105 protein-coding genes and 1 tRNA gene (2 of these 106 cut by a window edge) are annotated in these 112527 nt (G+C 74.1%); 50 read left to right on the forward strand and 56 right to left on the reverse strand.

Annotated features, from left to right (window positions below; genetic code table 11):
- The 7 genes from AC1C2V_RS10745 to AC1C2V_RS10775 all read left to right on the forward strand — a co-directional run.
- Positions 1-261, forward strand: partial view of a DUF402 domain-containing protein gene (locus tag AC1C2V_RS10745; RefSeq protein WP_495389603.1) — the end only. Its footprint begins 276 nt before the window's first position; the window shows 261 of its 537 coding nt (coding positions 277-537); the start codon falls outside the window, past its left edge; the stop codon is at positions 259-261.
- A gap of 36 nt (positions 262-297) precedes the next feature.
- Complete coding sequence (locus AC1C2V_RS10750; protein WP_495389604.1) at positions 298-2979, forward strand: ATP-dependent DNA ligase; 2682 nt, start codon at positions 298-300, stop codon at positions 2977-2979.
- A gap of 59 nt (positions 2980-3038) precedes the next feature.
- Positions 3039-3962 carry an NADP-dependent oxidoreductase gene (locus tag AC1C2V_RS10755; RefSeq protein WP_495389605.1) on the forward strand — a complete coding sequence of 308 codons (924 nt, stop codon included), beginning with the start codon at positions 3039-3041 and terminating at the stop codon, positions 3960-3962.
- A 49-nt stretch (positions 3963-4011) separates the two neighbouring features.
- Positions 4012-5151, forward strand: coding sequence for a M24 family metallopeptidase (locus AC1C2V_RS10760; protein ID WP_495389606.1), 1140 nt, complete (start codon positions 4012-4014; stop codon positions 5149-5151).
- A gap of 62 nt (positions 5152-5213) precedes the next feature.
- Positions 5214-6068, forward strand: a complete 855-nt coding sequence (locus AC1C2V_RS10765; RefSeq protein ID WP_495389607.1) for a DUF2599 domain-containing protein — start codon at positions 5214-5216, stop codon at positions 6066-6068.
- A 42-nt stretch (positions 6069-6110) separates the two neighbouring features.
- The gene (locus AC1C2V_RS10770) at positions 6111-6449 is read left to right on the forward strand and encodes an ArsR/SmtB family transcription factor (protein WP_495389608.1); all 339 of its coding nucleotides are present in this window, start codon (positions 6111-6113) and stop codon (positions 6447-6449) included.
- Positions 6450-6486: 37 nt separating this feature from the next.
- Complete coding sequence (locus AC1C2V_RS10775) at positions 6487-7002, forward strand: SRPBCC family protein (protein ID WP_495389609.1); 516 nt, start codon at positions 6487-6489, stop codon at positions 7000-7002.
- Between the two features lie 98 nt (positions 7003-7100).
- Here AC1C2V_RS10775 and AC1C2V_RS10780 read toward each other — a convergent pair whose 3' ends face one another.
- Together AC1C2V_RS10780 and AC1C2V_RS10785 are read right to left on the reverse strand one after the other, a co-directional pair.
- Positions 7101-7856, reverse strand: coding sequence for an SDR family NAD(P)-dependent oxidoreductase (locus tag AC1C2V_RS10780; protein ID WP_495389610.1), 756 nt, complete (start codon positions 7854-7856; stop codon positions 7101-7103).
- A 169-nt stretch (positions 7857-8025) separates the two neighbouring features.
- Positions 8026-9051: an NAD-dependent epimerase/dehydratase family protein gene (locus AC1C2V_RS10785; protein WP_495389611.1), complete on the reverse strand. Its 1026-nt coding sequence runs from the start codon at positions 9049-9051 to the stop codon at positions 8026-8028.
- A gap of 92 nt (positions 9052-9143) precedes the next feature.
- On the opposite strand from AC1C2V_RS10785, the gene AC1C2V_RS10790 reads away from it, so the two are divergent.
- From AC1C2V_RS10790 to AC1C2V_RS10800, 3 genes are all read left to right on the forward strand, one after another.
- A complete protein-coding gene (locus AC1C2V_RS10790; RefSeq protein ID WP_495389612.1) occupies positions 9144-9482 on the forward strand; it encodes a hypothetical protein in 339 nt (112 codons plus the stop codon).
- 257 nt (positions 9483-9739) lie between these two features.
- Positions 9740-11455, forward strand: a complete 1716-nt coding sequence (locus tag AC1C2V_RS10795) for an HNH endonuclease signature motif containing protein (RefSeq protein WP_495389613.1) — start codon at positions 9740-9742, stop codon at positions 11453-11455.
- A 99-nt stretch (positions 11456-11554) separates the two neighbouring features.
- On the forward strand, positions 11555-12019 hold the full coding sequence (locus AC1C2V_RS10800) for a GNAT family N-acetyltransferase (protein WP_495389614.1): 465 nt from the start codon (positions 11555-11557) through the stop codon (positions 12017-12019).
- On the opposite strand, the gene AC1C2V_RS10805 is transcribed toward AC1C2V_RS10800, so the two are convergent.
- On the reverse strand, positions 12003-13358 hold the full coding sequence (locus AC1C2V_RS10805; RefSeq protein WP_495389615.1) for an MFS transporter: 1356 nt from the start codon (positions 13356-13358) through the stop codon (positions 12003-12005). The genes AC1C2V_RS10800 and AC1C2V_RS10805 overlap by 17 nt on opposite strands.
- 63 nt (positions 13359-13421) lie before the next feature.
- On the opposite strand from AC1C2V_RS10805, the gene AC1C2V_RS10810 reads away from it, so the two are divergent.
- The 5 genes from AC1C2V_RS10810 to mqo all read left to right on the forward strand — a co-directional run bounded on the left by AC1C2V_RS10810 (position 13422) and on the right by mqo (position 18421).
- Positions 13422-14651, forward strand: coding sequence for a GNAT family N-acetyltransferase (locus tag AC1C2V_RS10810; protein WP_495389616.1), 1230 nt, complete (start codon positions 13422-13424; stop codon positions 14649-14651).
- Between the two features lie 76 nt (positions 14652-14727).
- The gene (locus AC1C2V_RS10815) at positions 14728-15345 is read left to right on the forward strand and encodes a TetR/AcrR family transcriptional regulator (RefSeq protein WP_495389617.1); all 618 of its coding nucleotides are present in this window, start codon (positions 14728-14730) and stop codon (positions 15343-15345) included.
- Entirely contained in the window at positions 15342-16028 is a 687-nt protein-coding gene (locus AC1C2V_RS10820; protein WP_495389618.1) for a pyridoxine/pyridoxamine 5'-phosphate oxidase, read from the forward strand. Before AC1C2V_RS10815 ends, AC1C2V_RS10820 begins: the two co-directional genes overlap by 4 nt.
- Positions 16019-16741, forward strand: a complete 723-nt coding sequence (locus tag AC1C2V_RS10825) for a maleylpyruvate isomerase family mycothiol-dependent enzyme (protein WP_495389619.1) — start codon at positions 16019-16021, stop codon at positions 16739-16741. Before AC1C2V_RS10820 ends, AC1C2V_RS10825 begins: the two co-directional genes overlap by 10 nt.
- Positions 16742-16852: 111 nt before the next feature.
- The gene (gene mqo / locus AC1C2V_RS10830; RefSeq protein ID WP_495389620.1) at positions 16853-18421 is read left to right on the forward strand and encodes a malate dehydrogenase (quinone); all 1569 of its coding nucleotides are present in this window, start codon (positions 16853-16855) and stop codon (positions 18419-18421) included.
- Between the two features lie 29 nt (positions 18422-18450).
- On the opposite strand, the gene pntB is transcribed toward mqo, so the two are convergent.
- The 3 genes from pntB to AC1C2V_RS10845 are packed head-to-tail and all read right to left on the reverse strand — an operon-like array spanning position 18451 to position 21940.
- Positions 18451-19890 carry a Re/Si-specific NAD(P)(+) transhydrogenase subunit beta gene (pntB, locus tag AC1C2V_RS10835; protein WP_495389621.1) on the reverse strand — a complete coding sequence of 480 codons (1440 nt, stop codon included), beginning with the start codon at positions 19888-19890 and terminating at the stop codon, positions 18451-18453.
- Positions 19887-21470: a Re/Si-specific NAD(P)(+) transhydrogenase subunit alpha gene (locus tag AC1C2V_RS10840; RefSeq protein ID WP_495389622.1), complete on the reverse strand. Its 1584-nt coding sequence runs from the start codon at positions 21468-21470 to the stop codon at positions 19887-19889. The genes pntB and AC1C2V_RS10840 overlap by 4 nt, the downstream gene beginning before the upstream one ends.
- An 11-nt stretch (positions 21471-21481) precedes the next feature.
- The gene (locus tag AC1C2V_RS10845) at positions 21482-21940 is read right to left on the reverse strand and encodes a pyridoxamine 5'-phosphate oxidase family protein (RefSeq protein ID WP_495389623.1); all 459 of its coding nucleotides are present in this window, start codon (positions 21938-21940) and stop codon (positions 21482-21484) included.
- 283 nt (positions 21941-22223) lie between these two features.
- Here AC1C2V_RS10845 and AC1C2V_RS10850 point away from each other — a divergent pair, with 283 nt between their 5' ends.
- On the forward strand, positions 22224-22853 hold the full coding sequence (locus tag AC1C2V_RS10850; RefSeq protein WP_495389624.1) for a rhamnogalacturonan acetylesterase: 630 nt from the start codon (positions 22224-22226) through the stop codon (positions 22851-22853).
- A gap of 49 nt (positions 22854-22902) precedes the next feature.
- Here the strand turns inward: AC1C2V_RS10850 and AC1C2V_RS10855 are convergent, their stop codons facing one another.
- The gene (locus AC1C2V_RS10855) at positions 22903-23820 is read right to left on the reverse strand and encodes an NADP-dependent oxidoreductase (RefSeq protein ID WP_495389625.1); all 918 of its coding nucleotides are present in this window, start codon (positions 23818-23820) and stop codon (positions 22903-22905) included.
- A gap of 67 nt (positions 23821-23887) precedes the next feature.
- Positions 23888-24799 (reverse strand): RNA polymerase sigma factor SigJ, encoded by a 912-nt coding sequence (gene sigJ, locus AC1C2V_RS10860; protein ID WP_495389626.1) that lies wholly within the window; start codon positions 24797-24799, stop codon positions 23888-23890.
- A 207-nt stretch (positions 24800-25006) separates the two neighbouring features.
- On the opposite strand from sigJ, the gene AC1C2V_RS10865 reads away from it, so the two are divergent.
- Both AC1C2V_RS10865 and AC1C2V_RS10870 read left to right on the forward strand, forming a co-directional pair.
- Entirely contained in the window at positions 25007-26065 is a 1059-nt protein-coding gene (locus AC1C2V_RS10865; protein ID WP_495389627.1) for a LacI family DNA-binding transcriptional regulator, read from the forward strand.
- A complete protein-coding gene (locus tag AC1C2V_RS10870) occupies positions 26062-27672 on the forward strand; it encodes a UxaA family hydrolase (RefSeq protein ID WP_495389628.1) in 1611 nt (536 codons plus the stop codon). The genes AC1C2V_RS10865 and AC1C2V_RS10870 overlap by 4 nt, the downstream gene beginning before the upstream one ends.
- Positions 27673-27695: 23 nt before the next feature.
- Here AC1C2V_RS10870 and AC1C2V_RS10875 read toward each other — a convergent pair whose 3' ends face one another.
- From AC1C2V_RS10875 to AC1C2V_RS10890, 4 genes are all read right to left on the reverse strand, one after another.
- Entirely contained in the window at positions 27696-28709 is a 1014-nt protein-coding gene (locus tag AC1C2V_RS10875; protein WP_495389629.1) for an ABC transporter substrate-binding protein, read from the reverse strand.
- A gap of 28 nt (positions 28710-28737) precedes the next feature.
- The gene (locus AC1C2V_RS10880; protein WP_495389630.1) at positions 28738-29748 is read right to left on the reverse strand and encodes an ABC transporter permease; all 1011 of its coding nucleotides are present in this window, start codon (positions 29746-29748) and stop codon (positions 28738-28740) included.
- Positions 29745-31298, reverse strand: a complete 1554-nt coding sequence (locus tag AC1C2V_RS10885) for a sugar ABC transporter ATP-binding protein (RefSeq protein WP_495389631.1) — start codon at positions 31296-31298, stop codon at positions 29745-29747. The genes AC1C2V_RS10880 and AC1C2V_RS10885 overlap by 4 nt, the downstream gene beginning before the upstream one ends.
- Positions 31299-31556: 258 nt before the next feature.
- Positions 31557-32207: a maleylpyruvate isomerase family mycothiol-dependent enzyme gene (locus tag AC1C2V_RS10890; protein ID WP_495389632.1), complete on the reverse strand. Its 651-nt coding sequence runs from the start codon at positions 32205-32207 to the stop codon at positions 31557-31559.
- Between the two features lie 83 nt (positions 32208-32290).
- Between AC1C2V_RS10890 and AC1C2V_RS10895 the strand changes: the two genes are divergently transcribed.
- Complete coding sequence (locus tag AC1C2V_RS10895; RefSeq protein WP_495389633.1) at positions 32291-33115, forward strand: HAD hydrolase family protein; 825 nt, start codon at positions 32291-32293, stop codon at positions 33113-33115.
- A gap of 119 nt (positions 33116-33234) precedes the next feature.
- The gene (locus AC1C2V_RS10900; protein WP_495389634.1) at positions 33235-33564 is read left to right on the forward strand and encodes a cupin domain-containing protein; all 330 of its coding nucleotides are present in this window, start codon (positions 33235-33237) and stop codon (positions 33562-33564) included.
- A 46-nt stretch (positions 33565-33610) separates the two neighbouring features.
- Here AC1C2V_RS10900 and AC1C2V_RS10905 read toward each other — a convergent pair whose 3' ends face one another.
- The 4 genes from AC1C2V_RS10905 to AC1C2V_RS10920 all read right to left on the reverse strand — a co-directional run bounded on the left by AC1C2V_RS10905 (position 33611) and on the right by AC1C2V_RS10920 (position 38710).
- Positions 33611-34993, reverse strand: coding sequence for an NAD-dependent succinate-semialdehyde dehydrogenase (locus AC1C2V_RS10905; protein WP_495389635.1), 1383 nt, complete (start codon positions 34991-34993; stop codon positions 33611-33613).
- A gap of 83 nt (positions 34994-35076) precedes the next feature.
- Positions 35077-36309: an ectoine hydrolase gene (gene doeA, locus AC1C2V_RS10910; protein WP_495389636.1), complete on the reverse strand. Its 1233-nt coding sequence runs from the start codon at positions 36307-36309 to the stop codon at positions 35077-35079.
- Positions 36310-36401: 92 nt separating this feature from the next.
- Positions 36402-37694: an aspartate aminotransferase family protein gene (locus AC1C2V_RS10915; protein ID WP_495389637.1), complete on the reverse strand. Its 1293-nt coding sequence runs from the start codon at positions 37692-37694 to the stop codon at positions 36402-36404.
- Entirely contained in the window at positions 37691-38710 is a 1020-nt protein-coding gene (locus AC1C2V_RS10920; protein WP_495389638.1) for a GlxA family transcriptional regulator, read from the reverse strand. Before AC1C2V_RS10920 ends, AC1C2V_RS10915 begins: the two co-directional genes overlap by 4 nt.
- A gap of 110 nt (positions 38711-38820) precedes the next feature.
- Between AC1C2V_RS10920 and AC1C2V_RS10925 the strand changes: the two genes are divergently transcribed.
- Positions 38821-39651: an NAD(P)H-dependent oxidoreductase gene (locus AC1C2V_RS10925; protein ID WP_495389828.1), complete on the forward strand. Its 831-nt coding sequence runs from the start codon at positions 38821-38823 to the stop codon at positions 39649-39651.
- Here AC1C2V_RS10925 and AC1C2V_RS10930 read toward each other — a convergent pair.
- The 14 genes from AC1C2V_RS10930 to rplU all read right to left on the reverse strand — a co-directional run bounded on the left by AC1C2V_RS10930 (position 39603) and on the right by rplU (position 50087).
- Complete coding sequence (locus AC1C2V_RS10930) at positions 39603-40835, reverse strand: MFS transporter (protein WP_495389639.1); 1233 nt, start codon at positions 40833-40835, stop codon at positions 39603-39605. The genes AC1C2V_RS10925 and AC1C2V_RS10930 overlap by 49 nt on opposite strands.
- Positions 40836-40900: 65 nt before the next feature.
- Positions 40901-41233 (reverse strand): hypothetical protein, encoded by a 333-nt coding sequence (locus tag AC1C2V_RS10935; protein WP_495389640.1) that lies wholly within the window; start codon positions 41231-41233, stop codon positions 40901-40903.
- Positions 41230-41838, reverse strand: coding sequence for a class I SAM-dependent methyltransferase (locus AC1C2V_RS10940; RefSeq protein WP_495389641.1), 609 nt, complete (start codon positions 41836-41838; stop codon positions 41230-41232). The genes AC1C2V_RS10935 and AC1C2V_RS10940 overlap by 4 nt, the downstream gene beginning before the upstream one ends.
- A 126-nt stretch (positions 41839-41964) precedes the next feature.
- Positions 41965-42037, reverse strand: a tRNA-Ala gene (locus AC1C2V_RS10945).
- A 91-nt stretch (positions 42038-42128) separates the two neighbouring features.
- Entirely contained in the window at positions 42129-42818 is a 690-nt protein-coding gene (locus tag AC1C2V_RS10950) for a histidine phosphatase family protein (RefSeq protein ID WP_495389642.1), read from the reverse strand.
- On the reverse strand, positions 42815-43261 hold the full coding sequence (gene rsfS / locus AC1C2V_RS10955) for a ribosome silencing factor (RefSeq protein WP_495389643.1): 447 nt from the start codon (positions 43259-43261) through the stop codon (positions 42815-42817). The genes AC1C2V_RS10950 and rsfS overlap by 4 nt, the downstream gene beginning before the upstream one ends.
- Positions 43258-44373 (reverse strand): hypothetical protein, encoded by a 1116-nt coding sequence (locus tag AC1C2V_RS10960; protein ID WP_495389644.1) that lies wholly within the window; start codon positions 44371-44373, stop codon positions 43258-43260. The genes rsfS and AC1C2V_RS10960 overlap by 4 nt, the downstream gene beginning before the upstream one ends.
- Positions 44366-44983 (reverse strand): nicotinate-nucleotide adenylyltransferase, encoded by a 618-nt coding sequence (gene nadD / locus AC1C2V_RS10965; protein WP_495389645.1) that lies wholly within the window; start codon positions 44981-44983, stop codon positions 44366-44368. Before nadD ends, AC1C2V_RS10960 begins: the two co-directional genes overlap by 8 nt.
- 19 nt (positions 44984-45002) lie before the next feature.
- On the reverse strand, positions 45003-45152 hold the full coding sequence (locus AC1C2V_RS10970; RefSeq protein WP_495389646.1) for a hypothetical protein: 150 nt from the start codon (positions 45150-45152) through the stop codon (positions 45003-45005).
- 116 nt (positions 45153-45268) lie between these two features.
- A complete protein-coding gene (locus tag AC1C2V_RS10975; protein ID WP_495389647.1) occupies positions 45269-46582 on the reverse strand; it encodes a glutamate-5-semialdehyde dehydrogenase in 1314 nt (437 codons plus the stop codon).
- Positions 46583-46657: 75 nt separating this feature from the next.
- Complete coding sequence (gene proB / locus AC1C2V_RS10980) at positions 46658-47788, reverse strand: glutamate 5-kinase (protein WP_495389648.1); 1131 nt, start codon at positions 47786-47788, stop codon at positions 46658-46660.
- A gap of 22 nt (positions 47789-47810) precedes the next feature.
- Positions 47811-49328, reverse strand: a complete 1518-nt coding sequence (obgE, locus tag AC1C2V_RS10985) for a GTPase ObgE (RefSeq protein WP_495389649.1) — start codon at positions 49326-49328, stop codon at positions 47811-47813.
- Between the two features lie 109 nt (positions 49329-49437).
- Positions 49438-49695 (reverse strand): 50S ribosomal protein L27, encoded by a 258-nt coding sequence (rpmA, locus tag AC1C2V_RS10990; protein WP_495389650.1) that lies wholly within the window; start codon positions 49693-49695, stop codon positions 49438-49440.
- 83 nt (positions 49696-49778) lie between these two features.
- Entirely contained in the window at positions 49779-50087 is a 309-nt protein-coding gene (rplU, locus tag AC1C2V_RS10995) for a 50S ribosomal protein L21 (RefSeq protein WP_495389829.1), read from the reverse strand.
- A 325-nt stretch (positions 50088-50412) separates the two neighbouring features.
- Here rplU and AC1C2V_RS11000 point away from each other — a divergent pair, with 325 nt between their 5' ends.
- The 3 genes from AC1C2V_RS11000 to AC1C2V_RS11010 all read left to right on the forward strand — a co-directional run bounded on the left by AC1C2V_RS11000 (position 50413) and on the right by AC1C2V_RS11010 (position 53174).
- A complete protein-coding gene (locus AC1C2V_RS11000; RefSeq protein WP_495389651.1) occupies positions 50413-51036 on the forward strand; it encodes a protein-L-isoaspartate O-methyltransferase family protein in 624 nt (207 codons plus the stop codon).
- A gap of 55 nt (positions 51037-51091) precedes the next feature.
- Positions 51092-52000 carry an inositol monophosphatase family protein gene (locus AC1C2V_RS11005; protein WP_495389652.1) on the forward strand — a complete coding sequence of 303 codons (909 nt, stop codon included), beginning with the start codon at positions 51092-51094 and terminating at the stop codon, positions 51998-52000.
- 76 nt (positions 52001-52076) lie between these two features.
- Positions 52077-53174 carry a fatty acid desaturase family protein gene (locus tag AC1C2V_RS11010; protein ID WP_495389653.1) on the forward strand — a complete coding sequence of 366 codons (1098 nt, stop codon included), beginning with the start codon at positions 52077-52079 and terminating at the stop codon, positions 53172-53174.
- On the opposite strand, the gene AC1C2V_RS11015 is transcribed toward AC1C2V_RS11010, so the two are convergent.
- Positions 53168-53770, reverse strand: coding sequence for a thymidine kinase (locus AC1C2V_RS11015; protein ID WP_495389654.1), 603 nt, complete (start codon positions 53768-53770; stop codon positions 53168-53170). The two genes, AC1C2V_RS11010 and AC1C2V_RS11015, sit on opposite strands and share 7 nt — an antisense overlap.
- 34 nt (positions 53771-53804) lie before the next feature.
- On the opposite strand from AC1C2V_RS11015, the gene AC1C2V_RS11020 reads away from it, so the two are divergent.
- Complete coding sequence (locus tag AC1C2V_RS11020; protein WP_495389655.1) at positions 53805-54476, forward strand: alpha/beta fold hydrolase; 672 nt, start codon at positions 53805-53807, stop codon at positions 54474-54476.
- A 162-nt stretch (positions 54477-54638) separates the two neighbouring features.
- Here the strand turns inward: AC1C2V_RS11020 and AC1C2V_RS11025 are convergent, their stop codons facing one another.
- Positions 54639-58382, reverse strand: a complete 3744-nt coding sequence (locus tag AC1C2V_RS11025) for an Rne/Rng family ribonuclease (protein WP_495389656.1) — start codon at positions 58380-58382, stop codon at positions 54639-54641.
- Positions 58383-58831: 449 nt separating this feature from the next.
- Here AC1C2V_RS11025 and AC1C2V_RS11030 point away from each other — a divergent pair, with 449 nt between their 5' ends.
- From AC1C2V_RS11030 to cydC, 4 genes are read left to right on the forward strand one after another with little or no spacing between them, the layout of a single operon-like run.
- Entirely contained in the window at positions 58832-60334 is a 1503-nt protein-coding gene (locus AC1C2V_RS11030; RefSeq protein ID WP_495389657.1) for a cytochrome ubiquinol oxidase subunit I, read from the forward strand.
- 28 nt (positions 60335-60362) lie between these two features.
- Positions 60363-61412 (forward strand): cytochrome d ubiquinol oxidase subunit II, encoded by a 1050-nt coding sequence (cydB, locus tag AC1C2V_RS11035; RefSeq protein ID WP_495389658.1) that lies wholly within the window; start codon positions 60363-60365, stop codon positions 61410-61412.
- Between the two features lie 19 nt (positions 61413-61431).
- The gene (cydD, locus tag AC1C2V_RS11040) at positions 61432-63216 is read left to right on the forward strand and encodes a thiol reductant ABC exporter subunit CydD (RefSeq protein WP_495389659.1); all 1785 of its coding nucleotides are present in this window, start codon (positions 61432-61434) and stop codon (positions 63214-63216) included.
- The gene (gene cydC / locus AC1C2V_RS11045; protein WP_495389660.1) at positions 63213-64958 is read left to right on the forward strand and encodes a thiol reductant ABC exporter subunit CydC; all 1746 of its coding nucleotides are present in this window, start codon (positions 63213-63215) and stop codon (positions 64956-64958) included. The genes cydD and cydC overlap by 4 nt, the downstream gene beginning before the upstream one ends.
- A 122-nt stretch (positions 64959-65080) precedes the next feature.
- Here the strand turns inward: cydC and AC1C2V_RS11050 are convergent, their stop codons facing one another.
- Together AC1C2V_RS11050 and AC1C2V_RS11055 are read right to left on the reverse strand one after the other, a co-directional pair.
- Entirely contained in the window at positions 65081-65473 is a 393-nt protein-coding gene (locus tag AC1C2V_RS11050; protein ID WP_495389661.1) for a hypothetical protein, read from the reverse strand.
- 54 nt (positions 65474-65527) lie between these two features.
- Positions 65528-67180: a phytoene desaturase family protein gene (locus tag AC1C2V_RS11055; protein ID WP_495389662.1), complete on the reverse strand. Its 1653-nt coding sequence runs from the start codon at positions 67178-67180 to the stop codon at positions 65528-65530.
- A gap of 393 nt (positions 67181-67573) precedes the next feature.
- Between AC1C2V_RS11055 and AC1C2V_RS11060 the strand changes: the two genes are divergently transcribed.
- A complete protein-coding gene (locus AC1C2V_RS11060; RefSeq protein WP_495389663.1) occupies positions 67574-68512 on the forward strand; it encodes an NAD(P)-dependent oxidoreductase in 939 nt (312 codons plus the stop codon).
- Between the two features lie 15 nt (positions 68513-68527).
- Here AC1C2V_RS11060 and mutM read toward each other — a convergent pair whose 3' ends face one another.
- The 6 genes from mutM to coaD all read right to left on the reverse strand — a co-directional run bounded on the left by mutM (position 68528) and on the right by coaD (position 72177).
- Positions 68528-69478: a bifunctional DNA-formamidopyrimidine glycosylase/DNA-(apurinic or apyrimidinic site) lyase gene (gene mutM / locus AC1C2V_RS11065; RefSeq protein ID WP_495389664.1), complete on the reverse strand. Its 951-nt coding sequence runs from the start codon at positions 69476-69478 to the stop codon at positions 68528-68530.
- Positions 69471-70199 carry a ribonuclease III gene (gene rnc / locus AC1C2V_RS11070; protein ID WP_495389665.1) on the reverse strand — a complete coding sequence of 243 codons (729 nt, stop codon included), beginning with the start codon at positions 70197-70199 and terminating at the stop codon, positions 69471-69473. Before rnc ends, mutM begins: the two co-directional genes overlap by 8 nt.
- Position 70200: 1 nt before the next feature.
- On the reverse strand, positions 70201-70395 hold the full coding sequence (gene rpmF / locus AC1C2V_RS11075; RefSeq protein WP_495389666.1) for a 50S ribosomal protein L32: 195 nt from the start codon (positions 70393-70395) through the stop codon (positions 70201-70203).
- Positions 70396-70397: 2 nt separating this feature from the next.
- Positions 70398-70910: a YceD family protein gene (locus AC1C2V_RS11080; protein WP_495389667.1), complete on the reverse strand. Its 513-nt coding sequence runs from the start codon at positions 70908-70910 to the stop codon at positions 70398-70400.
- A 216-nt stretch (positions 70911-71126) separates the two neighbouring features.
- Positions 71127-71672, reverse strand: coding sequence for an ATP synthase subunit B family protein (locus AC1C2V_RS11085; RefSeq protein WP_495389668.1), 546 nt, complete (start codon positions 71670-71672; stop codon positions 71127-71129).
- Between the two features lie 19 nt (positions 71673-71691).
- Positions 71692-72177, reverse strand: coding sequence for a pantetheine-phosphate adenylyltransferase (gene coaD, locus AC1C2V_RS11090; RefSeq protein ID WP_495389669.1), 486 nt, complete (start codon positions 72175-72177; stop codon positions 71692-71694).
- 84 nt (positions 72178-72261) lie between these two features.
- On the opposite strand from coaD, the gene AC1C2V_RS11095 reads away from it, so the two are divergent.
- On the forward strand, positions 72262-73038 hold the full coding sequence (locus AC1C2V_RS11095) for a hypothetical protein (protein ID WP_495389670.1): 777 nt from the start codon (positions 72262-72264) through the stop codon (positions 73036-73038).
- Here the strand turns inward: AC1C2V_RS11095 and rsmD are convergent.
- From rsmD to AC1C2V_RS11110, 3 genes are read right to left on the reverse strand one after another with little or no spacing between them, the layout of a single operon-like run.
- Positions 72984-73598: a 16S rRNA (guanine(966)-N(2))-methyltransferase RsmD gene (gene rsmD / locus AC1C2V_RS11100; protein ID WP_495389671.1), complete on the reverse strand. Its 615-nt coding sequence runs from the start codon at positions 73596-73598 to the stop codon at positions 72984-72986. The two genes, AC1C2V_RS11095 and rsmD, sit on opposite strands and share 55 nt — an antisense overlap.
- A gap of 54 nt (positions 73599-73652) precedes the next feature.
- Positions 73653-75908: an ATP-dependent DNA helicase RecG gene (locus AC1C2V_RS11105; protein ID WP_495389672.1), complete on the reverse strand. Its 2256-nt coding sequence runs from the start codon at positions 75906-75908 to the stop codon at positions 73653-73655.
- A complete protein-coding gene (locus tag AC1C2V_RS11110; RefSeq protein WP_495389673.1) occupies positions 75905-77629 on the reverse strand; it encodes a DAK2 domain-containing protein in 1725 nt (574 codons plus the stop codon). Before AC1C2V_RS11110 ends, AC1C2V_RS11105 begins: the two co-directional genes overlap by 4 nt.
- A 157-nt stretch (positions 77630-77786) precedes the next feature.
- Here AC1C2V_RS11110 and rpmB point away from each other — a divergent pair, with 157 nt between their 5' ends.
- Positions 77787-77978, forward strand: coding sequence for a 50S ribosomal protein L28 (gene rpmB / locus AC1C2V_RS11115; RefSeq protein ID WP_069984843.1), 192 nt, complete (start codon positions 77787-77789; stop codon positions 77976-77978).
- 196 nt (positions 77979-78174) lie between these two features.
- The gene (locus AC1C2V_RS11120; protein WP_495389674.1) at positions 78175-78693 is read left to right on the forward strand and encodes a GNAT family N-acetyltransferase; all 519 of its coding nucleotides are present in this window, start codon (positions 78175-78177) and stop codon (positions 78691-78693) included.
- A 178-nt stretch (positions 78694-78871) separates the two neighbouring features.
- Here the strand turns inward: AC1C2V_RS11120 and AC1C2V_RS11125 are convergent, their stop codons facing one another.
- Positions 78872-79903, reverse strand: a complete 1032-nt coding sequence (locus tag AC1C2V_RS11125; protein ID WP_495389675.1) for a thiamine-phosphate kinase — start codon at positions 79901-79903, stop codon at positions 78872-78874.
- A 53-nt stretch (positions 79904-79956) separates the two neighbouring features.
- Between AC1C2V_RS11125 and AC1C2V_RS11130 the strand changes: the two genes are divergently transcribed.
- Together AC1C2V_RS11130 and AC1C2V_RS11135 are read left to right on the forward strand one after the other, a co-directional pair.
- Positions 79957-80439, forward strand: a complete 483-nt coding sequence (locus AC1C2V_RS11130; protein WP_495389676.1) for a DUF3515 family protein — start codon at positions 79957-79959, stop codon at positions 80437-80439.
- Between the two features lie 43 nt (positions 80440-80482).
- The gene (locus tag AC1C2V_RS11135) at positions 80483-80896 is read left to right on the forward strand and encodes a VOC family protein (protein WP_495389677.1); all 414 of its coding nucleotides are present in this window, start codon (positions 80483-80485) and stop codon (positions 80894-80896) included.
- Between the two features lie 78 nt (positions 80897-80974).
- Here the strand turns inward: AC1C2V_RS11135 and AC1C2V_RS11140 are convergent, their stop codons facing one another.
- A complete protein-coding gene (locus tag AC1C2V_RS11140; protein WP_495389678.1) occupies positions 80975-82141 on the reverse strand; it encodes a D-alanine--D-alanine ligase family protein in 1167 nt (388 codons plus the stop codon).
- Between the two features lie 38 nt (positions 82142-82179).
- Positions 82180-83817 carry an AMP-binding protein gene (locus AC1C2V_RS11145; protein ID WP_495389679.1) on the reverse strand — a complete coding sequence of 546 codons (1638 nt, stop codon included), beginning with the start codon at positions 83815-83817 and terminating at the stop codon, positions 82180-82182.
- Between the two features lie 214 nt (positions 83818-84031).
- Here AC1C2V_RS11145 and AC1C2V_RS11150 point away from each other — a divergent pair, with 214 nt between their 5' ends.
- The 6 genes from AC1C2V_RS11150 to AC1C2V_RS11175 all read left to right on the forward strand — a co-directional run bounded on the left by AC1C2V_RS11150 (position 84032) and on the right by AC1C2V_RS11175 (position 92067).
- A complete protein-coding gene (locus AC1C2V_RS11150) occupies positions 84032-85453 on the forward strand; it encodes a hemolysin family protein (RefSeq protein ID WP_495389680.1) in 1422 nt (473 codons plus the stop codon).
- Entirely contained in the window at positions 85450-86502 is a 1053-nt protein-coding gene (locus AC1C2V_RS11155; protein WP_495389681.1) for a CNNM domain-containing protein, read from the forward strand. The genes AC1C2V_RS11150 and AC1C2V_RS11155 overlap by 4 nt, the downstream gene beginning before the upstream one ends.
- Before the next feature lie 212 nt (positions 86503-86714).
- Positions 86715-87905 carry an acyl-CoA dehydrogenase family protein gene (locus AC1C2V_RS11160; protein ID WP_495389682.1) on the forward strand — a complete coding sequence of 397 codons (1191 nt, stop codon included), beginning with the start codon at positions 86715-86717 and terminating at the stop codon, positions 87903-87905.
- Positions 87906-87997: 92 nt separating this feature from the next.
- A complete protein-coding gene (locus AC1C2V_RS11165) occupies positions 87998-89380 on the forward strand; it encodes an MFS transporter (RefSeq protein ID WP_495389683.1) in 1383 nt (460 codons plus the stop codon).
- A complete protein-coding gene (locus AC1C2V_RS11170; protein WP_495389684.1) occupies positions 89377-90915 on the forward strand; it encodes a pyridoxal phosphate-dependent decarboxylase family protein in 1539 nt (512 codons plus the stop codon). Before AC1C2V_RS11165 ends, AC1C2V_RS11170 begins: the two co-directional genes overlap by 4 nt.
- A gap of 9 nt (positions 90916-90924) precedes the next feature.
- Positions 90925-92067 (forward strand): trans-sulfuration enzyme family protein, encoded by a 1143-nt coding sequence (locus tag AC1C2V_RS11175; RefSeq protein ID WP_495389685.1) that lies wholly within the window; start codon positions 90925-90927, stop codon positions 92065-92067.
- Here the strand turns inward: AC1C2V_RS11175 and AC1C2V_RS11180 are convergent.
- Positions 92064-92774 carry a haloacid dehalogenase type II gene (locus AC1C2V_RS11180; protein ID WP_495389686.1) on the reverse strand — a complete coding sequence of 237 codons (711 nt, stop codon included), beginning with the start codon at positions 92772-92774 and terminating at the stop codon, positions 92064-92066. The genes AC1C2V_RS11175 and AC1C2V_RS11180 overlap by 4 nt on opposite strands.
- 179 nt (positions 92775-92953) lie before the next feature.
- On the opposite strand from AC1C2V_RS11180, the gene AC1C2V_RS11185 reads away from it, so the two are divergent.
- Complete coding sequence (locus tag AC1C2V_RS11185; RefSeq protein WP_495389687.1) at positions 92954-93661, forward strand: AMIN-like domain-containing (lipo)protein; 708 nt, start codon at positions 92954-92956, stop codon at positions 93659-93661.
- A 22-nt stretch (positions 93662-93683) separates the two neighbouring features.
- On the opposite strand, the gene AC1C2V_RS11190 is transcribed toward AC1C2V_RS11185, so the two are convergent.
- The 3 genes from AC1C2V_RS11190 to murA form a co-directional block, all read right to left on the reverse strand.
- The gene (locus tag AC1C2V_RS11190; protein WP_495389830.1) at positions 93684-94637 is read right to left on the reverse strand and encodes an NAD(P)H-dependent glycerol-3-phosphate dehydrogenase; all 954 of its coding nucleotides are present in this window, start codon (positions 94635-94637) and stop codon (positions 93684-93686) included.
- Between the two features lie 98 nt (positions 94638-94735).
- Positions 94736-95494, reverse strand: a complete 759-nt coding sequence (locus tag AC1C2V_RS11195; protein ID WP_495389688.1) for a lysophospholipid acyltransferase family protein — start codon at positions 95492-95494, stop codon at positions 94736-94738.
- Between the two features lie 56 nt (positions 95495-95550).
- Positions 95551-96867, reverse strand: a complete 1317-nt coding sequence (gene murA / locus AC1C2V_RS11200) for a UDP-N-acetylglucosamine 1-carboxyvinyltransferase (RefSeq protein ID WP_495389689.1) — start codon at positions 96865-96867, stop codon at positions 95551-95553.
- Positions 96868-97155: 288 nt separating this feature from the next.
- Between murA and AC1C2V_RS11205 the strand changes: the two genes are divergently transcribed.
- Together AC1C2V_RS11205 and AC1C2V_RS11210 are read left to right on the forward strand one after the other, a co-directional pair.
- Positions 97156-98517: an MFS transporter gene (locus tag AC1C2V_RS11205; protein ID WP_495389690.1), complete on the forward strand. Its 1362-nt coding sequence runs from the start codon at positions 97156-97158 to the stop codon at positions 98515-98517.
- A gap of 134 nt (positions 98518-98651) precedes the next feature.
- On the forward strand, positions 98652-101270 hold the full coding sequence (locus AC1C2V_RS11210; protein ID WP_495389691.1) for a M64 family metallopeptidase: 2619 nt from the start codon (positions 98652-98654) through the stop codon (positions 101268-101270).
- A gap of 148 nt (positions 101271-101418) precedes the next feature.
- Here the strand turns inward: AC1C2V_RS11210 and AC1C2V_RS11215 are convergent, their stop codons facing one another.
- Together AC1C2V_RS11215 and AC1C2V_RS11220 are read right to left on the reverse strand one after the other, a co-directional pair.
- A complete protein-coding gene (locus AC1C2V_RS11215) occupies positions 101419-103065 on the reverse strand; it encodes a DHA2 family efflux MFS transporter permease subunit (protein ID WP_495389692.1) in 1647 nt (548 codons plus the stop codon).
- A gap of 64 nt (positions 103066-103129) precedes the next feature.
- Complete coding sequence (locus AC1C2V_RS11220) at positions 103130-103597, reverse strand: MarR family winged helix-turn-helix transcriptional regulator (RefSeq protein ID WP_495389693.1); 468 nt, start codon at positions 103595-103597, stop codon at positions 103130-103132.
- A 106-nt stretch (positions 103598-103703) separates the two neighbouring features.
- On the opposite strand from AC1C2V_RS11220, the gene AC1C2V_RS11225 reads away from it, so the two are divergent.
- The 3 genes from AC1C2V_RS11225 to AC1C2V_RS11235 all read left to right on the forward strand — a co-directional run bounded on the left by AC1C2V_RS11225 (position 103704) and on the right by AC1C2V_RS11235 (position 106370).
- Entirely contained in the window at positions 103704-104792 is a 1089-nt protein-coding gene (locus tag AC1C2V_RS11225) for an LLM class flavin-dependent oxidoreductase (RefSeq protein ID WP_495389694.1), read from the forward strand.
- Positions 104789-105448 (forward strand): NADPH-dependent F420 reductase, encoded by a 660-nt coding sequence (locus AC1C2V_RS11230; RefSeq protein WP_495389695.1) that lies wholly within the window; start codon positions 104789-104791, stop codon positions 105446-105448. The genes AC1C2V_RS11225 and AC1C2V_RS11230 overlap by 4 nt, the downstream gene beginning before the upstream one ends.
- Positions 105449-105683: 235 nt before the next feature.
- Positions 105684-106370, forward strand: a complete 687-nt coding sequence (locus AC1C2V_RS11235; protein WP_495389696.1) for a DUF4287 domain-containing protein — start codon at positions 105684-105686, stop codon at positions 106368-106370.
- On the opposite strand, the gene AC1C2V_RS11240 is transcribed toward AC1C2V_RS11235, so the two are convergent.
- On the reverse strand, positions 106365-107372 hold the full coding sequence (locus AC1C2V_RS11240; protein WP_495389697.1) for a helix-turn-helix transcriptional regulator: 1008 nt from the start codon (positions 107370-107372) through the stop codon (positions 106365-106367). The genes AC1C2V_RS11235 and AC1C2V_RS11240 overlap by 6 nt on opposite strands.
- Before the next feature lie 100 nt (positions 107373-107472).
- On the opposite strand from AC1C2V_RS11240, the gene AC1C2V_RS11245 reads away from it, so the two are divergent.
- Positions 107473-107883, forward strand: a complete 411-nt coding sequence (locus AC1C2V_RS11245) for a VOC family protein (protein ID WP_495389698.1) — start codon at positions 107473-107475, stop codon at positions 107881-107883.
- A gap of 24 nt (positions 107884-107907) precedes the next feature.
- Here the strand turns inward: AC1C2V_RS11245 and AC1C2V_RS11250 are convergent, their stop codons facing one another.
- The 3 genes from AC1C2V_RS11250 to AC1C2V_RS11260 are packed head-to-tail and all read right to left on the reverse strand — an operon-like array spanning position 107908 to position 110733.
- A complete protein-coding gene (locus AC1C2V_RS11250) occupies positions 107908-108954 on the reverse strand; it encodes a Gfo/Idh/MocA family protein (RefSeq protein WP_495389699.1) in 1047 nt (348 codons plus the stop codon).
- Positions 108951-109976: a Gfo/Idh/MocA family protein gene (locus tag AC1C2V_RS11255; protein WP_495389700.1), complete on the reverse strand. Its 1026-nt coding sequence runs from the start codon at positions 109974-109976 to the stop codon at positions 108951-108953. The genes AC1C2V_RS11250 and AC1C2V_RS11255 overlap by 4 nt, the downstream gene beginning before the upstream one ends.
- 10 nt (positions 109977-109986) lie before the next feature.
- Positions 109987-110733 (reverse strand): N-acetylmannosamine-6-phosphate 2-epimerase, encoded by a 747-nt coding sequence (locus AC1C2V_RS11260; protein WP_495389701.1) that lies wholly within the window; start codon positions 110731-110733, stop codon positions 109987-109989.
- A gap of 150 nt (positions 110734-110883) precedes the next feature.
- Between AC1C2V_RS11260 and AC1C2V_RS11265 the strand changes: the two genes are divergently transcribed.
- Together AC1C2V_RS11265 and AC1C2V_RS11270 are read left to right on the forward strand one after the other, a co-directional pair.
- Positions 110884-112170 carry an ABC transporter substrate-binding protein gene (locus AC1C2V_RS11265; RefSeq protein ID WP_495389702.1) on the forward strand — a complete coding sequence of 429 codons (1287 nt, stop codon included), beginning with the start codon at positions 110884-110886 and terminating at the stop codon, positions 112168-112170.
- Positions 112171-112227: 57 nt separating this feature from the next.
- Positions 112228-112527, forward strand: partial view of a carbohydrate ABC transporter permease gene (locus AC1C2V_RS11270; protein WP_495389703.1) — the 5' end (the start) only. 687 nt of this gene lie beyond the right edge of the window; only the first 300 of its 987 coding nucleotides appear in the window; it begins with the start codon at positions 112228-112230; the stop codon falls past the right edge of the window.

Raw genomic sequence — 112527 nt, forward strand, 5'->3', positions numbered from 1 at the left:
CGCCCCGGCGACGGGCCTGACGAGGTGACCATGGTGGACCTGGACCTCGACGTGTGCAGGATCCGGGAGGACATGTCCGTCTTCGTCGACGACGAGGACGAGTTCGCGGACCACCGGGTGCGCTACGGCTACCCGGCCGACGTCATCGAGCACGCCGAGGCGGCGGCCGCGTGGCTGACGACCGCCCTGCGTGACGGCGTCGAGCCGTTCGGCAGCCACTACCGCTCCTGGCTCGACCGGGTGGCCGCGATCACCGCCTGAGGCGCGCGCCGGGCGACCTCGCGCGACGATGTGGCCATGGCACGCACGTCGTCGAGCCCGCCCCAGGCCGTCACGGTCGAGGGCCGACGCCTGCAGCTGACCAACCTGGAGAAGGTGTACTACCCGGCCACGGGCACCACGAAGGGCGAGGTGCTGCAGTACCTTGCGCAGGTGGCGCCCGCGCTGCTGCGGCACGCGGCGCACCGGCCCGCGACGCGCAAGCGCTGGCCCGACGGCGTGGCGGGGCAGATGTTCTTCCAGAAGAACCTGGACGCGTCGACGCCGTCGTGGGTGCCGCGGCGCGCCATCCGGCACCGCACGTCGACCAACGACTACGTGCTCGTCAACGACCTCGCCACGCTCACGTGGCTGGGCCAGACCGCCACGCTGGAGATCCACGTGCCGCAGTGGCAGTTCGGGCGCACGGGCACGCCGCTCCCCCCGGACCGGCTGGTGCTCGACCTGGACCCCGGCCCCGGCGCGGGGCTGCCGGAGTGCGCCGAGGTGGCGCGGCTGGCCCGCGAGATCCTCGTCGGGATGGGCCTGGACCCCCTGCCCGTGACCAGCGGCTCCAAGGGGATCCACCTGTACGCGGCGCTCACGCCGAGCGCGGTCGGGCAGTCGGCGGAGCTCACGCCCGACGCCGTGTCCGCCGTCGCGAAGGAGCTCGCCCGGCACCTCGAGTCCGAGCACCCGGACCTCGTCGTCAGCGACATGAAGAAGGCGCTGCGCGCGGGCAAGGTACTGGTCGACTGGTCGCAGAACAACGGCGCCAAGACGACGATCGCGCCGTACTCGCTGCGCGGGCGCGACGAGCCCACGGTGGCCGCGCCCCGCACGTGGGGCGAGCTCGACGACCCGGGCCTGCGGCAGCTGACCTACGCCGAGGTGATCGAACGGCTGGAGCGCGACGGCGACCTCCTGGAGCCGCTCGTCGCCGGCCACCTGTCACAGCTCGAGCCGACGCCCGAGCGCCTGGCGACGTTCGAGCGCGCGCCTGCCGACCGCCTGGGCACGTACCGGTCCAAGCGCGACCCGGGCAAGACCCCGGAGCCGGGGGTTGAGCCTGTCGACACCGATCCGCTGGTTGAGCCTGTCGAAACCAACCCGCTGGTTGAGCCTGTCGAAACCAACCCGCTGGTTGAGCCTGTCGAAACCAACCCGCTGGTTGAGCCTGTCGAAACCGAGGCTGTGATTTCGACGAGCTCAACCGACAAGGCGCCGACGTTCGTGATCCAGGAGCACCACGCGCGCCGGCTGCACTGGGACTTCCGGCTGGAGCACGAGGGCGTGCTCGTGAGCTGGGCACTGCCGAAGGGCGAGCCCACCGACCCCAAGCAGAACCACCTCGCCGTGCAGACGGAGGACCACCCGCTGGAGTACGGCTCGTTCGAGGGCACCATCCCGGCCGGCGAGTACGGCGGCGGCGAGGTGACCATCTGGGACGCGGGCACGTACGAGCTCGAGAAGTGGCGCGACGCCGAGGTGATCGTCACGCTGCACAGCGAGCGGCGGGGCTCGCGGCGGCTCGCGCTCATCCGCACCGGTGGCCGCGACGGCAACGAGAACTCCTGGCTGATCCACCGCACCAAGGACCAGCCGGGCGACGACGAGCCCCCTGCGAAGCGGGCCGAGCCGAGCGGGCGGACGAAGGCGCCGGAGCGGACCGGGCGTCGCGCGCCCAGTACGAGCGTCGAGGCGCCGCGCCCGATGCTCGCCACGACGGCGCCGCCCGCGGAGCTGGACCGGCTGGACCCGGACGACTGGGCGTTCGAGGTGAAGTGGGACGGCTTCCGCGCCGTCGTCGAGGTGTTCCCGGCCGGCGGGGATCGGGACGGCGACCGCCGGGTGCGGCTCACGTCGCGCTCGGGGCAGGACCTCACGCCCACGTTCCCGGAGCTGCAGGCGCTGGCGGACATGGTCGAGGCCGACGACCTGCCCGTGGTGCTCGACGGCGAGGTGGTCGCCCTCGACGCCGACGGGCGCCCGGAGTTCCGCCGGCTGCAGCAGCGCGCGAACCTCGTCAAGCCGCGGGACGTCGAGAAGGCGCGCCGCCGGGTGGCGGTCGACCTGGTGCTCTTCGACGCGCTGCGGGTGGCCGGCCGGTCCGTCGAGCAGGCCCCGTACACCGAGCGTCGGGCCACGCTCGAGCGGGTCGTGACGCCACGCCCCCCGGTGCACGTGCCCGACGCCCTGGACGGCGACCTCGACGAGGCGCTCGAGACGTCCCGCCTCATGCGGTTGGAGGGCGTGGTGGCCAAGCGGCGCGGGTCCACGTACCAGCCGGGCCGCCGGTCGCGCGACTGGCTGAAGGTCAAGCACGCCCGCACGCAGGAGGTCGTCGTGGTGGGCTGGCGGCCGCTGCACACCGGCACCGGCCAGGAGGACGCGCGCGTGGCCGGGTCGCTCCTGCTGGCGGTGCCGGACGCCGAGGGCGCGCTGCAGTACGTGGGCAAGGTCGGCACCGGGTTCAAGGAGTCGGAGCGACGGGAGGTGGTCCGGCGCCTGCGGCCCGTCGCGGACCCACCCTTGGACGGCGTGCCCCGGCCGGAGGCCGTGCACGCGCGGTGGGCCGCCCCGGAGCGGGTCGCCGAGGTCAGCTACGGCGACTGGACGGGCGAGCCCGGCGACCCGGAGTCACCGCCGCGGCTGCGGCACTCCGTGTGGCGGGGCTGGCGCGACGACAAGCGCCCCGAGGAGGTCCGGGTCGAGCCCTGAGACGTGCTCGTCCGACCGGTCCCGGGAAGTTCCGCGGCCCGGCCGGGGTTGCGTCCGTCATGCGAGCCATCACCTACAGCCAGTACGGCAGCGCCGACGTCCTCGAGCTGACCGACCAGCCCACCCCCAAGGTCGCCCCGGACTCGGTGCTGGTCCGCGTCCGGGCAGCGAGCGTCAACCCGGTGGACTGGAAGGTCCGCGACGGCTACCTGGACGCGATCCTCGACACCTTCTTCCCCGTCGTGCCCGGGTGGGACGTCGCGGGGGTCGTCGAGCGGGTGGGCCTGGACGCCACCGAGTTCGCCGTGGGCGACGAGGTCTACGGCTACGTGCGCAAAGACGTGGTGCAGGGCGGCACCTTCGCCGAGCTCGTCGCGGCACCCGTGCGCACCCTCGCACGCAAGCCCGCCTCGCTGACGTTCGAGGAGGCGGCCGCGGTGCCGCTCGCCGGCCTGACGGCGTACCAGACGATCCAGCGGTCCGGCGTCCGCGAGGGGCAGACGGTGCTGGTGCACGCCGCGGCCGGCGGGGTCGGCGCGTTCGCGGTGCAGATCGCCCGCGCGCTGGGGGCCCGGGTGCTCGGCACGGCCAGCGAGGGCAACCACGACTTCCTGCGCGGCCTGGGCGCCGAGCCGGTGACGTACGGCAACGGCCTCGCCGACCGCGTCCGCGCGCTCGCCCCGGGCGGCGTGGACGTCGCGCTGGACTACGTGGGCGGGGACGCCGTCCCGACCAGCGCCACCGTACTCGCCGACGGCGGCACCATCACGTCCGTCGTCGACGACGCGGCCCGGGACGACCACGGCGGGCACTACGTCTGGGTGCGCCCGTCCGCGGCCGACCTCGAGTCGCTCGGCGCGCTGATCGACGCCGGCAGGGTCTCCGTGGAGGTGGCGCAGGTGTTCGACCTCGCGGACGCCGCCGAGGCGCACCGCGCCAGCGAGGGCGGGCACGTGCGCGGCAAGATCGTCGTGCGGGTCTGAGGCCGCCGGTCGCTCTGCTCGCGAGACCCCGCGGTGGCACCCTGGGCGCATGACGCCTTTCGACGCCTCCGTGTACGCCGACCGTCGCCGCCGCGCCGCCGCCCAGGCCGCCGAGGCCGGGCTCGCGGGGATCCTCCTCACCCCCGGCCCGGACCTGCGCTACTTCCTCGGCTACACGCCCGCCGCCGAGCTCGAGCGGCTCACGATGCTCGTGCTTCCCGCCGACGGCGACGCCGTGGCCGTCGTCCCTCGCCTGGAGGCGCACGACCTCGAGGTCGGCGCGGTGGGCGGCATCGAGGCGGTCGCGTGGTCGGACGGCGAGGACGAGCACGCCGTCACGGGCCGGCTGCTGCGCCCGGACGGGCGGTACGCGATCAGCGACGCCGCGTGGGCGATGCACGTGCTGGGACTGCAGCGCACGCTGCCCGCGTCGTCATACGCGGCGGTCACGACGGTGCTGCCGATGCTGCGCGCGGCGAAGTCGCCCGCGGAGGTGGCGCGCCTCGCGGCGGCCGGCGCCGGCGCGGACGCCGTCTTCGCCGAGATCGTCACCCGCCGGTTCGCGGGCCGCGCCGAGCGCGAGGTCGCCGCGGACCTGGACGCCCTGCTCCGCGAGCGCGGGCACGAGCAGGTCGACTTCACGCTCGTGTGCGCGGGCGAGAACGGCGCCGATCCGCACCACGACGCCGGCGACCGCGTGATCCGCGAGGGCGACATGGTGGTGATGGACTTCGGCGGGCTCGCCGACGGCTACGGCTCCGACACCACCCGCACGGTGCACGTGGGACCCCCCACCGACCGCGAGCAGGAGGTGCACGACGTCGTCCGCACCGCCCAGCAGGCGGGCGTCGACGCCGTCCGCCCGGGCGCGACCTGCCAGGACGTGGACCGCGCCTCCCGCGCCGTCATCGACGACGCCGGGTACGGCGAGTACTTCGTGCACCGCACCGGGCACGGCATCGGGCTGACGACGCACGAGCCGCCCTACATGGTGGAGGGCGAGCGGACGCCGATCGAGGCGGGGATGTGCTTCTCCGTCGAGCCGGGGATCTACCTGCCCGGGGACTTCGGCGTCCGCATCGAGGACATCGTCGTCGCGTTCCCGGCCGGGGTGCCGGGCCTGGACGACTCCCCCGATGCGGCCGTGCGGCTCAACACCTCGCCGCACGAGGTCGTGCTGGTGGAGTAGCTCGGCCAGACCCGCACCGGCGCGACCGCACCCGGCGGACACACCTGGCGGACACTGGGCACGTGCACCCACGCCGCCCGCCGCCGCGCCCCTCCGCGAGGCGCGCCGCCGCCGGGGCTGTTGCCCTGCTGCTAGCGCTGGCCGCCTGCACCACGTCCGGCCCGGCCACGCCGTCCGCCGGCCCGACGACGCCGACGTCCGCGTCGAGCGCCACCCCGTCGCCGCCCGCCGATGACGCCGCAAGCACGGCCGTGACGGCGGGCGACGTCGAGCTGCGGGTGACGGTGCCGGGCGCGACGCCCGGCGACCCCCGGGTGCAGGTCTCCCCCGATGCCGGCACCGTGACGGTGAGCATGGCGCCGGGAGCCGACCCGGCAGCCGCGGAGGCGCCCGAGATCGCCCTGACCTCGCGCGGCACGTTCGCGACGAACCCGGACGGCAGCGTCACGGTGCGCGACGGCGACACGGCCGTCGGCGGGCTCACCGCCCCCCGCGGCGCGCGGCTCGTCGCCGTCGACGACACGCACCTGGAGCTGCGCGCTTCCGGGACCGCGGGCGACGGCGCCGACAGCGACGAGACCGACAGCGACGAGACCGGCAGCGACGAGACGGACACGGTCACGACCGTCCTCGGCACGCGGGCGGTGGACGGCACCGACTGGGGCGACCGCGAGGGCGGCCGTTCGCTGGCCGTCACCCCGACCGGCTGGGCGCGCACGGCCGGCCAGGCCGGGGTCGACCTCGCATGGTCCGAGATCACGTCCGCCGAGCCCGAGGCGGACGTCCCGACGATGCGCGACCAGCTCGAATGCCATGCGATCGGGGCGCCGGACAAGGACACCTGGAACCTCGAACCGTGGCGCCCCGACGTCGGCCTGATCGCCACGATGGCGGCTCGTTGCAACCCCACCGGGTGACGCAACCCTTGACACATTCCCATATCGGTATATGTTGAGGGAGTGGCACGAGCAGCAACGACGACAGACGCGTTCAACGCGGTGGCCGAGCCCCGGCGCCGCGAGATCCTCGACGCCCTCGCCTCCCGCGAGCTCAGCGTCGGCGAGCTCGTCGACCTGCTCGGTATCGCCCAGCCGCTGGTCTCCAAGCACCTCAGGGTGCTGCGGAAGGTCGGGCTGGTCGAGGTGCGCGACGACGGTCGTCGGCGCCTCTACCGCACGGACGCACGGCCCCTGCAGGAGATCCACGCCTGGGCCGGCCGGTACGAGCGGCTGTGGGAGGAGCGGTTCGAGCTCATCGACGAGCTGCTCGACGAGGTGGACGAATCACGGAACACCTAGCGGGACCAGCAACCGGACACGAGCGAGGAGAAGAGCCATGACCAGCACGACATCGTCATCCCGGAGGGGCAGCGCGGTCCTGACGCTGCCGAACGACACCGACATCCAGATCACGCGCGAGTTCGCCGCCCCAACGGCCGCCGTGTGGCGGGTGTTCACCGAGGCCGACCTCATCGCCCGCTGGTGGGCTGGCCAGCACGGCACCGTCACCAGCGTCGAGATCGACCTGCGCCCGGGCGGCACGTACCGCTACGCGATGCAGGCGAACGAGGGCTTCGAGGTCGCCTTCCACGGCGAGTTCCAGGAGGTGGTGCCGACGGAGCGGCTCGTGCACACCGAGGTGTTCGAGGGCATGCCCGACGGCGAGTCGGCGGCCACGCTCAACACGTACACCTTCGCCGAGCGCGACGGTCGCACCACGCTCACGCTCGTCACCCGGGCGCCGAGCTCGGAGGTGCGGGACGCGATCGTGGAGTCCGGCATGGAGGGCGGCGTCCAGGAGGGCTTCGACATCGTCGACGAGATCGCCGCCGAGCTCACCGCCGGAGACTGACTCCCCGGAGCGCCGAACAGGCGGTTGACACCGTTTCGAGCCGAAATATCAGCCCGAAACCGGTGTCAACCGCCTGTTCGGCATCCGGCGGGCGCGGGTCAGACGGCGGTGTATCCGCCGTCCACGAGCCAGTACGCGCCGGTGACGAAGGACGCGTCGTCGGACAGCAGGAACCGCACGACCGTCGCGACCTCCTCCGCGGTGCCGAGCCGGCCGAGCACGTGCTTGGCCTCGAGGGCCTGGCGCGCCTCGGGCGAGAGGCTGGACTCGACCAGCGGCGTCTTGATGTAGCCGGGGCCGACGGCGTTGATCCGCAACCCCTGCGCACCGTACTCGGCGGCGGCGTTCTTGGTGATGCCGACGACGCCGTGCTTCGCCGCGGTGTACGCGCCGCTGCCGATCGCCGCGACGGTGCCGTGGATCGAGGCCATGTTGACGATGGCGCTCTCGCCGCCGCCCTGTTCCAGCATCGCCGGGATCTGGGCGCGCATCCCGTACAGCACACCGTTGAGGTTGATGCCGATGACGCGGTCCCAGTCGTCCAGGTCGGTCTCGCCGGCGGGCGCCGGCTTGCCACCGATCCCGGCGTTGTTGACGGCGTAGTTCAGGCCGCCGAACGTCTGGCGCGCGAACTCCACGGCCTTGGCCGAGTCCTCCTTGACCGCGGTGTTCTGCTCGAACGCCGCCGCCTCGCCGCCGGACGCCTTGATCTCGTCCGCCACACGCTGCGCGGCGTCGAGCCGGATATCCGTCACCACGACCTTGGCGCCGTGGGCCGAAAGCTCCTTGCTGATCGCCTCGCCGATGCCCGAACCGCCGCCCGTCACGAGCGCCACCTTGCCGTCGAACGTCATGCCCGACCCTCCTTCGCAACCACGCCCGAGGGGCGGGGACGCGGATCACGCGAGACGACGCCCTGACGGGACGAACGACCGCCCTGCGGCCCTGGTGAGGGTCGGGGCGCTGACTCTTCGACCGTAACCCCGGACGACTCGCGAAGTGCGTGGTCGTGACCAAAACCACTCAGGCGGTCGGGATCTTGGGCTCCTCGCCGAGGACGCGCAGCACCTCGGCCTCCTCGGCCGCCGTCAGGCCCGTCACGACGGCGTCGGGCGTCGCCGCCAGCCAGGCGAGAGTGTCGCGCGCCGTGTCCGCGACGGGTCGCGGCGAGAGGCCCGCCGCGAGCGCCGGCGAGGCGTCGTGCGCCGGCATGCCGTCGTACTCCGGGCGGGGCAGCCACAGCGGCAGCGACCGCTCCCCCGACCACGGGCGCACGTCGGCCGCGTCGAGCGCCTCGCTGTCCGTCCAGCGCCACCGGGGCTCGACGCCGCACCCGCGGGCCACCTCGGACAACAGCTCCCCGACCGTCGTCACCGGGCCGACGCCGTCGAACACGCCCTCCGTGCGGCGCTCGGCCAGGTCGACGATCCAGGCGGCGAGGTCACGCACGTCGATCACCTGTGTCGGGTCGGCCGGGTCGCCGGGCGCGAGCACCTCCGCCGCGCCGTCGTCCGAGCTGTCGTCGTCGAGCACCCGGCGCATCCGCGCGGGCCAGTAGGCGAACCGCCCGCTCGTGTCGCCGGGCCCCACGATCAGGCCGGGCCGCACCACCGCCGCGCTCGCGGCGCCCTCGAGCACGAGGTTCTCGCACGCGACCTTCATCGCCCCGTACGCCTCCGAGCCGGAGGCCGGGTCCACGTCGGCCGCCTCGGGCTCGCGCAGGCGCCCCGCCCCCGGGCCGGCCGGGTCGGCATCGTCGGCGTACACGTTGACCGTGGAGACGAACACCCAGTGCGCGGCGGGCAGTGCCGCCACCGCCTTGCGCACGTGCGACGGGGTGCGCGACACGTCCACCACCGCGTCGAACCCGTCGGCGGCGAGCGCCGCCGGGAACGCGTCGTCGCGGTCGGCGACCACGTGGCGCACACCCTCGGGCACGCCTCCCGAACGCCCGCGACTGACGGCCACCACCTCGTGGCCGCGCGCCGCGGCGTCCGCCGCGACCGCCCTCGACAGGAACACGGACCCACCCAGCACCAGCAGCTTCATGCCCCCACCCTGGCGCACCTCGACACCCCGCGGCGCGGGTTCTGCCCGCGGCAGAAGGGCGGCAGCCGCGCGCCGCGCCAGTGTCCGGAGCCATGACCCGCGACCTGCCCGCCACCGCACCCGTGCGGGCGGCGCTCGACGTGCTGGAGCGCTTCTCCCCGCCGGCGCTCGTCCACCACGCCGTGCGCGCGACGCTGCTGGCCGCCGACCGGCCGGAGGGGCACCTGCTGGCCCGGTCGACGGGCGCGGACGTCAGCGGGCGCGGCGCCGACCAGTGGCGCGCCGGCCTGCGGGCCGACCACGAGGCCCGCTGGCCGCGTCTCGACGTCCGCGAGCTCGTCGGAGGGTGCCTGCGGGACCAGGCCGCGCGCAAGCCGGGGAGCGTCGTGGCGGCCTACGTGGCCTCGGGGGGCGCGGACGCGGTCCGCTGACCCCCACCGGCCTCGCCCAGCGTCGGCGCGCAGCGCGCGTCGTTCAGCGACGGCGACAAGATCGTCGTCGCCGACCCGCGCCCGGCATCGGCTACGTCGGCAACGGCCAACCCCGCGGACCACGCCCCAAGCACTCCGAAACGTCACCGAAGTCCTGACACACCAACCGTCACCAAAGTCCTGAGACAGGACAAACGGTCGTCCACAGATCTGGCAAGGGTCTAGAACAGGTGTTCGAACTTCGGTAGGCTCGGGGCATGACGACGACGCTCCCCGACCGCGCGACCGGCGTGGCCGCCGCCCCGGCGCACGACGTCGCGCGGGTGCGGCAGGAGGCCGCCCGCCTGGCGGTGATGCCGCGCACGTGGAAGCCCACGATCGCCGAGCTCCTGGACGAAGAGGCGCGGCACGCAGACGAGGACGCTCGAGGTGCGGAGGTCGCAGCGCCTGCCGTTCATCGCCCGCCGACGCTCGCCGACCTGGACGGAGCGCTGGACGAGATCGCCCAGGTCGAGCAGCAGATCGCCACGCTGCACGCGCGTCGTGCCGTGCTGGTGGCACAGGCCTACCGGCTGGCGGAAGTACTCGAGTCGGACCTCGTGGACGACGCCGACCCCGTCGCCAGGACGGCACCGAGCTCGCGGCGCCTGGAGCTCGCCCGACGCGCCGTGGTCGCGGAGCTCGCAACCACCCTGCACCTCGGGGAACACGCCGCCGCCACCCTGGCCGACCACGCCGTCACGTTGACCACCAAGGCCCCCCGCACCCTGGCTGCCCTGACACGCGGAGAGCTGACCTGGGCACACGCCACCCAGATCACCAAGCACGTGGCCGACCTCACCGGCGACGAAGCCGCCCGCGTCGAGGCGGCAGCCCTGCCCACCGCCGCCACCGGCGTCACGTGCACGCCGGGCCAGCTCGCCGCCCGCACCCGCCGCGCCCGCGAGGTGGCACACCCCGTCCCGGCCGAGGCCCGGCACGCCGAGGCCGCCACCCATCGCGCCGTATGGCTCGACGACGGCCAGGACGGCATGGCCTGGCTCACCGCCCACCTGCCCGCACCCCTCGCCCACGCCGCCTACGACCGCCTCACCCGCACCGCCGCACACCTCACGAGCACCACCACGAGCGTGCACGGCACGAGTGGGCATCCGACCGACACGCGCACGCCGAACCAGGCCCGCGCCGACGTCCTCGCCGCCCTCCTGCTCGACGACGGCACCCTCGACCTCACGACTCCTGCCACCGCTCACGACGACAGCGACACGAGCGACGGCGACGAACCCTGCGCCGACCCCCTCCGCGATGTGCTGCACCAGAGGTCTGCCCTCGCGATCCTGGCCCGCTCGATCCGCCCACAGATCCAGGTCACCGTCCCGGTCCTGACGCTCCTCGGAATCACCGACGCCCCCGCCACGATGAACGGGCACGTCCCCATCGCCCCCGACACGGCGCGTCAGCTCACCGCCCTCGCACCCTCGCTACGACGCGTCCTGACACACCCCGAGACCGGCACCGTGCTCTCCGTCGGCCGCACCACCTACACCGTGCCCGCCGACCTCAAAGCCCTCGTCACCGCCCGCGACACCACCTGCCGCTTCCCCGGCTGCACCCGCCCCGCCAGCAGCGCCGACCTCGACCACACCACCGCCTGGGCCCACGGCGGCACCACCGCCGCCGCCAACCTCGCCGCCCTCTGCCGCTTCCACCACACGGTCAAACACCAGACAAAATGGCAGGTCAGACAGTCCCCCGCCGACCAATCACCCTGGGGCGGGGAACTCGAATGGACTTCCCCCACCGGCCGCCGCCACGTCACCACACCCCCTGCGCCGGAGACCACCCGCCACCGCACCATGCCCCACGGGCACGAGCCACCCGGCATCGATCCACCAGGCAGCGTCGGACCTGCCCACTCACCCGGGGAGGGGCCGCTCCGACACGACGTCACCGGCGCGACTCCCCCGTTCTGAGCAGCGCTGCGCCATGATGTCCGGGAACCAGCCGTTCGTGCCGACAAGCACCACCCCGTACCCACCCGGTCCGGGCCGGCGCTGGTAGTTTTCCGAACCGTGCCCGACTCCCCCGCCGCCCGCATCCGCTTCCGCCCCGCCACGCGCGCCGACCTGCAGCGCGTGGTCGAGCTCATCGCCGACGACGCCGTGGCTGCGGCGCGCACCGGCAGCTACGGGCCGGCGCACGAGGCCGGGTTCGACGCGATCGAGTCGAGCCCGAACGACGAGCTGGTGGTCGCAGAGCTCGACGGCGAGGTCGTCGGCGTGATGCAGCTGACGTTCGTGCCCGGCATCTCCCGCAACGGCGCCACCCGCCTGCTGGTCGAGGCGGTGCGAGTCGACGCCCGCCTGCGCGGGCAGGGGCTGGGCCGCGCCCTGATGGAGCACGCGCACACCCGTGGCCGCGAGCGCGGCTGCGTGCTGGCGCAGCTCACCTCGGACAAGCAGCGCCCCGACGCGCACCGCTTCTACCGGTCGCTCGGGTACGCGCAGTCGCACGAGGGGTTCAAGCTGCCCCTGTGACGCCCGGCCGTCGCACGTCCCGGATCCCGACCATGCTCACCAGGCCACCGAGCACGAGCAGGCCGGCCGTGACGAGCAACGCTCGGTGGAACGACGCGACGTCGAGGACCCCGCCGAGGATCACCCCCGCGAACGCGACCGTCAGCAGGCCCGCCACGCGCGAGACGGCGTTGTTCACCGCCGACGCGATCCCCGCGTCGGTGGGCGGGGCCGCCCCGAGGATCGCGGACGTGAGCGGCGCCACCGTGATGGACAGCCCGAGCCCGAACACCAGCATGCCCGGCAGCACCTGCGTGAGGTAGGTCGCGTCCGCGTCCATCGTGAGGAGCAGCAGGTAGCCGGCCCCGGCGACGATCGGGCCGACGGTCATGAACCAACGCGCCCCGTGGCGGGCGGCGAGGGTGCCGAACCTCGTGGACAGCGCGAGCATGGCGACGGTCGAGGGCAGCTGCGCCACCCCGGCGGCCGTGGCCGAGTACCCCGCGACCTGCTGCAGGAACAACCCCAGCACGAACCCGCCCAGCGAGAGCGCACCGTAGACGGCGAACGTCGCGACGTTGCCCCACGCGAAGTTGCGCGCGGCGAACAGGCGGGGCGGCATCATCGGGTCGCGTGCGCGCCGCTCGTACACCACGAACCCGACGAGCAGCACGGCGCCGACGACGACGGCCGCCCAGGTCCGCTCGATCAGCCCGAAGACGGCCACCGCCAGCCCGGTCGCGGCGAGCACCGCCCCCGGCACGTCGAGCCGGCGCCCGGTCGTGTCCCGCACCTCGGGCACGGTGCGCAGCAGCACGATCGTGACGACGACGACCGGCAGGTTGATCCAGAACACCCAGCGCCACGACAGCAGGTCCACGAGCCCGCCGCCGACGAACGGGCCGACGATCATCGCCGTGCCCGTCCACGCCGTCCATCGTCCGATGGCCCGCCCCTGCGACTCGCCGTCGAACGTCGAGATGATGAGCGCCAGCGAGCTGGGCACCAGCAGGGCGCCGGCCACGCCCTGCAGCAACCGGGCCCCCACCAGCACGGGTCCCGTCGGCGCGAGGGCGCACAGCACCGACGCCGCGGCGAAGCCAAGCAGCCCGGCCACCAGCACCCGGCGCCGCCCGTACAGGTCCGACAGCGAGCCCGCGAGCAGGATGAGCGAGCCGAGCGTGACCAGGTAGCCGTCCACCACCCACTGCTGCAGGCTGAGCCGCGCCTCGCCGGTGCCGCCGAGCTCGTCCCCGATGGCGGGCAGCGCGACGTTCACCACGGTGCCGTCGAGGAACGACACGAACGAGGCGAGGATCGCGACGACGAGCACGCGCCGCTGCAGCGAGGTCACGGCCACGCGGACCACGCTACGGTGCAAATCGCGGTGACGCCCTGGCCGGGCCGCGCTAGCGTCGCCGTCGTGACCCTCGAGATCCGCCGCAGCACGTTCGCCGACGTCCCCGCCGCCCGCCGCCTCGGCGCCGAGGCGTTCGGCGTCCCCACCCGCCCGGCGCCGGCGCCTGATCCCGACGCCTGGCCCGCGCCGAACAGCCGGCCGTGGGTGGTGACGGACGACGGCGAGCTCGTCGCCGAGCTGGGGGTGCGGTCCTTCACCTCGTGGTTCCACGCCGCGCGAGTCCCGACCGCCGGCCTGGCGGGCGTCACGATCGCGGCGGAGCGACGCGGGGAGGGCCTCCTGCGTCCGCTCGTCGCCGCGGCCCTGGCGGAGGCCCGCGCGCAGGGCGACCTGATCTCGACGCTCTACCCGACGTCGGCGGGGGTCTACCGCAGCCTCGGGTACGAGGTGGTCGGTTCGTTCGACGACGTCCACGTCCCGATGTCGGCGCTCGCCACGGTGCGCACACCGGCGGACGGCGTGCGGGCCCGGCGCGCGACGGCGACCGACGTGCCCGCGATCGCCCGCGTGTACGAGACCTGGGCCCGTGCGCAGAACGGGTCCCTGTCCCGCGCCGAGCCGCCGTTCGCCATGGAGCCGGGCGACATGGTCGGGCCCGACGCCGACTACACGGGCGTGAGCCTCGCCGTCGCCGGCGCGGGGCCGGGTGAGCAGGTGCTCGGCTTCGCGAGCTGGTCCCGCGGGTCCGGGTACGACCGGACGAACACCATCGAGGTGGACGACCTCGTCGCCCTCGACCCCGACGCGGCCCGCGCCCTGTGGCGGGTGCTCGGCTCGTTCGCGTCCGTCGCCGGCGGCGTGCAGCTCGCGACGTCGGGCTCCTGGTCCGGCGCCGACGTGTCACGGCTCGTGCTGCCCGACCACGCCGCCACCACGAGCAGCCGCCCGTACATGCTGCGCCTGCTCGACGTGGCCGGCGCGCTCGCGGCGGCGCGGCTCGCGCCGGTCAGCGCCCGCGTGCCCTTCGCCGTGGCCGACCCCCGCACCCCGGACCTCGAGGGGGCCTGGACCCTGGACGTCGCGGACGGGCGCGCGCGCGTCGTGCCCGACGCCGACGCCAGCCCCGGCGACCGGCCCACCTTCACCTCGGCCGGGCTGGCGCAGTCCTACGCGGGCGCGCAGTCGACGGCGAACCTGCGGCTCGCGGGCGGGCTCACCGGGCCCGCCGGGCACGACGCCGTGTGGGACGCCCTGTGGGGCGGGCGCCAGGTGCACGTGCGCGACTACTTCTGACCGGTTCCGGCCGCGCCGCGGGTCCGTCTCAGGCTGGCCCTAGCCAACATACCTAGAGGTAGGTATGTTGGATGTCATGAGCACATCGACCGACGCGCGTGAGCGGCTCGTCGCCGCCGCGCAGGAGATGTTCGCCGCACAGGGGGTGGGCCCCACCAGCCCGCGCCAGGTGCTGCAGTCCAGCGGGGTGGGGCAGGGCAGCCTCTACCACCATTTCCCCACCAAGCACGACCTCGCCGTCGCCGCCGTGGGCGCCACCGTCGAGGAGGCTCTCACCGCGGCGCGACGCGACCTGGAGGGCGACGGGACCACCGACATCGGCGATGCGCTCCATCGCGTCATCGCCTACGTCGAGCGGCCCCGCGACGCCCTCGCCGGGTGCAAGGTCGGCCGCCTCACCAGCGACCAGGCGGTCATGGACGACGACGGGCTGCGCGACGTCGTCACCGCCTACTTCGTCCGGCTGCTCGACACCGTCGCGGCCACCCTCCGCGAGGCCGGGCTGCCCGACGACGACGCCCGCGACCGCGCGCACGCCGCCGTCGCCGTCGTGCAGGGCGGGTACGTGCTCGCCCGCGCCACCGGCGACCCGGAGGCCATGCGCGCCGCCGTCCGCGGGTTCGTCACGATCCTGGCGGACACGGGACGACACGACACGACACCGCACGACACCGCACGACAGGAGACCGCATGACCTTCCGTGAGCGCCTGCGCGCGCTGCCCACCTTCCCGCCCGGCCTGCCGCCGTTCGGCGTCGACCTCGACGACCTCGCCACCGCGCCCGCCACGCCGCAGGAGATGTTCGCGCGCTGGTTCGACGACGCCCTCGACGCCGGGATCGGCGCCCCGCACGCCGCCACCCTGTCCACGGCGGACGCCGAGGGCCGCGTGCACGCCCGCACCCTCGTGATCAAGGACGTCACCGGCGAGGGCTGGTGGTTCGCCGGGCACGGGTCCAGCCCCAAGGGCCGCGACCTTGCGGCGAACCCGCACGCGTCGCTCACCACCTTCTGGCGGGAGCTCGGGCGCCAGGTGCGCATCACGGGCCGCGCCACGTCGGCAGGTCCGGAGGCGGGCGGCGCGGACTTCCGGGCACGTCCGGACGGGTCGCGCGCCGCCGGTCTGGTGGGCCACCAGAGTGAGCCGCTCGGCTCGCGCCAGGAGTACTGGTCGACGTTCGCCGACCGGCTTGCCGAGGCACAGGCAGACCCCGAGCTCACGGCGCCCACCTGGACCTCCTGGGTACTCGCGCCCGCCTCGGTCGAGTTCTGGCAGGCGAGCGACGACGCGGGGCAGTCCCGCCTGCGCTACGCGAGCACCCCGAACCCCGAGAACGACATCGCCCCCGCCTGGACCAAGGAGCTGCTGTGGCCGTGAACCGCCCCGACGTCGGGATCGACGCCGCCCTCGCACACGCGCTGTCCGACGCCGACGCCGCGCTCGGCGCGCTGATCGCCGTCGCGGAGACGCTCCCCGATGACGGCGGCGCGCAGCCGTCTGCGCTGGAGGGCTGGACCCGCGGGCACGTGCTCTCGCACGTCGCGAACGTCGCCTCCGCGCTCGCCCGCCAGGCGGAGTTCGCCGCCCGCGGCGAGAAGGTCGCTCCCTACGACGGCGGCAGGGCCGGGCGCGACGCCGGCATCGAGGCGGGGGCGAGGCGTTCGATGCCCGAGCACGTCGCCGCACTCTCCGCGGCACGCGCCCGCGCCGCCGCCGCCTGGCCGGAGCCGGGCGACGGGCTCTGGTCGGCGCCGGTCGCGTACCGCGACGGCACCCTCGCCGACGCGCTGCTCGCCTGGTGGCGCGAGGCGCGCATCCACGCCGTGGACGCGACGGCAGGCCTGGGGTCGTCGGCCCTGGGATACGACACGTGGGACGACGCGTTCTGCGCGCACCTACGCGACTTCCTGTCGATCCGGCTGCCGGAGGGCGCCGGCGCGCGCGTCGAGCTCGTCGGCGACATGCGCGACGTCGCCGCCTGGCTCGCCGGACGCGAGGCGGGCGGGCCGGTCTCGGCCGCTCGCGAGGGCGCCGCGGTGCCGCTGCCGGAGCTCGGGCCGTGGCCGTCGTCGACCGCCCCGACGCCCTGACCTGGCCCGTCATCCGAGGCTGATGTGACCTACATCACTGCAGGTCACAGGCCTGTGTGAGGTTGCTCTCACTGTTTGTGACAGTTTTCACGCACGACGTATGGTGGGCCGGTGACTTCGCGTGCTACGACCCGTCTCCCGGCCCAGGTGACCCCGCAAGGGGACGACGTCGACGTCGTCCTCATCGGCGGCGGGATCATGAGTGCCACTCTCGGCACGCTGCTCCAGAAGCTCGAGCCGACGTGGTCGATCCGGATCTACGAGCGGCTCGACGAGGTGGCCCAGGAGTCCTCCAACCCCTGGAACAACGCCGGCACCGGGCACGCCGCCCTCTGCGAGCTGAACTACACGCCGGAGCGCAAGGACGGCTCGATCGACATCACCAAGGCGGTGGCGATCAACGAGCAGTTCGAGATCTCTCGTGAGCTGTGGCAGCACCTGCTCGCCACCGGCCGCCTCAAGGACGACTCGTTCCTCAGCCGCACGCCGCACATGACGTTCGTGCGGGGCGAGAAGAACGTCGACTACCTGCGCCGGCGCCACGAGGCCCTCCGCGTGCACCCGCTGTTCCGCGACCTGGAGTACAGCACCGACCGCGCCACCGTCGGCCGCTGGGCGCCGCTGCTCACCGCGGACCGCGACGCCGACGAGCCGATCGCCGCCACCCGGTCGACCTCGGGCACCGACGTCGACTTCGGCAACCTGACCCGCCAGCTCGTCGACGCCCTCGTCGCGAACGGCGCGGAGCTCACGCTGCAGCACGAGGTGAAGACCCTCAAGCGCACCAAGGACGGCCGCTGGCGCCTGCGCGTCAAGGACCGCTCCTGGAACGCCGTCGACCGCACCAGCACCGTCACCGCCAAGTTCGTGTTCGTCGGCGCGGGCGGCGGCGCGCTGCCGCTGCTGCAGTCCGCGGGTATCCCGGAGATCAAGGGCTTCGGCGGCTTCCCCATCTCGGGCGAATTCCTGCGCACCTCCGACCCGGAGCTCGTGGCGCAGCACCAGGCCAAGGTCTACGGCAAAGCCGACGTCGGCGCGCCGCCGATGTCGGTGCCGCACCTCGACACCCGCGTGGTCGACGGCAAGACCTACCTCATGTTCGGCCCGTACGCCGGCTTCAGCCCCAAGTACCTCAAGCAGGGCAAGTACCTGGGCCTGATCACCTCGCTGCGGGCGCACAACCTCACGTCGATGCTCGGCGCGGGGCTGAAGAACCTCGACCTCACCCAGTACCTGGTGGGCCAGCTCGCGGCGTCCCCGGAGACCAAGTTCCAGGCCCTGCAGGCGTTCATGCCGGCCGCACGCCCCAAGGACTGGGAGAAGCTCACCGCCGGGCAGCGCGTGCAGGTCATCAAGCGCGACGCCGGCGGCAAGGGCGTGCTGCAGTTCGGCACCGAGATCGTCACGGGCGCCGAGGGCTCGATCGCAGGCCTGCTGGGCGCCTCCCCCGGCGCATCGACCGCCGCGTCCGCCATGGTCGACCTGCTCGAGAAGTGCTTCCCGTTCCGGTTCACCAAGTGGCGTTCCGAGCTCGCGTCCGTGATGCCGAGCATCGACGACGTCCCCGGCGACGCCAGCACGATCGACGCCACGCCCGTCCCGGACGCGACGCCGTACCTGCACGCCGACGGCGTGCTCGACGCCGCGGTGTACGAGTCGCAGGCGGACTCGCGGCTCTGACGATCAGCGCGAGCTCACGGGTCTGACGGTCACAGCGACTGGATGATCTTCTCCACCTGTTCCTTGGCGTCCCCGAAGAGCATCTGGGTGTTCTCCCGGAAGAACAGCGGGTTCTGCACGCCCGCGTAGCCGGTGGCGAGCGAGCGCTTGAAGACCACCACGTCGCGCGCCTTCCACGCTTCGATGACCGGCATCCCCGCGATGGGCGACGACGGCGCGTCCTGGGCGGCCGGGTTCACCGTGTCGTTCGCGCCGACGACGAGCACCACGTCGGTGCCCGGCAGGTCCGGGTTGATCTCGTCCATGCCGAGCACCACGTCGTACGGCACCCGCGCCTCCGCGAGCAGCACGTTCATGTGGCCCGGCAGCCGCCCCGCCACGGGGTGCACGCCGAACCGCACCGTCACCCCGCGCGCCTGCAGCCGTTGGGCCAGGTCCGCGACCGGGTGCTGCGCTTTCGCCACCGCCATCCCGTAGCCGGGTACGACGACGACCGACCGGGCGGCCGTGAGCAGGCCGGCCACCGCGTCCGGCGTCGTCTCGCGCACCTCGCCCCCGGCGTCGGCGCCCGGAGCGGTGCCGGAGCCTGTGCCGGTACCGGCACCCGTGCCGAAGCCGCCGAGCACCACCGACCAGAACGACCGGTTCATCGCCCGGCACATGAGGTAGCTGAGGATGGCGCCGGACGCACCCACGAGGGCGCCGGTGACGATGAGCAAGTCGTTGCCGAGCGTGAACCCGGCGGCGGCCGCCGCCCAGCCGGAGTACGAGTTGAGCATCGAGACGACGACCGGCATGTCGCCCCCGCCGATCGCCGCGACCAGGTGCCAGCCCAGCGCGAGCGCGACCAGCGTCATGAGCAGCAGCGGCACGAGGGCGGCCCCCACCCCCGGCCCGGCCGAGAGGAACCAGGCGAGCAGGCCGCCGCACGCGACGAGCGCCACCAGGTTGAGCAGGTGGCGCGCGGGCAGCGTCAGCGGCGCCGACGGCAGCCGCCCGGACAGCTTGCCGAAGGCGACCACGGAGCCGGTGAAGGTCACCGCACCGATCAGCACCCCGAGGAACACCTCGACGCGGTGCACGGTGTCCACGCCGGCGCCCGCGGCACCCACCGCCGGCTCAGCGAGGAACGACCCGAACCCGACCAGCACGGCCGCCAGCCCCACGAACGAGTGCAGCAGCGCGATGAGCTCGGGCATCTGCGTCATCTCGACGCGCCGCGCCCGCCACGACCCCACGGCCGCGCCGACCACGAACACCAGCAGGATCAGCCCGGCGGTCACCTGCCACGGGCGCTCCGAGCGCTCGAGCGCCAGCGCGACCGTGGCGGCGAGCGCCAGACCCATGCCGAGCATGCCGAGCACGGTGCCGCGGCGCGCCGACTCCTGGGCGGACAGCCCCGCGAGGGACAGGATGAACAGCACGCCGGCGACGAGGTAGACGGCCTGGGCGATCGCCGTCACCGTCATGACGCACCCCCGCCCCGCACGTCGGCCGCCGGTGCCGCACCGGGATCCGCGTCCTCGCGACGGAACATGCCGAGCATCCGCCGCGTGACGAGGAACCCGCCGAAGACGTTGACGCTCGCCAGCGCCGCGGCGACGACGGCGAGCGTCGTGACGACCGGCGAGGAGTCGCCGATCTGCAGCAGCGCGCCGACCATGATGATGCCGCTGATCGCGTTGGTCTGGGCCATGAGCGGCGTGTGCAGCGCGTGCGTCACGTTCGAGATGACGTAGAAGCCGACGACGACCGCGAGCGCGAACACCGTGTAGTGCCCGACGGCGTCGGGCGGCGACGCTGCGACCACCAGCCCCACGAGCACCGCGGCCAGGGCGGCGAGCACGGTCCGGCGGCGGTGGCGCAGCCCCGCGGGGGCAGCCGGGGCCGGCTCGGCCTCCGGTGGTTCGGGGGCGGGCGCCGCCGAGACCTGCACGGGCGGCGGGGGCCACAGCACCTGCCCGCCCGTGGCCACGGTCATGCCGCGCACCACCGGGTCGTCGAGGTCCACCTCGACCCGGCCGTCCGCGCCGGGCGTGAGCAGAGTGAGGAGGTTGACGACCACCGTGCCGAGCAGCCGCGAGCTGTGCTGCGGCAGGCGGGCGGGCAGGTCCGTGTACCCGAGCACCACGACGCCGCGGTCGGTCACCACCCGCCGGCCGGGCTCCGTGCCCTCGCAGTTGCCCCCGCCGGAGGCCGCGAGGTCGACCACGACCGAGCCGGGCCGCATCGCGTTGAGCATGGCCCAGGTGATCGTGGTGGGCGCGGTGCCGCGCACGAGGGCGGTCGTGACGACGACGTCGGCCGCCGCGGTCTGCTCGGCGTACGCGCGCAGCGCCGCCGCCTCCTGGTCCGCACTCTGGGCGCTGGCGTAGCCGTCGGCACTGACCTGCTGCGTCGCGTCGGCCGCGCGCACGACGCGCGCCCCCAGCGATTCGATCTGCTCGGCCGCCTCGGGCCGCACGTCGAAGGCGTAGACCTCGGCGCCGAGGCTGACGGCCGTGCCGATCGCCGCGAGGCCGGCGACGCCCGCGCCGATGACGAAGACCCGCGCGGGCGGCGTGGTGCCCGCCGCCGTCACCTGGCCGGCGAACATGCCGCCGAACTCCTCCGCGGCCTCGATCACGGCGCGGTAGCCCGCCACGTTCGACAGCGCCGAGAGCACGTCCAGCGCCTGCGCGCGGGAGATCCTCGGCACCGCGTCGAGCGCGAGGGCGGTGACGCCCCGGGCGGCGAGCGCGCCGAGCAGTTCCGGGCTCGTCGCGGGGGCGAGCTGCGAGACCAGCGTCGCGCCGGGGCGCAGCAGGTCGAGCTCGGCGGCGTCGGGCGCCTGCAGCGTCACGACGACGTCGGCCGCCCACACGTCGGCGCGGTCGGCCACGCGGGCCCCCGCCGCCACGTACTCGTGGGCGGGCAGACGGGCGCCGTCGCCGACGCCGGGCTCCACGACGACGTCGTGGCCGAGGTCCACGAGCCGGCGCGCGGCGTCGGGGGTGACGGCGACGAGTCGCGGGTCCGCGCCCGCCGCGCGGGGGACGCCGAGACGCATGGCGCCCTCCCTCAGCGCGCGGTGTCGGACGGGGTGTCGGCCGCGCCACCACCCGCGCCACGCAGCGCGCCCCACGCCGTCCAACGGTCGACGTCGACCACCGCCGTGACGCGGGCCATCTCGCGCGCCGCGTACGGGTTGCCGGTGTAGTGGCGCGCGATGCGGTCGGTGTCCGCGAGGTCGACGTCGTCGCGCCAGGCGGTGACGCGACCGAGCAGCGTCACGTGCGTGTACCAGTCGTCGTCCAGCACGGTGAGGCTCACGTGCGGGTTTGCTCGCAGGTGCTCCACCCGCTTGCGCGTGGCATCGAGGTTGACCAGCACCTGTCCGCCGCCCTCGCCGTCCTCCTCGAGCAGGTACCAGGTGGCCGCCGTCACCGGGCTGCCGTCCGGACGGACGACGCCGATCACGGCGGGCTGGGGGCGGCGCAGCAGGTCGAGCACGGGGGCCGGGAACGGTGGACGGGGCATCTTCGACTCCTCAGAGACAGGCACGCGAGAGACAGGCGCGCGACGGGGCACAGGACCAGGCGGCTCCACGCTGACGGTACGCCCTGGACGTGCGCGAATGCGCGTGGCCGGGCCGTGTCGTCCCCGGGCCAGGGTGACCGGCAAGCGCTTCCCGCTCGGGTTGCGGCGTGGCCGACGGATCGAGGACCCGAGACATGCCCGGTAGCACGTGCACCGTCCACATCGCCGGCGACTCACCGCCGCGCCCAAGGGGCGGGCCGCCGCGCCCGAGACGGGCTGGGGCATGGCCCTGCCCTGGTACCTCGTCGACTCGGTCGCCGTGGCGAACCGCGCCCGCAACGGGCGCAGCGCCAAGAGCTTCGTCGTGCAGGGCAGGCTCGACGCCCTGGCCCGCGACCTGAGGCCGGACGACGTGCTCCTCGTGCAGTTCGGCCACAACGACGCGAAGGCGGCGGACCCCGAGCGATACACCGAGCCGTGGACCTCCTACACCGAGCACCTGGCGCGCTACCTCGAGGCCGCGCGCGCCGCCGGGGCGCGCCCGGTGCTAGCGACGTCGGTGGAACGCCGCGGGTTCGACGACGCCGGCCGGGCCGTGCCCGCCCATGGCGAGTACCCCGCCGCGATGCGTGCGCTCGCCGCGCGCGAGGACGTGCCCCTGGTGGACGTGCAGCGCGACTCGCTCGCGCTGTGGCAGGAGCTCGGACCGGAGCGCACCCTGCACCACTTCTTCCACGCCGACGACGGGCGCCGGGACAACACCCACTTCAACCCGCCCGGGGCGGGCGCCGTCGCGCGGATCGTCGCGACCGGGCTCGTCACCACCGGCGTCCTCGCCGGCGACGAGGTGCGCCGCCTGGACGAGGACGTGCCCGACGCATGGTTCCGGTGGCTCGTCGGCGAGCCCGCCTGACGGCGGGACCCGCGCGGCCCGACCCCGGTCGGGTGCCCGGCAGTACGGCTCAGCCGCCGATCCGCACGATCGTCTTCCCGGGGACCCGACGCGGGGCGGCGAACGCCGCCGGCGCCTCCTGCAGCGGGACGACCGCACCGACCACCGTCCGGAGGCGCCCCTCCCGCACGCGGCCGACGAGCCCGGCAAGCTGCGCCCGGTCGGGCTCGACGACGAAGAAGACGGCGCGCCCGTCGGCGGGTCGTGCCTCCGGCGGCCCGGTGATGGTCACCAGGGTGCCGCCCATGCGCACCAGCGGGACGGAGCGGACCCCGACGTCCCCGCCGATGACGTCGAAGACGAGGTCGACCTCCCCGACGTCCGCGAGGTCCTCGTGCTCCAGGTCCAGGTAGTCGTGGGCGCCGAGGTCGAGCGCGAGGTCCCGGTCGCGGGCGCGCCCCGTGCCGATGACGTGCGCGCCGACGTCGCAGGCGAGCTGCGTCACGACCGAGCCCACGCCCCCGGCGGCCCCGTGTACCAGCACGCTCTGGCCCGCTTGCAGGCGCCCGTGCACGAACAGGCCCTGCCAGGCGGTGAGGCCGGAGACCGGCAGGCTCGCCGCCACGGTGTGGTCGACGTCCACCGGCAGCGGGGCCAGGTTGCGCGCCTCGACCGCGACGAGCTCGGCGAGGGTGCCGTCACGGGTCCAGTCGGCCAGGCCGAACACGCGCTGGCCCACCGTGAGGCCGGTGGTCCCGTAGCCGAGCCCGGCGACCACGCCGGACAGCTCGTGCCCGGGGATGCTCGGGGTGCGGTCCCGCCCCGCCCGGTCGGTCCAGGTCCCGGGCCACTCGAGCTCGCCGGGCGTGAACCCGGACGCGTGCACCCGGACGATCACGTCGTTCTCCGTCGCGTGGGGCGTCGGGCGCTCGGCGAGCGCCATGCCGGCCACACCGGCTTCCTGGTCGTCGACGACGATGGCCTGCATGGTTCTCCTCCGGTCGATCGGCCCTCATGAGCCTGACGAGAGCCTGACGACACAGCCGGGCGCGATGTCAGGCCGGCCGGGGAGGCGGGTTCCAGCGGGACAGCTTGCCCGGGTTCCACTGGACCCACACCGAGGCGACCCGTCCCGCGACGACGGCGACGTTCACCACGCCCGTGACGCGCCCGTCGCGCACGAACGCCAGCGCCGCCCCGTCCGGCGTGGTCCGCGGCTCCAGGTGCGCGTCGGCCTGCCTGGCCAGCACCCCGAGCAGGAACCGCGACACCTTCGACGGCCCGTGGACCGGGTTGAGGGCCGCGCGCACGACGCCGCCGCCGTCGGATCGCAGTTCGACCGACGGGTCGAGCAACGCCGTCAGGGCGGTCAGGTCGCCGCCACGGGCCGCGCGCGCGAACGCCGCGACCACGCGGTCGTGCTCCCCCGCGTCGACGCCGCCCGCCCGGCCGGCCCGCACATGGGCCCGCGCCGAGCTGGCCAGCTGTCGGGCCGCCGCCGGCGTGCGCCCCAGCACGTCGGCCACGTCGGCGAACGAGTACCCGAAGACGTCGTGCAGCACGAACGCGACGCGCTCGGCCGGCGTCATCGCCTCCAGCACCACCAGGAGCGCGGTGCTCACCGACTCGTCCAGGACGGCCCGCTCCGCCGGGTCCGCCGCGTCGTCCGGCGCCCACAGGTCGCCGGGCACCGGCTCCGGGAGCCACGGCCCCACGTATCGTTCGCGGCGTGCCCGCGCGCTTCCCAGCACGTCCAGGCACACCCGGCTCGTGACCCGGGTCAACCAACCCGCCGGGTTCGCGATCGCCGACCGCTCCGTCCCGTCGAGCCGGTACCAGCGGACGAACGCCTCCTGGGCCGCATCCTCGGCCTCGGCCATCGTCCCGAGCATCCGGTACGCCAGCCCGACCAACCGGTGCCGCTCGCCCACGAGGACCGCGTCGTCCCGGACGCCCTCACCTGTCACGATCCGCTCCTCCACCGCCCGTCCTCCGCCGCCTGTCGTCCGCCGCCACGACTGTGCTCGCGCCGCGACGCGACGACACTATGCCCGGCGGGCGCGCCCGGCACCTGCCGTCGTCGCGTCGTCACGAGGCTTCCGACCCGCCCGGTGAACCGCTAGGTTGGAACGCGCTGGAACCGGTTCCAGCCCCCAGATTCCTCAGGAGGCCTCGTGGTCACGCTCCGCGACGTCGCGCGCGAGGCGGGTGTGTCGCTCGCCACCGCGTCGCGCGCCCTCAGCGACGCGCCGCACGTCTCGCCCGCCAACCGGGAGCAGGTGGCGCGCGCGGCCGAGGCGCTCGACTACCGCCCGCACCCCGCGGCACGCGCCCTGACCACGGGGAGCACGGGCACGGTGGGCCTCGTGGTGCCGGACCTGGCCAACCCGTTCTTCGCCGCCGTCGCCAAGGGCGTGCAGGCCCGCGCCCGCGAGACCGGCCGCGAGGTGCTCGTCGCCGACACGGACGAGGACGTCGCCGTCGAGCGCGACGTCGTCACCCGGCTCGGCGACCGCGTGGACGGCCTCGTGCTCTGCTCGCCGCGGATGCCGGCCGCCGCGCTCGGCGAGCTCCTCTGCGACCGGGTCGCCGGCGGCCGGGTCGCACTGGTCAACCGCGAGACGCCCGGCGCGGCGTCGGTCTCCTTCGACATCCCCGACGGCGTGCGGCAGGCCGTGGGCCACCTGCGCGCCCTCGGCCACCGCACCGTCGCCTACGCGGGCGGTCCGCGCACGTCCTGGTCGGACGGCGAGCGCCGCGGCGCCCTCGCCGCCCTCGCCGACATTGGCGGGGACCATGCCGACGGCTCCGGCGACGTGCTCGACCTCGGCAGCTTCCGCCCCACCCACGGCGGCGGCGTCCAGGCCGCCGACCTCGCGCTGGCCGCCGGGGCCACCGCGGTGCTGTGCTTCAACGACCTCGTCGCCCTCGGCGTCCTCGCCCGCCTGCACGCCCGCGGCGTGGCCATCCCGCAGGACGTCTCGGTCGTCGGCTTCGACGACGTCGCCGCGGCGTCGCTGGTGACCCCGGCGCTCACCACCGTCGCGGTCCCCCTCGCCCGCGCCGGGCGCGAGGCCGTCGACCTGCTCGCCGCACCCGTGCCGGACGCCGGCACGGGCGCCGTGCACCGCCGGCTCCCTGTCGAGCTCGTGGTCCGCGCGTCGACGGCCCCCGCACCCCTGAGCCCCCCTGCCCTGCCCGAACGCACCGATCCCGAGGTCGTGATCCGATGAGCACCGCCCCGCACCACCCGCTGTTGCCGCTGGCCGCCACCGGCGGACCGTCCGTCGAGACCCCGCCGGACGGCGTCGTCGACCTCGCCGACGTCGCGCTGCTGCTGCGCCCCGCCGACGACGTCGCGGTGGCGACGCGCCAGGTGCCCGCCGGGACCACCGTGCGGCTCGCGGACGGCGCCGAGGTCACGACGGCCTCCACCCTGCCGCGGGGCCACAAGCTCGCCGTCCGGCCGGTGGCGGAAGGCCTCGAGGTGCGCAAGTACGGGCAGTCGATCGGGCGGGCCAAGCGCGACATCACCCCGGGAGAGCACGTGCACGCGCACAACCTCGGGATGGACGACACCGCCCGCGAGTACGAGTTCGGCACGGCCCGCACCACGCTCCCGGCGCCGGCCAGGCGCCGCACGTTCCAGGGCTACCGCCGGTCGGACGGGCGCTGGGGCACCCGCAACTACGTCGGGATCCTCACCTCGGTGAACTGCTCGGCGTCCACGGCGCGGATGATCGCGGACCAGTTCCGCGGTCCGGTGCTCGACGCGTACCCCCACGTGGACGGCGTCGTCGCGCTCACGCACGACACCGGCTGCGGGCTCGTGCCCACGTCCGAAGGCGCGCAGGTCACGCTCCGCACGCTGCGCGGGTACGCGTCGCACGCCAACATGGCGGGCCTGCTCGTGGTCGGCCTCGGCTGCGAGATGCTGCCCGCGGCCTCCGTGCTCGACGGGCTGACGCTGCGCGACGAACTGCCGGTACGCACCCTCACCATCCAGGACACGGGCGGCATCCGCGCAACCGTGCGCGCCGGCGCCGCCGCGATCACGGAGATGCTCCCCGGCATCGACGCGCTGCGCCGCGAAGAGGCGCCCGCCTCCGAGCTCGTGCTGGGGCTCAACTGCGGCGGCTCCGACGGGTTCTCGGGCATCACCGCCAACCCGGCGCTGGGTCACGCGTCCGACCTGCTCGTGGCGCAGGGTGGCACGTCGATCCTCGCCGAGACACCGGAGGTGTTCGGCGCCGAGCACCTGCTGCTGCGCCGCGCCGTCTCGCGCGAGGTGGGCCAGCGCCTCCTCGACCGGCTCGACTGGTGGCAGGGCTACGCGGCGGCCGGCGGCGGCACGCTCGACAACAACCCGTCGCCCGGCAACAAGGCCGGCGGCCTCACGACCATCCTCGAGAAGTCGCTCGGCGCCGTCGCCAAGGCGGGCACCGCCGACCTCGTCGCCGTGCACGAGTACGCCGAGCCCGTCACCGAGCGCGGCATGACCTTCATGGACACGCCCGGCTACGACCCGGTCTCCGTGACCGGCATCGTCGCGGGCGGCGCCAACGTCGTCGTCTTCACGACCGGCCGGGGCTCGGTGCTGGGCTGCAAGCCGTCGCCGTCGATCAAGGTCGCGACCAACTCCGACACCTACCGCCGCATGCGCGAGGACATGGACCTCGACGCCGGCCGGATCGTGGAGACCGGCCTGTCCGTCGAGGCGGTCGGCGACGAGCTCTTCGAGAAGATCCTCGCCGTCGCCTCCGGCGAGCAGACCGTCTCGGAGGAGCTCGACCTCGGGGCCGACGAGTTCATCCCGTGGCAGCTCGGCGCCGTCACCTAGCGCTCGTCCGACCACTCGTCCGATCACTCGTAGAGGACCTCGGCGATCTCCGGGTCGTCCATGGTGTCCTTGTCGTACCAGAAGAAGCCCGAGTCGATCACGGGCTCGACCTCCTCGCCGTCGATCGCCGCGACCGCGGCCTTCACGGTCTGGTAGCCGATCCCGACGGGGTTCTGGGTGATGGCGCCCGCCATCGTGCCGTCCTTGATGGCGTCGAGCTGCGCCTTGCCGGAGTCGAAGCCGATCACCGTGAGGTCGCCCGCCTTGCCGAGCTCCTGCACCGCCTTCACGACGCCGGTGGCCGCGCCCTCGTTGGTGCCGTAGATGCCCACCAGGTCGGGGTTGGCCTGCAGGATCGACTTCGCGGCGTCGGCCGACTTGAGCTGGTCGCCGCCGGCGTACTGGACGTCCACGATCTCGATGCCGGGCGCCTCGGACTCGATGTAGTCCACGAACCCACTGACCCGCTGCTGGCCGGTCTGCGAGGTCTGGTCGTGCCCCAGCACGGCGATCTTCCCCTCCCCGCCGGTGAGCTCCACCATGTGCGTGGCGGCCTCCGCCGCGGCGGCGACGTTGTCGGTCGAGACGGTCGTGAGCGGCACGTCGGAGTCCACGCCCGAGTCGAACGCGACCACCGGGATGCCCCGCGTCTGCGCGTCCGTCATGAGCGGGATCGAGGCCTCGGAGTCGAGGGCCGCGAAGCCCAGGGCGTCCGGGCTCTTGTCGAGCGCCGTCTGCAGCATCGACAGCTGCTTGTCCACCTCGGTCTCCGTCTCGGGGCCCTCGAACGTGACCTCGACGTCGAGCTCGGTCGCGGCGTCGTCGGCGCCCTTCTTGACCGCCTGCCAGAACTGGTGCTGGAAGCCCTTGGAGACCAGCGCAACGTACGGCCTGTCGCCGCCCTCGCCGCCTCCCCCGCCGCCGTCGTCGGAGCTGCAGGCCCCGAGCGCGAGCAGGAGGCCGGCGGCGGCCGTGGCGGCGACGTACTTCGGTGCAGACTTCCGTGCCGACTTCGGGAACTTCGGTCGGGTGAACATCAGGATGGCGCTCCTTCGTGACGAGCGGTCAGGCGTCCTTGCCCCGCCGCAGGATGTCGGTGTACACGGCCAGCAGGATCACGATGCCCACCGCGACCTTCTGCCACTCCTGCGGGATCGACATGATCCGCAGGCCGTTGGTGAGCGTGCTCATGATGAGGGCGCCGATCACGGTGCCGAGGATGGTGCCCCGCCCGCCCCGCAGGGAGGTGCCGCCGATGACCACGGCGGCGATCGCCTCCAGCTCGTAGCCGAGGCCCAGCCCGGGCTGCGCGGAGTTGAGGCGGGACGCCATGACCACGCCCGCGAGGCCGGTGAACACGCCCGCGAGCGTGTAGACCGCCACCTTCCAGCGCCGCACGGGGATGCCGGAGATCGCGGTCGCCTCCTCGTTCGAGCCGATCGACAGGGCGTAGCGCCCGATGAGCGACTTGCTCAGCAGCACCCCGGCCACGACGGCCGCGACGAAGAAGATGAGCACGGCGTTGGGCAGGCCCGGGATCAGCTCGCCGAGCGCGATCTGGGAGAAACCCGCCACGTCCGAGAAGTAGATCGGCTTGGTGCCCGAGATGATCAGCGACAGGCCCTGCGCGACCATCATCATCGCGAGGGTCGCGATGAACGGCGGGATCTTGAGGAACGACACGTTGAGCCCGTTGACCAGGCCCAGCAGCGCACCGGTCGCAATGCCGCCGAGCACCCCGACCGCGAGCGGCAGCCCCAGGTGGGTGAGGAAGACGCCCGTCATCACGGCGCACAGCGTCATGCCGGTGCCCACCGACAGATCGATGCCGCCGGTCACGATGACGAACGTGGCGCCCAGGGCCATGATCCCGGTGACGGCGGTGGCGAGCAGGATGCCCTTGATATTGGGCCACGCGAGGAAGTACGGGCTCGCGAACGAGAAGAACGCGAAGATCACCACCAGCCCGCCGAAGGCGAGAAGCTGCTGGACCTGCTGGCGGTAGCGGGGGCCGATCCCGCTGCGGCGGCCTTCTGGCAGCACGGCGGCGTCGGGCGCGGCGGTCGGGGAAGTCATCGAGCGTCTCCCGTCGAAGCGAGGGTGTGGTCGGCGTCGAACCGCGTCGCGAGCTCCATGATCTGGTGCGGGGTGGCGTCCGCGTTGGCCAGCACGCCGGTGACGCGGCCGGAGCACATGACCACGATCCGCTCGGCCATGCGCAGCACCTCCGGCAGCTCGGAGGAGATCATGACGATGGACTTGCCCTGCGCCGCGAGACCCCGCAGCAGCGCGTAGATCTCCTCCTTGGCGCCGACGTCGATGCCGCGGGTGGGCTCGTCCACGACGAGCACGTCGCAGTCCCGGGCGAGCCACTTGGCCAGCACGATCTTCTGCTGGTTGCCGCCCGACAGGTTCTTGGCCCGCTGCCGCAGCGAGGGCGTCTTGATGCCGAGGCGGCCCACCATCATCGCGGCGGTGCGCCGCACCGCCCCGTCGCGCACGAAGCCCGCGCGCGTCTCGCGCCGCAGGGAGGAGAGCATGACGTTCCACCCGACGTCCTGGTCGAGCAGCAGCCCGTAGCGCTTGCGGTCCTCCGACAGGTAGCCGATGCCGTGCCGGACGGCGTCGGCGGGGTTGCGGATCGTCACCGGGTGCCCGCGCACCTCGACCGTGCCCGTGCTGGGGTCGGCGCCGACGACGGCCCGCGCGACCTCGGTGCGGCCGGCGCCCATGAGCCCCGCGAACCCGAGGATCTCGCCCTCGTGCAGCTCGAAGGACACGTCGCGCAACAGCTTCTTGGTGCTCAGCCCCTCGACACGCAGCACCACGGGGCGGTCCGGCGGGGCGGGCTCGGGGCGGACGTCGGTCGTGATCTCGCGGCCGACCATGCGGGCGATGACGTCGCGCGTGCTGGTGGCGGGCGTGTCGAGCGTGTCGATGTACCGGCCGTCGCGCAGCACTGTGATCCGGTCGGAGATCTCCTTGATCTCCTCCATGCGGTGCGAGATGTACACGACCCCGGTACGCGGCGAGACGAAGTCGCGCACCAGGCGGAACAGGGCCTGCACCTCGGCGTCGTTGAGGGCCGCGGTGGGCTCGTCCATGATCAGCACCCGCGTGTCGAAGGAGAGCGCCTTGGCGATCTCCACCATCTGCTGCTCGGCCAAGCTCAGCCCGGACACGCGCCGGCGCGGGTCGAGCGGGATGCCGAGCCGCGTCAGCAGCCCGCCCGCCCGCCGCACCAGGGCGCCGTCGTCGATGAAGCCGACGCGGCGCGGCTCCCGGCCGGCGAAGACGTTCTGCGCCACCGACAGGTCGGGCATGAGGTGGAACTCCTGGTGGATCGTGCTGATCCCCAGCTCGTTCGCGGCCCGCGGCCCGCGCGGCGCGTACGGCTCCCCCTCGATCTCGAGGGTGCCGGCGTCCGGCGCCTCGAGGCCCGACAGGATCTTCATGAGAGTGGACTTGCCGGCGCCGTTCTCGCCCACCAGCGCCAGCACCTCCCCGTGCCGCAGCTCAAGGTGCACGTCCTCGAGCGCCCGCACGCCCGGGAAGGTCTTGCTGACCCCGGTGGCGCGCAGCAGGGCTGCGTCGGTGTCCCCGGGACGGGTCGGTGTCGCGCTCACGCGGAAGCCCCTTTGCCTCACGATGTGACCGAACCATTTCTAGCAGAGATCCGATGAATCTCAAGGAGTCCCCCAGAAGTCACCGAGGCGTCACTTGAACCCCGCGTTCTTGATGGACTCGACGATCTGCCGCTGGAACCTGGAACCAGCCCGAGCTGTTCACGCCCCAGGCCACGTACGTGCCCACGTAGTGCTGCCCGTGCACCTGTGCGGGGAGACCTCGCTCAGCCGCTGACGGCGGTGGGCGTCCGCCCGCGGTCAGCGCGCGGCGGGCATCCGCTCCCGCAGGACGGCGACGCCCTCGCCCCACAGCTCGTCGCAGAAAGCGGCCCTGCCGGCCATCGCCATCGTCAGGTCGAGGGTGGTGCCGCGGACCACCGGCCCCGTGCCGTGCGCGAACGGCCCGTCGATCGCCTCCAGCCGCAGGCCGGCGACGGCGCTCCGGCTGCTGACGGTGAAGTCCCGCCGCGCGAAGAAGCTCGCGACCTGGGTCGCGGCCGGGACGGAGGGCGTCGTCGCGATCCCGAGCGGCGTCCGGACGTCCTGACCGTGGACGACGACCTCGCCGAGCCAGGCCGCCGTGTCCCCGCTGGGCGCGACCCGGCTGTCCACGACCGCGCGGAAGCGCCGCAGGGTGCCCGCCGCGTCGGCGCCGCGGTGCTCCGCCATCCGGCGCGCGTTGTGCAGGTCCGCGTCGAACCGGGCGCCCACGATGCTGCGCAACCACGCCCACCGCCCGACGCTCGCCCCCGCGGTCAGGTGGGCGACAACGTCCTCGACGTCCCACCCCGCGCAGAGCGACGGCGTCCGCCAGGCGTCGTCGTCCAGGGCGGCCAGGTCGTCGGCCAGGGCGGCACGCTCGGCGCGGACCATCGCCCAGATCGCGTCCTGCTCCGTCCTCGTCGTCACGGTCGGAAGCCAAACACGGCGCACCGACAGGCGCCGTTAGGCTCGTCGGTGCCCGCGACACCGTCGAGCTGCAGGAGGTCTGCGTGTCAGGTTCTTGGAAGAGCGGGGCGCGCGTGGCGTTCCTGGACGTGGACGGCACGTACGCCGACCACGGGAGGGTCCCGCCCGCGCACGCCGAGGCGGTCCGCGCCGCGCGCCGGGCCGGGCACCGGGTGCTGCTGTGCACCGGCCGCCCGGAGTCGATGCTGCCCGCCTCCCTGCTGGAGGCCGGGTTCGACGGCATCGTGGCCACGGCCGGCGCGTTCGTGCGCATCGGCGGCGAGGTCGCGTCCGACCTCCGGTTCCCCGACGACCTGGCCACCCGGGTGCGGCACGTGCTCGACGCGCACGACGTCGCGTACCTGCTCGAGACGCCGGACGCCGTGTACGGGCCGGTCGGCCTCGACGCGCGGCTGGCGCGCCGCGGCGACGCCGCCCCCCACGAGATCCTCGACGTGCTGCGGATGCCGGGCGACCTGTCCGGCGTCCGCTACGCGAAGATCAGCTACTTCGACTCGCCCGTGCCGATCGCGGCGCTGCGCGCGGAGCTCGGGCCGGAGGTCGGCATCCTGCCCTCCTCGTACGCCGACACCGGCGACAACGCCGGCGAGATCCACCTCGCCGGGGTGCACAAGGCGGTCGGGATGGCCGTCGTCGTCGACCGCCTGGGGATCACGCCGGCTGACGTCGTGGGAGTGGGCGACGGGTACAACGACGTCGAGATGCTCGAGTACGCGGGCACCGCGGTCGCGATCGAGGGCGCGCCAAGCGCCCTCCTCGACGCCGCGGACCTCGTCGTCCCCGGGCCCGCCGAGGGCGGCGTCGCGCAGGCGTTCGCGCGGCTGGGCATGCTCGAGGGCGTCGCCTGACGCTCGCAAGGTCGCGAACCGGCCGCGCACCCACGGCACCGTTCGCGCGGACGCTTGGGTACGGTGAGGTCGGCCGGTCGCACCGACGCGGCCCGCGCCGCACGACGGATGGAGCCCCGATGGTCGACCTGGACGCACTCACCGCCACCCACCTCGAGCACGCTCGCGCCGCCGAGAACGGCCGCAGCGCGGAGATCGTGGTGCACGACGGGCCGCTGCGCCAGACCGTCCTCGCCCTGGTCGAGAGGGTCGAGCTCGGCGAGCACAACTCCCCGCCCGCCGCGTCGATCCTCGTGCTGCACGGCCGCCTGCGCGTGACCGCCCTCGACGGGAACGAGGAGGTGGGCGCCGGGCAGCTGCGCGTGCTGACCCACGAGCGCCACGCCGTCCTCGCGCTCGAGGACACCGTCTTCCTGCTCACCACCGTCACGAGCATCCCCAAGCCCTGAGCCGCCCGGCACGAACCTGGAGGGGCCCGCGCCCGACGTGGCCTCGTCAGGCTCGGCGCGGGCCGACCCACACCTGCTGGGCGTTGACGAACTCCTTGATTCCGTGCGGGCCGAGCTCCCGGCCGTAGCCGGAGCGCTTGACCCCGCCGCTGGGCAGGCGCGGGTCTGTCTTCACGATGCCGTTCACCGACACCTGGCCCGCCTCGATCCGGCGGGCCAGCCGCTCGCCCCGCTCCGCCGTCGTCCAGACGCTCGCGGCAAGGCCGTAGTCGGTGTCGTTGGCCATCGCGACGGCCTCGTCGGCGTCCGCCGCCCGCATCGCAGCCATCACCGGGCCGAAGGTCTCCTCGCAGGCCGCGGTCATCTCGTCGGTGACGTCCGCGAGCAGCGTGGGCGGGTAGAAGTACCCCGGCCCGTCCGGGATCTCGCCGCCGAGCAGCAGCCGGGCGCCGGCTCCCACGGTCTCCGTGACCTGCCGGTGCAGGTTCTCCCGCAGGTCGGCCCGCGCGATCGGGCCGACGTCGGTGGCCGGGTCGTTCGGGTCGCCCGTCTTGAGCACCGCGAGCCGCTGCCGGAGCCGCTCCACCAAGGCGTCGTAGACGGGGGCCTCGACGATGATGCGCTTGGCCGCGATGCAGGACTGCCCGGCGTTGATGATGCGCGACAGCGCGATCGTGTCGGCGGCCGCGTCGAGGTCGGCGTCGGCCAGGACCACGCAGGGGTCGGACCCCCCGAGCTCGAGCACCGCGGGCTTGATCATCCCCGCCGCGACGGCCGCGACGGCGCCGCCCCCGCGCGACGACCCGGTGAACGACACCGCCTGCACCCGCCGGTCCCGGATCACGTCCGCCACGGCGGACGTCTCCAGCGGCAGGTTCCCGAACACGCCCTCGGGTGCGCCCGCCTCCTCGAGCACCCGCGCGAAGACGTCCGCGATCGCCGCCGCGCACCCGGGCACGTGCGGGTCGTGCTTCAGCACGCAGGTGTTGCCCGCCATCAGCGCGGGGGCGGCGAAGCGCAGGGCGAGCCAGAACGGCGCGTTCCAGGGCAGGATGCCGAGCACCGTGCCGAGCGGCAGGTGCTGCACGTAGCTGCGGGTGGCGTCGGACGCGATGATCTCGTCGGCCAGGTACGCGGCGGCGTGGTCGGCGTAGTGCTCCGCGCACCAGGCCGCCTTCTCGACCTCGCCGAGCGCCTCCTTGATCGGCTTGCCCATCTCCAGCGTCATCAGCGGGGCGAGGTCGTCGACGTGCGCGCGCAGGTGCGCGGCGACGGCGTGCAGCACCTCCGCCCTGCCCTCGATCCCCCGGTCCACCCAGGCGGCGCGGGCCTCCTCGGCGGCGGTCAGGACGGCGTCCACCTCAGCGTGGCTCGCGGCGGGAACCTCGCGCACCACCTCGCCGGTGCTCGGATCGGTCACGGTCAGCACGTGCCACCTCCTCGTTCGTCAGCGTCGACCTGTTCGTCAGCGTCGACTGTTCGTCATCTTCGACGGATCGATCGGTCCTCGGGTCAGGCGACCTCGGGGCGGATGGGCGTGGGCTCCTGCTCCTCGTCCGACAGCGCGACCGCCGCCGCGTGCTCCGGCTTGGCGGTGAAGTCCTTGTCCAGCGTGAAGAACGACTCGCACCCGGCGGCGGTGACGTGGATCGTGTCGGAGATGCCGACCGTCTTGTCGCCGTCGACGCCCCACATCCACGGGATGATGTGGAACGTCATGCCCTCGCGCAGGATCGAGGGGTTCCCCTGGTTGAGGCTCGTGATGTAGCCCTCGTCCCAGCTCGGCGGGAAGGCGATCCCGATGGAGTAGCCGGAGCGGGTGATGAGCTGTGCCTGCACCCCGTTGTCCGAGATGATGTTCCGCACGATGTTGTCCGCGTCCGAGACGGTCAGCCCGGGGCGGATGGCGGCCTCGACCTCCGCGAGGGCGAGCTTCATGCGCTCCTGGGCCACCAGCATCGAGCGGGACAGCTCGTCGAGCACGACGGTGCGCATCATCGCCGTGTGGTAGCGCCGGAAGCACCCGCCGACCTCGAGGAACACGTGCTCCCCCGGCTGCACGACGCGCCCCTCCCAGGTGGCGTGGCCGATCATGGTGCGCGGCCCGGACGCGACGTAGGGCATGACGGCGGGGAACTCGCCGCCCGCCCGGAACATGGCCGCGCAGAGCTCGGCCGCGATCTCGTTCTCGGTGACCCCCGCGACGCACGCCTCGATCCCCGCCCGCATGCCGACCTCGGTCGCGTGCGCCGCCCGGCGCATGATCGCGATCTCGTCCGGCGACTTGATGATGCGCCCCTCCTCGACGATCCCGAAGCAGTCCAGCAGCCGCCCCTCGCGGAACGAGCTGTGCACGTAGTCCTGGTGGTAGGCCGGGAAGTAGTAGCTGTTGCGCTCGTACCCCACGTCCTTGGTGTGCAGGCCGAACTCGCGCAGCGACTGCACGAGGCTCTGGATGGCGTCCCCGCTGTCCGGGTACGGCCGCGTGAGCTCCACCCACGTGCGGGCGTGGACGTTCGACTCCTCCATCGCGCGGGTGATCATGAACGGCTCGTCCTCGAGCGGCACCACCAGGGCCTGGAAGAACGAGTACCCGGTGGTCTGGTAGTCCGTGAGGTACATGAGGTTCTCCGGGTCGCTGATCACCACCGCGTCCAGCAGCCGGTCCGCCATGCGGCGGCGCAGGTCCCCCAGGCGCCGGGCGTACTCCTGGAACGGGAACGTCATGTCGTCGCGTTGCCGCATTCCGGCCTCCTGAGGTTCGGTTCGGTTCGGTTCGGTTCGGTTCGGTCCAGTTCGGTTCGGGGTGTGTTCGGTGCGTGTTCGGTGCGGGTTCGTCAGATCGTGTCGCGCACCGCCGTGGCGAGGATCCCCAGGCCCTCGGTCAGGTCGTCGTCGGGGATCGTCAGCGGTGGGATGAGCTTGAGCACGCGCCCGCCGCTGCCGCAGGGGCCGATGAGCAGGCCCGTCTCGAAGCAGCGCGTCGCGACCGCCTTCGCCAGCGCGCCGTCCACGACGTCGAGGCCCTGGATCATGCCGCGGCCGCGGACGGCGAAGCCGCGCCCGTCGGATTCGCCGAGCTCGTCAGCCAGGGCTCGCAGCGCGGTCTCCATCTGCTCGGTCTTGGCGCGGACCTCGGTCATGAGCGTGTCGTCGTCGAAGTAGGTGAGCGCCTCGCGCCCGGCGACGAACGACAGCCCCTGCCCGCGGAACGTCCCCGTGTGCTCCCCGGGCGCCCACTGCGCGTCGAGCTCGGGCTTGTTGAGGTTCATGGCCAGCGGGGTGCCGTAGCCGCCGATGCCCTTGGCCAGGCACACGATGTCGGGGTCGAGCCCCATGCCGTCGAAGCTGAAGTAGCTGCCGGTGCGGCCGCAGCCCACCTGGATCTCGTCGATGACGAACAGGGCGCCGACGTCGCGCGCGAGCTGCTGCACGGCCCGCAGCCACTCGGCGCTGGCGACGTTGACGCCGCCCTCGGCCTGGATGGTCTCGACGACGAACGCCGCGGGCGGCAGCAGCCCGCTCGAGACGTCGGCGAGCTGGGCCCGGTACGCCTCGAGCGACGCGAGGCCGCCGCCGGGCGACGTCTCGAACGGCAGCCGGTGCACGTTCTCCAGCGGCACGCCCGCGGCCCGGCGGAAGGCGTCGTTGCCCGTGAGGGCGAGCGAGCCGAGGGTCATGCCGTGGAACCCCTGGGTGAAGGCCACTACCTCGCGGCGGCCGGTGACGCGCCGGGACAGCTTCAGCGCCGCCTCGACCGCGTTGGTCCCGGTGGGGCCCATGAACTGCAGCTTCATCGTCATGCCGCGCGGCTCGAGCACCGTCGCGACGAACGCCGAGATGAAGTCGCGTTTCGTGGTGGTGGCCATGTCGAGGCTGTGCGCGACGCCGTCGGCCTCGAGGAAGGCGATCATCGCCCGTTTCATGCGCGGGTTGTTGTGCCCGAAGTTCAGCACCCCCGCACCCGCGAAGAAGTCGATGTAGCTGCGTCCGGCCTCGTCGACCTGCCGCGCGTTCGACGCCGAGGCGAAGACCGTGGGGTAGGTGCGGCTATAGCCCCGGATCTCTGATTCCCACTTCTCGAAGACCTCCATCTCCAAGATGTAGGTGCCCGGACCGGTCCCCGTCAAGGAACTCGAGGGTGAGCATTCGTCACGTTCTGATTTCGCGCGCCCGGCCCGAACGTCGACCGGTAGGCGGCGGGTGCCACGCCCAGCGTCCGGGCGAAGTGCTGGCGCAGCGATGCGCCGGTCCCGAACCCTGCGCGGCGGGCGACCGCGTCGACCGTCAGGTCGGTGCGTTCCAGGAGGTCACGGGCCCGGAGCAGGCGCTGCTGCGCGATCCAGGCCCCCGGCGAGAGCCCCACCTCCCGGCGGAACCGACGGGTGAAGGTGCGCGGGCTCATCGCGGCGTGCCGGGCGAGCTCCGCCAGGGTCAGCGCCCCCTCCAGGTGCTGCAGCGCCCAGGCCCGTGCCTCGGCCGTCGCCTCCCCGCCCGGCTCCGGCACCGGGAGGTCCACGTACTGCGCCTGGCCGCCGTCGCGGAACGGCGGGACGACGGTGCGGCGCGCCACCTCGTTCGCGACCGCGGCGCCGTGGTCGGAGCGGATCAGGTGGAGGCACAGGTCGATGCCCGCAGCCTCGCCCGCGGAGGTGAAGACCCGCCCGTCCTCGGTGAACAGCACGTCGGGGTCGAGGAGGACCCGGGGGAAGCTCCGACGGAACCGCTCGGCCGACAGCCAGTGCGTCGTCGCGCGCCGGCCCTCCAGCAGCCCGGCCCGGGCGAGGACGAACGCCCCCGTGCAGATCGACACGATCCTCGTGCCCGGCGAGAGGGCTTCGAGCAGCGCGACCGCCGCGTCGGGGGCCGGGTCATCGGCGTCGTCCAGCTCGTGCGACGCCGGCACCACCACGGTGTCCGCCGTCGCGAGCAGCTCGGGGCCGTGCGCGACCTCGACGGCGAAGTCCGCGTCCGTCCGCACCGTGCCGGGGGCGGCGGCGCAGGTGCGCACGTCGTAGAGCGGCCCGCCGTCCGGGCCGCGCGCCACGCCGAAGAGCTGGTGCACCGCGCCGAGCTCCAGCGGCATGACGCCGTCGCGCACGAGGACCGCGACCAGGTGCCTACGCGACCGGGTTGTCGTCGGCATGGCCCGATCCTTGCACAAGGTGGCAATCAGGCCACTGGTCGCCCGTGGCCGGGCCGGGCAGCCTGAGCATGACGGTCCGACCGGCGGGCCCGACGAGAGGAGCACGGGTGATGAAGGTCCTGTGGGTGCTCGCCCACCCGGAGCAGCGTTCCCTCACGGCGCGGCTGCGCGACGAGGGGGTCCGGGCGCTGCTCGGGGCCGGGCACGAGGTGGTCCAGTCGGACCTGTACGCGATGGGCTGGAACCCCGTGGTCACCGCGGCGGACTTCGGCACGGAGGCGTGCCCCGACGACCGGCTCGAGGTCGCCGCCGCGTCGGAGCGGGCGCTGCGCCGCGGCGCCCTCGCCCCCGACATCCGGGCCGAGCACGCCAAGCTCGCCTGGGCCGACACGGTGGTGCTGCAGTTCCCCCTGTGGTGGCACGGCACACCCGCCATCCTCAAGGGCTGGCTCGACCGCGTGCTGGTGCAGGGGTACGCGTACGGCGTCCGCGACGCCCCGACGGGCCGCACCCGGCGCTACGGCGACGGCGGGCTGGCGGGTCGGCGCGCGCTGGCGGTCGTGACCGTGGGTGCGGGCACCGGGCTCGGGCCGCGCGGACTGCACGGCGACCTCACCGAGGTGCTGTTCCCGCTGCTGCACGGCACCTTCTGGTATACGGGGATGCAGGTGGCCGAGCCGGTCCTGGTGCCCGGCGCGAACCGGGTCGACGACGCGCGCTACGCCACGATCGTCGACGGGCTGCGCCAGCGGCTGCTCGCCCTGCCCGACGGCCCGGACGTGCCCTACCGGAGCCAGGACGGCGGGGACTACGACGCGCGCGGCGAGCTGCGGGTGGACGTCGCGCCCGGGCGCTCGGGCCTCGGCGTGCATCGCTCGGCGCGCACCGCGCGTCAGCCCGACCTGCGGCGGCGCCGCACGAGGTTCGCGGGCGGTGAGTAGCGCGGCACCCACCGTGCCAGCGCGCCGGCGGACCCGGCGCCGAGGGCGGCCGTCGCCCACACCCCCGCCGCGAGCGACCCGAGCGCCGCCCCCGCGGACAGGACCAGCGGCCCGAGCGCGTCGCCCGTGTCCTGGAAGAGGCGCCACACGCTGAGGAAGGTGGGCCGCGTGTCGGCGGGCGCGACGTCCGCGCCGAGCGTCATGACGATGCCCGAGCCCATGCCGTTGCCCACGCCCAGCACCGCCGCCACCACGGTGACGCCCGCGATCGTGTGCGCGAAGGGCAGCAGCGCGAGCCCGGCCGCCATCGTGAGCATCGACGGCACCGCCACCCACAGCCGCCCGAACCGGTCCATCACCTTGCCCGCCGGGTAGAAGAGCAGCATGTCGAGTGCCCCCGAGACGCCGAAGATCAGGGACGTCACCTCGGCGTCGAATCCGAGGTGCTCGCCCCACAGCGGGATGACGGTCTGGCGCGCGCCGCGCACCGCACTCACGAGAAGGATCGCCACCCCGAGCGACGCAAACAGGCGCCGGTGCTCGCGTGCCACGCTCACGATCGACACGCGCGGCGGGCGCCCGCCCTCGCGGCGTGCGTCCGCGGCGACGTCCGCCCGTTCCTCCGGGCGCACGACCACGAGCACCAGCACCGCGAGCAGCGCGGCGACGGTGCCGAGCCAGAACGCGCCGCGCAGGGAGGTCGCCGCGATGACCGCGGCCCCGGCGAACGGGCCGAGGAACAGGCCGATGCGGTGCACCCCGGCGAGCGTCGACAGGACGCGCGCCCGCCGCAGAGGCGGGGTGATCTCGGTGAGGTACGCCTGCCGCGCAAGGTTGAAGACGGCGTTCGACGCGCCCAGCGCGAAGACGCCGGCCGCGAGCCCCCACAGCGCGGAGGTGAGCGCCACGGTCGTGAACGCCATGGCAGCGACGGTGCCCGCGAGCAGCATCGCCGTCCGGTCCCCGAGCCGCTGGGCGAGCGCGCCCGCCGGGAGATCGAAGGCGATCTTGCCGATCGGCAACAGTGCGGCCACGAGGCCGGCGACGGTGAGGCTGGCGCCGCGGCCCGTGGCGGTGACCGCCACGACCGGCAGCATCGCGCCGATGCCGATCTCGAGCACGAGGGTGGGGAGGAACGCACCCAGGACGACGCTGCGCAGCGGGAACAGGGGCGAGGACGGCACGCACCATTCCTACCGCACCGGCCCCGTCGCGCCCGCACCGTCTCGCGATCGTCTCCGGTCGATCGTCACGGGTGATCGGCGGGGTCGGGCAGGCCCACCGTGACGGTCCGGCCGCCGGGGGCGCGAGGGTCGTCGTCCGGGTCCACCCACATGTCCGCGTAGACGGTCGCCCGCGTCCACCGGGACGTCGACTCGATCGGCGCCCACGCCGCCGTCGCGCTGGACAACTCGATGCGGTTCGCCCAGATGGAGCGCGTCGCCGAGGACCTCGGGCACCGCGAGGCGCCGCGGAGCTGGCGCTCGTCGCGCACGCGCTGGATCTCGACCGGCGCCTCCCCGAGGCGGTGACGGTCGCGCGCGACGTGCGGCACGTGCTCGCACGAGCGCGACGGGCTCACGCGCGCCGGGTCGTGAGGAGCAGCGCCGGCAGGCGGGCCTCCTCGTCCTGCGGGCGCGCCGAGATCGCGGCGGCCGCGACCTGGGTCGCCGTCCACTCCGAGGCCGGGAACGCGTCCCGCAGCGTGTCGGCGGTCTGGCCCCAGCCGAGCCCGGCGTCCACGGACATCGCCAGCACGGCGACGAGCGCGCCCGGGTCGCAGATCGCCGCCAGCCCGGCCACGTAGTCGCGGCGGCCGGCCTCGTCGAGGGTGTGCAGGAGGCCGGAGTCCAGGACCGTCCCGGGCCGCAGGTCGAGCCGGTCGAGGCGCCGGGCGTCGGCCACCTCGAAGCTCACCGATCCCGGCGGTTCGAGGATCGCCCCCGCGGCCCGCTCGCGGGCACGGGAGATCCCGTGCGACGACGCGTCGAACCCGACGACGCGGTGCCCCATCCGCGCGACGGCGATCGCCAGGACGCCCGTCCCGCACCCGGCGTCGAGCACGGGGTCGGCCAGCACGGACCGGTGCACCAGCGCGAGCAGCGCCGGCTGCGGTCGCCCGATCTCCCACGGCGGCGGGACGTCCCCGGCGTACAGGGCGTCGAAGTCGTGCTCCTGCCAGGCCATCCGGGCGCCTCCTCGCACCCGAGTCTGCGCGGCCCCGCGTCACCCGCACGCCGAGCCGGCCGAGCCCCGGGAACGACGAAGGCCCTGCTCCGCGCAGAACGCGGACCAGGGCCTTCTCTCTCAGGGTGGAGCTGAGGGGATTCGAACCCCTGACCCCCTGCATGCCATGCAGGTGCGCTACCAGCTGCGCCACAGCCCCGAGAACCGACTCTCGCGGCCGCGGAACGGCCGGGCGATTCGATTGATTCGGTGGATTCCGCCGGGCCCAAACCCGTTGGAACGTCGATATCTTAGGCAGACTTCGGGCCAGGTTCCAAATTCCAGTCCGGGCCCGCCTGCCACTGATCCAGGGGATATCCGGCGCCCACGTTGTGCGCCACGAGGCGCCACGCCGGCACCGCGCCCTCCCCCGCCCGGTGCAGGTGCGACCAGTGCGCGTTGTGCATGCCCGCCAGGCCGCGCCAGGACGCCGGGTCCAGACCGAGCAGGGCCGTGACGGTCAGCGAGATCGCCGCGCCGTGCGAGACGACGACGAGCGTGTCGTCCTCCGCCAGCTCCTCCGCCAGCCCCGTGACCGCCCCGGCCATGCGCTCCGCGACGGCAGCCTTCGACTCGGCGCCCGCGCCCACGGGCTCGGCGCCGAGGCGCCAGGCCGCGTACTCGTCGGGCCAGCCTTCCTGGATCTCCTCGGCGAGGAGGCCCTCCCACGCGCCGAAGCCGCGCTCGCGCAGCCGGGCGTCGGTGTGCACCGGGGCACCTCCGAGCGCGTCCGCGTAGGCGGTCGCCGTCTCGACGGCCCGGCCCAGGTCGGAGGACACGATGCGCGTCGCACGGTGGGACGACGCGAGGGCGGCCCCGCCCTCGGTCGCCTGCCAGCGGCCGACGTCGTCGAGCGGGATGTCGATCTGCCCCTGCAGGCGGAGCGACGCGTTGTACGCGGTGCGCGCGTGGCGCAGGAGGACGACGGTGCCAGCCGTCACAGGTCGTCGCCGGCCAGGCGGATCGCGCCGTCGCCGGTTCCGTCGCCGAACTCGGCGGCGGCCGCCGCGCCGTCGCCGCCGCGGGCGTCCTCCGGCAGATCGACGGTCGGGCAGTCCTTCCACAGCCGCTCGAGCGCGTAGTACACGCGGTCCTCGGCGTGCTGCACGTGCACCACCACGTCGCCGAAGTCGAGCAGCACCCACCGCGCCTGGGACTTGCCCTCGCGGCGGATCGGCTTCGCGCCCGCCTTGATCATCGCCTCCTCGACCGCGTCCACGATCGCCGAGACCTGCCGCTCGTTGGTGCCGGACGCGATGAGGAAGACGTCCGTCAGCACGAGCTGCTCGCTCACGTCGAGCGCGATGATCTCCTGGGCCTTGCGGTCTGACGCGGCCCTGGCGGCGATGACCGCCAGCTCGACGGCGCGGGGGGTTGCGGTCATTCAATGGCTCCGAGCTGCTCGTGCGTGAGCGTGAGAGTGGGCGCGGCGGGGGCCGCGTCGGTGGTGAAGTCCTGGTCGTCCGGACCGTCGAGCAGCAGCTTCCACAGCAGCAGGCCCAGGACGAAGGCGACGACGACGAGCACGATGTAGTGCAGCCAGGTGTACGACGCCTCCGGCTCGTCCCAGTCCTCCTCGTCGTCCTCGTCGACGGCAGGGCCGACCGGCGCCGCCGAGCGCGCCCGGACCGGCTGCTCCGACGCCACCAGGGCGTCGAACGGGGACGCCGCCGGGCGGGTCGGCGCGGCGGTCGCCGCGGCCGAGGCGGAGCGGACGGGAGGGACGGACGCCGGGCGGTCGACCGTGGTGCTCGCCCACGGCAGCGCGGGCGCCGACGAGGCGGGCGCCGAGGCGCTCGGACCCGCGAACGCGGCCGGGGCCGCAGGTGCCGGGGCGGCGGCGGGCGTCCTGCCGAACGGCGACTCGGCGCCGGGCGTCGTGAAGGGCGAGCGCCGCGTCGGGCCGTCCGGGCGGGGTGCCACGGTGGCCGGCGGCGTCGCCGCGGGCGGGGTCGCGGCGCCGCCCGGCGGCGTGGCCAGCGGGGGCAGCGACGTGCCCGTGCCGGTGGCGTCGAAGCTGCGTCGCGACGAGCTCCGCGTCGGCGCCTGGGGTGCCGGGGACGGCGGCGCGCTGGGCGCGGCCGGGCGGGCGTACGGCGCGGGAGCCACGGCCCGGGACATCTCGCCCGTGGGGCGCTGGATCGGGGCCAGGCGACCGGTCTCGTCGAGCCCACGGAACCCAGCCGAGGCCGACGGCGGCCGCACCATCGGAGCGGGAGCCGGGGACGGGGCCCCGGGGCTCTGCTCCCGGAGCGACCGTCGCGACGGGGCGCTCGTCCCCGGCGCGGCGAACCGGGAGGAGGCCGGCGCGGCGGACGACGTGTCGGCCGGGCCGAACGCGGGCCCCGAAGAGGCGGGCCGCGCATAGCCGGCGGCCGGCGGGCCGCCGGGGGGCGGCGCGGCGGGCGCGCCTCCCTGGGCGGCAGCGGCGGCCGCCTGCTCCCGCTCGCGGATCTCGCGGCGGGTCAGCGGGCGGGACGGGTTGTTGTCACTCATCGAGACCTCGATACAGACCGTGCTTGGCGATGTATTGGACCACTCCGTCCGGCACCAGGTACCACACCGGGTGGCCGCCCTGCGCCCGTCGACGGCAGTCGCTCGACGAGATCGCCAGCGCCGGAACCTCCAGCGTCGTGACCCCGTCGTGGGGCAGGCCGTCCACCATGAGCTGGTGCCCTGGCCGCGTGACAGCCACGAAGTGTGCCATCTCCCAGAGGTGGGCGGCATCCTTCCAGGTCAGGATCTGCTCGATCGCGTCGGCGCCGCTGATGAAGAACAGGTCGGCGTCGGGGCGCTCGTCGTGCAGGTCCCGCAGCGTGTCGACGGTGTACGTGAGACCTGGCCGGTCGATGTCGACACGGCTCACCGTGAACCGGGGGTTCGACGCCGTCGCGATCACCGTCATCAGGTAGCGGTGCTCTGCCGGGGACACGTGCTGGTGCTGCTTGAACGTCGGCTTCCCGGTGGGGACGAAGACGACCTCGTCGAGGTCGAGCAGTGCCGCCGCCTCGCTGGCGGCGACCAGGTGCCCGTGGTGGACGGGGTCGAACGTTCCGCCCATCACCCCCAGGCGCGGACGACGCGGCTGCGACGACGGCTTGTTCACGCTGGCCGGACGGCGGTCGTCAGTGGCGGTTGGACACGTTGCGGAAGGCGTACGTCACCACGAGCGCGGCGACGAGGCCACCGAAGGCGAGGAGTCCCATCGCGATCGGGGAGATCGTCTCGGCGTGCTCGGTGGCCTCCTGGGCCACCTGGACGGCGGTGTGCAGCACGGGTTCCTCCTGTGCGTGGTGTGCGGCGGGGTGCGGTCGGGGGTCAGTCTCTCACGCAGGGCGCGCGAGCCGGACGGGCATCATGGTGGTCGTCGTAGTGATCGTCGTAGAGGCCGTCATGCCCGTACGTGCCCGTCGCCGTGCACGACCCACTTGGTGGTGGTCAGCTCGGCCAGGCCCATCGGCCCGCGCGCGTGCAGCTTCTGGGTGGAGATGCCGATCTCGGCGCCCAGGCCGAGCTGGCCGCCGTCGGTGAAGCGGGTCGAGGCGTTGACCATGACGGCCGCCGAGTCGACCTCGGCGACGAACCGCTCGGAGGCGGCGAGGTCGCGGGTGAGGATCGCCTCGGTGTGCCCCGACGACCAGGTGCGGATGTGCTCGATCGCCTCGTCGAGCGAGTCCACGACGCGCACCGCGAGCTCCAGCGCGAGGTACTCCGTGGCCCAGTCGGCGTCGGTCGCGGGGAGCACCTCGACGGCCTCGGGCGCGAGCGCCGCCGCGCGCGCGTCGCCGTGCAGCACCACCCCCGCTCCCCCGAGGGCGGCGAGGGCCGCGGGCAGGAAGGCGTCGGCAGCGTCGGCGTGCACCAGCAGCGTCTCGGCCGCGTTGCACACCCCGACGCGCTGCGTCTTGGCGTTCATGACGATCTCGACCGCCTCGGCGACGTCGGCCGTGGCATCCACGTAGACGTGCACGTTGCCCACGCCGGTCTCGATGACCGGGACGGTCGAGGACTCGACGACGGTGCGGATGAGGTCCGCCCCGCCGCGCGGCACCAGCACGTCCACGAGCCCGCGCGCCTGCATGAGCGCGACGCCGCCCGGGCGCCCGTACGCGTCGATCGTCTGCACGAGGTCGGCGGGCAGCGCCCGCGCCTCCAGCGCCCGGCGCAGCACGTCCACGATCACGGCGTTGGACGACGCCGCGGCGCTGCCCCCGCGCAGGATGACGGCGTTGCCGGACTTGAGCGCGAGGCCCGCCGCGTCCACGGTCACGTTGGGACGCGCCTCGTAGATCATCCCGACCACGCCCATCGGCACGCGCAGCTGGCGCAGCCGCAGACCGTTCGGCAGCGTCTGGCCGCGCACCACCTCGCCTACCGGGTCCGGCAGGCCCGCGAGCTCCCGCAGCGCGTCGGCGATCGCGCCCACGCGCCCCGAGGTGAGCGCGAGCCGGTCGAGCAGGCCGTCCGAGAGGCCGTGCGACCGGCCCCGGGCGACGTCGGCGCCGTTCGCCGTGACGATCCGGTCGGCGTGCTCCTCTAGCGCGGCCGCGAGCGCCAACAGGGCCGCGTCCTTGGTGGCGCGGGTGGCCGTGGCGAGCGTCCGGGACGCGACCTTGGCCCGCTGCGCGACGTCGTGCACGGCGGCCGCGACATCGGCGCCTCCCGAGCTCCCGGCGGCCTGATCCTCCGTGAGGGTCGTGGTCATCCCCCGAGAGTACGACGCTGCGGCGCGCAGCGGCAGACCCCTCTCACCAGGAGGGACGGGGCCGGCAGCCGCCGCTCAGCGGCCGGGCCCGAGCACCAGGTCGTCGCGGTGCACGAGCACGCGGTCATAGCCCTCCCCCAGCTCGGCACGCAGGTCGAACGTCGAGCGGCCCAACAGCGCGGGCAGCTCGGTGGAGTCGAACGCGACGAGCCCGCGCGCCACGACGGTCCCGTCCGGGCCCACCAGGTCCACGGGGTCGCCGGCGTCGAAGGCGCCCTCGACCCGGGTGACGCCCGCGGGCAGCAGCGACGCGCGGCCGCCGAGCACCGCCCGCACCGCACCGTCGTCCAGGTGCAGCCGTCCCCGCGTGCGGGCGGCGTGCGCGATCCAGAGCCGGCGGGCCGACGTGCGGCGCCCCGTCGCGGCGAAGAAGGTCCCGACGTCCTCGCCGGCCAGCGCCTGACGCACCCGGGAGGCGCTGGTGAGGACCACCGGCACCCCGGCGCCGGTCGCGATCCGCACGGACTCGAGCTTGGTCACCATGCCGCCCGTGCCGATGGCGCTGCCGCGCGCCGTGACCTCGACGTCGGCCACCTCGGCGAGGTCGGCCACGTGCGCGATCCGGCGCGCGCCGGGCCGTGACGGGGGCGCGTCGTGCAGGCCGTCCACGTCGGTGAGCAGCACCATCGCGTCGGCGCCCACCAGGTGGGACACCAGCGCGGCGAGGCGGTCGTTGTCGCCGAACTTCAGCTCGTCGGTCGTCACGGCGTCGTTCTCGTTGACCACCGGCACGACGCCGAGCGCGAGGAGACGCTCGAGCGAGCGCTGCGCGTTGCGGTAGCGCCAGCGGCGCACCGTGTCCTCCGCGGTGAGCAGCACCTGGCCCACCTTGAGGCCGTGCCGCGCGAACGCCTCGGTGTACCGGGCCACGAGCTGCCCCTGGCCGAGCATCGCCGCGGCCTGCATGGTCGCGAGGTCGCGCGGCCGGGCGGCGAGACCCAGCGGCCCGATGCCCGCGGAGATCGCGCCCGACGTGACGAGCACGACCTGCCCGCCGGCGGCCACGCGGTCCGCGAGGACGTCGACCAGGGTGCGCAGCGCCGCCACGTCGAGGTGGCCGTCCGGCCCGGTGAGCGACGACGACCCGATCTTGACGACGACGCGGTGCGCCGACGGGACGCTGGCGCGGGAGGTGGCGACGTTCACGTCCCCATCATCGCTGGTGGCGTCAGTCGGCGTCTGGGTCGGTCCAGTGGCCGGACTCGCGCTCGGTCCACAGCTCGCGCCGCGCCTCGGTCTTGGCGTCCATGCGCTCGGTGAACTCGCGACGCCGCTCGGAGCGCGTCGGTCGCGGGCTCTCATCGAGTCGCAGGTCGGTGCCGCGGACGCCGAGCAGCTCGGGCCCTGTGGTGAACGTGGGCTCCCAGTCGAAGACGACGGCGTTGCGCGGGTCGCCGATGCGCACCTCGTCGCCCGCCACGGCGCCGGCCTTGAGGAGCTTGTCCTCGACCCCCAGCTTGGCGAGCCGGTCCGACAGGAACCCGACGGCCTCGTCGTTGTTGAAGTCCGTCTGGCGCACCCAGCGCTCTGGCTTGGATCCGCGCACCTCGAAGTAGGTGCCCTCGTGCTCCCGCTTCGCCGTGACCGTGAAGCCGGCCTCGTCGACCCCGCGCGGGCGCAGGACGGTGCGCGCAGGCTCCGGCTTCGGCGCCGCGGCGCGGGCCTTCTCGACCAGCTCGCCGAGCGCGAACGTCAGCGGGCGCAGCCCCTCGTGCGTGGCGGTCGAGATCTCGAAGACCTGCAGCCCGCGGGCCTCGAGGTCCGCGCGCACCATCTCGGCGAGCTCGCGCGCCTCCGGCACGTCGATCTTGTTCAGCACGACGAGGCGCGGGCGCTCCGCGAGCGGCACGCGGCCGCCCTCGATGCCCAGGTCGCCCGCGTAGGCGGCGAGCTCGGCCTCGATGACGTCCAGGTCGCTGACCGGGTCTCGGCCAGGCTCGAGGGTGGCGCAGTCGAGCACGTGCACGATGACGGCGGTGCGCTCGACGTGCCGCAGGAACTCCAGGCCGAGGCCCTTGCCCTCGCTGGCGCCCGGGATCAGCCCGGGGACGTCCGCCACGGTGTACCGCGTGTCGCCTGCCTGCACGACGCCGAGGTTGGGGATGAGCGTCGTGAACGGGTAGTCGGCGATCTTGGGCCGCGCGGCCGAGATCGCCGCGACCAGCGACGACTTCCCGGCGCTCGGGAACCCGACGAGGGCGGCGTCGGCGATCGACTTGAGCTCGAGGACGACGTCGCGCTCATCGCCCGGCTCGCCGAGCAGCGCGAAGCCCGGGGCCTTGCGCCGCGGGGATGCCAGCGCCCGGTTGCCGAGTCCGCCGCGCCCGCCCTGCGCGACCATGAACTCCGCGCCCACGCCCACGAGGTCCATGAGCACCTCGCCGTCGCGGTCCTTCACGACCGTGCCGTCCGGGACGCGCAGGATGAGGTCCTCACCCTTGGCGCCGTCCCGGTCGTCGCCCATGCCCTGGGTGCCGTTGGTGCCGTGTCGGTGCGGCGAGTGGTGGTACTCGAGCAGCGTCGTCGTCTGCGGGTCGACGACGAGCTTCACGCTGCCGCCGTCGCCGCCGTTGCCCCCGTCGGGGCCGGCGAGCGGCTTGAACTTCTCGCGGCGGATCGACGCGACGCCGTGCCCACCGTCACCGCCTGAGGCGTGCAGCACCACGCGATCGACGAAGCTGGCCATGTCAGATCCTCTCAGGCAAGCGACGAGGGGCGCACCGCGACGGTGCGCCCCTCGTCGTGGACTCGGGTGAGTCGAAAAACTCGGGCGAGTCGAAGTACTTCGGTGAGGTTCAGACCTCGGCCGAGACGATGTCGATGACCTTGCGGCCGCGACGCGTCGCGAAGGCGACCGAGCCCGCCTGCAGGGCGAACAGCGTGTCGTCGCCGCCACGGCCGACGTTCTCGCCGGGGTGGAAGTGCGTGCCGCGCTGGCGGACGATGATCTCGCCGGCCTTCACGACCTGGCCGCCGAAACGCTTGACGCCGAGGCGCTGGGAGTTCGAGTCACGACCGTTGCGCGAGGAGCTCGCGCCCTTCTTGTGTGCCATCTTTCAGACCTGCTTTCTGCGAAGAACGAGGGATCAGTACCGCGGGCCGTGCTGCGGGATGTCGCGCTCGGCCCGACGGGAAGTCACTTGATGCCGGTGACCCTGAGACGGGACAGCGGCTGGCGGTGACCCTGGCGCTTGCGGTAGCCGGTCTTGTTCTTGTACTTGAGGATCGTGATCTTGGGACCCTTCTCGTCCCGCACGACCTCGGCGGTGACCTTGACCTTCGCCAGCTTCTCGGCGTCGGTGGTCACCTTCTCCCCGTCCACCAGCAGCAGAGCCGGCAGCTCCACCGTGTCGCCGGCCTGGGCCTTGACCCGGTTCATGACGACGATGTCCCCGACGGACACCTTCTCCTGTCGGCCACCGGCCTTGACGATCGCGTACACCACGTTGCTGCTCATCTCTCCTGGTCTGGGCATGCCGCACGACGTTCGTCACCGACTTCGTCTGCAACTCGGCCCGCCGCGGCGGTCGAGTGCGGTGCGTCCTGGGCATACGGGACTGGCACACCGAGGGCGCGCCAGCGTCCAAGACTACGCGACGAGGCGAGCCGGTTCAAACCCTCCCCGGGCGACGGGACCGTGACATGGCCCACCGACCGAGGGCAGGTGCTCGATCACGGTCCGGCGATGTTCCGCATCGTCGCCCTCTCGCGGGGTCCCTCGATCCTCGCCCCGCCCGGTGCCGCCCGCGCGGAGGGGACACGATGGGGGCATGACGGGACGCAGACGGTCTGCCGGCCTGCCGACGGGCGCCGGCGGCGTCGCCGACGTCGTGGCCGCCTCGCTGCACGACGTCGACCGGCGCGGGTTCCTGCCGCGCGGCGGGGTGCGTTGGGCTAGCGACGACCGGCCGATCGAGATCGGCCACGGCCAGACCTGCTCGCAGCCCTCGACGGTCGCGGCGATGCTCCGGCTGCTGTCCGTGCCGGCCGACGCGCACGTCCTCGACGTCGGCGCGGGCTCCGGCTGGACGACGGCGCTGCTCGCCCGGCTGGTCGGCCCGGGCGGGGAGGTGCTCGGCCTGGAACGGCATGCCGACATCGCCGCCTGGGGCGCGGCGAACGTGCTGCGCACCGGGATGACGTGGGCCCGCGTCGAGCCCGCCGTGCCGGGAGTGCTCGGCGCACCACGGCCCGGCGGCTGGGACCGCGTCCTGGTGTCGGCGGCGGCCACGAGGCTGCCGGGCGACCTCGTGGACCAGGTGGCGCCCGGCGGCCGCATGGTGGTCCCCGTGCGCCACGTCATGCTGCTCGTGACCCGTGACCACCACGGCGCCGTGCGCACCTCGGAGCACGGCGCCTACACGTTCGTCCCGCTCGTGGAGGACGAGGCCTGAGCGGCGCAGCACCAGGTCGCACCGTGCCTCCCGGCGTCGTGCCAGGATGCCGACCGTGACGAGACACCGGCGCGAGATCCCGAACGTCGAGACCCCCGACGCCGAGGTCGCGGTGAGCGCGGCGCTGGCCGGCGCGGCCGTCGTCCGTGCCGCGTTCCGGCGGCCCGTGACGCGGTATGCCAAGGGCGCGCAGGACTTCGCCACCGACACGGACCTCGCGGCCGAGCGCGCGATCCGCGCGGTCCTCGACGCGGCGCGGCCTGGCGACGCGATCATCGGCGAGGAGCTCGGCTCGTCCGCCGGGGACTCCGGGCGGGACTCCGGGCGGGACTCCGGGCGGCGCTGGTACGTGGATCCGCTGTGCGGCACGCTCAACTTCGCCGCCGGCGTCCCGTCGTTCGGCGTCAACGTGGCGCTCACCGAGCGCGCCGGGTCCGGCACCGACGACAGCGTCGATGGTGAGGAGCGTGTCGTCGCGGCGGCGGTCATCGACCCGCTGACCGGCGAGGTGCTCTGGACGGACGGGACGCGGGCCGGGCGTCAGGGCCCGGGCAGCGCCACGGACGTTGCCTTCGACGTCGAGCTCGTCCCCTCGGCGGACAGCAGGATGCTCAACGTCGACATCGACAACGAAGGCGGGTGCGCGGCACTCGTCGCCGACGACGAGGCGCGGGCCTCGTTCGCGGTCCGGGTCGCGTCCACGTCCCTCGCGCTCGCATGGGTCGCGACGGGGCGCCAGGCCGCGTACGTGACGGGCGCCGACGCCGCCGGCAGCGTGCACTTCCTGCCGGGCGTCGCGCTCTGCGAGGCCGCCGGCTGCGTCGTCACCGACCTCGACGGCGGCCCGGTACGCGGCGGGCGCGGGATCCTCGCCGCGGCGGACGACGCGACGTCGGAACGCCTGCTCGCGCGGATCCGTGCGCTCGGGGGACAGCCCCCTTGCCCGGAACCTACGGCCCCGTAGGCTGGAAACATCCGCACGACCGAGCGACCGCTCATCACATCGGCTGGGAAGTCGACTCGACCATTGCGAGGCCCGCATGACCTCAGCCACGGCCGTCGAAGACTCTGCGCCTGCCGACCGGCTCGCCCGAGCACCGCACACGAGCTCCTACAGCGCGCTGTCGCGCACCGTCCGGGAGGCCGGGCTGCTGCGCCGGGCGTACGGGTACTACCTCGGCGTCGGCATCGCGCTCGCTGTCGCGCTGGGCGGGGCCGTGACCGGGTTCGTCCTGCTGGGCGACTCGTGGTTCCAGCTGATCATCGCGGCCGCCCTCGGCGTGATCCTCACGCAGCTGGCCTACGTGACACACGAGACCGCGCACCGCCAGGTCTTCGCCTCCGGGCCCGCCAACGACCGGGTCGGGCGGTTCCTCGCCAACGCCGTGGTCGGGATCAGCTACTCGTGGTGGATGAACAAGCACAACCGCCACCACGCGAACCCCAACCACGTGGGCAAGGATCCGGACGTGGCGCCCGGCGTCATCTCCTTCACCGAGGAGGCCGCACGGGAGCACAGCGGGTTCCTCGGCGCCCTCACGCGCCGGCAGGGGTGGCTGTTCTTCCCGCTCCTGACGCTCGAGGGACTCAACCTGCACGTCACGTCCGTGCGCTCGTTGCTGTCGGGGCCGCCCGAGGACCGCGCCGCCCGGCGGCGTGAGCTGGTGACCATCCTGGTGCGTCTGACCATCTACACCGCGGTGATCTTCTGGTGGCTGCCGCTCGGCCTGGGCTTCGCGTTCCTCGGGGTGCAGCTCGCCGTGTTCGGCGTCTACATGGGCGCGACCTTCGCGCCCAACCACAAGGGCATGGCGATGATCCCCGAGGGCAGCCGGATCGACTTCCTGTCGAAGCAGGTGATCACGTCCCGCAACATCCGGGGCGGCGCCTGGATGAGCGTGCTCATGGGCGGCCTCAACCTCCAGATCGAGCACCACCTCTTCCCGAGCATGCCGCGCCCCCACCTGGCGCGCGCCCGGCTGATCGTCCGCGAGCACTGCACGAACCTCGGCATGCCCTACACGGAGACGACGATGCTGGGCTCCTACGTGATCGTCGTGCGTTACCTCAACCGTGTCGGCCTGGCCGCCCGCGACCCGTTCGACTGCCCGGCGCGCCAGTCCATGCGCGGCTACTGACGGGTCGCCGGCTCCTCGGGTCCCCGGTGCCGTCGGCAGCGCGCCTCGTACGACTCCGTGCCGCCCACGTGGCGGGCCACGGGGGTCAGGGCGTCGTCCGGCTCGCCGCCCTCGCGCCGACGGACGTGGAAGGCCGCGTCGCGCCCGCAGACCGCACACACCGCGGTCAGCTTGGTGACCGACTCGGCGACGGCCATGAGCCCCGGCACGGGTGCGAAGGGGCGCCCGTCGAACGTCACCGCGAGGCCGGCGACCACCACCACCAGCCCGGCATCGGCCAGCGACACCGCGACGTCGACCAGCGGGTCGCCGAAGAACTGCGCCTCGTCGATCGCGACCAGCTCCGTGCCCGCCTCGTCGGCCACCAGCCCGGGGATCTCGGCCGCCGAGCGCACGGTGCGGGACGCCACCTCGAGGCCGGAGTGGGACGCGACCCGACCGGGTCCGCTGCGCGTGTCGAGCTCGTGCGCGACGACGAGGACGCCGCGGCGCGCGACCTGCGCCCGGTGCACGCGGCGCACGAGCTCCTCCGTCTTGCCGGCGAACATCGGGCCGACGATCACCTCGAGCCGCCCCTGCCGTCCGTCGTCGTCCATGGACGCCAGTCAAGCACCGGCTAGCCTGGTCGGCGTGACCGAAGCCACACGGACCGTCATGTTCCTGCACGCGCTGGGCTCCGGCCCGTCCTCATGGGACTCCCAGCTGACGTCCCCTCCCCCGGGGTTCGCCGGGTTCGCCCCGCCGATCGCGGGGATCGAGGGCGCGGAGCGGGTCCCGTTCACCTTCGACGCCGCGGTACGAGCGCTCGTCGACGACCTCGATACGCGCGGCCTGGACCGCGTGCACGTCTGCGGCCTGTCGCTCGGCGCGATGACGGCCACCCAGCTCGCGCTCGACCACCCCGACCGGGTGGCGTCGCTCGTCCTGTCCGGCAGCCAGGTGCAGCCGAACCGCACGCTCATGGCGGTGCAGCGCGCGGCCGTCCGGATGCTGCCGCCCGGCGTCCCGGCGCGCATGGGCCTGACCAAGGGCGACTGGCTCGCCGTGCTGCGCTCCCTGGCCGGCATCGGCACCGTCGGGCGGCTCGGCGAGATCCGCGTGCCGACGCTCGTCCTGTGCGGCTCCCGGGACCGGGCGAACCTGCCCGCGGCGCGACGGCTGGCGGCGGGGGTCCGCGGCTCCGAGCTGCAGGTGGTCCCCGGCGCCGGGCACCTGTGGAACGCCCAGCGGCCGGAGCTCTTCTCCGCCACGATCGGCGACTTCTACCGGCGCATCCCGGAGGACGACCCCGCCCGCCGGTGACACCAGGCGGGTGGCACCAGGCCGATGACACCGGGCCGGTGACACCGGGCCGGTGACACCCCGCACGTGACAGGGCGGGCGCCCGACCAGGTTCGGTCGGGCGCCCGCCCTCGCCGGTTCGGCCGGCGTCACTGTGGTCTGCCCCGTCGCCAGGGCCGCCGGTCAGCTGTCGGTCAGTCCCTGCTCCGCAGCCTCGCCAGCACCCGGCTCAGGAACCGACGCGGTTCCGGCTCCTTTGTGCGCTACGGGCTCGTCACCCCGCTCGGGCAGCTCGATGACCGAGTCCGGCGAGACCCGAGCGGGCTGCTCGGGCGCGGCCCCAGCCGGGACGGCAACGGCGTCGTACCCGCCGTCCTGGCCGTCCTCACGACCGACCTCCTGACCGACCTCCTGGCCGGCGTCCTGGTCGCCGTCCTGGTCGCCGACCTGGTCGCCGTCCTGGTCGCCGTCCTTCTGGTCGTGCTCGTGCGCGTGCGCCGCGGCCGCGGCGATCGTCGCCAGCGTGGCCTTGACCGCCTCACGCGCCTCGGACCGGTCCTCGGGGAGGGTCGGCACCTCCACGTGCTCCACGGCCGCGGGCTCGGCCTGCTTGCCACCACGCTTGCGACGCGAGCGCTTCGGCCCCTCGGCCGGCTCGGTGTCGCCGTGCTGGTGGGCTCCACCCTTCTCGATCGGCTCGCTGTGCACGATGAAACCGCGGCCCTTGCAGTGCTCGCAGGTCTCGGAGAACGCCTCGACCAGGCCCTGGCCCACGCGCTTGCGGGTCATCTGCACAAGTCCGAGCGACGTCACCTCCGCCACCTGGTGCTTGGTGCGGTCGCGGCCCAGGCACTCGACCAGGCGGCGCAGCACGAGGTCGCGGTTCGACTCGAGCACCATGTCGATGAAGTCGATGACGACGATGCCGCCGATGTCGCGCAGCCGCAGCTGGCGCACGATCTCCTCGGCCGCCTCGAGGTTGTTGCGGGTGACCGTCTCCTCGAGGGTGCCGCCCGCGCCGGTGAACTTGCCGGTGTTGACGTCGATGACCGTCATCGCTTCGGTGCGGTCGATGACCAGCGAGCCGCCCGAGGGCAGCCAGACCTTGCGGTCCATGCCCTTGGCGAGCTGCTCGTCGACGCGGTGCACGGCGAACACATCGGTGTTCTCGGTCCACTTCGTCACGCGCTCGCGCAGGTCCGGGGCAAGCTCGTCGACGTACTGCGAGATCTCGTCCCACGCCCCGCCCTGGATCTGCAGGGACGTGAAGTCGTCGTTGAAGATGTCGCGCACCACGCGGATCGCGAGGTCGGGCTCGCCCTGCAGCAGCGCCGGGGCGCTGGCGGAGGCGGACTTCTTCTCGATCGAGGCCCACTGCGCCTCGAGCCGCTCGACGTCGGCGCGCAGCTCGGTCTCGCTCGCCCCTTCCGCGGCGGTGCGCACGATGACGCCCGCGCCCTCGGGCACGACGTCGCGCAGGATCTTCTTGAGCCGGCTGCGCTCGGTGTCGGGCAGCTTGCGGCTGATCCCGGTCATGCCGCCCCCGGGCACGAACACGAGGTACCGGCCGGCGAGCGTCACCTGCGAGGTGAGGCGCGCGCCCTTGTGCCCGATCGGGTCCTTCGTGACCTGCACGAGCACCGGGTCGCCGGACTTCAGCGCCTCCTCGATGCGGCGCGGCTGGCCCTCGAGGCCGGCGGCGTCCCAGTTCACCTCGCCGGCGTAGAGGACGGCGTTGCGCCCCTTGCCGACGTCGACGAACGCCGCCTCCATGCTGGGCAGCACGTTCTGCACTCGGCCGAGGTAGACGTTGCCCACCATCGACGCCTGCGACTGCTGCGAGACGTAGTGCTCCACGAGCACGCCGTCCTCGAGCACCGCGATCTGGGTGCGCCCGTCCCGCTCGCGCACCACCATCGACCGGGTGACGGACTCGCGGCGGGCGAGGAACTCCGACTCCGTGATGATCTGCCGGCGACGGCCCGCGTCGCGGCCCTCGCGCCGCCGCTGCCGCTTGGCCTCCAGCCGCGTCGACCCCTTCAGCGCCGTGACCTCGTCACGGTCGCGCGTGCGCGCCACCGTGGCCTCGGCGCGCTCCGCACGGGTACCGCGGCGACGCCGACGACGGCGGCGGCCCGATGCGGAGTCGCCACCCTCGTCCTCGGACTCGTCGGCCCGGTCGTCGCCCTGCTCGTCCGACGGCTCGTCCGAGGGCTCGTCCGACGGCTCGTCGTCCTCGCCGGCAGCCTCGGGCGCGGGCTCGTCGAAGCCCTCGTCGCCCGGCTCCGACTCGCCGTCGCCGCGGCGGCCACCACGGCGACCCCGGCCGCCACGGCGCCGACGCCGGCGCGGGCGGATCTCGTCGCCCTCCGCGTCCTCGTCGTCCAGGTCCTCCGGGCCCAGGTCGACGAGCTCGACGCCCTCGGCCACGAGCTCGGACTCGATGACCCCGACCTCGTCGACCGCGGCCACCTCGTCCTCGCTGAGCTCGAGGTCGGCGAGAGTCGCGTCCGCCGCGGACTCAGCGGCAGCCTCGATGGCGATCGCTTCGACAACGGCCTCGTCGACAACGGCCTCAGCGGCCGGTGCCTCGGCGGCCGGTGCCTCGGCGGCGGGTGCCTCGGCGGCGGGTGCCTCGTCGGACCGAGTGGCGGCCGGCGCGGCCTTCGACGCGGTCCTGGTGGACCGCCTGGACCGGGGAGCCTTGCTCGGGGCCTCCCCGGCGGTCTTCGCCGACCCGCTCTGACGCTCCGGCGTTCCTTCGGCCTGCTCGGCCGCCGCCGGCACCGGCGCGTGTTCGGGTGCCGGCTCGGGTGTCGCGAACGAGGGCGTCTCGTGCGGGCGTGGCGGGCCCGCCGGCGCCTGGGCGCGGCGCGAGCGGCGCCCGGAGAGGTCCGGCGCCTGGAACAGGACCGCCGTCGTCGCCAGCCGCGGGATCGCCGACCCGCCACCCCGGGCGGCCGGGGAACGCGGCGCGGTCTGCTCAGCCGTCTCGGTGGCGTCCGTCGCGGGCTCGGCCGCGGTGGTCCGGCGGCCCTTCGGTGCGGTGCTCGTCGCGGCGCTCGTCGCCGCGCCCGTCTCCGTGCCCGGTACGTCCGGGGAGGCGGCGGACTTGCGCGCGCCGCCCTTCGCGGCGGCCTTCTTCGCGGGGGCCTTCTTCGCCGCGCCCTTCGCGGGGACGGTCGGCTCCTCGCCAGCCTGGTTGGCGTCGGACGCGACCGGCTCGGTGCCGACCGGCTCGGCGGTGGTCGCCTCGGTGGTGCTCGGCCCGGTGGTGGTCGGTTCGGTTTCGGTGGCGGTCGCCTCGGCCGGCTCCGCGACCCGGCGCGACCGGGTGGTCGCCGCGCGCTTGCGGCCCTTCGGGGCGGCCGCCGGCTGCTCGGGCTCCGCGTCCGGGGCGACCTCCGGGGTCGCGGCCGCGGGCGTCTCGGGAGCCGAGGTCGCCGTCTCGGTGCGCTGCGCGCCCGTGGTGCGGGTTGCCCGGCGCCGCGTGCGCGCGGGCTTCTGCGGTGCCGTGTCCGCGGCGTCGTCGGCGCGGCCACCGGGGCCATGGGGCAGCACGATGTCGGAGAGCGACGCGGCGACGGCGGGGGCGTCGTCAGGGGCGGAGGACCGCTCCGGCAGGACGATGTCGGCGCGAGGCGCAGCCGCCGGGGCACCGCCGGTGGCGGCCGGCTCGGCCGGCGCGCGCGTGGGCACCGCTTCCGGGGCCACAGCCTCGGGAGCAGCTGCCTCAGGGGTCGCCGCCTCGGCCTTTGCCTCAGGGGTCGCCGCCTCGGCCTTTGCCTCAGGGGTCGCCGCCTCGGCCTTCGGGGCGGCGGCCGCGCGGGTGGCGCGGCGACGGACGGGCTTGCGCGGCGGCTGTGCGGCGGTCGAGGCCTCGACCTGCTCGCGGGATCCTGCGTCGGTCGGGGTGTCGGACGTCACGAAAGGCGCTCCAGCTCCGGCGGCCCCGCCCCCACACGTGCGGGCCACCGGTGGTCGTCATCGGACGGCGGCGCTGCTCAGCGCACCGGCCGACGGAAGTCTCGGTTCCGGCTGCAGCATCGCGTTCTTCGCGGACGCCCGCCACCGGGCCTCATCACGCCCGGCTGCGGCATCGCGTGCGGATCGCGAGTACTGCGAACTCGTGAGCCACCCGGGGATGTGGGCCCCGACGGCCTCGGACCAGTATCGCATCCCGCGCTCCCCGCCGCGTGACCAACCGCCCGCTCGGCACGCCGCGCCCGGATCACGTTTGACTTGTGAATGCCTTCACGACCAAGATCGTGAAGGTCTTCACGAGCATGGTCCGTGAGGCATGGCCCCCGGTCGTGCACCCGCAGGACGGCGGACCTACCGTCAGAAGACGAATCGCACGAGTTTCAGGAGATCCCGTGGATGCCCTCGCGCTGGCTCGCTGGCAGTTCGCCATCACCACCGTCTACCACTTCATCTTCGTCCCGCTGACCATCGGGCTCGCTCCCCTGGTCGCGGCGATGCAGACGGCCTGGGTCGTGACGAAGAAGGAACGGTGGCTGCGGCTGACCAAGTTCTTCGGGAAGCTCATGCTCATCAACTTCGCGCTCGGCGTGGTCACCGGCATCTGGCAGGAGTTCCAGTTCGGGATGGCGTGGAGCGAGTACTCCCGCTTCGTCGGCGACGTCTTCGGCGCGCCGCTCGCGATGGAGGCCTTGGCCGCGTTCTTCGTGGAGTCCGTGTTCCTCGGGCTGTGGATCTTCGGCTGGGACCGCGTGTCCAAGAAGGTGCATCTCACCGCCATCTGGCTGTTCGCCCTGGCCACCAACCTCTCGGCCTTCTTCATCCTCGCGGCCAACTCCTGGATGCAGCACCCCGTCGGGACGATCTACAACCCCGAGACCGGGCGCGCCGAGATGGAGTCCATCGGGGCGGTCCTGTCCAACAACACGCTGTGGGCCGCCTTCCCGCACACCATCTCCGCCGCCTTCCTCACGGCCGGCACCTTCGTGTGCGGCATCGGCGCCTGGTGGATGGTGCGCCTGGCCCGCACGAAGAAGCTCGAGAACATCGAGAGAGCCCGCACCGTCTACCGCCCGGCCGTGGTCCTCGGTGCGTGGGTCATGATCGTCGCCGGCGCCGGCGTGATCTGGTCCGGCGACGTGCAGGGCAAGCTCATGTTCGAGCAGCAGCCGGGCAAGATGGCCTCCGCCGAGGCCCTGTGCGAGGGGGAGGAGGCCGCGTCGTTCTCCATCCTGTCCATCGGCAACCTCAACGAAGGCTGCGAGGGCGTGCGGCACATCCTCACGATCCCCTACGTCGCGAGCTATCTCGGCACCGGCCACTTCACCGGCCCCGAGTCCTTCCTGCCCGGCGTCTACGACGTGCAGGAGGAGTACACCGAGCGCTACGGCGACACGACCGTGAACGGCGATCCGGTCACCTACACCCCGCCGCTCGCCGTCACCTACTGGTCGTTCCGCCTGATGATCGGCTTCGCGGCCTTCTCCGCGGCGCTCGCCCTCGTGGCGCTGTGGCTCACGAGGAAGGGCAGGGTGAGCGACAACGTCTGGCTGAGCAGGCTCGGCATCCTCGCCATCCCCACGCCGTTCATCGCCTGCTCGTTCGGCTGGATCTTCACGGAGGTGGGCCGGCAACCGTGGGTCGTGGCGCCCAACCCGACCGGCATCGACCAGGTGCGGATGCTCACCGACCGCGGCGTGTCCACCGCCGTCCCACCCGGCGTGATCCTCACCTCGATGATCGTGCTCACCGTCATCTACGCCGTGCTCGCGGTGGTCTGGTACCGCCTCATGCACCGGTACACCATCGAGGGCGTGCCGGACTCGGTGCGCGACGAGTCGCCCGAGGCGAACACCGACGACGACGACGCCGACCGCCCGCTGTCCTTCGCGTACTGACCGCCCGAGAACGAGACTGGAGACTCCCGTGGACCTCGCGATCCTGTGGTTCGTGATCATCGCCGTCCTGTGGACCGGCTTCCTCGTGCTCGAGGGCTTCGACTTCGGCGTCGGCATGCTGCTGTCGATCCTGCCGCGCGGCGACAAGGTGCGGCGCGACAAGGAGCGCCGTGTCCTGATCAACACCATCGGCCCCGTCTGGGACGGCAACGAGGTGTGGCTCATCACCGCCGGCGGCGCCACCTTCGCGGCCTTCCCGGAGTGGTACGCCACCATGTTCTCCGGCTTCTACCTGCCGCTGCTGATCATCCTCGTCGGGCTCGTGGCCCGCGGCGTGGCCATCGAGTACCGCGGCAAGATCGCCGACGCCCGGTGGGCGCGCCGCTGCGACCTCGCGATCCAGTTCGGGTCGTGGATCCCCGCCGTCATGTGGGGCGTTGCGTTCGGCAACCTCGTACGCGGCCTGCTGCTCGACGCCGACTTCCAGTACCTGGGCGGGTTCTGGGCGCTGCTCAACCCGTTCGCGATCGTGGGCGGCCTCACCACGCTCGTCCTCTTCCTCCTGCACGGCAGCGTCTTCGTGGCCCTCAAGACCGACGGTGACATCCGCGAGCGGGCGAGCCGGCTCGCGTCCGGCCTGGCGGTCGCCGCCGTGGTCGTGGCGGGCGGCTGGGCAATCTGGGCGCAGGTCGCGTTCTCGGTGGCCTGGACGTGGGTGCCCGTGGCCGTCGGGGCCCTCTCGCTGATCGGGGTCGTCGTCGCGACGCGGGCCCGCCGGGAGGGGGTGGCGTTCACACTCTCGGCCGTGGCCATCGCGAGCGCCGTCGTGCTGATCTTCGGCTCCATGTACCCGGACGTCATCCCGGCCGTCGACGGCGGGGTGTCGCTCACGGTGGCGGAGGCGGCCTCGACCCCGTACACGCTGACCGTGATGTCGTGGGTGGCCCTGGTTCTCACGCCGCTGGTCATCGCCTACCAGGCGTGGACGTACTGGGTCTTCCGACGGCGGCTGTCCACCAAGGACATCCCCGCGCCGGGCGGGTTGTCGTGGCAGAAGATCAAGGACGCGGCGTTCTGAGCGGTATACATACACCACGATGAAACCCCTCGACCCGCGGCTGCTGCAGCGCGCCCGCGCCGCCCGGTGGTACGTCGCCCTGACCGCGGGTCTCGGCGTGGCGGCCGCCGGCGTGATCGTCGTCCAGGCGTTCGCCATCGCGCACACGCTCGGGCCCGCGGTGACGGCCGGCAGCGCCGGCGCGCCGCTCGCCCTGTCCGACGTCGCGCCGTGGCTGGGCGTGCTCGTCGCGGCGCTCGTCGTGCGGGCCGCCATCGCGTGGGCGCAGGAGCGCTATGCGCAGCGGGCCGCGGCGCAGGTCGTCGCCGAGCTGCGCGGGCAGGTCGTGGCGCACACCGTGGCCCTCGGCCCGCGCGGCGCGCCCGGCGACGACGCCCCGGGAGCCGCGGCCACGGCCACCCTCGCGACGCGCGGGCTGGACGACCTGGGGCCGTACCTCGTGCGGTACCTGCCGCAGCTCCTGCTCACCGCGATCCTCACCCCCGCGCTCGTGCTGGTGGTGCTCGGGCTGGACTGGGTCTCGGCGGTGATCTGCGTCGTGACGCTGCCCCTGGTGCCGCTGTTCATGTGGCTCGTCGGGGTCATGACGGCGGGGACGTCGGAGCGGCGGCTGCGCACCATCTCCCGGCTCGGGGCCCAGGTGCTCGACCTGCTGGCGGGCCTGCCGACCCTGCGCGCCTTCGGCCGGGAGATCGGCCCGGGTGCCCGGGTACGGGCGCTGGGCGACGCCTCGCGGCGCGCCACGATGGGCACGCTGCGCGTCGCGTTCCTGTCGGGCATGGTGCTCGAGCTGCTCACCACGCTGTCGGTCGCGATCGTGGCCGTGGGCGTGGGCCTGCGGCTCGTCGAGGGCATGATCGCGCTGGTGCCGGCCATCGCCGTGCTGGTGCTCGCCCCCGAGGTGTACCTGCCGCTGCGCCGCGTCGGGGCGGAGTTCCACGCGTCGACCGACGGGCTCGCCGCCGCCGACCGCGCGTTCGCCGTCCTCGAGCAGCCGGTGCCCGCGGCCGGGACGCTCGCCGCGCCCCCGCTCGCGGGCGCCACCCTGGTGCTCGACGGCGTGAGCGTGCGGGCCGGCGACCGCGGCGTGTCCGCGCCGGCCGGGCTGACCGCGCGGGTGCCGCTCGGCACCGGGCTGCCCGGCGGCGGGCGCGTCGTCGCGCTGCGCGGGCCCAGCGGGGCCGGCAAGTCGACCACCGCGCTCGTGCTGCTCGGCCTGCTGCGGCCCGACGCCGGGCGGGTCCTGCTCGAGCCCCACGCTGCCGCGGCAGGCGGGACGGTCGACCGAACCGTCGACGGGGTGACCGATCTCGCCGACGTCGACCCCGCCACGTGGTGGCCCCAGATCACGTGGGTGCCGCAGCGACCGGCGCCGGCGCCCGGGCGGCTGCGCGACGTGGTGACCGACGGCCGCGCCGTCGGGAACGACGCGCTCGCCGCCGCGGCGCGGACGACCGGCCTGGACGCCGTCGTCGCGGAGCTGCCGCAGGGCTGGGACACGCCCGTCGGACTCGGCGGCACCGGGCTGAGCGTCGGGCAGCGGCAGCGGGTGGCGCTCGCCGCCGCGTTGCTCGACAGCGCGGAGCTCGACAGCGCGGAGCCCGGCACCGCTCCCCCGCCGCTCGTGCTGCTCGACGAGCCCACCGCCCATCTCGACGCGCGCTGCGAGCAGGTGGTCCTCGACACGGTGCGCGCGTGGCGCGACGCGGGCCGGACCGTCGTGGTCGTGGCCCACCGAGCGTCGCTGCTCACCCTCGCGGACCAGGTGGTCGACGTCGAGGCCGAGGAGGTGGCAGCCCGATGAGCGCCGGCACGAGCTCCCCTGACCCGCTGCGCCGGGTGATTCCCCTGCTCGAGGTGCGCTGGACCCGGGTCGCGCGCGCCGTGGCGCTGGGCACACTCGCGCTCGGCTTCGCCGTCGGGCTCTCGGCCACCGCAGCCTGGCTCATCGCCCGCGCGTCGCAGATGCCGCCGGTGCTGCAGCTCTCGGTCGCCGTCGTGGCGGTGCGCGCCTTCGGCACCGGCCGCGGGGTGCTGCGCTACCTCGAGCGGCTCGCGTCGCACGACGTGGCGTTGCGCGGCATGGCCGCCCTGCGCGCGAACCTCTACGACGAGATGGCGCGCGGCCCCGTGACCCGGCTGCTCGCGCTGCGCCGGGGAGACCTGCTGGCGCGCGTCGGCGCGGACGTCGACGCCGTCGGCGACGTCGTCGTGCGCGCGTTGATCCCCGCGGGGGTCGCGGCGTGCGTCGGCCTGGGTTCGGTGATCCTCGTCGGCGCGTTCCTGCCCGCCGCCGGCCTCGCGCTCCTCGGGTGCCTGCTGCTGACGGGGGTGCTCGCCCCGTGGCTCGCGGCGCGCTCGGCCGACTCCGTGGAGCGGCGGGGCGCGGCCGCGCGCGCGGAGGTGACGGCACGCTCGCTCGAGCTGCTCGAGAACGGGCAGCAGCTGCGCGTCGCGGGCCGGCTCGACGCGCGGCTCTCGGCGCTGCGCGACGCCGACGCCCGGCTCACCCGGAGCACGGACGACGGGGCCCGGATCTCCGGCACCTCGGCCGCGATCGACGCGGCGGCGCAGACCCTGGCCGTGCTCTGCTCGCTCCTGCTCGGCATCCCCGCCGTCGCCGCCGGGACGCTCGCCCCGGTCGAGCTGGCCGTCATCGTGCTCACGCCGCTCGCCGTCTTCGAGGCCACGACCACCCTGCCCGCCGCCGCCGTGCAGCTGCGGCGGTCGCGCGAGGCCGCCCGCCGGCTCGTCGCGCTGCTCCCCGCCGGCGCCAGCGCCGGCGCCCCGGCCTCGCCTCCGCCACCCCCGCCCGCGCTGCTGGCCCTCGACGACGTCGCCGCGGGCTGGGACGACCGCGTAGTCGTGGTCGGCGTCAGGCTGCGCCTGGACCCCGGGTCGGTGGTCGCCCTGGCCGGGCCGTCCGGCGTGGGTAAGACGACCCTGCTGCTCACGGCCGCGGGCCTGCTGCCTCCGGTCGCCGGCACGGTGCGGCCTCCGGGGGAACACGCCGGCGACGCGCTGTTCGTCGCCGAGGACGGTCACCTGTTCGGCACCACCGTGCTGGAGAACCTGCGGGTGGCGCGGCCCGACGTCATGGAGGCCGAGGCGCACGACGCCCTGACGGCGGTCGGCCTCGACGGCTGGCTGGACGCCCTGCCCGACCGCCTGGACACGATGCTCGGTCCCGACGGGGCGGACGTCTCCGGCGGGGAGCGGCGGCGTCTCCTCGTCGCGCGCGCCCTGCTCGCCCCCGCGCGGGTGCTGCTCGTCGACGAGCCGGCCGAGCATCTCGACGCGACCACCGCCGACGCCCTGGTCGGGACGCTCGCGAGCCACGCCCGGGACACCGGGCGCGCCGTCGTGGTCGCGTCGCACCGCCTGACGCCCCTCGAGGTCGCCGACGAGGTGCTGCTGCTCGGCGCGCCCCCGGACGGCGGCCCGGCAGCCGTGGTCGCGCGCGGCCCGCACCGCGACCTGCTCCGCGACGACCCGGGCTACGCCTGGGCGGCCGACCAGGAGCGCGCGGCCGGCGACGCCCGCTGAGCGCAGCTCGGTACCGGGGTGCTGCTGTGGGTGGGTCTGCCGCTCGCGTCGGCATGCGGCGGCTGCTGCGGGTCGAGATCCGCTAGCCCGGCTTCGAATGCAACGTCGACAGAAGCGGTCGGCTACGGCCGGCCGACCGGACGGTCTGCTCCCGTGGCTCTGAACGCCGCCCTGTAGTCGGCCGTCACCCGGTAGGCGCCGTCGAGCCTGGTCAGGAGCCTCAGGACCCGGCCCCGGTACCCCTCGCCGGTGAACAGAGGATGCTCGCGGGCGATGTGGGCCCAGGCAAGGCACTCCCCGACGTTCATTCCGACGAAGGCGGGCAGCGCGTACTGCACGAGCCCGACCTCGCGGCTGACCACGAGGGCGGGAAGCGCCACGACGAGGAGGACGGCGGCCCGCAACCAGCCAGAGTGCCACCGCACGCGCGGCGCGACCAGCACCGGCACGGCCGTGATCGCTCCCGCCAGCGCAAACGCGCCCACAGCGCCCATCGCCGCCGCGTACCAACCCATCAGCCGCACCCGCCTTCGCTCGCCGTCGAGGACCGCATCCTTCCAGGTGGGGAATCAGGGCGCTACCCAGCGGCCACCCAGCGCCACCATCGCCGCGGCGCGGCCGGGGACGCCGCTCACCCCCCCGCCGCGCCGCGCGCCGGCGCCGGCCAGAAGCACGCGCGGGTGCGTCGTCTCCACGCCCCAGCTCCCGGGGGCGTCCAGGTCCCCGCCCGCGCCGTCGGCGGCGTCGTCCGCCCACGGCCACGACAGGTCGCGGTGGAAGATGTGGCCGCCGGGGAGCCCCACGTCGCCCTCGAGGTCGACCGGGGTGCGCGCCTCGAGGCAGGGACGCCCGTCGGGGTCGTGCAGCAGCACGTCCTCGATCGGCTCGGCCAGCACGGCGTCGAGGGACGCGAGCGTCGCGGCGAGCGCCCGCTCCCGGGCGGCGTCGGGATCGCCGCGGAACAGCCGCGCCGGCATGTGCAGGCCGAAGAGCGTGAGGGTCTGGGCGCCCGACTCGCGCAGCTCCGGCCCGAGGATCGTCGGGTCGGTCAGGGAGTGGCAGTAGATCTCGCACGGCGGCAGGTCGGGGATCGCGCCGGCGGCGGCCTGGGCGTACGCCGTCCGGAGCTGGTCGGCCGACTCGTTCACGTGGAAGGTGCCGCTGAACGCCGCGACCGGGTCGACGCCGTCGCGCAGGCGCGGCAGCCGGCGCACCAGCATGTTGACCTTGAGCTGCGCGCCCTCGGGCGCCTCGGCGGCGGACCGGCCCGAGGGGCCGGCGCCGGCGGCGGCCAGCAGCCGGTCGAGCGTCGTCGGGGCCGCGCCCGAGAGCACGACGCGGGCGGCCGCGGCATGCGTGCGTCCCTCGTCGTCGGCCCAGGAGACCTGCGCGTCGCCGTCGCTGCCCGGGTCGACGGCGGTCACCTCGGCGCGGGTGACGACGGTAGCTCCGGCCGCGAGTGCCGCGTCCCGCAGCGCGCCGGAGACGGCGCCCATGCCGCCCACCGGCACGTCCCAGTCGCCCGTGCCGCGGCCGATCACGTGGTAGAGGAAGCAGCGGTTCTGGATCAGCGACGCCTCGTCGAGGTCGGCGAACGTGCCGATCAGCCCGTCCGTGGCGACGACCCCGCGCACGACGTCCGACGCGAACCGAGCGGGCAGCATCGCGCCGAGCGGGCGCTCGACGACGTCGCGCCACGTCTCGTCGTCGTCCACGAGCGCCCGGGCCTCGGCCCGCGAGAGCAGCGGCTCGGTCATGGTCGGGAACAGCCGCCGCGCGAGGCTGCCGGTGGCGGCGCCCAGCCGGCGCCACGCGTCGTGGTCCGCCGCCGGCGCCCCGATCGCGCCGAACGAGGCCCGCGTCGCGTCGTCGTCCCCCGTGTCGACGAGCAGGCCGGCGCCGCCGACGGGCGTGTACGACGAGTAGCGGCGGCGGCGGAGCGTGATCGGCAGGGCCAGCTCATCGATCACCCGCCGCGGCAGGAGCGAGACCAGGTACGAGTACCGGGACAGCCGCGCGTCGACTCCCGGGAACACCGGCGCGGACACGGCGGCGCCGCCCACGTGGTCGAGCCGCTCCAGCACGAGCACGCTGCGCCCGGCCCGGGCGAGGTACGCGGCGGCGGTGAGCCCGTTGTGCCCGCCGCCCACCACGACGACGTCGTAGCGGGCGTCGGTACGGGGGGTGCTGCCCTGCGCGGCGGTCGACATCGTTGTCGTCATGGGCTCATCGTGCCGCACCCGCCGCGTCACCACCTGGGACAGCGCTTCGTGGGCCGGCCCTACCGTGCCCGGAGGACAGCACCCTCGGCGCGCGTGCATAGCGTCGCGGCATGCAGACGCTCGCGGTCGCCTCGCGCGGGTCGCCCTCGCCGTCCTCCTGTCCGGGGTGGGGCCGGCGTCCATGGTGGTGCCCGCCGCGGCCGGGCTCACGCAGGGGGCCGGGTTCCTCGACGCCGCGGGGTCCGGGGGGCGAGCCGGCGCCCGCGTTCGCCGCAGTGCGCCTGGTACACGTGGCGGCGGTCCTCGGCGCGACGGTCGCGATGTTCCTCCCCTCGACGAACGCTGGTTCGCCCGGCCCGTCCCTCGAACGGCCGGCTGGTAGCGTCGCCGGGCGTGAAGATCCTCGTGCCCGGCAACGTGCCCTTCGACCTGACGATCGACGTCCCAGGGGTGGAGGTGGCGCACTACGTCATGCGCGACCCGGTGCCCGAGGAGCACGCCGACGCCGATGCGCTGGTCACGTGGTCGAGCCCGCAGCGGGTGCTGGACGATGCCGCCCGGCGCATGACGAGCCTACGTTGGGTGCAGACGCTCAACGCCGGGCCCGACCAGGCGCTCGCGGCCGGGTTCGCGCCCGACGTGGTGATCTCCTCGGGCCGCTCCCTGCACGACGCGACCGTGGCCGAGCACACCCTGGCCCTCGTGCTCGCGTCGGTGCGGCGGCTCGACCGCACCCTCACCGCCCAGCGCGAGCACGTCTGGGACCGGGACCTGGGCCGGGAGCAGGCGAACGACGAGGCGCGGTTCACGCTGCACGACGCCCGGGTGACCATCTGGGGCTTCGGGTCGATCGCCGCCGTCCTGGCGCCGCTGCTCGCCGCGCTCGGCGCGCGCGTGACCGGCGTGGCGTCGTCGGCGGGCGAGCGCTACGAATTCCCCGTGGTCGACTCGATCGACGAGGTGCTGCCCACCACCGATCTGCTCGTCTCGCTGCTGCCCGCCACGCCGGCCACGCACCACGCCCTCGACGCGCGGGTGCTCGGCCTGCTGCCCGCCCACGCGCGGTTCGTCAACGCCGGTCGAGGCGCCACCGTCGACGAGGACGCGCTGGTCGCGGCCCTCCGGGACGGCACGATCGCCGGCGCGGCCCTCGACGTCACCGAGACCGAGCCCCTCCCGGCCGACTCCCCGCTGTGGGACGCGCCCCACCTCATCCTCACGCCGCACGTCGCGGGCGGGCGCCCGCAGGGGGCGGCCGCGTTCGTCACCGCGCAGCTGCGGGCGTGGCTGGCCGACGGCGCGGCGGGGCTGCGCAACGTCGTCGGGCGCTGACCGGCGCCGCTACGGCTACCAGCGACCCTGGCGGGGCCGCGGCTGGCAGACGGGGCAGGTGTACGACGAGCGGTTCATGAACGCGTCCCGGCGCACCGGCGCGCCGCACCGCGGGCACGGCTCGCCCTCCCGCCCGTAGACCGCCAGGCCGCGGGCGAAGTACCCGGACTCGCCGTTGACGTTGACGTAGAGGGAGTCGAAGCTCGTACCTCCCTGCGCCAGGGAGTCCGTCATGACCTGCGTGGCGGCGTCGAGCACCCGGCGCACCTCGACCGGGCGCAGCCGGTCCGTCGCGCGGGCGAAGTGCAGGCGGGCGCGCCAGAGCGCCTCGTCCGCGTAGATGTTCCCGACGCCGGACAGCAGCGTCTGGTCGAGCAGCGCGCGCTTGATCCCGGTGCGGCGCCGCCGGATCGCGGCCACGACGGAGTCGAGGTCGAACGCCGGGTCGAGCGGGTCGCGGCCGATGTGCGCCACCGGCTCCGGCACGGCGGGCAGAACGCTGCCGAACCCGCCGGGCGCGCCGTCGGGCGTGGGCTCCAGGTCCGTGACCAGCAGGTGCCCGAACGTGCGCTGGTCGACGAAGTCGAGGAAGGTGGAGCCCGAGGGAGCGCCAGTCAGATGCAGGCGGACGCGCAGGTGCGGGTGCGCCCAGTCCCCCGCGACGGCGGGGTCACGCACCAGCAGCTGGCCGGACATGCCGAGGTGGGCGAGCAGCGCCGCGCCGGGCATGGTTTCGACAGGCTCAACCGACGAGACGGGCTCGACCAGTGGCAGCCAGAGGAACTTGCCCCGACGCACCGCGGCCGCGAGCCGGCGGCCGCGCAGCTGGTCGGCGAAGCCGGCGGGGCCGCCGTCGTGGCGGCGCACGGAGTAGTCGCGGAACACCTCGACGGCGCGCACGACGGCGCCGACGACGAAGCGGTCGAGACCGTCGCGGACGGTCTCGACCTCGGGGAGCTCAGGCACCGGTGTCAGCGGCGGGCACCGGCAGCGCCTGAAGCGCGCGGTACGCCTCCTCGGCGGCGGCCTGTTCCGCGTGCTTCTTCGCGGAGCCCGTGCCGAGGCCGAGCACCGGACCTGCCGTCACCTGGGCGTGGAAGACGCGCGCGTGCTCGGGCCCCTCGCCCGTCACCTCGTAGACGGGCGCGCCGAACCCGCGCACGGCGGTGGCCTCCTGGAGCGACGTCTTCCAGTCCAGGCCGGCGCCGAGGTCGGCCGCCGCCTCCAGCGTGGTGTCGACGAGGCGGTGCACCAGCTCGCGGGCCGGCTCCAGGCCGTGCGACAGGTAGGTCGCGCCGATCAGCGCCTCCACCGTGTCCGAGAGGATCGAGTCCTTGTCGAACCCCCGGGTGCGGATCTCGCCCTTGCCCAGCAGCACATAGCCGCCGAGGTCGAGCTCGCGCGCGATCGCGGCGAGGGCGCGCTGCGACACCGTGGCCGCGCGCATCTTCGCCAGCTCGCCCTCCGACTGGTCGGGGTGGCGCCGGTACAGGGCCTCCGTGACGACCAGCCCCAGCACGGTGTCGCCGAGGAACTCGAGGCGCTCGTTGGTCGGGATGCCCCCGGCCTCGTGCGCGAAGGAGCGGTGCGTCAGGGCAAGCACGAGAAGCTCGGGGTCCAGTCGGACCCCGAGCTTCTCGAGGAGAGCGGTCGGCTCCGGCCGCGGCCGGGTGCCGGGTGCAGGCATGTCAGCCCGCGTGCTCGGTGCGCAGCGCCTCGGCGTACTGGCGGCCCTTGTAGGTGCCGCAGGTGGGGCACGCGGCGTGGGACAGCTTCTGCCCCTTGCAGTTCGGGCACGTGGTGAGGGCGGCCGCGGTGGTCTTCCACTGCGAGCGACGCGCCCGGGTGTTGCTGCGCGACATCTTGCGCTTCGGAACAGCCACGGCTAGCTCTCTTTCGTCTCGTCGGACACGCTCGACTCCTCGAGCATGGTCTGCAGTGCCGACCAACGAGGGTCGACCAGGTCGTGATGGTGGTCAGGATCCTCGGCCAGCCGCGCCCCGCAGACGGAGCACAGGCCAGGGCAGTCCTGACGGCACAGCGGTTGAAATGGTAGTGCAGTCACCAGCGAATCCCGAACCGCCGGCTCGATGTCGGCCAGGTCGTCGACCAGCACGGCCTCGTCCTCGGCGTCGTCGTCGCCGGAGTCCTCCGCCGCCTGCGCCCTCTCGGGGTAGGTGAAGAGCTCCTGCACGTGCACGGTCACCTGCCGGGACACCGGGTCGAGGCAGCGCACGCACTCCCCCACCGCCGTGCCGCGCACGACGCCGGAGACCAGCACCCCCTCCAGCACCGACTCGAGCCGCAGGCCCAGGGTCAGGTCGTCGCCCTCGGGCACGCCGATGACGGCGGTACCCATGTCCGCCGGGGCGGGCACGACGCGCGCGACCTCAGTCATCGTTCCGGGTCGCCGCGACAGCACGTGCGTGTCGAGCACGAGCGGTGAGGGCTTCGCGGTGGCGATGGCAGGCTCCAGGGACTGTAAGGCAGGTGGGGGGCGGCCCGAACTCGGGCCAGCGACCTAGTCTAGGCCATCGTGGCGACGGGTCGCAGCACGCCCGGACGTGACCCGCCTCTCACGCCGTGGCCGTCGAGCTCGTGGTCAGGCACGCGCTCAGGACGGCTTGCCCTCCGGCCAACGAGGGTCGGCCACCGCGTCCCACCGCACGCGCGGCGACCGCTCGTCAAGGCGCTCGGCAAGCTTCTCCCGGCCGGCCTGCACCTGGCCGGACAGGGCGTCCAGGTCCTGCTGGAAGTCGGCGAGCCTGCCGTCGCAGTACGCGTCCGCGTCGGTGCGCAGCCCGGCCGCCCGGCGCTCCGCCTCCGCGACGATCTCCGCCGCCCGCGACTCGGCCTGCACCACGACCTGCTCCGACTGCACCAGCTCGATCGCGCGGGCGCGGGCGGAGGCGACGATCTCCTCCGCCTGACGGTGCGCGTCGTCCAGCCTGTCCCGGGCCGCGGCGAGCACCTCGTCCGCCCGCGCGACCTGCGTGGGCAGCGCGTCGCGCAGCTCGTCCACGAGCCCCAGCGCCTGGTCGCGGTCGAGCTTGACGTTGGTCGACAGCGGCGCCGACCTCGCGTTCTCGACCAACGCTGCCAGGTCGTCCAGGATCTCCAGCAGACCGCCCGTCGGGGTGGTCTCGGTCGTCTCGCTCATCCCTGCTCCTTGGTCCGGCTCATCTGGCCAGCGCCGCACGTACCGCGTCGGCGACCCCGGGCGGCACGAGGTCGTCGATGGGCCCGCCGAACCGGGCCACGTCCTTGACCAGCGACGACGCGACGTGCGCGTAGCGCTGCTCACCGGGCACGAAGACCGTCTCGACGCCGGTCAGGTGCCGGTTCATGAGTGCCATCGGCAGCTCGGAGTCGAAGTCGGCCCCGCCCCGCAGCCCCTTGACCACCGCGACCGCCCCGACCTCCCGGCAGAAGTCGACGAGAAGTCCCGGCACGACCTCGACCCGCACGTCGGCGGTCTCCGGGTCGGCCGCGAGCACGTCGCGGGCAAGCTCCACCCGCTGCTCCGGCGCCAGCAACGCGTTCTTGGCGGCGTTGCGGGCCACGCCCACCACCACGACGTCGAACATGCGACGCGCGCGCCGCACGATGTCGAGGTGGCCCAGGGTGATCGGGTCGAACGACCCGGGGCAGACGGCGATGCTCACGCGGTCACGCTAGTACAGGGGTGGCGCGATCCCGGGGAGCCCCGTCGGGGTGCCGCTGCCCCGATCCGGGCACACCATGTGGGCATGCCCGACGTCGTTCGCCTCGACACCGCGGACCAGGTCGCCTCGCTGTGGCACGACGTGCTCGCGCCGTCGTTCCCGCCCGCGGAGCTGATGCCCCTGGACGACCTGCGGGAGGGCATCACCTCCGGCGCGCAGATCGCCTACGGCGTGGTGCGCGACGGGAAAGTCGTGGCCGGGATCGTCGCGTCGTGGTCGCCGGACACGCGAGTGCTGCTCGTCGACTACCTCGCCATGGCACCCGGCGGTCGCGGGGGCGGGGTCGGCGGGCACCTCCTGTCGCGGTCCGTCGCCGGCTGGCGCGACGAGCTGCGCCCGGCGCTCGTGCTGGCCGAGGTGGAGCACCCGGGCCACCACGACGCGCACGAGCAGCACGGGGACCCCGCCGCCCGGCTGCGCTTCTATGCGCGGCACGGCGCACGCGTGCTGGCGCTGCCCTACTTCCAGCCGGGGATGGGCGGGGCGGGCTCGCCTCGCGTCCCGGCGATGCTGCTCGTCGCCCTCGGGGAGGACGGGTCGACCGCAGTCCCCGCCGAGCCCGTGCGCCGGCTCCTTGCCCAGCACCTCGCGGCCTGCGAGGGGTCGCTGTCCGACGACGTGGCGCCCGGCGGCTGCTCGACGCGGCGTCCGGGGAGTCGGTGTCGCTGGTCGACCCCGCCGACGCCGGGGCGCTCGCCGCCGTGCCCGTGGGCACCCTGGAGGGCGACGAGCGGTACGCCCCGCGCTCAGCGGGCTGACGTCGGCTCGCCGTCTGCGGGCAGAGGCTCGGGCTCGGCGTAGTGCACGGCCGTCTCGCCGTAGTCCTTGCGGGCGAACGCCGCCAGGCCGGCGGGCCACACGGGCTCGGGGCTGCGGCCCGACCGCTCGACGACGACGACGGCCCTCGGCGCCAGCACCCCCGGCGCGGCGAGGTGGCCCAGGACGGTGGCGAGCGTGTCCTCGGGCACGTCGTACGGCGGGTCGAGGAAGACGAGATCGAACCCCCGGTCCGAGGCGGCTTCGACGGCGGGGGCCGCGCCCGCGGCGAATCGCTCCGCCGTGTCCGCCACGACGCGCACCTCTCGCTGGAGGCCGAGCACGGCCACGTTGCGACGTGCCACGTCCGCCGCCTTGCGGGCCGCGTCGACGAGCACGACCTCGGCCGCACCCCGACTCGCCGCCTCGAGCCCGAGCGCGCCCGAGCCCGCGTACAGGTCGAGCACCCGGGCGCCCTCCAGGACGTCGAGGTGCTCCAGCCGGGAGAAGATCGCCTCGCGAACCCGGTCGCTCGTCGGCCGCGTGCCCTTCGGCGGCACCTGCAGGGTGCGCCCGCCGAACCGGCCGGCCACGATCCTCGTCATGCGGCCGAGCGTATCCGCCGCCGCACGCCGGACGTGATGAGCCCGCGCCCGGGGTCAGGCACGCTCGAGGAACTCCTCCTGCTCGTCGTCGAGCTGCGCCTCGATCGCCGCGCGCAGCTCGGGGTGGGCACCCAGCTCGAGGTCGGCGTCGACCACCGCCGACGACTCGCGGCGCGCCTCGCCGATGAGGTCGGCGTCCTGCACCACCCGCAGCAGCCGCAGCGAGCTGGACCGGCCCGACTGCGCGGCGCCGAGCACGTCGCCCTCGGAGCGCAGCTCGAGGTCGAGCGTCGCGAGGCGGAACCCGTCCGTCGTCTCCGCGAGCGCCTCGACGCGTGCCGCTGCGGGCGTGCCTGGCTGCGCCGTCGACACCAGCAGGCACAGGCCCGGCGCCGATCCGCGCCCGACCCGCCCGCGCAGCTGGTGCAGCTGGGACAGGCCGAAGCGGTCGGCGTCGAACACCACCATCACGGTCGCCTCGGGCACGTCGACCCCGACCTCGATCACGGTCGTGGAGACCAGCACCGGCACCTCGCCGGCGGCGAAGCGCGTCATCGCCGACTCCTTGTCGGCGGCCGCCATCTGCCCGTGCAGCACGCCCACCTCGACCCCCGCGAGCTGCGGCGTCTCGGGCAGCATCTCCGCGACCTCGAGCACGGCGCGCAGCGGCGGCCGGTCGCCCGCGGCGCCCTCGGCGTCGACGAGCTCGAGCAGGTCCGGCACGTCGTCGAAGTCGTCGCGCGCCTTCGCCCCGCCGGCGGGCAGGTCGGCGTCGGGGTGGATGCGGGGGCACACGACGTACGCGCGGTGCCCCTTGTCCACCTCCTCGCGCACCCGCGTCCAGGTGCGCTCCATCCAGCGGGGGTTGCCGGCGGGCACCACGTGGGAGGTGATCCCGGCGCGACCGGCCGGCACCTCGGTGAGCGATGACGTCTCGAGATCCCCGAAGACGGTCATCGCGACCGTGCGCGGGATGGGGGTGGCCGTCATGACGAGCAGGTGCGGCGCCACGCGGCCCTTGGCCCGCAGGGAGTCGCGCTGCTCGACGCCGAACCGGTGCTGCTCGTCCACCACGACCAGGCCCAGGTCGGCGAACTGCACCTGCTCGCCGAGCAGGGCGTGCGTGCCCACGACGATCCCGGCCTCGCCGCCCGCCGCCTGCAGCAGCGCCTCCTTGCGGGCCGCCGCACCCAGCGAGCCGGTCAGCAGCGCCACCCGGGTGCCATGCGCCGCGCCGCCGAGCAGCCCGCCCTCCGCGAGGTCACCCAGCAGCGTGCGCAGGGTGCGGGCGTGCTGCGCCGCGAGCACCTCGGTAGGCGCGAGCAGCGCCGCCTGCCCGCCGGCGTCGACCACCTGGAGCATGGCGCGCAGCGCGACGACCGTCTTTCCGGAGCCGACCTCGCCCTGCAGCAGCCGCTGCATCGGCCGCGGCTGCGCGAGCTCGCGCTCCAGGTCCTCGCCGACCGACCGCTGCCCGTCCGTCAGCGTGAACGGCAGCGCGGCGTCGAAGTCGGCCAGCAGGCTCGGCTCGCCCGGCTCCCGGGGCGGGCGGGCGGTGGCCTCCTCCTGTGCCGCGTGGGCCCGGCGCTGCGCGAGCGCCGCCTGCAGCACGAACGCCTCCTCGAAGCGGAACCGGTGTCGCGCCCGCTGCCACGTCGGCTGGTCGTCGGGTGCGTGGATCGCGCGCAGCGCGTCGAGGCGGCCCGGCAGGCCCAGCCGGGCCCGCACCTCGGCCGGCACGGGTTCCTCGACGTCGGCCTCGGTCAGCGGGTCGAGCACGGTGCGCACGGCCCTCTGGATGCGCCAGCTCGGCACCGAGGACGACGCCGGGTAGATCGGGATGGGGCGGCTCGCCTCGAACATCGCCGCCTCGGTGTCGTCCGCATCGACGCCCACGAGCACGTAGTCCGGGTGCGTGAGCTGCCGCGTGCCCCGGTACTCGCTGACCACGCCGGTGAACAGGCCGACCCGGCCGGGGCGCAGCTTCTCCTCGTGCGGACGTAGCGCGCCGGCGCGCTTCGCGAAGAACGTCAGCGCCAGCTCGTGGCGGCCGTCCGTCACGACCGCCTGCAGCATCGCCCCCGCCCGCGAGCGCATCGTGCGCATGGTCGCGTGGGCGACGCGCGCCATGACCGTGACGTGCTCCCCCAGGGCGAGCCGGTCCATGTCCGTGAGCGTGCCCGGGTCCCCGTACCGGCGGGGGTAGTGGCGCAGGAGGTCCCCGACCGTGGTCAGCCCCAGCTTGGCGAGCGGGCCGGCGCTACGGGCGCCCAGGACCTTGGTCAGGGCCTCCGACTCCCGGCCGGTCACCGCCGGTCCCCCGTCGCCTCCACAGCGAACGGCTGCTGCGGCTGGTGCGGCTCGACGCCGATCGCCACGTGCCCCCCGGGGCGCCCGGTGCGCATGACGACCACGTCCGCGCCGCCGGACACCTCGGCCGCCCGCACCGCGAGCATCTCCATCGTGGCATCGGGCACGTCGTCGTCCGGCAGCAGGGTCACGATGGCGGTCGGGGACCCCGCGACGAGCCGCTTGACGATCGCGCCGACGGTGACCGCCGGGCCGCCGCCGACCCGCAGCCCCGCGACGACGGACCCGACGACCGCGGGGACGTCGACGTCCCCCTCCTGCGTGTCGTCGAGCGCCGCCGCCAGCGCCGACGTCCCCGCGACGAGGTGGGCGTCGACGGGCGCGGGGACGCGCACGATCTCGGGCATCTCGGCCGGGTCCTCGGCCTCGGCCCGCGAGCCGTCGGCCAGCCCGTCCAGCAGCTGTTCGGGCGCGAGCACGAGCACGCGGGGGGCGCCCGCTCCGAGCGCCGCGGCGGCCAGGTCCACCGCGGTCGGGCGGACGTCCAGGTCCAGCACCACGACGGCGCCCGCACGGGCGAGCTCGGCGGCGAGCGCAGGGGCCGCCGTCGTGACCACGACCGCCCAGCGGTCCGGCGGGACGGCGAGGTGGCGTACGGACACGCGGGACACCGCCCCACGCGAGGCCCACCGCCGCGCCACGTCGAGCGCAGCATCGAGGTCGGCGGTGTGCACGTGCGCCTGCCACAGGGATCGCTCGGCGTCGTCGCTCTCGTCGCCGCCCCCCACGACCACCACGGAGCTGCCGACGTCGTCGAGGTCCGCGCGGAGCGCGTCGGCGACCGCGCCCGGGCGGAAGCCGACCGCCGACGCCGATCGCTCCAGGACGAACATCAGCTCGACGTCGTCGGCCGGACCGTCGCCGACCGCGTGGCCCACGTGGGTCACGTCGGTGTCGTCGGCGGATGCCTCGTCGGCGCCCGGCACGGACCCCCCGGAAGCCGGGTCCCCGTGACCGTGCCCGTCGATATGCAGGTCGATGTCCAGCAGCACGGGCGCCATGGTGCCGCCAGCCTCCGACACGCCCTCGGCGGCGCCCCGCTGCGCCGCGGCCAGGGAGGCGAGCACGAGTACGAGGCCGCACGCGCCCGCGTCGAGCACCCCCGCCGTGCGCAGCGGCTCCAGCGCGCCCACGCTGCGCAGCGCCGCCTCGCGGGCGCCGCGGTACGCCGCGTCGATCGTGGAGAGCCAGACCGGGGCACCGGGTGGACCGACCATCCCTCCCGCCTCGACATGCCTGGCCGCGGCCGCCGCGGACTCCGCGGCGGTGAGGATCGTGCCGGGCGCGGGGTGGGCCACGGCCTGGCGCGCCGTCCGGGCCGCGACGTCGAGCGCGATGGCAAGGCTGTCGCCCCGGGTGGCGGCGACCGTGAGCCCGCGCAGCCACTCGCTGAGGATCACCCCGGAGTTCCCGCGGGCCCCGAGGAGCGCGGACCGCGCGGCCAACCGCAGCAGCCGAGCGCCACCGGCGGTCGCGGGCGCGGCATGGACGGCGGCCGCGGCGTCCCGGGCCGTGAGGTACATGTTGGTGCCGGTGTCGCCGTCGGCCACGGGGAAGACGTTCGCGCGGTCGAGCTCGGCGCGGGCCGTGGCCAGGGCCTCGACGGTGATGCGCACCCAGGCGCGGACGACGGCGGCGTCGAGGGGCTCGGGCTGCTGCACGCCCCCACGGTAGCCGTGACCGGCCCCACGTTGAGGGGCACTCCACAGATCGGCTACCCTTGTGTGGTTGCCCGGGTGGTCCCGGGCTCCCCCAAACTACCGAGTTCACGTCCTGCTGCCCTGGCGCGGGACGTGTCACGACGATTCAGGAGAGACCGTGGCTGCCAACTGCGACGTCTGCGGCAAGGGCCCGGGCTTCGGGCACAGCATCTCGCACTCCCACATCCGCACGAAGCGCCGTTGGAACCCCAACATCCAGCGCGTGCGTGCCGTGGTCGCGGGTACCCCCAAGCGGGTCAACGTCTGCACCTCGTGCCTCAAGGCCGGCAAGGTCACGCGCCAGGCCTGAGCCTCGCACCGGCCGTGCCCGGTGCTTGCGACGTTTTCCGCAAGACGCCCGTCGGGATCATCCCGGCGGGCGTCTCGCTGTGCCCGCACACCTGGTGTGTGCCCCGCCCGGTCCACCGCCGCCATCGGCAAAGAATTCGTGAAGCTTTCACCAACCAGTCTTGGCTGATGGTGTGTGGACGTGGCACCCTGGGCAGATGATCGTGCAGACCGACAGCGACGTGGAGATCCGGCCCGCCGACGTGTCCGACGCCGGGCGGATCGCCCAGGTGCACGTCACGTCCTGGAAGGGCGCGTACGCGAGCGTGCTGCCGGCCGAGTATCTCGACTCGCTCGACGTCTCGGAGCGGGCCGTGCAGTGGCAGCAGATCCTCGATGAAGGTTCCCGCACGACGCTGGTTGCCGAGGGAGACAGCCGCCTGCTGGGATTCGCGAGCTTCGGACCCTCCCGCGACGAGGACGCCGAGAACGGCGACCTCGAGCTCTACGCCATCTACCTCGACCCCGAGTCGTGGGGCCGCGGGGTCGCTCGCGACCTCATGCGGACCGTCCTGTCCGACGTGCCGGACGGCGTCCCGATGTCGCTGTGGGTGCTGTCCCAGAACGAGCGCGCGCGGCACTTCTACCGTCGGCACGGCTTCCAGCCCGACGGCGTGGAGCGGATGGACGACATCGGCGACACCCCGGTGACCGAGGTCCGCTACCGCCGAGGCTGACGCATCGCCGGTCGAGCTTGTCGGATGCCCGCCGTCGAGCTTGTCGGATGCCCGCCGTCGAGCTTGTCGGATGCCCGCCGGTCGAGCTTGTCGAGACCAGGTTTCGACAGGCTCAACCAGCGGTTTCGACAGGCTCAACCAGCGGTTTCGACAGGCTCAACCAGCGGTTCCGACAGGCTCAACCAGCGAAGTGATCCCAACCCGTGGCTGATCCCGGGGCCTCGCCGTCCACGGTGACGCCGCGCCTCCCGGGCACCGCGTGCCCGACCGTACCGATCCTGCGGAACCCGCCCGGCAGCTCCGCGCCCGGCGCGAACGCGGCGAGCAGGCCGTGGTCCTCGCCTCCGGAGAGCACCCAGGCGAGGGCGGTATCGCGGTCGCGACCGAGCGCCCGCGCGGCCGGCGCCAGCCGGTCCACGTCGGCTGCGAGGCCCGCCGTGTCGACGTCGATCCGCACGACGCTCGCGCGCGCCAGCCGGCCGGCGTCGCGCAGCAGCCCGTCCGAGACGTCGAGCATCGCGGTGGCGCCGTGCCGCGCGGCCTCCGGGCCGGCCGCCAGCGGCGGCTCCGGGCGCAGATAGCCCGCGACGCACTCCCCGAGCGGCCCGCGCTCCGGAGCTCCGGTCTCGACCCGCGCGCCGTCGGCCGGCGCCGCGGCACCGGCGTCGAGGAGGGCCAGCCCCGCGGCCGACAGCCCGCGGCGGCCCGCATAGGCCAGGACGTCGCCCGGCCTCGCGCCCGACCGGGTCACCGGGTCACGACCCTCCAGGTCCCCGTGGGCGGTGACCGCCACCACCACGGCGTCGCCGCCGGACAGGTCGCCGCCGACGACGGCGGCGCCGACCGGGGCGCACGTCTCCTCGAGGCCGCGCGCGAGGCCGGTCACCCAGTCGACCGGCAGGTCGCCGGGGACCACGAGGGAGACGACGAGCGCGGTCGGCCGGGCGCCCATCGCTGCCACGTCCGCGAGGTTCGCCGCCGCCGCCCGCACCCCGACGTCGTACCCGTCGGACCAGCGCCGCCGGAAGTGCCGGTCCTCCACGAGCACGTCGGTCGTCACCACGAACCGTGTGTCGGGCGCGGCCACCACCGCCGCGTCGTCGCCGGGGCCGAGGAGCGTCGCGGAGCCGGCGGACAGCAGAGGGAAGATCCGGGCGAGCAGCTCGTCCTCGGACAGGTCGCGCACGAGCGGGCGGGTGGCGTCGGTCACGGGCACGACTGTAGGCGGTGACCGGGCGCATCCCGCCCGGTAGCGTGGGCGCCGTGCTCCGCCCGTTGATGTCCGGCCGCGCCGCCCGCGCCGCCGCGCTGTGCGTCCTCGTCGTCCCGCTGGCCGCGTGCGCCACCACCATCGGCGTCACCCCGGCGGAGGACGCCGCGAACCCCGCGTGCGCGCCCGTCATGCTCGCGCTGCCGGACGTGCTCGCCGGGGACCTGGACAAGGCGGAGACCACCGCGCAGGCCACCGCCGCGTGGGGCGAGCCCGGCGCCGCAGTCACCCTGCGCTGCGGGGTCACGCCGCCCGGGCCGTCGACCGACTGCCAGCAGGTGGAGTCGGGCTCCGGCACCATCGACTGGATCGTCGAGGCCGGCGACGACGGCACCTGGCGGTTCACCACCTACGGGCGCGAGCCCGCGGTTGAGGTCGTGGTGCCCCCGTCGGTCACCGCCGGCCACTCGACGTCGTTCGTCGGGGATCTCGCGCAGGCCGTGAGCACCGTCGAGCAGACCGCCGAGTGCACCTGACCTCGCTGGTCAGCTGTCGGAGCCCCGTGCAAGGGTGGCGCCCATGGACCAGCGCGTGAGCTTCATCACCCTCGTCGTCGGCGACCTTGCCGCCACCCGCCGCTTCTACGTCGACGGGCTGGGCTGGGATCCGGAGCTGGAGGCGCCTGGCGAGGTGCTCATGTTCCGGGTGGGCGATCGCCTCGTCCTGTCGCTGTGGGCCGAGTCGTTCGCGACCGAGGAGATCGGCGCGGTCACGCGCGGCGGCACGCCGCCGGTCACGCTCGCGCACAACGTCGCGACGACGGCGGAGGTCGACGTCGTGCTCGACGACGCGCGGCGGGCCGGCGCGGCGAGCGTCGCCGACGCGGTCGAGCGCGAGTGGGGCGGGTACACCGGCTACTTCGCGGACCCGGACGGCTTCCGCTGGGAGGTCGCCTACAACCCGGGCGACATCGGCCGCAGCGTGCTGCCATAGCGCGAACTACCTCGGCCCCGATCGAACTACCTCGCGGAGATGCGAACTACCTCGCGGGATCCGGGACTACCTCGGTGGTCAGCGCAGGCCGGTGGGGCGCTGCAGGGCGAGCTGGATGAGCTCGTCCACCAGCTCGGGGTAGGTGACGCCCGAGGCCTCCCACATCCGGGGGTACATCGAGAACGGCGTGAACCCCGGCATGGTGTTGATCTCGTTGACGACCACACGCTCGTCGGGGGTCACGAAGAGGTCGACGCGGGACAGCCCCTCGGCCTCAATGGCCTCGAAGGTCCGCACGGCGATGTCGCGCACCTCCTCGAGCACGTGCGGGGGCAGGTCGGCGGGGCACCGCAGGTCGACGTGCGCCTCGTCCAGGTACTTCGCCTCGAAGTCGTAGAACGCATGGCTGTCGTGGTCGACGACGATCTCGCCGGGCAGCGACGCCCGCGGCGGCGCTCCGTCGCGACCGCCGAGCACGGCGCACTCGATCTCGCGGCCCTCGTTCGCCGCCTCGACGATCACCTTGGGGTCGTGCTCGCGCGCGGCCTCGACGGCAGCGGGCAGGTCGGCGAGGTCGTCCACGCGCGTGATGCCGAGCGAGGACCCCGCCCGCGCCGGCTTGACGAACAGTGGCAGCCCGAGCGGCCGCACGGCGGCGAGGCTCGCCGCGCGGTCCCGCTCCCAGTCCTGCGGGCGGATGACGACGTATGGGCCGATGGCCAGGCCCTGGCCCGCCAGCACGAGCTTCATGAAGTGCTTGTCCATGCCCACGGCGGAGGCCAGCACGCCCGCGCCGACGTAGTGCACGTCCGCGAGCTCGAGCAGCCCCTGCAGGGTGCCGTCCTCGCCGAACGGGCCGTGCAGCAGCGGGAAGACGACGTCGACCTCGCCGAGCACCCCCGGCACCTGCCCGTGCTCCAGCACCCGCAGTGTGCTCTCCCCCTGCGTGAGCGAGAGCACCACCTCGGCGCCGGAGTCGGCGGTGACCTCGGGGAGGCGGCCGTCGGCGATCTGCCACCGCTCGGGGTCGTCGGCGGCGACCACCCAGCGACCCTCGCGCGTGATGCCGACCGGCACCACGTCGTACCGCTCGCGGTCGATCGCGCGCAGCACACCGCTGGCGGTCAAGGCGGAGATCGCGTGCTCGCCGGAGCGGCCGCCGAAGAGCACGGCGACGCGGATCCTGCGCGGGGCGTCGCCGGGCGCGGGGACGACCGGGACGGAGGCGGTGGTGGCGTCGGACATCGCGCCCAATCTACCGGAGGAACGCCCTCGCGGATCGGTCAGCGGGCGCGCAGCTCCTTGCGCAGGATCTTGCCCGCCGCGGACTTGGGCACCTGCTCGACGAACTCCACCGCCCGCACCTTCTTGTACGGGGCGACCTGCTCGGCGACGAACGCCTGCACGTCCTCGGCCGTGAGCTCGGCACCGTCGGCCTGCACGACGAACGCCTTGGGCACCTCTCCCGACTCGGCGTCGGGAATCCCGATCACCGCGGCGTCCGCGATCTGCGGGTGGGTGAGCAGTAGCGCCTCCAGCTCGGCCGGCGCCACCTGGTAGCCCTTGTGCTTGATGAGCTCCTTGAGCCGGTCGACGACACAGAACGCGCCGTCGGCGTCGACGGTCACGATGTCGCCGGTGTGCAGGAAGCCGTCGGTCTCGAGCGTGTCGCGGGTGGACTGCTCGTCCGCGAGGTACCCGACCATGACGTTCGGCCCCGCGCACAGCAGCTCGCCGGGCGCGCTGACCCCCTCGGCGGGCTGCTCGATCTCCGCGCCCGTGGCCGGGTCCACGATCCTGGCCAGCATGTTCGGCACGAGCATGCCGACGGTGCCGGGCGACACGTCGGTGCGGCCGATCGGGATGATGTGCGAGACCGGCGACATCTCGGACATGCCGTAGCCCTGCAGCACCCGGGTGCCCGGCATGCGCCGCCCGACCGCCGCGGCGAGGTGCTCGTCGAACGGCGCCGCGCCCGACATGAGCATGCGCACGCTCGACAGGTCGCGGCCGGCCGCCGCCGGGTGCTTGGCCAGGGCCAGCGCGATGGGCGGCGCGACGAAGAGCACCGTGGCCCGGTGCTGCTCGATGACGCGCAGGTACTCCGCCAGGTCGAACCGGGGCAGGGTCACCAGCGCGGACCGCCGGTAGATCGCGCCGTTCATGAGCACCGTCATCCCGTAGATGTGGAAGAACGGCAGCACCGCCGGGACCACGTCGTCGGGGGTGAGGGGGATGTACGCGTCGGTCTGCAGCACGTTCGCCACGAGGTTGCGGTGGGTGAGCATCACGCCCTTGGGCAGGCCCGTGGTGCCGGAGGAGTACGGCAGCACCGCCAGGTGCGTGGCCGGGTCGAACGCGACATCCGGCGCCGGGTGCCCGCCGCCCAGCAGCTCGGGCAGGGACGGGTGCCCGTCCGCGCCGTCGAGCACGACGACGTCGGCCGCAGCGAGGCCCGCGGCGTCGGCCCCGGCCTCGGCGGCCGCGAGCAGCGGGGAGACCGTGACGAGCGCCCTCGCGCCCGACGCCTCGAGCTGCTTGCCCACCTCCCGGGCCGAGGCCAGGGCGTTGATCGTGGTCACGGTGATCCCGGCCCGCAGGAGGCCGTGGAAGACGGCCACGAACGCGGGGACGTTCGGGCTGTGCAGGGCCACCACGTCCCCGACGCCGAGGCCCCGGTCGGCGAACGCGCCGGCGATCCCGTCGACCTGCGAGCGCAGGTCGCGGTAGGTGGTCTCGGCGCCGCTCGGGCCGTCGAGCAGGGCGACCCGGTCGAGGACGGCGTCGTCGGCGTCGTCGAGCGGGGCGAAGAGGAAGTCGTACAGGCTGACGTCCGGGATCTCGACGTCGGGGTGCGGGCTGCGGATGACGCTGCGGTCGGCGCTGATGTTGGCGCTGCTGTTGGCGCTGCTGTTGACCATGCGGGCGGTCCCTTCGTGCCGGCACGGTCTTCGTCGACCGTGGTGCACCGGAGCGTAGCGCCGGGAACCATCCGCGCACCCACCGCGTTACGGGCATCGTGGAAGACACGATTGACCTCGCGGCGCCCGCGGCGGAAGAGAACGCCGCGCCCGCCGACGACCCCAGCCATAGTCCGGGCTCCGCAGAGCCCCGACGCGCGGAGGTGCACGCCAGATGAGCGCCGTACTCTCCCTTCTCCTCGGCATCCTCGTGATCCTCGTGATCACCGCGGCGACGGCGTACTTCGTCGCCCAGGAGTTCGCCTACATGACCGTGGACCGCTCCCGGCTCACCGCCCGCGCGGAGGCCGGTGACGTGACCGCGCAGCGCGCCCTCGCCGTCACCCGACGCACGTCGTTCGTGCTGTCCGGTGCCCAGCTCGGCATCACCGTGACCGGCCTGCTCGTGGGCTACGTCGCGGAGCCGCTCGTGGGTGACTCCCTCGGCACCCTGCTCGGCGGGGTGGGCGTCCCGACCGGGGTCGGCGTGGCCGTCGGCACCGTCGCGGCGCTGCTCATGTCGACGCTGGTGCAGATGCTCTTCGGCGAGCTGTTCCCCAAGAACCTCGCCATCTCCCGCCCCGAGCCGACGGCGCTGCGCCTGGCGGGCTCGACAACGGCGTACCTGACCGCCCTCGGCTGGCTGATCGCCGTCTTCGACAAGACGTCCAACGCCCTGCTGCGCGTGCTGCGCATCGAGCCGGTGCACGACGTCGAGCACTCCGCCACGGCCCGCGACCTCGAGCACATCGTCGCGGACTCCCGCGAGAGCGGCGACCTCCCCGACGACCTCTCGATGCTGCTGGACCGGATCCTCGACTTCCCGTCCCGCGACGTCGAGCACGCGATGATCCCGCGCTCGCGCGTCGGGACGGTCGAGCCCGGACTCGCGGTGGGCGAGCTGCGCACCCTCATGGCCGGCGGCCACTCGCGCTACCCGGTGGTGGACGGCGAGGACCAGGCGCTCGGCGTCGTCCAGCTCACGGACCTGCTCCGCACCGGGCTGCCCGACGACGCCCCCGTGACGGACCTCATGCGCGCCGTCACCGTGCTCCCGACGCTCATGGCGCTCCCGGACGCGCTCGCGGAGCTGACGCGCACCCGCAACCAGCTCGCCGTCGTCGTGGACGAGTACGGCGGCTTCGCGGGCGTGCTCACCCTCGAGGACCTCGCGGAGGAGCTCGTCGGCGAGATCACGGACGAGCACGACGCCGCGGAGCCCGCCACGGTCACGCCCGAGGGCGACGACACCTGGGTGATGGGCGGCGACGTGCACCTGGACGAGGCGGAGCGCGCCCTCGGGCACGACCTGCCGCGCGGCGACCAGGAGACGGTCGCCGGGCTCCTCATCGCGCAGCTCGGGGCGCTCCCCCGCGCCGGGGACCATGTCACCGTCGAGCTGCCGCCCGACCCCGCCGACCTCGCGCACGACGAGCCCGTGGTGCGCCGCATCGAGGCGGAGGTGCTCGCCGTCGAGCGGCACGTGCCGCACTTGGTGCGCGTGCGCCTGTTCGAGGGCTCGGTCGAGTCCACGGCGCACGAGGCCGGGACCGGCAGGACGAACGGGACGAACGGGACCAAGGAGGCCGGACGATGAGCAACCCCTGGATCGTGGTCGCCGCGACCGTCGTGATCATCGCGCTCAGCGCCTTCTTCGTGGCGGTGGAGTTCGCCCTCCTGGGCGCGCGCCGCCACCGCCTGGAGGACGCCGCGCCCACCAGCCGCTCCGCGCGGGCGGCGCTGCGCAGCTCCTCCGAGCTGACGCTGCTGCTCGCCGGGTCGCAACTCGGCATCACCGCGTGCACCCTGGCGCTCGGCGCCGTCACCAAGCCGGCAGTGCACCACTGGCTCACACCGCTGTTCGCGGCGTGGGGCGCGCCGTACTGGATCGCCGACGTCGTGGGCTTCGTGCTCGCGCTGATCCTCGTGACCTTCCTGCACCTCGTGGTCGGCGAGATGGCCCCGAAGTCGTGGGCCATCGCGCACCCCGAGGCGTCGGCGACGCTGCTCGCGCTGCCGATGCGCGGGTTCATGTGGCTCACGCGGCCCGTGCTGCGTTGGCTCAACGCGCAGGCGAACCGCTGCCTGCGGGCCGTGGGCGTCGAGCCCGTGGACCACATCGACGTCGGGCACGACCCGGCGACGCTGCGGCACCTGGTGGAGCACTCGGCCAACGTCGGCGCCCTCGACGCGGCGTACTCGTCGCAGATCGCGGGCGCGCTGGAGCTGGAGACCCTCACGGTCGACACGCTCTTGCCACCCGGGGTACGCCCGACGACGGTGCCCGCGGGCGCGACGGCGGCGGACGTCCGCGCGGCCTCGGTCGCGTCCGGGCACCTGCGCATCCTGCTCCGCTCTGCGGACGGGGCTGACAACGGGGACGGCAGCGGGGCCGACGACGGGGTGCGGGGCGTCGTGCACGTGCGCGACACGCTGCTGCTGGCCGACGACGCCCCCGTCGTGCCGGTGGCGCGCGAACTGTTCGTGCTCGACGGGACGACCACCGTGCACGCCGCGATCGCCCTGCTGCGCGGGGCGGGCGAGCAGCTCGCGCTGGTGCGTCGCGACGGACGGACGCTGGGCGTCATCACCCTCGCCGACGTGCTGCGACGGCTGCTGCCGCAGCCCGCCCCCGCGTCCGCCTGACCCAGGCCCAGTGTTGTGGGGGGGGGGGGGGGGGGGGGGGGGGGGGGGGGGGGGGAGGAAGGAGAGACAACCAAAAAGGGGGGGGGGNCCCCCCCCCCCCCCCCCCCCTCCCCCCCCTCCCCCTTCTTTTTTTTTTTGTTTTCCTTCCCACCCCCCCCCCCCCCCCCCCCCCCCCCCCCCCCCCCCCCCACAACACGGGCTACGGTGAGGGCATGCCTGCGCCCTCACCGTTCGACGCGCCCCGCCAGATCCTTACCGACGAGCTGCTCGAGACGATCCGCGGCCGGGCCGCGGGGTACGACCGCGAGAACGCCTTCTTCGCCGACGACCTCGCCGACCTCAAGGCCGCCGGGTACCTGCAGGCGATGGTGCCCGAGCACCTGGGCGGCGCCGGGCTCACGCTGCGCGAGGCGGCCCGCGAGCAGGCCCGGCTGGCCGGCGCGGCACCTGCGACGGCGCTGGCCGTGAACATGCATCACGTGTGGGTGGGCGTCGCCAGGTTCCTGCACGAGCGCGGCGACGGCTCCCTCGACTGGCTGCTGGAGGAGACCGCGCACGGCGAGGTCTTCGGCTTCGGCTACTCGGAGGCCGGCAACGACCTGGTGCTGCTCGGCTCCCGCACGGAGGCGCGCCCCGACGGCGAGGGCGGCTACTCGTTCCACGGCACCAAGATCTTCACGTCCAACTCCCCCGGCTGGACCCGGTTGGGCGTGATGGGTCTGGACGATGCCACCGACCCCGACGACCCGCGCATCGTGCACGCGTTCGTCACCCGCGACGGCGGCGGGTTCGAGATCAAGGACGACTGGGACACGCTCGGCATGCGGGCGTCGCAGTCGTGCACCACGGTGCTCGACGGCGCGCACGCGTCCGCGGACCGGGTGCTGCGGCGCATCGCGCCGGGCCCGAGCCTCGACCCGTACGTGCTGGGCATCTTCACGTCGTTCGAGATCCTGCTCGCGTCCGTCTACCTGGGGATCGCGGACCGGGCGCTGGCCCTCGCCGTCGAGGCCGTGAACAGGCGCCGGTCGATGAAGACCGGCAAGGCGTACTCGCAGGACCCGGACATCCGGTGGCGCATCGGCACGGCCGCGCTCGCCCTCGACGGCCTGTGGCCGCAGCTCGACATGGTGGCGGGCGAGGTCGATGCCCAGGTCGACGTGCAGTCCGGATCAGGCGCGGGTTTCTTCCGCTCGACGGCGGGGCTCAAGGTGCGCGTCACCGAGACCGCGCGGCAGGTCGTGGACGAGGCCATCCGCTGCTCGGGCGGGTCCACGTACTTCAACCGGTCCGAGCTCGGCCGCCTCTACCGCGACGTGCTCGCCGGGATCTTCCACCCGTCCGACGACGAGTCCGCGCACTCGACGGTCGCGCAGTCCGTCCTGGGCCCGCTGGAGGACTGAGCCCGCCACCCAAGTTGTCAGGACCACGCGAAGGTTGCCGTCACCCTGGCCCTGACAACTCGGTGGGCGCGGAGGCGCTAGCATCCCGCGTCATGACGCTGCGCAGGGGCACCGTGGCCCGGTACGCGGTCGGTTCGGTCGGGACCGGCGGCTTCGCGACGCTGCCCGGGCTGGTGCTGGTCTTCTACCTGACCGACACGCTCGGCGTCGCGGCGGCCGTCGCCGGGCTGCTCGTCACCGCCGCGAAGGTCTGGGACGTCGTCATCGACCCGCTGATCGGCGCGGCGAGCGACCGCGAGCGCCGGCGCACCGGTCGCCGCCGTCGGCTCATGGTGGCCGGCGGTGTGGCGCTGCCCGTGTTCTTCACGCTCACGTTCGCCGTGCCGGCCGGCCTCGCCCCGGGGGCGGGCGCCGTCTGGGTGCTGGTGGCGTTCCTGCTGGCGGCGACAGCCTTCAGCCTGTTCCAGGTGCCGTACATCGCGCTGCCGGCCGAGCTGGCGGGCACCTACGACGCGCGCACCCGCCTGCTCACCGCCCGGGTCGTCGTCCTGACGGCGGCGATCCTGCTGTTCGGCGGCGGCGGCCCGGCCCTGCGCGACCTCGGGGACGGCGACGAGCGACTCGGCTACCTGCTCATGGCGGCCACGGCGGCGGTGGCGCTCGGCGCCGGCCTGCTGGTGGCCTCGACCGTCGAGCGTTCGGCCGGGCCTCCCGCGGCCACGCGACCCGTCGCACCCCGCGCCGGCATCTCCGCCCACTACCGCGAGGGGCTGGCCCTGCTGCGCACGAGCCGGCCGTTCCGCACCCTGCTCGGCACCTTCGCGCTCCAGGCGCTGGCCACCGGGGCGATGCTCGCGGGGGCCCAGTACGTCGCCACCTGGGTGCTGCACGACACGGGCGCCGTGACGTTCCTCTTCGGGGCACTCGTGGCCCCGGCGCTCCTCGTGACGCCGCTGTGGGGGGTGCTCGCGCGGCGGGCCGGCAAGGAGCGCGCGTTCGCGGTGGCGTCCTCGCTCTTCGCCGTCGCCGCCCTCGGCCTGCTCCCCCTCGCGTGGTGGCCCGGCGCGTGGGTGTACGCACCCGTCGCCCTGGCGGGCGCGGCGTACGCGGGCATGCAGTCGCTCCCGATGGCGATGCTGCCCGATGTCATCGATCACGACGCCCGGGCCACGGGCACGGACCGGGCCGGCGCCTTCGGCGGCGTGTGGACGGCGGGCGAGACCACCGGGATGGCGCTCGGCACCACCCTGCTGACCGTGGTGCTCGCCGCGACCGGCTACGTGGAGTCCACCGGAGCCCAGGTGGTCGTCCAGCCGCCCGCGGCGGTGCTCGGCATCGTCGCCGCCTTCAGCCTGCTGCCCGCCGTGCTCGTGGGGGCCAGCCTTGCGTCGCTCGCGCGCTACCCGCTGCGCCGCCGCGACATCGACGTCCGCAGCAACCCCGCCGAACCCACCGACAGCCTGGAGGCGTCGTGAACCGTCCCGTCCCGCCCGACCGCTTGGACCTCGAGCAGGCGCCGGAGGCGGTGCTCGCCGCCCTCGCCGCCCTGCGCGCCCACGACGCGCCCACCCACGGCGGGCGCGTGCTCAGCTACGTCTACGACCCGGGCGTCCCCGAGCTCGACGAGCTCGCCGCCGCCGCGGTGCGCGCCATGCAGCCGGTCAACGGGCTGGACCCGACGACGTTCGGCTCCGTCGCGGCGCTGGAGCGGGACGTCGTCGCGTTCGCCCGCGACCTGCTCGGCGGCGACGAGGACACGGTCGGCACGGTGACGAGCGGTGGCACCGAGAGCTGCCTGCTCGCCGTGCAGTCGGCGCGCGACACCTGGCTCGCGGCGCGCGGGCAGCGACCGGGCGCCGCCCGGCCCCGGCTGGTCGCCCCGGTCACCGTGCACGCGGCGTTCCACAAGGCCGCCCACCTGTACGGGCTGGAGCTCGACCTCGTGCCCGTGCCGCCCACGGGCGTCGTGGACGCCGCCGCGCTCGGCGCCCGACTGACGGCGGGCCCGGACGGCCCGGACGACGTCGCGCTCGTCGTGGTCTCCGCTCCGTCGTACCCGCACGCCGCCCTTGACCCGGTGGCCGAGGTGGCGGCGCTCGCCACTGCCGCCGGCGTCCCCATGCACGTGGACGCCTGCATCGGCGGGTTCGCGCTGCCCTTCTGGCCCGGCCTGCCCGCCTGGGACCTGCGGGTGCCGGGCGTCACGAGCCTCAGCGCCGACCTGCACAAGTACGCCTTCGCCCCCAAGGGCGCGTCGGTGCTGCTGCACCGCGACCGCGACCGGCAGCGCGCGCAGTACTTCGCCACCACCCGCTGGCCGGGCTACCCGGTGGTCAACCCGACGCTCCTCGGCTCCCGGTCGGGCGGCCCGCTCGCCGCGGCGTGGGCGATCCTGCGCGCCCTCGGCACGGACGGGCTCGCCACGCTCGCCGGCCGCGCCCGCCGGGCCACGCTCGCCCTCCGCGAGGCCGTCGACGGCGTCGAGGGACTGCGGGTGGTGGGCGACCCGGTCGGCCCGCTGCTCGCCGTCGCCACCGACGATGCCGTCCCCGCCGACCGGCGCGTCGACCCGCACCTGTGGTCGGACGCGGTCGCCGCGCGGGGCTGGACGCTCCAGGCCCAGCCCGGCCTGACCCAGGGCGACGGCAGCCGTCTGCCTCCCACCACCCACCTCACGGTCACGCCCGTGACCGAGGGTGTGCTGGGCGAGCTGGTGCCTGTGCTCGAGGCCGCCGCCCACGACGTGCGCGGCCGGCCGCGGCCAGACGTCACCGCCCTTCTCGGGGCGCTGCCGCCGCTGGGCGCGGGCGCCGCGCTCGGCGGCACCCTCGACTCGGCCACGGCCGCCGCACTGCTCGACGCGATCGGGCTGGGGCGGGTCGCGACCGGGGACAGCCCCGGCGTCGGCCCGATGGCGCCGCTGCTCTCCCTCGTGGAGGCGCTGCCCCCACCGCTCGTGGAGCGTCTGCTGGTCGAGCTGCTCGCGCGCCTCGTCGAGCCGACGACGTAATCTGCGCCCATGACGCACGACCAGCAGCACGGTCTGTCCCCCGCCACCCTCGCCGTCACCGCCGGACGGCCGGCGCGCACGCAGGGGTGTCCGGTGAACCCGCCTGTCGTGTTCAGCTCCACCTACGTGAACCAGGGGATCTCGGCGCCGGGTGAGCTGCTGTACACGCGCATGGACACCGAGACCTGGCACCCGTTCGAGGAGGCCCTGGCTGCGCTGGAGGGCGCGCCGCACGGCGTCGTCTTCGGCTCCGGCATGGCGGCCGTCATCGCGGCCCTCGGCCACGTGCCCGCGGGCGGCGTCGTCGTCGCGCCGCGGCACGCGTACCAGGTGTCGCTCGGCTACCTCGACGACCTCGCCGCTCGGCACGGCGTCGAGGTGCGCCGCGTGGACATCGCGGACACCGACCAGGTGGTCGCCGCCCTCGACGGCGCGGACGTGCTGCTGGCCGAGTCACCCACCAACCCCATGCTCGAGGTCGCGGACCTGCCGGCGGTCCTCGCCGCCGCGCGCGAGCGCGGCGTGCGGTCCGTGGTCGACAACACGTTCGCCACCCCGCTCGGGCAGCGGCCCCTCGAGCTCGGCGCGGACATCGTGGTGCACTCGGTGACCAAGTACCTGGCCGGGCACTCCGACGTCGTGCTCGGCGCCGCCGTCACGCGCGACGACGACCTGGCGGCGGGACTGCGCGCCTACCGCACCCTGCACGGCTCGATCCCCGGCCCGATGGAGGTGTGGCTGGCCCTGCGCGGCCTGCGCACCCTGCACCTGCGCGTGGAGCGGGCGAACGCCAACGCGGCCGAGCTGGCCGGGCGCCTCGCCCGCCACCCCGGCGTGGCCGAGGTGCGCCACCCCTCGCTGCCCGGCGACCCGGGGCACGAGCGCGCCGCCCGCCTCATGAACGGCTTCGGCGCCGTGCTCGGCGTGCGCCCGCACGGCGGGGCCGCCGCGGCGGACGCCGTCGTGGCCGCGGTACGGCTGTGGCTCCCCGCGACGTCGCTGGGCGGCGTCGAGTCGATGCTCGAGCGGCGGCGGCGGTTCGCCACCGAGTCGGTGACCGTGCCCGAGGACCTGCTGCGCCTGTCCGTGGGCGTCGAGGACGTCGAGGACCTCTGGGCCGACCTCGACCGGGCGCTGCGCGCTGCCGCCTAGCGGAGCGCCTTGGTGAGGTCGACGCCGGCAAGCCAGGCGTGCAGGTCGTCGAGGTCGTCGGCGTGCACGTCGAACGTGTCGTCCGAGCTCGGTGGGTCGCCCTGCGGCCGCGGCACGTAGGCCGTCCGCATGCCCGCCGCGGCGGCCGCGCGCAGGTCCCACGCGTGCGCGGCGACCATGATCGGCGGGCCGGACCCCGCGGGGGCGGCGGCCACGGCCGCCGCGTAGAGGGCGGGGTCGGGCTTGTAGGTGCCGGCGTCCTCGGCCGAGAGCACCTGGTGCCAGCGCAGGCCGGTGCCGGTGCTCAGCCCGGCGAGGGTGCGCCGGCTCGCGTTGGACAGGCCGATCACGGTGAAGTCGTGGGCGAGCCGGTCGAGGCCGGCCGCGCTGTCCGCCCACGGTTCGACGCGCTCGCCCGCCGCGGCGAGGCCCTCGGCGGCGCGCGCCGGCAGGGCACCCTCGCGGACCAGGGCAGCCAGCGCCTCGGCGTCCAGCTCGTGGCTCGGCGCGAACGGCCGCCGGCCGTCGATCACCGCCCGCTCCTGCTCCGCCACGAGCCCGAGCCAGCGTGCGACCACCCGGCCCGCCCCCGCGGCGTCGACGCCCGCCTCCTGGATCACCAGGGCGGCCAGGCTGCCCGCCTGGTCCACCAGTGTGCCGAGCACGTCGAACACGAGGGCGGGACGGTCCGTCCGGGTCTGGGCCATCGGGCCACCGTAGCGGCGAAGCCGTTCGACGAGCACCGACGAGCACCGACCGTCCCGACGGACCTGGCGCCACGCATGCAGGGCCGGCACGCCGGCGCCGGCACGCGATGCGGACCCGCCCGGCTGCGCCTACGGTCGTGCCGACCCGTCCGCGCGGCGGCCGACGCCCGGGAGACGCCATGACCAGCATCAGGACCCGTCCGGGCGCCGCGGCGCTCGCGGCGGCGCTGCTCGCCCTCGCGCTCGCCGGGTGCGCGGACAACGGCCCTGAGGTCGACGGCCCCGGCTCCGCGCCGAGCGACTCCGCGGACGACGACGCGACGGCGTCGACGAGCCCAGACGACGACGCCGACGACCCTGACGACGACCCTGACGACGACGCGCCCGACGACACCAGCGGCGACGATCTCACCGACGACGTGCCGTTCGCGGCCGACGCCACCCCGGACACCCACGACCCGAGCGGGGACGCGGCGCTCGTCGTGACGGACGTGCGGCTCGGGACGCACGACGGCTTCGACCGGGTGGTGTTCGACCTCGAGGGCTCGGGGACGCCCGGCTGGAGCGTGGAGTACGTGGACGCCGCGACGGACGACGGCAGCGGCGAGCCGGTCGCCGTCGACGGCGACCGGGTGCTGCAGGTGCGGCTCTCGGGCATGGCCATGCCGGGCGAGCTGGAGACCGGCCCGGCCGAGTATGACGGGGCGACGATCGACCCCGATCCCGCCGAGTCGGTCGAGGAGGTCGTCTACCGGTCCTGGTTCGAGGGGTACACCACGGCGTTCGTGGGCGTCGACGACGCGGGAGAGCCGCCGCCGTTCCGCGTCTTCGCTCTGGAGGACCCGGCGCGCGTCGTCGTCGACGTCGAGCACGGGCCGGACGACTGACGCCCGGGCACCCGGAAGGGTGTCAGGCGTCGATGCCCTCGGACTTCTGCGGGCGGGAGAGCAGCCCGCGCGCCATCTCCTCGACGGGCAGCCCGTCGTAGAGGACGGCGACGACGCCCTGGGTGATGGGCATGTCCACGCCGTGCTTGCCGGCGAGGTCGAGCACCGAGCGGCAGGACTTGGCGCCCTCCGCCGTGGTGCCGGTGGCCGCGACGGCCTCCTCGAGCGACATCCCCTCGCCGATGTGGCGGCCGAGGGTGTTGTTGCGCGACAGCGGCGACGTGCACGTGGCGACCAGGTCGCCCATGCCCGCGAGGCCGGCGAAGGTCTCCGCGTCGGCGCCGAGCTCCAGGCCGAGCCGGGTGATCTCCACCAGGCCGCGCGTGATGACGGTCGCGACGGTGTTCGACCCGAAGCCGCGCCCCTGCGCCATGCCGACGGCCAGGGCGATGACGTTCTTCACCGCCCCGCACAGCTCGACGCCGACCACGTCGTCGTTGGTGTACGGCCGGAAGTAGGCGTTGGAGCAGGCGTCCGCGACGAACCGGGCCGCGGCCTCGTCGGAGCACGCCACCACGGTCGCCGTGGGCTGACGCTGGGCGATCTCGGGCGCCAGGTTCGGCCCGGACACGACGGTGACGCGCGACGACGGCACGTCGAGCGCCTCGACGATGACCTGGCTCATGCGCTCGTCGGTGCCGAGCTCCACGCCCTTCATCAGCGACACGATCACGGCGTCGGGCTCGACGAGCGCGCGCAGAGCGGTCAGCGTGGCGCGGGCCACCTGCGACGGCACGGCCACGACGACGATCTGCGCGTCGGCGAGCGCCGCGGCGGCGTCGGTGGTGCCCGTCAACGCGGGCAGCGAGATGCCGGGCAGGTACTTCTCGTTGGTGCGGGACGTCGTGACCTCGTGCGCGACGTCGGCGTCGCGACCCCACAGCCGGACCTCGCACCCGGCGTCGGCCAGGACCATCGCGAACGTGGTGCCCCATGAGCCGGAGCCGAGGACGGCGACGCGGATCGGGGCACCGCCGCGGGGCGCGGTGCTGGTCGTCTTCGGGGTCGGTGTCGTCACGGGCGCTCCACGGGCGGGTAGTCGGTCTGCTTGCGTTCGTACTCGGGGTGTCTGCGCAGGTCGAAGCGGGCGGCAGGCGGGATCTCGCCGCGGATCTCGGCGAGCTGCGCGGTGATCGCGTCCATGACTCGGTTCGTGACCTCGCGCAGCGTCTTGGTGTCCACCGGCCGGTCGTACAGGTCGGACAGGTCGACGGGCGGGCCCGCCACAAGCGTCACCGTCTTGCGCGGGAACGGGCGCAGCAGCCGGCTGTACCGGGGCAGGATCCGGTGCGCGCCCCACTGGGCCACCGGCACCACCGGGAGGCGGCTCGCGAGAGCCAGCCGCGCCAGCCCCGTCTTGCCGTCCATCGGCCACAGGTCGGGGTCCCGCGTGAGCGTGCCCTCGGGCAGGATCGCCACGCAGGCGCCGTCGCCGAGCTGGCTGCCGGCCTCCTCGAGGGACCTCGCCGCGGCGGCCGTCCCGCGGTCGACGGGGATCATGCGGGTGGCGCGGAGCATCGACCCCACCACGGGCGCGGTGAACAGGCCGCGCTTCGCGAGGATCCGCGGCTCGAACCCATGGTCGAACAGGTAGTGCGCCAGCGTGACCGCGTCCAGCTCGGTGACGTGGTTGGCGGCGGCGATGAACCCGCCCTCGCGGGGCAGGTGCTCCGCGCCGCCGTCCCAGTCGTAGCGGACGATCACGAACATCAGGGGCCGCACGAGGCGCGCGACGATGCGGAATCCGAGGGAGTCAGGACGGGCGGTCGGCACGGGCCCAGAGCCTACCTCCCGCTTCTCGTCGGTCGAGCCTGCGCCAGCGAGAAGCGTCAGCCCCGGGAGACGTCGGCGCCGAGGGCGACGAGCTTCTCCTGGAACGCCTCGTACCCACGATCGATCAAGCTGATCCCCCGCACCGTGGACGTCCCCTGAGCCGCCAACGCCGCGATCAGATGCGAGAACCCACCCCGCAGATCCGGCACCACGATGTCCGCCGCGCTCAACGGCGTCGGACCCGAGATCACCGCCGAGTGATGGAAATTACGCTGCCCGAACCGGCAGTCACGCCCACCCAAGCACTCCTTGTACACCTGGATCGTCGCACCCATCTTGCGCAGCGCGTCCGTGAACCCGAACCGGTTCTCATACACCGTCTCGTGCACGATCGACAGGCCCTTCGCCTGCGTCAACGCCACCACCAGCGGCTGCTGCCAGTCCGTCATGAAGCCCGGGTGCACGTCCGTCTCCAGCACGATCGGGTCCAGATCCCCACCCGGGTGCCAGAACCGGATCCCGTCCTCCTGTACGTCGAACCGGCCACCCACCTTCCGGAAGGTGTTCAAGAACGTCATCATCTCCGGCTGCGTCGCACCCTTGACCGTCACGTCCCCGCCCGTGGCCAGGGCAGCCGCCGCCCACGACGCCGTCTCGATCCGGTCGCCCAACGCGGTGTGGGAGTAACCCTCCAGCCGGTCCACGCCCTCGATCCGGATCACCCGATCGGTGTCCACCGAGATGATCGCGCCCATCTTCTGCAGCACCGCGATCAGATCCATGATCTCCGGCTCGATCGCCGCACCCGTGAGCTCGGTGATGCCCTCCGCGCGCACCGCCGTCAGCAACGTCTGCTCCGTGGCACCCACCGACGGGTACGGCAACGAGATCCTCGTACCCTGCAACCGGCGCGGGGCACGCAACTGGATCCCGTTCGGCAGCTTGTCCACCACCGCACCGAACTGCCGCAAGATGTCCAGGTGGTAGTTGATCGGACGATCCCCGATCCGGCACCCACCCAGATCCGGGATGAACGCCTCCCCCAACCGGTGCAGCAACGGGCCACAGAACAGGATCGGGATCCGAGACGACCCCGCGTGCGTGTCGATGTCCGCCACATGCGCCGACTCCACGTTCGACGGATCAAGATCCAGGATCCCGCCGTCCGGGTCCGACTTCACCGTCACCCCGTGCAGCTCCAACAGACCCGTCACCACCGCCACATCACGAATCTGCGGCACATTCCGCAACACACTCGCCGACTCACCCAACAGGGAGGCCACCATCGCCTTGGAGACGAAATTCTTCGCCCCACGCACCGTGATGGTGCCCTCGAGCGGAGTCCCGCCGTTCACGCGCAGCAGATCGTTCATATCGTCGTCGTCGTCCCGTCGTTACGGATGCAGTCACAGTGGTGCCGCCGGGTTGGCGGCCTTGTCGCGGGTCGGCGCCCCAGATGTCTCGCTCGGGAGGCTCCCCCGTGACCGTCGCGGCGCCGTCGATCCTGCCTCGCCCGGCCCGGTGGTGCCAACACGCGCCACGGTCACCTTATTCACGTTCACCACACCTTCACGCGCCGGGCACCCGCTCGCAGCAGGGCGCGCGGCCAGATCGTGAGATCGCAGTTCATGACGCGAAATGGCGTCGTACCGTCGTCGACCATGTCCACCCCTGTCACGACCGGCGCCCCGAGCACGCCGGCGCCGGCCGTCAACTCGCGCGGCCGCGTCGTCGTCGCCTCGCTCATCGGCACCTCGATCGAGTTCTACGACTTCTACGCCTACGCGACCGCCGCCACCCTCGTCTTCCCCGCCCTCTTCTTCCCGGGGCAGGACGGGACGACGGCGCTCCTCGCGTCCTTCGCCGCCTTCGGCGTCGCGTTCGTCGCGCGCCCGGTCGGCTCGGTGCTCTTCGGGCACTTCGGCGACCGCATCGGACGTAAGACGACGCTCGTCGCGTCGCTGCTCACGATGGGCATCGCCACCGTGGTCATCGGCCTCATCCCGGCGGCAAGCACGCCCGGCTGGGCCGTCCTGGCGCCCGCCGTCCTCGTGCTGTGCCGGTTCTGCCAGGGCCTCGGCCTCGGCGGCGAGTGGAGCGGCGCGGCCCTCCTCGCCACCGAGAACGCCCCCGCGGGCAAGCGCGCTATCTGGGGCACCTTCCCGCAGATGGGCGCGCCCATCGGCTTCATCCTCGCGAACCTGGTGTTCATCGGGCTCTCGAGCAACCTGAGCGCCGAGCAGTTCCAGGCCTGGGGCTGGCGGGTGCCGTTCCTGGCCAGCTCGATCCTCGTGATCGTCGGCCTGTGGGTGCGCCTCAAGCTCATCGAGACCCCGGCGTTCCAGAAGGTGGTCGAGGAAGACGCCGTCGCGAAGGTGCCGGTGGCACTGGTGTTCCGCAGCTCGTGGCGCAAGCTCGTCTCCGGCACGTTCATCATGCTCGCCACGTACGTGCTGTTCTACCTGATGACGACGTTCACCCTCACGTTCGGGACGGCGTCCGCCACGGCCACGGCCGACTCCCCCGCCGGCCTCGGGTACGAGAAGGTCGACTTCCTCTGGATGCTCATCGTCGGCGTGGTGTTCTTCGGCATCTTCACCCTGGTCTCCGGCCCGCTGGCGGAACGGTTCGGCCGCCGCGCGCACCTGATCGTCGTCACGTGCGCCATCGCCGTGTTCGGCCTGCTCTTCGTTCCGCTGTTCGCGGCCGGCACCGTCGGCGTGATGACGCTGCTCATCCTCGGGTTCACGCTGATGGGTCTCACCTTCGGCCCGATGGCGGCGGTGCTGCCGGAGCTCTTCCCGGCCAACGTGCGGTACACCGGCTCGGCCATCGCCTACAACGTGTCGTCGATCCTCGGGGCGGCGGTGGCGCCGTTCGTCGCCGTGTGGCTGTGGGGCACGACCGACTCGCCCGTCCTCGTGGGCGTCTACCTGTCCGTCATGGCCGGGATCACCCTGGTCGCGCTCTTCCTCGAGCGCGAGACCAAGGACGTCGACTTCGACGACGACATCGGTCACTGACCGACGCCACCCCCCGAACGAGCCCCGGTCACCCGTGACCGGGGCTCTTTCGCGCCTCGGCCCCGGCGGGCGGTGAGCCGCGTCACACGGCAGGCTGGCGCCGTCCGGCGCACGCCGGGGAGAGGGGATCTCACATGACCAGGTCGAGCAACCGGAGACGCCGGGCGGTCGCGATGTCCGTGGCCGTGGCGGCGACGCTCGCGACAGCGGTGGGCGCCACCGCAGCGCCGGCATCGGCGTCGGCACCGACGACGGCACCGACGACGACGACGCAGCGGGCGGCGGACGACGACCTCCCGGAGTGGGGCGAGGTCGACAGCGCCCGCCTCGTGCCGCTGCAGGAGACGGGCGACCCGTCCGAGCGGCTCAACATCATCGTGATGTGCGACGGATACACGTCGCAGGAGCAGGAGAAGTGCGCCGCCGACGTCGAGCGCAACCAGAACGTGCAGTGGAGCGTGGAGCCGTTCCGCAGCTACCGGCACTACGTCAACGTGTACCGGCTCGACATCGTCTCGGGAGAGTCGGGGGTGCGCTGCGACCCCGACGAGGAGGGCGGCCCCGACCCCGACAAGATCACACCGCTGCGGCTCGTCTTCGGGCCCGGCTGCGACGACCCGCTGGCACGCGGCGTCGTCTACAACAACGCTGCCGGCCAGGGAGGCGGCGACGACGCCGGCACCGCACCGACCGGCCGGCAGCAGCACGACTTCTACCTGCTCAACTACGTCGCCCCCGAGCTGGGGATCGACTTCGACGCCCAGAACCTGCAGACCCTCGCCGTCTTCAACTCGTTCACCTACGGCGGGATCGGCGGTACGCAGGCGACGACCTCGGGCGGCAGCCCGCAGGGCCCGCTGGTGTCGCTGCACGAGCTGGGGCACTCGCTGGGCCAGATGGCCGATGAGTACCCCTACTCGCTGCGTCCGACGCCGGGAGCACCGCACCCGGACCGCGAGCCGGGGTCGTTCCACCACACGCGCATGACGTCGCAGCAGATGACGGACTCGCATTCCAAGTGGTTCCGGTGGCTGGGCGACGAGAGCCTGTCCGGCGGCACGATCCGGGCGGCCGACCCTGACGGGCACGAGTCCGGGGCGACGCGGGGCTCGGACGTCTGGCGCCCGAGCCAGCACTCGATCATGCGGTGGCTCGGCTTCCATTGGGACCAGGTGGGCCTGGAGCACATGGTGGCGCGGCTGACGGGCCAGCGGAACGCCGGCCAGATGTCGCTGCCGTCCACGCCCGAGGGCGAGGTGCCGCGCGACGGGGTCGTGTGGGTCGACACCACGCAGCCGCGGTTCCACCAGCTCGACGTGACGTGGCGCGCGGGAGGGCCGGACGGTGACGTGCTCGAGACCGGCAACGCCCGCAGCCTCGACCTGGCCGAGCTCGGCCTCGAGCCGGGCACAGTGCTGCACGTCGAGGCGCGCGACCCGGTCGGCCCGGACGGTCTCGACTGGGTGCGCAACCCGTCGACCGGCAACACCACGACCGACTCCGGGTACAACGGGCCGCGGTTCGTGCAGACACGCCAGTGGACCGTCGGGGAGGCGACGGCACCCCAGACACCGGGGGCCGACGTCGAGCCCGTGACCGCCAGCTCCCCCACCGGCCGGCCGCTGGCCGCCGACGAGATCGCCTACGTGCAGACCGGCCATCCGGCCGACCGCGCGCTGGAGGTCGCATGGGAGCTGGACGGCGAGGCCGTGGCCGGCACGACCGACCGGACCCTCGACCTGGGATCGCTCGGGCTGCCGGGCGGGACCCACGAGCTCGCCGCCACCGTCACCGACCCGGCGGCAGGTGTCGGTCCGACGACCCTGACCTGGGCGGTGGACGCCGTCATGCCGACGGCGCCCCGCACGCTGTCGGAGCCGCTCGCCACCGTGGCGGACGACCCCGACCACGGCGTCTGGTTCGACGAGTTCGACATGACGCTCGAACCGACCGACGACCACACCGGGTACGACGGCGACCCCTATGTGGTCGGCGAGCTCCGGCTCGACGGAGACGGGTGGTTCAACTACTTCGGGTTCCCCGAGCAGAAGGACGCGCCGTTCACGTTCTCGCACTCGGGCAAGGTCGCGAAGTCGCTGGTCTACGGCTCGCTCGGCTCGGGCGGCATGTCCAAGGCCGCCTTCGAGCAGGAGTACGACGAGGGCGATCCGGGCGGCCCGTTCGTGCCCGGCTTCGGCACCCACACCGTCGAGCACCGCGCCATCGACCCCGCCGGCAACATCGGCGCGGCGGACTCGTTCGACGCCACGGTGATACCGGGCGCCGAGCTGGAGTGCGACCGGACCGTCTCGGGGGCCGTCAACGGGCGGCTCGCGGTGAAGGCGGGTACCACCTGCCTCGACGGCGCCACCGTGCGGGGCGGGGTGGACGTCGCGGCCGGGGCGTCGCTCAAGGCCGTCGGTTCGTCCGTCACCGGGACGCTGTCAGCGGTCGGCGCCGAGGCCGTGCAGCTGTTCGACAGTGCGGTCGCCGGTTCCGTGCGCATCACGGGCACGACGGCGGACGTCACGGTCGTCGGGTCGACGCTGCGCGGGTCGGTGGCGCTGGACGGCAACACGCAGCGCCAGGCGAACGAGCGCTACAGCCGGTACGAGGGCGAGTACGGGCCGGTGCTCGTGGGCAACCGGGTCTCCGGCTCACTGGCCTGCTCCGGCAACAGCGCGGCTCCCCGGGACTTCGGGGCTGCAAACGAGGTGACGGGCTCCGCCTCCGGCGACTGCGGCAGCCTCTGACCCCGCGCCGGCCGGGCCTGTCGAAGCCAGCCGCCGCCGGTTGAGCCTGTCGAAACCCGCCACGCCGGTTGAGCCTGTCGAAACCCGCCACGCCGGTTGAGCCTGTCGAAACCCCGTACTGGGTTTCGACAGGCTGGTTTCGACAGGCTCAACCAGCGGCGGCGACGTCCTCGTGGTGCTGGACCGGCGACATGAACGCCGCGCACACCACGCCCACCACGAGGACCGCGCCCACCACCAGCAGCGTCTGCGCGGCGGCATCGGCGAACCCGGTGAGGAAGGCCTGCTGGGCGGCCGCGCCGACCTGCTCGGCCACCGCGGCGGGCACCGAGTCGGGCAGCTGCACCGCGCCGGCGGACGACGTCCCCAGGGAGCCGCTCGCCTGCGCGATGCCGTCCACGAACGCCTGCCGGTACTGCTCGGGGAGCCCGGCGGCGAGGTCCTGCGCGGCCGCGGGCACCGTGACGCTCAGCCGCGCGGAGAGCATGGCGACCACGACCGCGGACCCGATGACGCCGCCCACCTGGCGGTTGGTGTTGAACGCCCCCGCCCCGGCGCCGGCGGTGCGCGCGTCCAGCCCGGACGTCGCGAGGTTCGACAGCGGGGAGAACGTCAGGCCGGTCCCGAGGCCGAACAGGGCCATCGGCCACAGCAGCGCCCAGGGCGAGAGGTCCGGGTCGAGCACCCCCGAGATCCACACGACGGACCCGGCGATCGCCGCGAAACCGGCGGTCACCACCCACTTGGCCGGGATCCGGTCGGAGAGCCGGCCCGCGAACGGCGCCACGACGCCGGACACGAGCGACCCCGGCACCATCACGAGCGCCGCCTGGATCGGCGACAGCCCCAGGATCGACTGCAGGAAGATCGTCAGCGGGAAGAAGATGCCGATCATCGCGAACGTGACGACCATGCCGTCCACGTTCGCGAGCGAGAAGTTACGCGACCGGAAGAGCCGCAGCGGCAGCAGGGCGCGCGCGCCCAGGTGGTGCTGCCACCACACGAAGGCGGCCAGCACGAGGACGCCGAGGCCCACCACCGACCAGACGGAGAACGGGCCCCAGATGTGGCCCCAGTCGTAGTTCTCCCCCTCCTGCAGGCCGAAGACCAGCGCGGCGAGGCCTACCACGGACAGCACCACGCCGAGCGGGTCCATGGTGGTGCCGTGCGACGGCAGGTGCGGCAGCCGGGCGACCGCCAACCACAGCGCCGCCACCCCCACCGGGATGTTGACGTAGAAGATCCACTCCCAGCCGATCGTCTCCACGAAGATCCCGCCGAGCAGCGGCCCGGCGATCGTCGCGACTCCCGCCGTCGCGCCCCACAGCCCCATCGCCGCCCCGCGCTGCGTGGCGGGGAAGACGCGCGTGATCATCGACATCGTCTGCGGCGTCATCATCGCGGCGCCCACGCCCTGCGCCACGCGGAAGGCGATCAGCCAGCCGATCTCCGACTCCGAGCCGATGTTGCCGGAGAACCCGCAGAGGAACGAGAAGACCGTGAACACGACGAGCCCCCCGATGAACACCGCCTTCTGCCCGTACCTGTCGCCGAGCCGCCCCGCGAGGAGCATGAGCACCGCGTACGACAGCAGGTAGGCGCTGTTCACCCAGCCGACCTCGATGAGCGAGGCGGAGAACTGGTCGGTGAGCGTGGGGATCGCGATGTTCACGATCGTGGTGTCGACCATGATCATGAAGAAGCCGAGGATGAGCGGCGGCAGCACGCTCCACGCCGACCGTCCGTGCAGGTCGACGAGCGGGGTCACCGGGGCGCGCCCGGAGGTGGTGGACATGCGACGAGCGTGGCACGGGCTACCGACGCGCGCGCCCCGTGCCGGGCCGGGCCGAGCGCCCGGTTCAGCCCTCCGGGCGGTCCAGCGCGGCCCGCAGCGCGGCGGCGATCTCGCCGGCCGCGGCGAGCTGGTCGTCGGTGAGCGCGTCGACGAACAGCTGCCGGACGACGCGCAGGTGCGCGACCGACGCGCGGCGGAACGTCGCCGCGCCGTCGTCCGTGAGCGCGACGCCGGCCGACCGGCCCCCCTTCCGCGCGACCAGGCCGCGCCGCTCCATCCGACCGACCTGGTGCGAGAGGCGGCTGCGCTCCCAGCCGACGGCCTCGGCGAGCGCCGACGAGCGCAGGCAGTGGCCCTCCGCGTCGTGCAGCGCGAGCAGGACGGCGTAGTCGGCGGACGACAGAGACGACTCCGCCTGCAGCCGGGACGACAGCCGCGACCGCAGCGCCTCGGTGGTCTCGACGAAGTCGCGCCAGATGCGCAGCTGCTCGCTCGTCGTCGTCTGCTTCGGGCCGGGACCGATCTGGTCCACCTCGTACCCCCTCCGGGAATTGACACGTCAATTCCGACGTTACCCCAGCGTCCACGAGACGTCACTCGAGCAGGCCGGGACCGGCCTGCCACACAGGAGGGCCACCATGACCACGCTCCAGCTCGGACTCGACTCGTTCGGCGACCGCCCGATCGGCGCCGACGGCGAGCTCATCTCGCACGCCGCCGCGATCCGCCAGGTCGTCGAGGAGGCGACGCTCGCCGACCAGGTCGGCGTCGACGTCCTCGCCCTCGGCGAGCACCATCGGCCGGAGTACGCCGTCTCGACACCGGAGACGGTGCTCGCCGCGATCGCGTCCCGGACCGAGCGGATCCGGCTCGCCTCGGGCGTCACGGTGCTCTCCTCCGACGACCCCGTCCGGGTGTTCCAGCGCTTCGCGACGCTCGACGCGCTGTCGAGCGGGCGGGCGGAGGTCATCCTGGGACGCGGCTCGTTCACCGAGTCCTTCCCGCTGTTCGGCTACGACCTGGCCGACTACGACCTGCTCTTCGAGGAGAAGATCCACCTCTTCTCCGAGCTGCTCACCGAGAAGCCCGTCACGTGGAACGGGACCACCCGGCCCGCGCTGAAGGACGCGGACGTCTTCCCCAAGACGGAGTCCGGCCGCCTGCCGACGTGGGTCGGCGTGGGCGGCTCCCCGCAGTCCGTGGTCCGCGCGGCGCACTACGGCCTGCCCCTCATGATCGCGATCATCGGCGGGGAGCCGGCGCGGTTCGCCCCGTACGTCGACCTGTACCGGCGCGCGACGGACCAGCTCGGGACGACGGCGCACCCCGTCGGCATGCACTCCCCCGGTTTCGTCGCCGACACCGACGACGAGGCTGTCGAGGTCTTCTGGCCGCACTACCGCACGCAGCGCGACCGCATCGGCGCCCTGCGAGGCTGGCCGCCGATCCGCCGCGAGGAGTTCGACGCCGAGGTGGCGCACGGCTCGCTGTACGTCGGCTCGCCCGAGACCGTGGCGCGCAAGATCGCGGCCGCCGTCGGCCAGCTCGGCGTCGGCCGCTTCGACATGATCTACACCACCGGCGCGCAGCCCGCCGAGGCCCGGCTGCGCAACGTCGAGCTGTTCGGCACCCGCGTGATCCCGCGGGTCCGCGAGCTGGTCGCGGAGAGCGCCGCGTCCGGCAAGGCCGCCGCCGTCGGCGCCGCCGCGGGCGGTGACGCGGCATGACCGCGCCGTCGTCCCCCGACGGGGCCGCCACGCTCGGCGTCCTCGGGGCGGGGAAGGTCGGGACCGTGCTGGCCCGGCTGGCCGTCGCCGCGGGGTACCGCGTGCTCGTCGCGGGCTCCGGCGACCCGGCGAAGATCGCGCTCACGGTCGAGGTCCTCGCCCCCGGCGCGCAGGCCGTCACGGCCCAGGAGGCCGCGGCCAAGGCCGACGTCGTCGTGCTCGCGCTCCCGCTCGGCCGGTACCGCACCGTGCCCGCGGACGCCCTGGCCGGCAAGCTCGTCGTCGACGCCATGAACTACTGGTGGGAGGTCGACGGGCACCGCGCGGACCTGAGCGACCCGGCCGCCTCGACGAGCGAGCTCGTGCAGGCGTCCCTCCCGGCATCGCGCGTGGTCAAGGCGTTCAACCACATGGGCTACCACGACCTGGACGCCGGGGCGCGGCCCGCCGGCGTACCGGGCCGCAAGGCGATCGCCGTCGCCGGGGACGAGCCGGACGACGTGCGGCAGGTCGCCGACCTCGTCGACCGGATCGGCTTCGACCCCGTGGTCGCCGGCCCGCTGTCCAGCGGGGCGCACCTGCAGCCCGGCACGCCGGCCTTCGGCGCGAACCTCCCCCATGACGCGCTGCGCGCGCTCGTCGCGCCCGCCGGCTGACGACGCCGCAGGAAGGCGCAGAAGGCACGCACCTGGAGGCTCGACCTATGCTGGTCGGCAGGGCGGCACGTCCCGCCCGACCCCCGGACCGGTGCTCGCGCCACCGGGACCGCGCGAGCGGTGGGGGCAGAGGGGACCTCGAGTGCTCGGCGTGGCACGGACACCGTGTTCCGAGGTGCCCTGCCGGCGGGCGCGAGCCGCGGGTGGCGCACCGAGCGAGCACGCAGGAGTCCGCATGACCACGCAGGAGTCGTTCAAGAAACGCGTCCGCGCCCGCATGACCACCACCGGCGAGAAATACGGCGCCGCCCGCCGTGCCCTGATCGACGCGGCCACGCCGCGCGACGCCGCGCCCTCCGGAACCTCCCGGCGCCCCTGGGTCTCCGAGCCCGACGTGTCCGGCGACGCGATCCGCGAGAACACCGGCCACGGCTGGGACGAGTGGGTAGAGCTCGTCGACGCCGGCCCCGGCCGCGCCGCCGGCCACACGGCGATCGCCGCCTGGGTGGCCGCCCACCACGACGTGCCGGGGTGGTGGGCGCAGTCCGTCACCGTCGGCTACGAGCGCATCACCGGCCTGCGCGTGCCGGGCCAGCGCCCGGACGGCACGTTCTCCGTCAGCCGGTCGCGCCTGCTCGACCTCGACGCCGACGCCCTGCGCGCGCTCCTCCTCGACGACGCCGACCGCGCCGACCTCGTGCCCGGGCTCACGCTGACGCTGCGCTCGCGCCCGGGGACGAAGGTCCCCCGGTTCGCGGTGGCCGACGCCGACGGGCCGCGTGGCCTGCTCCTCGTGGCCCTGGAGCCGGCGGGCGGGCAGCTGCGGGTCTCGGCGACGCACGAGCAGATCGCGTCGGCCGCCGAGGCCGAGCACTGGAAGGCCTTCTGGGGCGAGTGGCTGGAGGCGCTGGCGGGGTCATGACGGAGCGTCGGCCCCGCCGGCGTACGCCGCGACCAGCTCGGCGCCCAGCCGGGCGAGCTCCGCGCGCACGGCCGGCGGGCCGAGGACCTCGGCCTGGGCGCCCCAGCCCGCCAGGTGGCGGGCGACGTCGAGCGGGGTGGGCGCGCCGACGCGCACCCGCGCGCGGCTGCCGTCCGCCCTGTGCCCGGACTCCTCAACGGACCCGGACTCCTCGACGGACCCGGACTCCTCGACGTGCGTGTGCCGCCCGAACTGCGCGCGCAGCACGCCGACGTGCTCCGCGGCCACGAGCACGGTCGCCCACGTGGCGGAACGCCGCTCCTCGACCTCGCCGACCACCCGCTCCCACTGGGCGGTCAGGTCGAGGTCGTCGGGGACGGACGACGGCTCGTCGGTCACCTCCAGGTTGTCGACGCGGTCCACGCGGTAGGTGCGCGGCCCTCGGTCCGTCCCGGCGACGAGGTACCAGACGCCGTCCTTGTCGACGAGACCCCAGGGGTCGACGTCGCGCCGGGACGGGCGCCCGGTCGCGCCCGTGTAGTCGATCCGCGCGCGCCGGCGCTCGACGACGGCGCGCTGCAGCACGTCCACCGCCGGCGGGCGCTCGCGCCCGGTCGTGCTCCAGCGCTCCCGGTCGACCACGACGGCGGAGGCGGCCGCCTCGGCCTCGGCGTGGAAGGTCGCGGGCAGGGCGCGCACGAGCTTGCGCAGCGCCGCCCGCGCGTCGTCGGACGACGACGCCCCCGGCCCGGCCAGCAGGAACAGCGCGCGGGCCTCGGGAGCCGTGAGCCCGCTCAGGTCCGTCCGCGACCCGCCCACCAGCGACCAGCCCCCGCCGCGCCCCGGCTGGGGGTAGACGGGCACGCCCGCGGCGGACAGCGCCTCGAGGTCGCGACGCGCGGTGGCGACCGAGACCTCGAGGGCGTCGGCCAGCTCGGCCGCCGTCACGCGGGGGCGGGACTGCAGGTGGAGCAGGACCTGGATGAGCCGGTCGGCACGCATGCTCGAAGCCTGGCAGGAAAAGTAGTCAGTAGGTGAGCACTTTGGCGGCCACGATGGGTTTCAGCAGGCGCCGCCGGCGCCACGAACGAGAGGGACCACCATGCTGCGCGGACTCACCACCATCACCTACCTCGCCGACGACGTCGCGGCCGCCCGCGACTGGTATGCCGAGGTGCTGGGCACCGACGCCTACTTCGCCCGCGAGGCCGACGGCGCCCTCGCCTACGCCGAGTTCCGCATCGGCGACTACCAGCACGAGCTCGGTCTCATGGACCTACGGTTCGCCCCGCCCCAGCCCGACGGCGCGGCGGGCGCAATCGCGTACTGGGCGGTCGACGACGTCCGGGCGGCCCACGACCGGCTGCTCGCGCTCGGCGCCGCCGAGCACATGCCGCCGGTCGAGCGCGGCCCCGGGTTCGTCACCGCGTCCGTCGTCGACCCGTTCGGCAACGTGCTCGGCGTGATGGAGAACGCGCACTACGACGAGGTGCTCGCGTCCCTGCGCAGCTGAGCGGCTGCGCAGCCGAGCGGCCGGTCAGGCGCGGGCAGCTCCCTGGTCCACGCGGACCGTCCGACCGGTCCGCACCGACTCCTGTGCGGCAACGACGATCTGCAGGGTCCGCAGCCCGGACGCGCCGTCCGGTTGGGGCGTCGTCCCCGAGCGCACGGCATCGAGGAAGTGCCCCAGCATCGCGCTGTCGACGTCGCTCCCGAAGCCGACCCACGCCGCGCCCTGCCGGGTCGTCCCGCCCAGGTGCGCCCCGAACGGCTCGATCTCCCCCGCCCCGTCGGTGCCCGTGACCCGGAGCTTGAGCCCGCCCCAGGTCGGCGCCCCGTCAGGTTGGCTCCACGAACAGTCCACCGCCACGACGACGCCCGACGGGTAGGTCACGTCGACAACGCCCCCGGTCTCCGCACGCACCTCCTCGCTGTCCGCGTGCAGGATCCGGTTGGTCGCCGCACGAACGGTGAGCGCAGGCTCCCCGAGCAGGACGTCGACGAGGTCCGCGACGTGGACGACGTGGTCGACGAGGGCTCCGCCGCCCGCGAGCTCCGGGTCGACGAACCATGGCCGACCGGACGGCCGCTTGCCGTTGTTGGCGCCCGCGATGCCCAGGACCTCGCCGAGCGCGCCGGCGCGCACGAGCTCGCGGAGGGTCGCGAACTCGGGACTGAACCGGACCGGGTAGGCGACCATGAGCGAGACGCCGGCGACATCGCATGCGTCGACCATCGCCCGCCCGTCGGCCATCGTGGTCGCGAGCGGCTTCTCGCACAGCACGTGCGCGCCGGCACGCGCCGCCTGCTCGACGAGCGGGCGGTGGCGGGCGTTCTCCGAGCAGACCACGACCGCGTCGGGGCCCCAGGCGAATACCTCCTCGTAGCTGTCGAGGTAGCGCACCCCGTACCGCTCGGCGAGCGGGCGGCCGCGGTCGCCGTCCTCGGGCGCGCCGTCCGGGTCGCTGGTGACGAGCTCCACGCCCGGCCACGCGGCCAGCAGCGAGAGGTAGCCCTCGGCATGAGTGTGCGCGAACGACAGCACCGCGACCTTGAGGTCACCTCCGGCCGGGGCCGCGCTCATGCCGCACCCCCCTGTGTCGCCGCGTCGCCGGAAAGCTCGCGCACGCGCGCGGCGGTGTCGAGCGTCACCGGCTCGCTCGAGGCGAGCGAGGCGAGGCCGGCCGACGCGATCTCGACCGCGATCGCGCCGTCGACCGCGCTCACCCGTGGCGGCGGCCCGCCGTCGATCGCCGCTGCCAGTTCACGGATCTGCGTGAGGTACGGGCTCTCCGGCCCGTCCGTGGGCGGGCGCATCTCGCCCCCTACCCCCTGGCCGAGGTCGAGGCGCACCGCGGGCTGCTCCGCGGAATCGAACCGCAGCACGCCGTCGTCGCCCGCGATGTCGAACGTCGTCCGGAACGACAGGTGCGGCGGGCCCCAGACGCCCGCGACGTGGCTGATCGCCCCATCCTCGTGGGTCAGCGTCACATGGGCGGTCTGCCGTGTGTCGGGGCCATCGCCGATGGTGCGCTGCGTCGCGTAGACCTCGACCACCTCGCCCGCGAGCCAGCGCGCGACGTCGAGGTCGTGGATCATCTGGTCCATCACGATGCCGCCCGACTGACCGAAGTCCGCGAACCACGGCGACCACGACGGGAAGACCCCGCTGCGGGTCAGGCGCAGGACGGCGAGCCTGCCCACACGCCCGGCGCGGACCGCGCGGTGCAGTGCGGCGTACTGGGGGAAGAACCGCACCACGTGCGCGGGGTACAGGTGCCGGCCGGCGCGCGCGGCGGCCCGCACGAGCTCCGCCGCCTGCTCGCCGGTACGGGCCATCGGCTTCTCGCACACGACGTCCTTGCCGGCCTCGAGCGCGCGCAGGGCGTACCCGTGGTGCGACGGTGTCGGCACCAGGACGTCGACCGTGTCGACCTGGTCGAGCAGGTGGTCGAACGAGGCGGCGACGCCGGCGCCGTGCGCGGCGGCGAGCCGCTCGGCGCCGTCCGCGCTGTGGACGATCATCCGGACGCCGAGCGCGGACCAGGCCGCGGCGTGCTCGACCGCGATCCCTCCGGCCCCGACGAGTCCGACGGTGGTGGGCATGGAAGTCTCCTCAGTCGTTGCGGGGCCGACGGGCCGTGGCGGCAGCCGCGACCATCCGGCGGGTGATGCGCTCCGGGTCGGTCACAGCCGACCCGACGACGACGGCGTGCGCTCCGGCCTCGAACGCGGCGGCCACGGTCGCGGGGTCCCAGACCCCGCCCTCGACGATCACGGGGACGGGTATCGTCCGCGCGAGCCGGGCGGCGAGGTCGAGGTCGGGCGGCACCACGTGCCGGGTCTGCGTGGTGTAGCCGGCCAGGGTGGTCGCGACGAGGTCGGCGCCGTCCTCGACGGCCTCGACGGCCTCGTCGTAGGTGGCACAGTCCGCGAGCACCACCGCCCCCCGCGCGTGGCAGGCGGCGACGATCTCGTCGAAGGGCTCCGCGGGCCGGGACGTCCGCGCGGACTGCACGGCGACGATGTCGGCCCCCGCCTCGGCGAGCGCCACGGCCTCGGCCACGGACGGGGTGATGTAGACCTCGCTGCCGGGGGTGTGGCGCTTGGTGATCCCCACCAACGGCAGGGCGGTCTGCCGGCGCAGCAGGGCGACGACCTGCGGGGAGGCGACCCGGAAGCCGCGCGCGCCGCCGAGCTCGGCGGCACGCGCGAGCCGGACCAGCGTGGCGGCGTCGTCGAGCGGGCCCCCGGCGCGGTGCGTCTGCGCCGAGACCACCAGGCCGCCCGCCAGCGCGCGTACCGCGTCCGGCCGCGCGGGTCCGACGGTGTCGGCGATCGAGGTAGGGGGGATGGAAGTCATCAGGTTGGTATATACCAACCTGGGGGCCCCCCACCAATCGGATCGCGCTCCAAGGGCGGTTCCGGGCCGTAGTTGACAGATTGGTCTATACCGCTAATGTTCAACCGAGTTCGATCACGAACTCCTCGGGACGATGAAGCGGAGGACCAGATGCGTGGACGAAGGCGACACGTCGCGGCCGTAGTAGCGGGGGCGGCGCTGCTGTCGCTCACCGGGTGCGGGCTCTCGGGCACCGCCGGGGCCGACGACGACACGGCCAGCACCGACGGCGAGATCACCGGCGAGGTGACGCTGCAGACCTGGAGCCTCAAGTCGGGCTTCTCCGACTACCTCGAGGGCGTGATCGCAGACTTCGAGGCGGAGTATCCCGGCACGTCGGTGAAGTGGATCGACCAGCCCGGCGAGGGCTACGAGGACAAGCTCCTCGCCCAGGCCAGCGCGGGCGAGCTGCCGGACGTCACCAACACGACGCCCACGTTCGCCTACCAGCTTGCGAGCCTCGGGCTCCTGCAGGACGTGTCGGCCGCGGACGAGGAGCTGGGCTCCACCTACGTGGACGGCGCCGTGGCAGGGTTCGAGTTCCCGGGGGTCGACGGCACCTTCGCCTACCCGTGGTACCTCACCACCGAGGTCAACTACTGGAACACCGACGCCCTGGCCGAGGCCGGCGTCGACGCCGCCGACCTGCCCACCGACCTCGACGGGCTCTTCGACGCCGCCCGCGAGCTCAAGAAGGCGAACGGCGGCGACACCTACCTGCTGAGCATGAAGCCCACCACCAAGGACCTCGCGTCCCAGGGTGTGCCGATCATGAACGACGAGGGCACCGAGTTCGTCTTCAACACGGACGAGGCGGTCGAGCTCCTCGACCGGTACCGCGCGGCGTACGCCGACGGCCTGCTCCCCGAGGCCGTCCTCACCGACAAGCTCGGCAACAGCAACGAGATCTTCACCAAGGGCACGGCGGCCTGGACCTCCGGCGGCGGCAACTTCATCGCCGGCGCGGTCGAGAACAACCCGTCGCTCGACGGCAAGATCGCGGCCACCCCGCACTTCGGCACCGCGCCCCTCGACGTCCAGGGCGTCTCCGTGCCGACGACGTCGAAGAACCTGCCGACCGCCATCGCGCTCGCCCGATTCCTGACCAACGCCGAGAACCAGGAAGCCTTCGCCGACCTCGTCCCCGGGATCTTCCCGTCGACGGCCTCGTCCCAGGGCTCCTTCGACGCGTCCGACGGCACGGACCTCGGCGACGCCACGGAGCTCGCGTTCGCCGGCCTCGAGACCGCCCAGGTGCTCGAGCCGCCGCAGCGCGACGCGGCCATGTCGACGATCATCGACCAGCAGATCTCCGCCGCCGTCACAGGGCAGAAGACGTCGCGCGAGGCCCTCGACCACGCCGTCGAGAAGTGCAACGCGATGCTTCCCCAGGAGTGATCAACCCCGGGCGCCGCGTCCTGGACGCGGCGCCCGGGCCCCGATCGAGGAGACCCCATGAGCACCACCACCGGGACCCCGGCGCCCTCGCGCGTCCCGTCCCCCGGCGCGGACGCCGCCCCCGCTCCCGCAGGACGACGCCGCGGCCGGGCTCCCGGAACGCACGGGCAGACCCGGAGCCACCGCTGGTTCACGCCGTGGCTCTTCCTGCTCCCCGCGCTCTTCTTCCTGTGCGTCTTCAACGTCGCGCCGGCGGCCAACATCGTCATGCTGTCGTTCACGAACGCCAAGATGCTCTCCGGCGGCACGTTCACCGGGCTCGACAACTACGGGCAGATGCTGCAGGACGACCAGCTG

The organism is Isoptericola sp. Y541 (genome assembly GCF_059445465.1).

Bases quoted from the DNA above. Each gene is read 5' to 3' on its own strand.
- AC1C2V_RS10750 (WP_495389604.1), top strand. From the start codon at position 298: ATGGCACGCACGTCGTCGAGCCCGCCCCAGGCCGTCACGGTCGAGGGC.
- AC1C2V_RS10755 (WP_495389605.1), top strand. From the start codon at position 3,039: ATGCGAGCCATCACCTACAGCCAGTACGGCAGCGCCGACGTCCTCGAG.
- AC1C2V_RS10760 (WP_495389606.1), top strand. From the start codon at position 4,012: ATGACGCCTTTCGACGCCTCCGTGTACGCCGACCGTCGCCGCCGCGCC.
- AC1C2V_RS10775 (WP_495389609.1), top strand. From the start codon at position 6,487: ATGACCAGCACGACATCGTCATCCCGGAGGGGCAGCGCGGTCCTGACG.
- AC1C2V_RS10780 (WP_495389610.1), bottom strand. From the start codon at position 7,856: ATGACGTTCGACGGCAAGGTGGCGCTCGTGACGGGCGGCGGTTCGGGC.
- AC1C2V_RS10785 (WP_495389611.1), bottom strand. From the start codon at position 9,051: ATGAAGCTGCTGGTGCTGGGTGGGTCCGTGTTCCTGTCGAGGGCGGTC.
- AC1C2V_RS10790 (WP_495389612.1), top strand. From the start codon at position 9,144: ATGACCCGCGACCTGCCCGCCACCGCACCCGTGCGGGCGGCGCTCGAC.
- AC1C2V_RS10795 (WP_495389613.1), top strand. From the start codon at position 9,740: ATGACGACGACGCTCCCCGACCGCGCGACCGGCGTGGCCGCCGCCCCG.
- AC1C2V_RS10815 (WP_495389617.1), top strand. From the start codon at position 14,728: ATGAGCACATCGACCGACGCGCGTGAGCGGCTCGTCGCCGCCGCGCAG.
- AC1C2V_RS10820 (WP_495389618.1), top strand. From the start codon at position 15,342: ATGACCTTCCGTGAGCGCCTGCGCGCGCTGCCCACCTTCCCGCCCGGC.
- pntB (WP_495389621.1), bottom strand. From the start codon at position 19,890: ATGACGGTGACGGCGATCGCCCAGGCCGTCTACCTCGTCGCCGGCGTG.
- AC1C2V_RS10840 (WP_495389622.1), bottom strand. From the start codon at position 21,470: ATGCGTCTCGGCGTCCCCCGCGCGGCGGGCGCGGACCCGCGACTCGTC.
- AC1C2V_RS10845 (WP_495389623.1), bottom strand. From the start codon at position 21,940: ATGCCCCGTCCACCGTTCCCGGCCCCCGTGCTCGACCTGCTGCGCCGC.
- AC1C2V_RS10850 (WP_495389624.1), top strand. From the start codon at position 22,224: ATGGCCCTGCCCTGGTACCTCGTCGACTCGGTCGCCGTGGCGAACCGC.
- AC1C2V_RS10855 (WP_495389625.1), bottom strand. From the start codon at position 23,820: ATGCAGGCCATCGTCGTCGACGACCAGGAAGCCGGTGTGGCCGGCATG.
- AC1C2V_RS10870 (WP_495389628.1), top strand. From the start codon at position 26,062: ATGAGCACCGCCCCGCACCACCCGCTGTTGCCGCTGGCCGCCACCGGC.
- AC1C2V_RS10875 (WP_495389629.1), bottom strand. From the start codon at position 28,709: ATGTTCACCCGACCGAAGTTCCCGAAGTCGGCACGGAAGTCTGCACCG.
- AC1C2V_RS10880 (WP_495389630.1), bottom strand. From the start codon at position 29,748: ATGACTTCCCCGACCGCCGCGCCCGACGCCGCCGTGCTGCCAGAAGGC.
- AC1C2V_RS10900 (WP_495389634.1), top strand. From the start codon at position 33,235: ATGGTCGACCTGGACGCACTCACCGCCACCCACCTCGAGCACGCTCGC.
- doeA (WP_495389636.1), bottom strand. From the start codon at position 36,309: ATGCGGCAACGCGACGACATGACGTTCCCGTTCCAGGAGTACGCCCGG.
- AC1C2V_RS10920 (WP_495389638.1), bottom strand. From the start codon at position 38,710: ATGCCGACGACAACCCGGTCGCGTAGGCACCTGGTCGCGGTCCTCGTG.
- AC1C2V_RS10925 (WP_495389828.1), top strand. From the start codon at position 38,821: ATGAAGGTCCTGTGGGTGCTCGCCCACCCGGAGCAGCGTTCCCTCACG.
- AC1C2V_RS10940 (WP_495389641.1), bottom strand. From the start codon at position 41,838: ATGGCCTGGCAGGAGCACGACTTCGACGCCCTGTACGCCGGGGACGTC.
- rsfS (WP_495389643.1), bottom strand. From the start codon at position 43,261: ATGACCGCAACCCCCCGCGCCGTCGAGCTGGCGGTCATCGCCGCCAGG.
- AC1C2V_RS10960 (WP_495389644.1), bottom strand. From the start codon at position 44,373: ATGAGTGACAACAACCCGTCCCGCCCGCTGACCCGCCGCGAGATCCGC.
- AC1C2V_RS10975 (WP_495389647.1), bottom strand. From the start codon at position 46,582: ATGACCACGACCCTCACGGAGGATCAGGCCGCCGGGAGCTCGGGAGGC.
- obgE (WP_495389649.1), bottom strand. From the start codon at position 49,328: ATGGCCAGCTTCGTCGATCGCGTGGTGCTGCACGCCTCAGGCGGTGAC.
- rpmA (WP_495389650.1), bottom strand. From the start codon at position 49,695: ATGGCACACAAGAAGGGCGCGAGCTCCTCGCGCAACGGTCGTGACTCG.
- AC1C2V_RS11000 (WP_495389651.1), top strand. From the start codon at position 50,413: ATGACGGGACGCAGACGGTCTGCCGGCCTGCCGACGGGCGCCGGCGGC.
- AC1C2V_RS11010 (WP_495389653.1), top strand. From the start codon at position 52,077: ATGACCTCAGCCACGGCCGTCGAAGACTCTGCGCCTGCCGACCGGCTC.
- AC1C2V_RS11015 (WP_495389654.1), bottom strand. From the start codon at position 53,770: ATGGACGACGACGGACGGCAGGGGCGGCTCGAGGTGATCGTCGGCCCG.
- cydD (WP_495389659.1), top strand. From the start codon at position 61,432: ATGAAACCCCTCGACCCGCGGCTGCTGCAGCGCGCCCGCGCCGCCCGG.
- cydC (WP_495389660.1), top strand. From the start codon at position 63,213: ATGAGCGCCGGCACGAGCTCCCCTGACCCGCTGCGCCGGGTGATTCCC.
- AC1C2V_RS11050 (WP_495389661.1), bottom strand. From the start codon at position 65,473: ATGGGTTGGTACGCGGCGGCGATGGGCGCTGTGGGCGCGTTTGCGCTG.
- AC1C2V_RS11055 (WP_495389662.1), bottom strand. From the start codon at position 67,180: ATGACGACAACGATGTCGACCGCCGCGCAGGGCAGCACCCCCCGTACC.
- rnc (WP_495389665.1), bottom strand. From the start codon at position 70,199: ATGCCTGCACCCGGCACCCGGCCGCGGCCGGAGCCGACCGCTCTCCTC.
- AC1C2V_RS11080 (WP_495389667.1), bottom strand. From the start codon at position 70,910: ATGACTGAGGTCGCGCGCGTCGTGCCCGCCCCGGCGGACATGGGTACC.
- AC1C2V_RS11085 (WP_495389668.1), bottom strand. From the start codon at position 71,672: ATGAGCGAGACGACCGAGACCACCCCGACGGGCGGTCTGCTGGAGATC.
- AC1C2V_RS11095 (WP_495389670.1), top strand. From the start codon at position 72,262: ATGCCCGACGTCGTTCGCCTCGACACCGCGGACCAGGTCGCCTCGCTG.
- rsmD (WP_495389671.1), bottom strand. From the start codon at position 73,598: ATGACGAGGATCGTGGCCGGCCGGTTCGGCGGGCGCACCCTGCAGGTG.
- AC1C2V_RS11120 (WP_495389674.1), top strand. From the start codon at position 78,175: ATGATCGTGCAGACCGACAGCGACGTGGAGATCCGGCCCGCCGACGTG.
- AC1C2V_RS11135 (WP_495389677.1), top strand. From the start codon at position 80,483: ATGGACCAGCGCGTGAGCTTCATCACCCTCGTCGTCGGCGACCTTGCC.
- AC1C2V_RS11140 (WP_495389678.1), bottom strand. From the start codon at position 82,141: ATGTCCGACGCCACCACCGCCTCCGTCCCGGTCGTCCCCGCGCCCGGC.
- AC1C2V_RS11145 (WP_495389679.1), bottom strand. From the start codon at position 83,817: ATGGTCAACAGCAGCGCCAACAGCAGCGCCAACATCAGCGCCGACCGC.
- AC1C2V_RS11150 (WP_495389680.1), top strand. From the start codon at position 84,032: ATGAGCGCCGTACTCTCCCTTCTCCTCGGCATCCTCGTGATCCTCGTG.
- AC1C2V_RS11155 (WP_495389681.1), top strand. From the start codon at position 85,450: ATGAGCAACCCCTGGATCGTGGTCGCCGCGACCGTCGTGATCATCGCG.
- AC1C2V_RS11160 (WP_495389682.1), top strand. From the start codon at position 86,715: ATGCCTGCGCCCTCACCGTTCGACGCGCCCCGCCAGATCCTTACCGAC.
- AC1C2V_RS11165 (WP_495389683.1), top strand. From the start codon at position 87,998: ATGACGCTGCGCAGGGGCACCGTGGCCCGGTACGCGGTCGGTTCGGTC.
- AC1C2V_RS11175 (WP_495389685.1), top strand. From the start codon at position 90,925: ATGACGCACGACCAGCAGCACGGTCTGTCCCCCGCCACCCTCGCCGTC.
- AC1C2V_RS11180 (WP_495389686.1), bottom strand. From the start codon at position 92,774: ATGGCCCAGACCCGGACGGACCGTCCCGCCCTCGTGTTCGACGTGCTC.
- AC1C2V_RS11185 (WP_495389687.1), top strand. From the start codon at position 92,954: ATGACCAGCATCAGGACCCGTCCGGGCGCCGCGGCGCTCGCGGCGGCG.
- AC1C2V_RS11190 (WP_495389830.1), bottom strand. From the start codon at position 94,637: ATGGTCCTGGCCGACGCCGGGTGCGAGGTCCGGCTGTGGGGTCGCGAC.
- murA (WP_495389689.1), bottom strand. From the start codon at position 96,867: ATGAACGATCTGCTGCGCGTGAACGGCGGGACTCCGCTCGAGGGCACC.
- AC1C2V_RS11205 (WP_495389690.1), top strand. From the start codon at position 97,156: ATGTCCACCCCTGTCACGACCGGCGCCCCGAGCACGCCGGCGCCGGCC.
- AC1C2V_RS11210 (WP_495389691.1), top strand. From the start codon at position 98,652: ATGACCAGGTCGAGCAACCGGAGACGCCGGGCGGTCGCGATGTCCGTG.
- AC1C2V_RS11215 (WP_495389692.1), bottom strand. From the start codon at position 103,065: ATGTCCACCACCTCCGGGCGCGCCCCGGTGACCCCGCTCGTCGACCTG.
- AC1C2V_RS11225 (WP_495389694.1), top strand. From the start codon at position 103,704: ATGACCACGCTCCAGCTCGGACTCGACTCGTTCGGCGACCGCCCGATC.
- AC1C2V_RS11230 (WP_495389695.1), top strand. From the start codon at position 104,789: ATGACCGCGCCGTCGTCCCCCGACGGGGCCGCCACGCTCGGCGTCCTC.
- AC1C2V_RS11235 (WP_495389696.1), top strand. From the start codon at position 105,684: ATGACCACGCAGGAGTCGTTCAAGAAACGCGTCCGCGCCCGCATGACC.
- AC1C2V_RS11240 (WP_495389697.1), bottom strand. From the start codon at position 107,372: ATGCGTGCCGACCGGCTCATCCAGGTCCTGCTCCACCTGCAGTCCCGC.
- AC1C2V_RS11245 (WP_495389698.1), top strand. From the start codon at position 107,473: ATGCTGCGCGGACTCACCACCATCACCTACCTCGCCGACGACGTCGCG.
- AC1C2V_RS11250 (WP_495389699.1), bottom strand. From the start codon at position 108,954: ATGAGCGCGGCCCCGGCCGGAGGTGACCTCAAGGTCGCGGTGCTGTCG.
- AC1C2V_RS11255 (WP_495389700.1), bottom strand. From the start codon at position 109,976: ATGCCCACCACCGTCGGACTCGTCGGGGCCGGAGGGATCGCGGTCGAG.
- AC1C2V_RS11260 (WP_495389701.1), bottom strand. From the start codon at position 110,733: ATGACTTCCATCCCCCCTACCTCGATCGCCGACACCGTCGGACCCGCG.
- AC1C2V_RS11265 (WP_495389702.1), top strand. From the start codon at position 110,884: ATGCGTGGACGAAGGCGACACGTCGCGGCCGTAGTAGCGGGGGCGGCG.